The 104,471-nt window shown below is 61.0% G+C and carries 90 protein-coding genes and 1 tRNA gene (1 of these 91 running past the window's edge); 46 read left to right on the forward strand and 45 right to left on the reverse strand.

The genetic code is table 11. The features are described from left to right. On the reverse strand, positions 1–576 hold the start of the coding sequence (iolD, locus tag AC2CGQ_RS22970) for a 3D-(3,5/4)-trihydroxycyclohexane-1,2-dione acylhydrolase (decyclizing) (RefSeq protein WP_484593900.1). 1,365 nt of this gene lie to the left of the window's left edge; only the first 576 of its 1,941 coding nucleotides appear in the window; the start codon lies at positions 574–576; its stop codon lies beyond the left edge, outside the window. Between the two features lie 547 nt (positions 577–1,123). Between iolD and AC2CGQ_RS22975 the strand changes: the two genes are divergently transcribed. Then, complete coding sequence (locus AC2CGQ_RS22975; RefSeq protein WP_484593901.1) at positions 1,124–3,055, forward strand: bifunctional 5-dehydro-2-deoxygluconokinase/5-dehydro-2-deoxyphosphogluconate aldolase; 1,932 nt, start codon at positions 1,124–1,126, stop codon at positions 3,053–3,055. Positions 3,056–3,258: 203 nt separating this feature from the next. Beyond that, positions 3,259–4,095, forward strand: coding sequence for a MurR/RpiR family transcriptional regulator (locus tag AC2CGQ_RS22980; protein WP_004930856.1), 837 nt, complete (start codon positions 3,259–3,261; stop codon positions 4,093–4,095). A 41-nt stretch (positions 4,096–4,136) separates the two neighbouring features. On the opposite strand, the gene AC2CGQ_RS22985 is transcribed toward AC2CGQ_RS22980, so the two are convergent. The 4 genes from AC2CGQ_RS22985 to AC2CGQ_RS23000 all read right to left on the reverse strand — a co-directional run bounded on the left by AC2CGQ_RS22985 (position 4,137) and on the right by AC2CGQ_RS23000 (position 7,338). After that, positions 4,137–4,475 carry a type II toxin-antitoxin system RelE/ParE family toxin gene (locus AC2CGQ_RS22985; RefSeq protein WP_015379333.1) on the reverse strand — a complete coding sequence of 113 codons (339 nt, stop codon included), beginning with the start codon at positions 4,473–4,475 and terminating at the stop codon, positions 4,137–4,139. A 14-nt stretch (positions 4,476–4,489) separates the two neighbouring features. Next, positions 4,490–4,759, reverse strand: coding sequence for a hypothetical protein (locus AC2CGQ_RS22990; protein ID WP_004930864.1), 270 nt, complete (start codon positions 4,757–4,759; stop codon positions 4,490–4,492). Positions 4,760–4,933: 174 nt separating this feature from the next. Continuing rightward, positions 4,934–5,755: a 5-deoxy-glucuronate isomerase gene (gene iolB, locus AC2CGQ_RS22995; protein WP_261239111.1), complete on the reverse strand. Its 822-nt coding sequence runs from the start codon at positions 5,753–5,755 to the stop codon at positions 4,934–4,936. 77 nt (positions 5,756–5,832) lie between these two features. After that, on the reverse strand, positions 5,833–7,338 hold the full coding sequence (locus tag AC2CGQ_RS23000) for a CoA-acylating methylmalonate-semialdehyde dehydrogenase (protein WP_015379335.1): 1,506 nt from the start codon (positions 7,336–7,338) through the stop codon (positions 5,833–5,835). Between the two features lie 556 nt (positions 7,339–7,894). Here AC2CGQ_RS23000 and AC2CGQ_RS23005 point away from each other — a divergent pair. Both AC2CGQ_RS23005 and AC2CGQ_RS23010 read left to right on the forward strand, forming a co-directional pair. Further along, positions 7,895–9,337, forward strand: coding sequence for a sugar porter family MFS transporter (locus tag AC2CGQ_RS23005; protein WP_484593902.1), 1,443 nt, complete (start codon positions 7,895–7,897; stop codon positions 9,335–9,337). 32 nt (positions 9,338–9,369) lie between these two features. Continuing rightward, the gene (locus tag AC2CGQ_RS23010) at positions 9,370–10,206 is read left to right on the forward strand and encodes a TIM barrel protein (RefSeq protein ID WP_164123913.1); all 837 of its coding nucleotides are present in this window, start codon (positions 9,370–9,372) and stop codon (positions 10,204–10,206) included. Positions 10,207–10,241: 35 nt separating this feature from the next. Here the strand turns inward: AC2CGQ_RS23010 and fetB are convergent, their stop codons facing one another. The 5 genes from fetB to AC2CGQ_RS23035 all read right to left on the reverse strand — a co-directional run bounded on the left by fetB (position 10,242) and on the right by AC2CGQ_RS23035 (position 13,736). Next, a complete protein-coding gene (gene fetB / locus AC2CGQ_RS23015) occupies positions 10,242–11,015 on the reverse strand; it encodes an iron efflux ABC transporter permease subunit FetB (RefSeq protein WP_033631883.1) in 774 nt (257 codons plus the stop codon). Continuing rightward, a complete protein-coding gene (gene fetA, locus AC2CGQ_RS23020) occupies positions 11,002–11,679 on the reverse strand; it encodes an iron efflux ABC transporter ATP-binding subunit FetA (RefSeq protein WP_484593903.1) in 678 nt (225 codons plus the stop codon). The genes fetB and fetA overlap by 14 nt, the downstream gene beginning before the upstream one ends. Before the next feature lie 191 nt (positions 11,680–11,870). After that, positions 11,871–12,158, reverse strand: coding sequence for a FaeA/PapI family transcriptional regulator (locus tag AC2CGQ_RS23025; protein WP_004930885.1), 288 nt, complete (start codon positions 12,156–12,158; stop codon positions 11,871–11,873). 37 nt (positions 12,159–12,195) lie between these two features. After that, positions 12,196–13,293 carry an FKBP-type peptidyl-prolyl cis-trans isomerase N-terminal domain-containing protein gene (locus AC2CGQ_RS23030; protein ID WP_080497857.1) on the reverse strand — a complete coding sequence of 366 codons (1,098 nt, stop codon included), beginning with the start codon at positions 13,291–13,293 and terminating at the stop codon, positions 12,196–12,198. Positions 13,294–13,322: 29 nt separating this feature from the next. Continuing rightward, a complete protein-coding gene (locus AC2CGQ_RS23035; protein WP_015379341.1) occupies positions 13,323–13,736 on the reverse strand; it encodes a hypothetical protein in 414 nt (137 codons plus the stop codon). 757 nt (positions 13,737–14,493) lie between these two features. Here AC2CGQ_RS23035 and AC2CGQ_RS23040 point away from each other — a divergent pair. The 9 genes from AC2CGQ_RS23040 to pdxR all read left to right on the forward strand — a co-directional run bounded on the left by AC2CGQ_RS23040 (position 14,494) and on the right by pdxR (position 23,510). Beyond that, positions 14,494–15,024 carry a fimbrial protein gene (locus AC2CGQ_RS23040; RefSeq protein WP_015379342.1) on the forward strand — a complete coding sequence of 177 codons (531 nt, stop codon included), beginning with the start codon at positions 14,494–14,496 and terminating at the stop codon, positions 15,022–15,024. Positions 15,025–15,115: 91 nt separating this feature from the next. Continuing rightward, a complete protein-coding gene (locus tag AC2CGQ_RS23045; RefSeq protein WP_004930899.1) occupies positions 15,116–15,667 on the forward strand; it encodes a fimbrial protein in 552 nt (183 codons plus the stop codon). 71 nt (positions 15,668–15,738) lie between these two features. Next, on the forward strand, positions 15,739–18,240 hold the full coding sequence (locus AC2CGQ_RS23050; RefSeq protein WP_015379344.1) for a fimbria/pilus outer membrane usher protein: 2,502 nt from the start codon (positions 15,739–15,741) through the stop codon (positions 18,238–18,240). Between the two features lie 24 nt (positions 18,241–18,264). Then, positions 18,265–19,011 carry a fimbrial biogenesis chaperone gene (locus AC2CGQ_RS23055; protein ID WP_021505171.1) on the forward strand — a complete coding sequence of 249 codons (747 nt, stop codon included), beginning with the start codon at positions 18,265–18,267 and terminating at the stop codon, positions 19,009–19,011. An 11-nt stretch (positions 19,012–19,022) separates the two neighbouring features. Further along, positions 19,023–19,634 carry a fimbrial protein gene (locus AC2CGQ_RS23060; RefSeq protein WP_015379346.1) on the forward strand — a complete coding sequence of 204 codons (612 nt, stop codon included), beginning with the start codon at positions 19,023–19,025 and terminating at the stop codon, positions 19,632–19,634. 14 nt (positions 19,635–19,648) lie between these two features. Then, a complete protein-coding gene (locus AC2CGQ_RS23065; RefSeq protein WP_004930911.1) occupies positions 19,649–20,653 on the forward strand; it encodes a fimbrial protein in 1,005 nt (334 codons plus the stop codon). Positions 20,654–20,672: 19 nt separating this feature from the next. Further along, positions 20,673–21,212, forward strand: a complete 540-nt coding sequence (locus AC2CGQ_RS23070) for a fimbrial protein (RefSeq protein WP_484593904.1) — start codon at positions 20,673–20,675, stop codon at positions 21,210–21,212. Between the two features lie 101 nt (positions 21,213–21,313). After that, a complete protein-coding gene (locus AC2CGQ_RS23075) occupies positions 21,314–21,937 on the forward strand; it encodes a helix-turn-helix transcriptional regulator (RefSeq protein ID WP_015379348.1) in 624 nt (207 codons plus the stop codon). A 79-nt stretch (positions 21,938–22,016) separates the two neighbouring features. After that, positions 22,017–23,510, forward strand: coding sequence for a MocR-like pyridoxine biosynthesis transcription factor PdxR (gene pdxR / locus AC2CGQ_RS23080; RefSeq protein ID WP_484593905.1), 1,494 nt, complete (start codon positions 22,017–22,019; stop codon positions 23,508–23,510). Here pdxR and AC2CGQ_RS23085 read toward each other — a convergent pair. Continuing rightward, positions 23,507–24,424, reverse strand: coding sequence for a DMT family transporter (locus AC2CGQ_RS23085; protein ID WP_075685659.1), 918 nt, complete (start codon positions 24,422–24,424; stop codon positions 23,507–23,509). The genes pdxR and AC2CGQ_RS23085 overlap by 4 nt on opposite strands. A 294-nt stretch (positions 24,425–24,718) precedes the next feature. Here AC2CGQ_RS23085 and AC2CGQ_RS23090 point away from each other — a divergent pair, with 294 nt between their 5' ends. The 3 genes from AC2CGQ_RS23090 to AC2CGQ_RS23100 are packed head-to-tail and all read left to right on the forward strand — an operon-like array spanning position 24,719 to position 31,088. Further along, positions 24,719–25,957, forward strand: a complete 1,239-nt coding sequence (locus AC2CGQ_RS23090) for an SrfA family protein (protein WP_484593906.1) — start codon at positions 24,719–24,721, stop codon at positions 25,955–25,957. Then, on the forward strand, positions 25,957–28,902 hold the full coding sequence (locus AC2CGQ_RS23095) for a virulence factor SrfB (RefSeq protein WP_484593907.1): 2,946 nt from the start codon (positions 25,957–25,959) through the stop codon (positions 28,900–28,902). The genes AC2CGQ_RS23090 and AC2CGQ_RS23095 overlap by 1 nt, the downstream gene beginning before the upstream one ends. Next, positions 28,899–31,088 (forward strand): virulence factor SrfC family protein, encoded by a 2,190-nt coding sequence (locus AC2CGQ_RS23100; protein WP_484593908.1) that lies wholly within the window; start codon positions 28,899–28,901, stop codon positions 31,086–31,088. Before AC2CGQ_RS23095 ends, AC2CGQ_RS23100 begins: the two co-directional genes overlap by 4 nt. 33 nt (positions 31,089–31,121) lie before the next feature. On the opposite strand, the gene AC2CGQ_RS23105 is transcribed toward AC2CGQ_RS23100, so the two are convergent. Further along, entirely contained in the window at positions 31,122–32,021 is a 900-nt protein-coding gene (locus AC2CGQ_RS23105) for a LysR substrate-binding domain-containing protein (RefSeq protein ID WP_015379354.1), read from the reverse strand. Between the two features lie 142 nt (positions 32,022–32,163). On the opposite strand from AC2CGQ_RS23105, the gene AC2CGQ_RS23110 reads away from it, so the two are divergent. The 4 genes from AC2CGQ_RS23110 (at position 32,164) to AC2CGQ_RS23125 (ending at position 35,026) form a co-directional block, all read left to right on the forward strand. Continuing rightward, entirely contained in the window at positions 32,164–33,174 is a 1,011-nt protein-coding gene (locus AC2CGQ_RS23110; RefSeq protein ID WP_015379355.1) for an aldo/keto reductase, read from the forward strand. A 55-nt stretch (positions 33,175–33,229) separates the two neighbouring features. Beyond that, on the forward strand, positions 33,230–34,027 hold the full coding sequence (locus tag AC2CGQ_RS23115) for an SDR family NAD(P)-dependent oxidoreductase (protein WP_004930955.1): 798 nt from the start codon (positions 33,230–33,232) through the stop codon (positions 34,025–34,027). Between the two features lie 36 nt (positions 34,028–34,063). Next, entirely contained in the window at positions 34,064–34,480 is a 417-nt protein-coding gene (locus tag AC2CGQ_RS23120; protein WP_031300306.1) for an SRPBCC family protein, read from the forward strand. A 126-nt stretch (positions 34,481–34,606) separates the two neighbouring features. Further along, on the forward strand, positions 34,607–35,026 hold the full coding sequence (locus AC2CGQ_RS23125; RefSeq protein WP_004930960.1) for a VOC family protein: 420 nt from the start codon (positions 34,607–34,609) through the stop codon (positions 35,024–35,026). Here the strand turns inward: AC2CGQ_RS23125 and AC2CGQ_RS23130 are convergent. From AC2CGQ_RS23130 to AC2CGQ_RS23145, 4 genes are all read right to left on the reverse strand, one after another. Further along, positions 35,023–35,706, reverse strand: coding sequence for a Crp/Fnr family transcriptional regulator (locus AC2CGQ_RS23130; protein WP_021505201.1), 684 nt, complete (start codon positions 35,704–35,706; stop codon positions 35,023–35,025). The two genes, AC2CGQ_RS23125 and AC2CGQ_RS23130, sit on opposite strands and share 4 nt — an antisense overlap. Before the next feature lie 280 nt (positions 35,707–35,986). After that, a complete protein-coding gene (locus tag AC2CGQ_RS23135; RefSeq protein WP_118892649.1) occupies positions 35,987–36,394 on the reverse strand; it encodes a hypothetical protein in 408 nt (135 codons plus the stop codon). After that, entirely contained in the window at positions 36,384–36,896 is a 513-nt protein-coding gene (locus tag AC2CGQ_RS23140; RefSeq protein ID WP_118892648.1) for a hypothetical protein, read from the reverse strand. Before AC2CGQ_RS23140 ends, AC2CGQ_RS23135 begins: the two co-directional genes overlap by 11 nt. Before the next feature lie 526 nt (positions 36,897–37,422). Further along, entirely contained in the window at positions 37,423–38,622 is a 1,200-nt protein-coding gene (locus tag AC2CGQ_RS23145) for a BaiN/RdsA family NAD(P)/FAD-dependent oxidoreductase (RefSeq protein WP_234722148.1), read from the reverse strand. Positions 38,623–38,922: 300 nt separating this feature from the next. Between AC2CGQ_RS23145 and pitA the strand changes: the two genes are divergently transcribed. After that, the gene (pitA, locus tag AC2CGQ_RS23150; protein WP_015379362.1) at positions 38,923–40,425 is read left to right on the forward strand and encodes an inorganic phosphate transporter PitA; all 1,503 of its coding nucleotides are present in this window, start codon (positions 38,923–38,925) and stop codon (positions 40,423–40,425) included. 73 nt (positions 40,426–40,498) lie between these two features. On the opposite strand, the gene uspB is transcribed toward pitA, so the two are convergent. Continuing rightward, entirely contained in the window at positions 40,499–40,834 is a 336-nt protein-coding gene (uspB, locus tag AC2CGQ_RS23155) for a universal stress protein UspB (protein ID WP_004930978.1), read from the reverse strand. Between the two features lie 433 nt (positions 40,835–41,267). Between uspB and AC2CGQ_RS23160 the strand changes: the two genes are divergently transcribed. From AC2CGQ_RS23160 to AC2CGQ_RS23205, 10 genes are all read left to right on the forward strand, one after another. After that, positions 41,268–42,041, forward strand: a complete 774-nt coding sequence (locus tag AC2CGQ_RS23160; protein ID WP_004930983.1) for an SDR family oxidoreductase — start codon at positions 41,268–41,270, stop codon at positions 42,039–42,041. A 105-nt stretch (positions 42,042–42,146) separates the two neighbouring features. Beyond that, positions 42,147–43,055, forward strand: a complete 909-nt coding sequence (locus AC2CGQ_RS23165; RefSeq protein WP_015379363.1) for a LysR family transcriptional regulator — start codon at positions 42,147–42,149, stop codon at positions 43,053–43,055. Positions 43,056–43,322: 267 nt separating this feature from the next. Then, on the forward strand, positions 43,323–43,760 hold the full coding sequence (gene uspA / locus AC2CGQ_RS23170) for a universal stress protein UspA (protein ID WP_004930988.1): 438 nt from the start codon (positions 43,323–43,325) through the stop codon (positions 43,758–43,760). Positions 43,761–43,959: 199 nt separating this feature from the next. After that, positions 43,960–45,303: an NADP-specific glutamate dehydrogenase gene (gene gdhA, locus AC2CGQ_RS23175; protein WP_016930438.1), complete on the forward strand. Its 1,344-nt coding sequence runs from the start codon at positions 43,960–43,962 to the stop codon at positions 45,301–45,303. A 329-nt stretch (positions 45,304–45,632) separates the two neighbouring features. Further along, positions 45,633–46,619, forward strand: a complete 987-nt coding sequence (locus tag AC2CGQ_RS23180) for an autoinducer 2 ABC transporter substrate-binding protein (RefSeq protein WP_031300309.1) — start codon at positions 45,633–45,635, stop codon at positions 46,617–46,619. Positions 46,620–46,724: 105 nt separating this feature from the next. After that, positions 46,725–48,224, forward strand: a complete 1,500-nt coding sequence (locus tag AC2CGQ_RS23185; protein ID WP_015379366.1) for a sugar ABC transporter ATP-binding protein — start codon at positions 46,725–46,727, stop codon at positions 48,222–48,224. Next, entirely contained in the window at positions 48,217–49,206 is a 990-nt protein-coding gene (locus AC2CGQ_RS23190; protein ID WP_015379367.1) for an ABC transporter permease, read from the forward strand. Before AC2CGQ_RS23185 ends, AC2CGQ_RS23190 begins: the two co-directional genes overlap by 8 nt. A 1-nt stretch (position 49,207) precedes the next feature. Next, positions 49,208–50,161 carry an ABC transporter permease gene (locus AC2CGQ_RS23195; protein ID WP_015379368.1) on the forward strand — a complete coding sequence of 318 codons (954 nt, stop codon included), beginning with the start codon at positions 49,208–49,210 and terminating at the stop codon, positions 50,159–50,161. Positions 50,162–50,174: 13 nt separating this feature from the next. Beyond that, on the forward strand, positions 50,175–51,812 hold the full coding sequence (locus tag AC2CGQ_RS23200) for an FGGY-family carbohydrate kinase (RefSeq protein WP_380692270.1): 1,638 nt from the start codon (positions 50,175–50,177) through the stop codon (positions 51,810–51,812). Continuing rightward, on the forward strand, positions 51,812–52,411 hold the full coding sequence (locus AC2CGQ_RS23205; RefSeq protein WP_484593909.1) for an SIS domain-containing protein: 600 nt from the start codon (positions 51,812–51,814) through the stop codon (positions 52,409–52,411). Before AC2CGQ_RS23200 ends, AC2CGQ_RS23205 begins: the two co-directional genes overlap by 1 nt. A 28-nt stretch (positions 52,412–52,439) precedes the next feature. On the opposite strand, the gene rsmJ is transcribed toward AC2CGQ_RS23205, so the two are convergent. The 4 genes from rsmJ to AC2CGQ_RS23225 form a co-directional block, all read right to left on the reverse strand. Beyond that, entirely contained in the window at positions 52,440–53,186 is a 747-nt protein-coding gene (gene rsmJ / locus AC2CGQ_RS23210; protein ID WP_484593910.1) for a 16S rRNA (guanine(1516)-N(2))-methyltransferase RsmJ, read from the reverse strand. Between the two features lie 8 nt (positions 53,187–53,194). Then, the gene (gene prlC, locus AC2CGQ_RS23215) at positions 53,195–55,237 is read right to left on the reverse strand and encodes an oligopeptidase A (protein WP_484593911.1); all 2,043 of its coding nucleotides are present in this window, start codon (positions 55,235–55,237) and stop codon (positions 53,195–53,197) included. Positions 55,238–55,354: 117 nt separating this feature from the next. Then, complete coding sequence (locus AC2CGQ_RS23220; RefSeq protein WP_015379372.1) at positions 55,355–55,816, reverse strand: HIT family protein; 462 nt, start codon at positions 55,814–55,816, stop codon at positions 55,355–55,357. Between the two features lie 16 nt (positions 55,817–55,832). Continuing rightward, the gene (locus AC2CGQ_RS23225; RefSeq protein ID WP_004931010.1) at positions 55,833–56,237 is read right to left on the reverse strand and encodes an ASCH domain-containing protein; all 405 of its coding nucleotides are present in this window, start codon (positions 56,235–56,237) and stop codon (positions 55,833–55,835) included. A 135-nt stretch (positions 56,238–56,372) separates the two neighbouring features. Between AC2CGQ_RS23225 and AC2CGQ_RS23230 the strand changes: the two genes are divergently transcribed. After that, positions 56,373–57,215 carry a 23S rRNA (adenine(2030)-N(6))-methyltransferase RlmJ gene (locus AC2CGQ_RS23230; protein ID WP_004931012.1) on the forward strand — a complete coding sequence of 281 codons (843 nt, stop codon included), beginning with the start codon at positions 56,373–56,375 and terminating at the stop codon, positions 57,213–57,215. 130 nt (positions 57,216–57,345) lie between these two features. Continuing rightward, positions 57,346–58,698 (forward strand): glutathione-disulfide reductase, encoded by a 1,353-nt coding sequence (gorA, locus tag AC2CGQ_RS23235; RefSeq protein WP_021505213.1) that lies wholly within the window; start codon positions 57,346–57,348, stop codon positions 58,696–58,698. Between the two features lie 77 nt (positions 58,699–58,775). On the opposite strand, the gene AC2CGQ_RS23240 is transcribed toward gorA, so the two are convergent. The 3 genes from AC2CGQ_RS23240 to AC2CGQ_RS23250 form a co-directional block, all read right to left on the reverse strand. Continuing rightward, positions 58,776–59,294, reverse strand: coding sequence for a DinB family protein (locus AC2CGQ_RS23240; protein ID WP_048326438.1), 519 nt, complete (start codon positions 59,292–59,294; stop codon positions 58,776–58,778). A gap of 67 nt (positions 59,295–59,361) precedes the next feature. Continuing rightward, positions 59,362–60,213: a PhzF family phenazine biosynthesis protein gene (locus AC2CGQ_RS23245; protein ID WP_088382003.1), complete on the reverse strand. Its 852-nt coding sequence runs from the start codon at positions 60,211–60,213 to the stop codon at positions 59,362–59,364. A gap of 33 nt (positions 60,214–60,246) precedes the next feature. After that, positions 60,247–60,876, reverse strand: a complete 630-nt coding sequence (locus tag AC2CGQ_RS23250) for a LysE family translocator (RefSeq protein ID WP_044030069.1) — start codon at positions 60,874–60,876, stop codon at positions 60,247–60,249. A 139-nt stretch (positions 60,877–61,015) separates the two neighbouring features. On the opposite strand from AC2CGQ_RS23250, the gene AC2CGQ_RS23255 reads away from it, so the two are divergent. The 3 genes from AC2CGQ_RS23255 to AC2CGQ_RS23265 all read left to right on the forward strand — a co-directional run bounded on the left by AC2CGQ_RS23255 (position 61,016) and on the right by AC2CGQ_RS23265 (position 64,803). Then, a complete protein-coding gene (locus AC2CGQ_RS23255) occupies positions 61,016–62,365 on the forward strand; it encodes an aminotransferase-like domain-containing protein (protein ID WP_160125934.1) in 1,350 nt (449 codons plus the stop codon). A 162-nt stretch (positions 62,366–62,527) separates the two neighbouring features. After that, positions 62,528–63,022, forward strand: coding sequence for a putative pterin-binding protein (locus tag AC2CGQ_RS23260; RefSeq protein WP_004931017.1), 495 nt, complete (start codon positions 62,528–62,530; stop codon positions 63,020–63,022). Beyond that, positions 63,019–64,803, forward strand: coding sequence for an ATP-binding response regulator (locus AC2CGQ_RS23265; protein ID WP_044030072.1), 1,785 nt, complete (start codon positions 63,019–63,021; stop codon positions 64,801–64,803). The genes AC2CGQ_RS23260 and AC2CGQ_RS23265 overlap by 4 nt, the downstream gene beginning before the upstream one ends. Here the strand turns inward: AC2CGQ_RS23265 and AC2CGQ_RS23270 are convergent. The 4 genes from AC2CGQ_RS23270 to AC2CGQ_RS23285 all read right to left on the reverse strand — a co-directional run bounded on the left by AC2CGQ_RS23270 (position 64,793) and on the right by AC2CGQ_RS23285 (position 73,477). Beyond that, complete coding sequence (locus tag AC2CGQ_RS23270; RefSeq protein WP_021505218.1) at positions 64,793–65,644, reverse strand: helix-turn-helix domain-containing protein; 852 nt, start codon at positions 65,642–65,644, stop codon at positions 64,793–64,795. The genes AC2CGQ_RS23265 and AC2CGQ_RS23270 overlap by 11 nt on opposite strands. 454 nt (positions 65,645–66,098) lie before the next feature. Then, positions 66,099–69,203: an autotransporter outer membrane beta-barrel domain-containing protein gene (locus tag AC2CGQ_RS23275; protein ID WP_484593912.1), complete on the reverse strand. Its 3,105-nt coding sequence runs from the start codon at positions 69,201–69,203 to the stop codon at positions 66,099–66,101. Positions 69,204–69,321: 118 nt separating this feature from the next. Then, entirely contained in the window at positions 69,322–72,345 is a 3,024-nt protein-coding gene (locus AC2CGQ_RS23280; RefSeq protein WP_484593913.1) for an autotransporter outer membrane beta-barrel domain-containing protein, read from the reverse strand. Between the two features lie 478 nt (positions 72,346–72,823). Next, positions 72,824–73,477, reverse strand: coding sequence for a TetR/AcrR family transcriptional regulator (locus tag AC2CGQ_RS23285; RefSeq protein WP_048326479.1), 654 nt, complete (start codon positions 73,475–73,477; stop codon positions 72,824–72,826). Between the two features lie 249 nt (positions 73,478–73,726). Here AC2CGQ_RS23285 and AC2CGQ_RS23290 point away from each other — a divergent pair, with 249 nt between their 5' ends. Further along, a complete protein-coding gene (locus AC2CGQ_RS23290; RefSeq protein WP_033631845.1) occupies positions 73,727–74,944 on the forward strand; it encodes a Tm-1-like ATP-binding domain-containing protein in 1,218 nt (405 codons plus the stop codon). 92 nt (positions 74,945–75,036) lie between these two features. Here the strand turns inward: AC2CGQ_RS23290 and spy are convergent, their stop codons facing one another. After that, on the reverse strand, positions 75,037–75,528 hold the full coding sequence (spy, locus tag AC2CGQ_RS23295) for an ATP-independent periplasmic protein-refolding chaperone Spy (RefSeq protein WP_028128096.1): 492 nt from the start codon (positions 75,526–75,528) through the stop codon (positions 75,037–75,039). 532 nt (positions 75,529–76,060) lie between these two features. Between spy and pdeR the strand changes: the two genes are divergently transcribed. Then, positions 76,061–78,055 (forward strand): cyclic di-GMP phosphodiesterase, encoded by a 1,995-nt coding sequence (gene pdeR, locus AC2CGQ_RS23300; RefSeq protein ID WP_021505223.1) that lies wholly within the window; start codon positions 76,061–76,063, stop codon positions 78,053–78,055. Between the two features lie 16 nt (positions 78,056–78,071). Here pdeR and AC2CGQ_RS23305 read toward each other — a convergent pair whose 3' ends face one another. Further along, positions 78,072–78,938, reverse strand: a complete 867-nt coding sequence (locus tag AC2CGQ_RS23305) for a crotonase/enoyl-CoA hydratase family protein (RefSeq protein WP_004929989.1) — start codon at positions 78,936–78,938, stop codon at positions 78,072–78,074. Between the two features lie 341 nt (positions 78,939–79,279). Between AC2CGQ_RS23305 and yhjD the strand changes: the two genes are divergently transcribed. From yhjD to AC2CGQ_RS23320, 3 genes are all read left to right on the forward strand, one after another. Next, entirely contained in the window at positions 79,280–80,299 is a 1,020-nt protein-coding gene (gene yhjD, locus AC2CGQ_RS23310; RefSeq protein ID WP_021505224.1) for an inner membrane protein YhjD, read from the forward strand. A 329-nt stretch (positions 80,300–80,628) separates the two neighbouring features. Continuing rightward, positions 80,629–81,951, forward strand: a complete 1,323-nt coding sequence (locus tag AC2CGQ_RS23315) for an MFS transporter (protein ID WP_004929985.1) — start codon at positions 80,629–80,631, stop codon at positions 81,949–81,951. Between the two features lie 101 nt (positions 81,952–82,052). Then, on the forward strand, positions 82,053–82,820 hold the full coding sequence (locus tag AC2CGQ_RS23320) for a CDP-diacylglycerol diphosphatase (RefSeq protein ID WP_166730436.1): 768 nt from the start codon (positions 82,053–82,055) through the stop codon (positions 82,818–82,820). On the opposite strand, the gene AC2CGQ_RS23325 is transcribed toward AC2CGQ_RS23320, so the two are convergent. Continuing rightward, the gene (locus tag AC2CGQ_RS23325) at positions 82,821–84,860 is read right to left on the reverse strand and encodes an AsmA family protein (protein WP_060557922.1); all 2,040 of its coding nucleotides are present in this window, start codon (positions 84,858–84,860) and stop codon (positions 82,821–82,823) included. A 91-nt stretch (positions 84,861–84,951) separates the two neighbouring features. Next, the gene (pdeH, locus tag AC2CGQ_RS23330; RefSeq protein ID WP_021505226.1) at positions 84,952–85,743 is read right to left on the reverse strand and encodes a cyclic-guanylate-specific phosphodiesterase; all 792 of its coding nucleotides are present in this window, start codon (positions 85,741–85,743) and stop codon (positions 84,952–84,954) included. Positions 85,744–85,981: 238 nt separating this feature from the next. Here pdeH and kdgK point away from each other — a divergent pair, with 238 nt between their 5' ends. Further along, the gene (gene kdgK / locus AC2CGQ_RS23335) at positions 85,982–86,914 is read left to right on the forward strand and encodes a 2-dehydro-3-deoxygluconokinase (RefSeq protein ID WP_099982189.1); all 933 of its coding nucleotides are present in this window, start codon (positions 85,982–85,984) and stop codon (positions 86,912–86,914) included. A 244-nt stretch (positions 86,915–87,158) separates the two neighbouring features. Then, positions 87,159–87,860, forward strand: a complete 702-nt coding sequence (locus AC2CGQ_RS23340) for a LuxR family transcriptional regulator (protein WP_242142258.1) — start codon at positions 87,159–87,161, stop codon at positions 87,858–87,860. A 46-nt stretch (positions 87,861–87,906) separates the two neighbouring features. On the opposite strand, the gene ilvC is transcribed toward AC2CGQ_RS23340, so the two are convergent. Beyond that, positions 87,907–89,382 (reverse strand): ketol-acid reductoisomerase, encoded by a 1,476-nt coding sequence (ilvC, locus tag AC2CGQ_RS23345; RefSeq protein WP_004929973.1) that lies wholly within the window; start codon positions 89,380–89,382, stop codon positions 87,907–87,909. Positions 89,383–89,550: 168 nt separating this feature from the next. Between ilvC and ilvY the strand changes: the two genes are divergently transcribed. Continuing rightward, positions 89,551–90,441 (forward strand): HTH-type transcriptional activator IlvY, encoded by an 891-nt coding sequence (ilvY, locus tag AC2CGQ_RS23350; protein WP_004929971.1) that lies wholly within the window; start codon positions 89,551–89,553, stop codon positions 90,439–90,441. A gap of 8 nt (positions 90,442–90,449) precedes the next feature. Here ilvY and AC2CGQ_RS23355 read toward each other — a convergent pair whose 3' ends face one another. The 10 genes from AC2CGQ_RS23355 to AC2CGQ_RS23400 all read right to left on the reverse strand — a co-directional run bounded on the left by AC2CGQ_RS23355 (position 90,450) and on the right by AC2CGQ_RS23400 (position 100,824). Then, positions 90,450–91,151, reverse strand: coding sequence for a DUF2461 domain-containing protein (locus AC2CGQ_RS23355; protein WP_015379392.1), 702 nt, complete (start codon positions 91,149–91,151; stop codon positions 90,450–90,452). Positions 91,152–91,172: 21 nt separating this feature from the next. After that, positions 91,173–91,751: an immunity protein Sip4 gene (gene ssi4 / locus AC2CGQ_RS23360; RefSeq protein ID WP_021505228.1), complete on the reverse strand. Its 579-nt coding sequence runs from the start codon at positions 91,749–91,751 to the stop codon at positions 91,173–91,175. After that, on the reverse strand, positions 91,751–92,746 hold the full coding sequence (ssp4, locus tag AC2CGQ_RS23365; RefSeq protein ID WP_004929965.1) for an Ssp4 family T6SS effector: 996 nt from the start codon (positions 92,744–92,746) through the stop codon (positions 91,751–91,753). The genes ssi4 and ssp4 overlap by 1 nt, the downstream gene beginning before the upstream one ends. Positions 92,747–92,858: 112 nt before the next feature. Then, a complete protein-coding gene (gene ilvA, locus AC2CGQ_RS23370; protein WP_016930473.1) occupies positions 92,859–94,403 on the reverse strand; it encodes a threonine ammonia-lyase, biosynthetic in 1,545 nt (514 codons plus the stop codon). A gap of 5 nt (positions 94,404–94,408) precedes the next feature. Continuing rightward, positions 94,409–96,259, reverse strand: coding sequence for a dihydroxy-acid dehydratase (ilvD, locus tag AC2CGQ_RS23375; protein ID WP_015379395.1), 1,851 nt, complete (start codon positions 96,257–96,259; stop codon positions 94,409–94,411). A 107-nt stretch (positions 96,260–96,366) separates the two neighbouring features. Next, on the reverse strand, positions 96,367–97,293 hold the full coding sequence (locus AC2CGQ_RS23380; protein WP_004929958.1) for a branched-chain amino acid transaminase: 927 nt from the start codon (positions 97,291–97,293) through the stop codon (positions 96,367–96,369). A 23-nt stretch (positions 97,294–97,316) separates the two neighbouring features. Further along, entirely contained in the window at positions 97,317–97,574 is a 258-nt protein-coding gene (ilvM, locus tag AC2CGQ_RS23385) for an acetolactate synthase 2 small subunit (protein ID WP_004929955.1), read from the reverse strand. Further along, positions 97,571–99,217 carry an acetolactate synthase 2 catalytic subunit gene (gene ilvG / locus AC2CGQ_RS23390; RefSeq protein WP_075685519.1) on the reverse strand — a complete coding sequence of 549 codons (1,647 nt, stop codon included), beginning with the start codon at positions 99,215–99,217 and terminating at the stop codon, positions 97,571–97,573. The genes ilvM and ilvG overlap by 4 nt, the downstream gene beginning before the upstream one ends. 142 nt (positions 99,218–99,359) lie before the next feature. Continuing rightward, positions 99,360–99,458: an ilv operon leader peptide gene (gene ilvL / locus AC2CGQ_RS23395; protein ID WP_013814970.1), complete on the reverse strand. Its 99-nt coding sequence runs from the start codon at positions 99,456–99,458 to the stop codon at positions 99,360–99,362. Between the two features lie 133 nt (positions 99,459–99,591). Beyond that, positions 99,592–100,824, reverse strand: a complete 1,233-nt coding sequence (locus AC2CGQ_RS23400) for an MFS transporter (protein WP_004929950.1) — start codon at positions 100,822–100,824, stop codon at positions 99,592–99,594. A gap of 341 nt (positions 100,825–101,165) precedes the next feature. Between AC2CGQ_RS23400 and AC2CGQ_RS23405 the strand changes: the two genes are divergently transcribed. Further along, positions 101,166–102,689, forward strand: coding sequence for a YifB family Mg chelatase-like AAA ATPase (locus AC2CGQ_RS23405; protein WP_033631833.1), 1,524 nt, complete (start codon positions 101,166–101,168; stop codon positions 102,687–102,689). A gap of 27 nt (positions 102,690–102,716) precedes the next feature. Here the strand turns inward: AC2CGQ_RS23405 and AC2CGQ_RS23410 are convergent, their stop codons facing one another. Further along, the gene (locus AC2CGQ_RS23410) at positions 102,717–103,055 is read right to left on the reverse strand and encodes a MaoP family protein (RefSeq protein ID WP_033631832.1); all 339 of its coding nucleotides are present in this window, start codon (positions 103,053–103,055) and stop codon (positions 102,717–102,719) included. Between the two features lie 119 nt (positions 103,056–103,174). Here AC2CGQ_RS23410 and hdfR point away from each other — a divergent pair, with 119 nt between their 5' ends. Continuing rightward, positions 103,175–104,002 (forward strand): HTH-type transcriptional regulator HdfR, encoded by an 828-nt coding sequence (gene hdfR, locus AC2CGQ_RS23415; RefSeq protein ID WP_033631831.1) that lies wholly within the window; start codon positions 103,175–103,177, stop codon positions 104,000–104,002. Between the two features lie 269 nt (positions 104,003–104,271). On the opposite strand, the gene AC2CGQ_RS23420 is transcribed toward hdfR, so the two are convergent. Continuing rightward, positions 104,272–104,347 (reverse strand) — tRNA-Trp (locus AC2CGQ_RS23420). Positions 104,348–104,471: the final 124 nt, after the last annotated feature.

The following is a 104,471-nucleotide window of genomic DNA, read 5'->3' on the forward strand; positions in this document are numbered from 1 at the left end:
ACCCTGCACGTCCTGCGGCAGACACAGCGTCACCGCGCCGGTTTCCGCCGGATCGGTCAACACGCGCATCGCATTGATGCAGGCGCTCATCAGCTGTTCCGGGCGCACGATGCGATCCCAGTATTTGCTCACCGCACGGAACGCGTCGTTGGTGCTGATGCTGAGATCGTAAGACTGTTCGATTTGCTGCAACACCGGGTCCGGCTGGCGGGAAGCGTAAACGTCGCCCGGCAGCAGCAATAAAGGAATGCGGTTAGCGGTGGCGGTGGCCGCGGCGGTGATCATATTGGCGGCGCCGGGGCCGACCGATGAGGTGCAGGCGTAAATTTGCCGGCGCAGCTTCTGTTTGGCGAAGCCGATCGCCGCATGGGCCATCCCCTGCTCGTTGCGGCCCTGGTGCACCCGCAGATCGCCGCTATCCTGTTCCAGCGCCTGCCCCAGCCCCAGCACATTGCCGTGGCCGAAAATCGCGAAAATGCCCGCGACGAATTTGGTTTCCACGCCGTCGGCCAGCAGATACTGGTTATCGAGAAATCTGACGAGCGCCTGCGCCATGGTTAACCTGATCTTGCCCATTTACCCACCCTTTAGATTAAGGGCCGCCCCGGAAAGCGCTCATGCCGAGCCGACAATCCCGTGTTTGTGTTACGCGGCGGCAGCTATTATCTTGAGCAGGCGATGCCCGCGCTGCTCACGAAGTCGACAACCTGAAACGTGAAGCGATTATAAACAAATATATTTTTCATAAAATCACATTACAGAAGAAACATTTCATTTTGCGATAAAGATCGCATATTGCATGAAAAGCCCGTTTCATCTCGTGGTTCAGCCTTCATGGGCTTCGTGCCGCGCACCGGCCGATAAAAGTCGTTGGCACATGGGCTGACAGCCTTTTCCTCTGCCCTCACCTCCCTTTTATGTTCCGCCCCGGCGGCCCTTGCGCAGCCGATTCATCGCCTTTTCCCACGCCTCTGTCGATGTTTTAAACGCATCACATTTTTGGGGTGTAAATTTCATTTCATATTGAAATTGAAATTTTCATTCCCCATACTGTCCCCATGCTTCCTGCAGGGCGCCACGCTCGGGCCGCCGCCGGAGTTTTGCTTAACAGAAGGAAACGGGTATGGCTACACAACAAAAACAGCTTGATGTCATTTGTCTCGGGCGCATCGCCGTCGATTTCTATGCTCAGCAGATCGGCGCGCGTCTGGAAGACGCCGGCACATTCGCCAAATACCTCGGCGGCTCTTCCGGCAACGTGGCCTACGGCACCGCCATTCAGGGGTTGAAATCCGGCATGCTGGCCCGCGTCGGCGATGAACACATGGGCCGCTTTCTGCGTGAAGAGCTGCAGCGCGTCGGAGCCGATACCCGCTGTCTGATCACCGACAAGCAACGATTAACCGGCCTGGTGATCCTCGGCATCAAGGATCAGGAAACCTTCCCGCTGATCTTCTACCGCGAAAACTGCGCGGACATGGCGCTGACGCCGGACGACATCGACGAGGCCTACATCGCCTCCTCCCGCGCGCTGGCCATCACCGGCACGCACCTGTCGCACCCGAACACCCGCGCCGCGGTGCTGAAGGCGCTGGAGTATGCGCGCCGCCACGGCCTGCGCACCGCGCTCGACATCGATTACCGCCCGGTACTGTGGGGGCTGACGTCGCTGGGCGACGGCGAAACCCGCTTTGTGGAATCAGACCAGGTGACCCGCGAACTGCAGGAGGTGCTGCACCATTTCGATCTGATCGTCGGCACCGAAGAGGAATTTCATATCGCCGGCGGCAGCACCGACACGCTGACGGCGCTGAAAAACGTGCGCCGGACTACCGCGGCCACGCTGGTGTGCAAGCGCGGCGCGCAGGGCTGCTCGGTGTTCGAAGGTGAAATCGCCGACGACTGGGCGCAGGTGAAGCTGCACGCCGGTGTGCGGGTTGAAGTGCTGAACGTGCTGGGGGCCGGCGACGCCTTTATGTCCGGGCTGCTGCGCGGCTACCTGAACGATGAGGGCTGGGAGCAGGCCTGCCGCTACGCCAACGCCTGCGGCGCATTGGTGGTTTCGCGCCACGGCTGCGCGCCGGCGATGCCGACCAAACGGGAACTGGACGACTACCTGCAGCGTGAACAGCAGGTCACGCGCCCGGACCGCGACGCACGCCTGAACCACCTGCACCGGGTCACCACCCGCAAGCAACAGTGGCCGGAACTGTGCGTGTTCGCCTTCGATCACCGCAAGCAGCTGGCGGACATGGCGCGCGAAGCCGGCGTCGGCGAGGAACGCATTCCGCGCCTGAAGACCCTGCTGCTCACCGCGGCGCAACAGGCTGCCGCGCAGGCCGGCCTCAACGGCAACAGCGGCATTCTGGCCGACACCACCTATGGGCAGGCGGCGCTGAACGAGATCACTGGCCAGGGATGGTGGATCGGCCGGCCGGTGGAGCTGCCCAGCTCGCGCCCGCTGCGCCTGGAGCACGGCAATATCGGTTCGCAATTGATCGACTGGCCGCAGGAGCACGTGGTGAAGTGCCTGGTGTTTTATCACCCGCACGATGCGGAGGAACTGCGCCGCGAACAGGATGAGCTGATCGCCGACGTCTACCGCGGCTGCTGTAAATCCGGCCACGAGCTGCTGCTGGAGGTGATCCTGCCGGACAGCAACGCCGACAAAGACGAACGTTATTACCTGGAGATGATTGAGCATTTCTACCAGTTGGGCATTCAGCCCGACTGGTGGAAACTGCCACCGCTGAGCGCAGAAAACTGGCGGCAGGTCGGTGCCCTGATCGACACCTACGATCCCTTCTGCCGCGGCGTGCTGATCCTGGGGCTCGACTCCCCGGAGTCGGTGCTGAAGGCGGGCTTCGCCGCCGCCGCGGATGCGCGCTGGGTGAAAGGTTTCGCCGTCGGCCGCACCATTTTCGGCCAACCTTCGCGCCGCTGGCTGCAGGGGGAAATCGACGACGCGGCCCTGATCGAGCAGGTGAAACAAAAATACCTGACGCTGATCGGTTTCTGGCGCCAGTACCGTCCGCAGGCGGGCGGCACGCACTGACGGCAACAGCAGGTTCACGTCCCCTTAAGGCCATTTCGCCGCTTTAAGGGGATTTTTTTGCCCCTTTTCTGTGAAGTCGCGCAATGTGCGATCGAATAAATCGCTTTTTGAGGAAATGAAATTTCCGCTCCGTCTGTTAAAATACCCTGTCAATATTTCAGGCATCAGGCCAATACGCCTTCACCCCACTGCGAGCCGAATGGATGAACAACCCAACTCAACTTTCGCTGTTACAGGACGAGATCCGCCACCGTTATGAAACGCTGAGCAAGCGTTTGAAGCAGGTGGCGCGCTATATTTTGGATAACAGTAACAGCATCGCTTTCGATACCGTTGCCTCCATCGCCGCACAGGCCAGCGTGCCGCCTTCCACCCTGATCCGTTTCGCCAACGCCTTCGGCTTCAGCGGCTTCAACGAAATGAAGCAGGTGTTCCGTCAGCATCTGATGGAAGAAACGGTGAACTATACCGAGCGCGCGCGCCTGTTCCGCCAAACCTCTACCGACGACAACGTCGCGCCGGAGAAGCCGGCGGAGATTCTCAACGTATTCACCATGGTCAATGCGCAGGCGCTGCAGCAGCTGGCGATGCAGATTGCCCCCGAGCAATTGGATCGCGCCGTCGAACTGCTCAACAACGCCGAAAACATCTACGTGATCGGCCTGCGCCGCTCGTTCAGCGTCGCCTCCTACCTCACCTATGCGCTGCGCCATCTGGAGCGCCGCGCATTTCTGATCGACGGCCTGGGCGGCATGTTCACCGAACAGCTGAGCATGGTGAAACCGAAAGACGTGGTGATCGCCATAAGCTATTCGCCGTACGCCCGCGAGGCGGTGGAACTGGTGGAATTGGGCGCCAAGCGCGGCGCGCAGCAGATCGCCATCACCGACAGCCAGGTCAGCCCGCTGGCCGCGTTCAGCGACGTCTGTTTCGTGGTGCGTGAAGCGCAGGTGGACGGGTTCCGTTCGCAGGTGGCCTCGATGTGCCTGGCGCAGACGCTGGCGGTCTCGCTGGCGCTGAATAACGCCCGGGACGAGTAAGGCGGATGTGAACGCGCCCGACAGGCTCGGGCGCGGCGGGATTATTGCAGCAACAAATAGCGGTAGAGCGCGCTTTCCAGATCCTGCTTCATGCTGATGAAAAGCAGAATCTCCACCGTTTGGCCGTCGTAGTCATAGATGACGCGGTATTCGCTGTCGGGATCCAATCGTTCGTGCAACCGCACTCCCATGCCCGCCAGCACGGCGTTGAAGCGATAGCGGACGGGATCGTCGGCGATTGCCGCGAGGGACGATAACAACAGATTGTCCACGAACATCCCGGCTGCGACGGCCCCTATCGTTCCGCTCTTATAAGACTCGATGTCTTTCAGGCTCCATTCCGCCGCCGGCGCGACGGTAAAACGTATTTCCTGGGGCATCCTGCACCTCGGGTCTATTTCCGCGCGTCACGCAGCCGCTGCAAGGTTTCTTCGGGCGACAGACCGCGCTGATTTTTAATCTCTTGCTTCGCCATCATAGTCAGTTTCAACAACGCGTTGGACTGGCGCTCGAGATTGCGTTCCCGTATTTCGGCCTCTCTCTCAGCCGCCGTTTGTACAAACAGCTCGGCAACACCATTTTTTGTGACGTAAACCCCGCCTTCAAACAGATCGGGCGAACCTAATCCTTCGCGCGCCGCTTTTTGAGACATGGTGGTTGTCATAGTTTTTCCTCCTGTGTACCGGCATTCTCACTGCATAACAGCGGTTCGTTAGATTCACTCAACCAGGGAGCAATCGCGTGCGGACAGGTTATCATTTGAGCAAGAGAGAGGGCAAATTTAGGTCAAATTTATCCCCTGATAAAGAGAAAGCCCGGCAAGCCGGGCCTCAAGCGCTTATTGCGCGGCGGGGTAGCCGTCGCCGTTAATCCAGGCGTGATCTTTTTCCCAGGTGAATTTCCACTGCCGCACCGGCCCGGCCATCACGTTGAGGTAATAGTTGTCGTAGCCCGCCAGGGTCGCCACCGGATGATAACCGCGCGGCACTTTCACCACGTCGCGATTGTAGACCGGCATGCATTCGTCGAGCGTGCGATCGTCGGTATAGACGCGCTGCATGCAGAACCCTTGCTCCGGCTGAATGCGGTGATAGTAGGTCTCTTCCAGATAGGTTTCGTCCGGCGAGTCTTCCCGATCGTGCTTGTGGCTCGGGTAGGAGCTGGTGTTGCCCTCGTCGGTGTAAACCTCCACCACCAGCAGACTGTCGGCCGGCTCGCTGTCCGGCAGAATGTTATGCACCAACCGCTGGTTGCGCCCCTTGCCGCGCCGCTCCACGCCGATTTCCGCCGGCGTGATCAGGCGTGAAGGCAGATGGCCGCTGCCGGGCGCGCTGCACACCGCCAACTCCAGATCGGTTTCTGCCCGCACGTCGATGCGATCGTGGTGCGGCACGTACACCGCGTAAGGCGGCGTGCGCTCGAACGGGCTCATGCGTTTGCCGATATGCGGGTATTCGGCGCGCAGCGTGGCGACGGAGGCGATACCGGCCACCAGTACCAGACACAGTTCCTTGTCACCGCATTCCAACCGCAGCGACTGCCCGGCGGCCAGGCGGTAAACGTCAAAGCCGACATAGCCCCAACCGGCATTTTCCGGCGTCACGTGCTGGATACGCCCCTCGGCGTTCGGCGCCTGACATTTGGCAAGCAGTGAAGACATTTCGATTCTCCTGTTAACTCCCCGTGCAAAGGCCGCTGCCCCCATGGAGCAACGGCCCGCTCATACTCTGCGATCGCTTAACCCAGCGTCGGCATGCTGAATTCAGACACCGTCTGTTGTCCGGCCGGCCAGCGCGCGGTGGCGGTCTTCATGCGCGTGTAGAAGCGCACGCCGTCGGTGCCGTGCACGTTCAGCGCGCCGAACACCGAGCGCTTCCAGCCGCCGAAGCTGTGGAACGCCATCGGCACCGGCACCGGCACGTTGACGCCGACCATCCCGGCCTGCACTTCCTGCACGAACTGGCGCGCGTAGTGGCCGCTGCCGGTAAAGATGGCGCTGCCGTTGCCAAACTCGTGGCCGTTGACCGTGTCGATGGCGGTGCGATAGTCCGGCACCCGCACGATGCCCAGCACCGGCCCGAAGATCTCTTCGCGGTAGATGCGCATGTTCGGCTTCACATGGTCGAACAGCGTGCCGCCGACGTAGTAGCCTTCAGGGTAGCCCGGCACCTGATAATTGCGGCCGTCGGCCACCAGGGTGGCGCCTTCTTCCACGCCCAGATCGATGTAGCCCAGCACCTTTTTCTGATGGGCGGACGACACCAGCGGCCCCATTTCATTCTCTTCGCCACCCTGCTGCAAGCCCGGCCCGACGCGCAGCTGCGCGATCAGCGGCTTCAGTTTGGCGATCAGTTTGTCGGCGGTGTCGTCACCGACCACCACGGCGATCGGCAGCGCCATGCAGCGCTCGCCGGCAGAGCCGAACGCGCCGCCCATCAACGCGTTGACCGTGGCGTCCAGATCGGCGTCCGGCATGACGATCGCCTGGTTTTTCGCCGCGCCGAAGGCCTGTACCCGCTTGCCGTGCGCGCTGGCGGTGGTATAGATATGTTCCGCCACGGTGGAGGAACCGACGAAGCTCACCGCCTGAATGCGCGGATCGGTGCACAGCTGCGCCGCGTCTTCATTGGCGCAGTGCACCACGTTGAACACGCCGTCCGGCAGGCCGGCTTCTTTCAGCAGCTCCGCCAGGCGCACTGAGGCCGAAGGCACCAGCGCCGGCGGCTTGAGGATAAAGGTATTGCCGCAGGCCAACGCGATAGGGAACATCCACATCGGCACCATCGCCGGGAAGTTGAACGGGGTAATGCCCGCCACCACGCCCAGCGGCTGCATCAGCGAGAAACTGTCGACGCCGCTGCCGACGTCCGGCGAGTATTCGCCCTTGATCAGATGCGGGATGCCGCAGGCAAATTCGACCACTTCCATGCCGCGCGTCAGTTCGCCCAGCGCATCCGAATACACTTTGCCGTGTTCGCTGACGATAAGCTCGGCCAGCTCGTCGCGGTGCTGTTCCAGCAGCGCCTTGAAATTGAACATGATGCGCGCGCGGCGCAGCGGCGTGGTGCGCGACCAGTCGGCAAACGCCCGGTGGGCCACGTCGATGGCCTGTTTGACTTCGGCGGCGGTGCTCTGCGTGACGCGTCGCTCAACCTGCCCGCTGGCCGGGTTGTGCACGTCGACGGTTTGATTGCTGCTGCTCAGGCACACCTGCCCGTCAATAAAGTTACCCACGGTTTTCATGTCACGCCCTCTTTTCAAGTCCGCTGTCGCCTGGCCACACCCAGGCGGCGCGGCGTTAATCGTCCCGCTCGCCAAACCCCGTCGGCAAGCCGGCTAAATCCTGACCGGATGCAGCAAACTCTATTTCATTGAAAAAAAGGTTTCAAATAAATTGTTTTGAAAAATTTGTTTTTAGTGCGTGAGGTCGCAATTTTGCGGTGTCGATCGGGTTGGCGCTTGCATTGCCGTGCCAGGGGAAGCGCAACTGCGGCGGAGAAAGTTGGGGTAATACACACTGACTTTGCTACAGAAAACCCGCACTGCGCCTGCCCTGTCGCCGTTACCGCACGCCCTCGAGCGCCCAAGGTGCCCGAATCGCTCGCGACGGTTTTTTTTGAACTGGATCTAAAAATCAATATTCCATTATTCACTAATTATGAAATAAATGTTCTTGTTTGTTCCAGCATTTATCGACGACATCGCCTTGATGACAGGCACGGTTCACACCCTTCCGCTCGCCCTCTTCCCGACACCCCAACCGTGCGGACGGAAGCCAGGATAAAAATCGGAGCAACACATGTCATATCAGCGTAAGCACAATACCGGCTACATATTGCGAATTTGCGGCATCGCCGCCCTGGGCGGCATTCTGTTCGGCTACGATACCGCCGTGATCTCCGGCGCGATCGAAGCGTTGAAAGCCTATTTCGATCTCAGCCCGGCCGAAACCGGCTGGGCAGTCTCCAACGTGGTGATCGGCTGCGTGGTCGGCGCCTTCGCCGCCGGGCCGCTGGCGGCGCGCTGGGGCCGTAAAAAGGCGCTGATGCTGGCAGCGCTGCTGTTCACCGTGTCCGCCGTCGGCGCCGCATTGGCTCCGACCTTCACCTGGTTCGTCATCTACCGCATCATCGGCGGGCTGGCGGTCGGCATTGCCGCCACCGTGTCGCCGATGTACATGTCGGAGGTGTCGCCGAAAGACATGCGCGGGCGGGCGCTCAGCATGCAGCAATTCGCCATCGTCTTCGGCCAGATCGTGATTTTCTACGTCAACTTCAAAATCGCCAGCCTCGCCAGCGAAGCCTGGCTGGTGGAAATGGGCTGGCGCTGGATGTTCGCCTCGGGCGTGATCCCCTGCATTCTGTTCTGCATCCTGGTGTTCGTCATTCCTGAATCGCCGCGCTGGAACGTGATGATGGGCCGCGACGATCAGGCGCTGGCGATGTTGACCAAGGTCTCCAACGCCGCCCACGCGCAGAATCTGCTGAAAGAAATCAAAGACTCGCTGCAGCAGGATCAACAGCAGCAGCACCGGAAGCTGAACTACGGCGATGTGCGGGTGCGGTTCATCCTGTTCGTCGGCTGCATGATCGCCATGTTGCAGCAGGTCACCGGCGTCAACGTGATGATGTATTACGCGCCGGTGGTGCTGAAAACCGTCACCGAAAACGCGCAGGAAGCGCTGTTCCAAACCATCTGGATCGGCGTGCTGCAGTTGGTCGGTTCGGTCATCGGCGCCATGCTGATGGATCGCATGGGCCGCATTCCGCTAATGCGTTACGGCACGCTGGGCGCCATCGCCGGCCTGCTGCTCACCTCGTACGCGCTCTACACGCAGGCCACCGGCTATTTCGCGCTGTTCGGCATGCTGTTCTTCATGGTGTTTTATGCGCTGTCCTGGGGCGTCGGCGCCTGGGTGCTGGTGTCGGAAATCTTCCCGAACCGCATGCGCGCGCAGGGGATGAGCATCGCCGTCGGCTGCATGTGGGTCGCCAACTTTGCGGTGTCGCAGTCGTTCCCGATGATCAACGACCACCCTTACCTGTTCTCGCATTTCCACGGCGCCTTCCCGATGTGGATCTTTGCCGCCTGCTGCCTGTTCAGCTACTGGTTTATCGGCCGCTATATTCCTGAAACCAAAGGCGTCTCGCTGGAAAAAATGGAACAGGTGGTGCTGGCCAAACGCCTCCGCCAATCCCTGCCCGACGGCAAGCCGCTGCCGCTGGAAAACGACAAATCCTGATCTCTCAACCCTGACCGCTGGAGTCATGCCCCATGAACATTGCGCTGGACCGCTTCTGCATTAACCGCAAGATCGCGCCGAATCTCGATCTGGACAATTTTTTCCGCCTGGTGAAACGCTGCGGGCTCAGCAAAGTTGAGCTGCGCAACGACATGCCCAGCGGCAAGGTGACCGACGATCTGAGCGACGCGCAGCTCAACGCGCTCGCCGCGCAATACGGCATTGAAATCGTCACGATCAACGCCCTCGGCATGTTCAATCGGGTGGATGACCCGGCGGCGCTGCAGCAGCGCGCCGAAGCGTTGCTGGCGCAGGCGCAGGCCATCCACAGCCGGGCGCTGGTGCTGTGCCCGCACTGCAGCGCCGACGACACGCGCAGCGAGCAGCAAAAACGGGACGATACCCTCGCCGCGTTGCGTCTGCTGGCGCCGCTGTTTGTCCGCTATGGCGTACAGGGATACGTCGAGCCGCTGGGCTTCGGCATCAGCTCGCTGCGATCGTCGCTGTTGACCCAGGCGATCATCCGCGACTCGGGCGCGCCGTATCGCATCGTGCTCGATACTTTCCACCACTATTTGAGCGGTGTGGCGCAAACCGACTTCGACGCGCAGATCCAGGTGGCGCAGATCGGCCTGGTGCATCTGTCCGGCGTGGAGGATGGGCGGGATAAAGGCGCGCTGAGCGATGAAGAGCGCATCATGCTGAGCACGGGCGATCGGCTGGAAAGCCGCCGCCAGGTACAGAACCTGGAACGCCTGGGCTACACCGGCGTCTATGCCTTCGAGCCCTTCTCTTCGCAGTTGGACGGCTGGAGCGAAGCGGATATCGAACGGGAAATCCGCCAGAGCATCGCCCTGCTGCAAGGGTAAAAAAACGGCCTCCGCGGAGGCCGTTTTTCATGGCGTTACTTCAGGTTGCCGACCACCAACTGGTGGCGCGCATTGTAAAACTTACGGTAAGCCAGATAGCAGGCGATGATGGTCGACAGGCTGGCGGTGGAAAGCAGCATAAAGGTCACCATAATCTGGTATTTGATCGCTTTCACCGGGTCGATGCCGGCAAAGATCAGCCCGGACATCATGCCCGGCAGGCTGACCAGCCCGACGGTTTTCGCCGAGTCGACGGTCGGGATCAGCGAAGCGCGGATGCTGTCGCGGATCAGCGCCGCCGAGGCGAACTTGGGCGTCGCCCCCAGGCTGAGCATCTCCTGAATCTTCTGCTGCTCGCCTTTGAAACGCTGGCCGAGGTTGGTGTAGCACAACCCCACCGCCACCATGGCGTTGCCGGCGATCATCCCGGAGATGGGGATCACCTGCATCGGCGTAAATTCGATGGAGCCGGTCAATACCAGCACCGCCAACGTCAGCACCGCGCCGGTGGTGATGGCGATAAACGACGTCACGAACGCGTGTTCGACGTACTTGCTGCGTTTCTTGGCGTTGTAAGCCGCGTTAAAGCAGATGAACAGCACCATCAACACGGTGAGAACGGCGTTATCCAGGTCGAAAATATACTTCAGCACGTAGCCGACGATGATCAACTGCACCACCGCGCGGCAGATGCTCCAGATAATGTCCTTTTCCAGCGCCAGCTTTTCCCGGTGGCTGATCAGGATGGCGACCACCACCAGCACCATCGACAAGCCCAAGGATTCGTTGGTGATGTTATGCTGATTCATGCTGTTGCTCCTGTTGCTCGGCGCCGTGCGCGCGCAGGGTGATCACTTCGTCCGCATGCGCTATCTCTTCGGTATCGTGCGTCACCCACAGCACCGCCAGCCGGTGTTCCGCCACCAGCTGATGCACTATCTCATTGACGTTGCGTTTGTTTTCCTCGTCCAGCGCGCTGGTGATCTCATCGAGCAACAGCACCCGGGGCATAAACTGCAGGTTGCGGATCAGGGACACCCGCTGCTTCTCCCCGCCGGACAGTTCATTGATGCTTTTGGTCAGCATCGCCTCCGGCAGCCCGAAACGCGCCAGATCGACCTTCATTTTTCGCTCGGCCGGCGGTTCCTGGCGGATCTGGTAGGGCAGCGCCAGATTGTCGTAAACCGTATTGCCGAACAGTGACGGCGTCTGGAAGCAGTAAGAGACCTGCTTGCGATACGCCTCCGGCGACATCTCGTCGATCGCCTGGCCGTCGAAATAGAGCTTTCCGCTGGTCGGATCCATTAAGGAAGAGATGATTTTCAGCAGGGTGCTTTTCCCGCAGCCGGAAGGTCCGGTGATCAGTTTGAACTCGCCTTCACCCAGCGTGAAAGAGACGGAATCCAGGATCACCTGGTTGTCTATTTGATAATGAATATCATCCAATCTCAGTATGTCTTTCTTTTCCTTCATTACGATGCCGGCTCCCTATACCTGTTCCCGTCTGAGCGATAAGTATATGGCTGCCAAAAACATCTTAGCAATGGCTGTGCGGATGGCAGCGAACGAAGGGGAAGGATTGACGGAGCGAAACGCCCCGCCAAATGATAAATTTAATTAATGATTAGCTGTAGGAATAGTCAAAAGCGACCGCCAGGGTCGAATCACTCTTTTTTTATCGCTGCCTGTTCGTCGCAGCTGTACCAGCGGAGAGAATTGTTGATGCTGCGGTGGGTGCAGTGAACCTTACCCTCCTTTTCCAGCGCCAGCAGCAGGGTGCGGGTGGTATAAATATTTTCGCCGCATTTATCCGCCAGCTCGCGCGTCTTCGGCCACTGCTCCGGCGGGGGATGATGGCCCCCAGATCCTTCCACACGCTCCCTGCACAATCCTTGCAACACATTCAGCATCAGCGATTTTCTGCTTTCAAACGTTTTCGGCGCCTTGGCCATAGCATTCCTCCTGAGTGGTTACTGCTGAGCACCCCGCTCACGGCTGCACGTCAGCGATGCGCAGGGTGTAAATCATGGTGGCATTCGGGGGGATCGCCGGCGGGTTGCCCTGTTTGCCGTACGCCAGCGCCGGCGGCACCACCAGCGTTATCGCACCGTGTTGCTGCAGCTTCTCGATAGCCGCGCGAAACAGCGGCGGGTAGCGCGTCAACGGCTGCGAGATCACCGTCCCCGCCAGCTCCATGTCTTTGACTACCCGGCCGTCGGTCAGGCTTTCGCGCACCACGATATCCACCCGATCGTCGGCGCCGATCGCCCCGCTGCCGACATAGTCCACCCGGTAATAGAAACCGAGCGCATCCTGCTTGACCCCCTCCTGACGAACGAAATTGGCCAGGTAGGCGTTGTCATCCCGAGGCGGCGCCTGCGTCTGTTGCGCCTGCTGCAACCGCTGCTGCGCCGTGTGCAGCGCGCCGTCGATGGCGGCTTCATCGAGCCGCAACCGCCCGGCCAGGGTATCGGCGATGCCCGCCAGCAACAGCTGGGTATCCGCTTCCAGCCCCGCGCGCCGGTTCTCCTGCTGCAGATGCAGAATGTCGCGTCCGAGCGATACGCCGGCGGCATACGCCTGCTTGTCCGCCTCGCTGGCCAGCGCAGGCGGCTCGGCCGCCTGCTGCCGTTCGGCCAGCAAGGTCTCCACCCGCCGCTGCTGCTGCGCCAGCTGCGCCGCCAAACTTGCGCTGCGCTGTTCGGCCCGCGTTAACGAAGCGGCCAGCACGCTCACTTCAGGCACCGGCGCAACGGCCTGCCGCAATCCCTTCAGGGCATCGGCCAGCGGCCGAATATCGACGACGGCCGGTTCCCGTTTCGGCGCCGCCGCGGCCTGAGCCGCCGCCAACTGCCGCTCCAGCTGACGGATTTTCTCCGCCTGCTGTTGCAAAGAGTGCTGCAACGACGTTAAACGAGCGCTGTCTGCGGCTGGTTTGGCGGCTGGTGCTGACGCCGATTTACGCGCGGTGTCTTCCCTGGGCGCGGCCGGTGGCGCCTGCCGCTGTTCGGCAAACTTCAACAGCGCGGGAATGCCGTCATCGGCGGCGCAAGCGGCCCCGCTCGCCGCCAACAGCAAAAGCCCCATCGCCCATCCTTGCGCGCATCGCTTCATGGCTACAGATTCTCAACCCGGCTGGACAGATCGGACATCAGCTCATGCTCGACGTCAGCGCAGAATTTCTCGGTTTTATATTGATAAAGAGCATCAATCGCTTTACGGGTACTCTCATCCACGTTGCCGCGCACCCCGGCATATCCCGAAGCGTTGGAAAGCAGGCCATTAAAATAGGCGATGCGTTTTTGGTAACTTTGCGGATTAATATTCTTTAATGAATTAACCCGCTGCTGACAAAGCGCGATGCGTTGCTCATCGGATTTATCATTAGGATTATTCTGTGAGATTTTTTTCACGGAATTCAGTTTTGTCTTGCTCCCGCCCGCACAGCCAGAAAGCGCCATAAGAGACAGCAGAAATAGGGTCAACCCCACCCAACGGCGCCCGCCGCAAGCATTAATCATCGTTATCATTCCGTTTATAATCCTTTAATTGTCACTTAGGTCATCATTATGTGGCGAACGGCAGCAGCACATGCCTTAATTTGATTAATCAAAATGGGTTAGGTAGCAAAAAATCCCTATCACGCAATGCGATAGAATAATTCACTACCGGTGCAATTGTTATTTAATTGTTAACCAATTAGGTCTAAACGCTGGCTAAACGCGAATAAGAAACCCCATTCCCTCATGAACAAACAACCATGAAATAACAATAAAAACAATAAATTATGTTTTATATTTTGTTTCTAAAGGGAAATGCATCATCTGCTGCCTCAGAGCGATATTAGCAAAACAATATTGTGAATTGTAGGTGCCACCCTATTTCCCCCGATCTAATATCTCGCATATCGTTATTTATATAGTGATTTATACTGGATAATATTTGTATACGATCTATTGATTTTAAAGCAAATATATTTCTTTTTCCTTTTGGTTTTATATTCTGAATTTGACTTAATTTAATAAAATCTATTTCCAAGCAATACTATTATTTGCAAGAATATTCCCAGCAACACGCCACACGTAAAAAACGTATTTTATTTACCAGAAATCCATTATCGATTTTCCAAATCTCGTTATTTCTCATAAATAACGGATGTCGGCGTATTGCCCAGAGCAAAAGGATCTGGCTCCAACCGCACGGGCGGCGACATGGCGTTGCCACCGCCGCGGGGGATTTAGATGTGCTGTTCTTTTTATTTAAAAACTCTCTACAGGAACCTGAGAAATGAAACTGAATAAATTAATGCTGGCAACCGTGATTGCTTTCGCTTCCGCATCTGTTGCTCATGCCGCATCTAATCAGGGCAGCGGTAAAGTCACCTTTACCGGCGAAATTATCGATGCGCCATGCAGCGTCGCGCCGGAATCCGTTGACCAAACCGTGCCGATGGGCCAGATCAGCAGCCGCATCCTGGCCAACCAGGGTAAATCCAGCATGCAGCCTTTCAACATCGAACTGAAAGATTGCTCCATCTCCACCATGAAAAACGTCAAAGTGACCTTTACCGGCACGCCTGATCCGGTTAACAACAAACTGCTGGCCCTGAGCGGCACGGCAACCGGCGCCGGCATCGTGATCTACGACAACCTGCACTCCAAAGAGGTGGAACTGGGCACCGCGACCGACGGTCAGGGCCTGAACGACGGCGACAACTCGCTGAAATTCGCCGCTTATCTGCAGGGCAGCAGCGCCTCAAGCGCCGTGGTGCCGGGCGACTTCACCAGCGTGGCGAACTTCACCCTGGCTTACCTGTAATACCCCACAGGGGATGTCTCAGGGCATCCCCCGCTTTATTGCATGCCGAGGATACCGGCAAGGGAACAGGGAAAGACAGGGAGACGCCAGCATGACTATCCGCCTTTGCGGCCTGTTGCTCATCGCGCTCAGCGTCGGCAGCGCGGCGGCGGCAGCGAAAAATCAGGGCCACGGCAAAGTCAGCCTGGGCGGCACCATCGTTGAAACGCCGTGCGGCATCGCCAGTGACAGCCTGGATCAAACCGTCGATTTTGGTCTGATTTCCATGACCGACGCCTCGCAGGATGGGCAGTCGGTGCTGATCGGCAGCCGCCGCCATTTCACGATCAAACTGGTGAACTGCGAGCTGGCCAGCCAGGTGAAGCCTGACTTCATCTATCGCGCGGCCAACGTCACGTTCGACGGCACCGCCGACAGCGGGGATCCTTCCCTGCTCGGCGTTTACGGCGAGGCGAAGGGCGTGGCTATCGAGCTGTTGAACGATGCCGGCACGCCGATCCCGCTCGGCAGCACGACGGCGGATTACCAGATCGTCGCCGGCGACAACACGCTGCGCTTTGGCGCGCAGTTGCGCCTGCATCCCGACAAGGCGCGGGCGGGCGGCTTCAGCTCTCTGGCCAAATTCACCCTGTCTTATCTCTAGCGCCGGCGGGCGCTGCACAGCATTACGTATTCAGGTCGTACGGATGACCTGCTATTGGGCGCGGACTTGCCATGAGTGATTATGCTATGACGTCATTACTGACACGGAAACACCTACCTCTCCTCGTCATTCTATCTTTCCTCTGGGTGCGTCCGGCATTTTCCGCCACGGAATTCAATACCGACGTCCTGGATATCGGCGAGCGCAGCAAAGTGGATCTTTCGCGTTTCTCCGATGCCGACTACGTCATGCCCGGCGCTTATTTGCTGGACATCAAGATCAACCAGAAAACGCTGCCCCAGCGCAGCATTCAGTATTTCCCGTCGCCGGATAACAAGAGCGGCAGCCAGGTGTGCCTGCCGCCTGATCTGGTGGAAAAAATGGCGTTAAAAGAAGAAGCGGCCAAAAAAATCACCCTGTGGCACGACAACCAGTGCGCCGACATTCGCGGCATCAAAGGCGCGACCGTCTCCGATCGCATCGGCGGCGGCGTGCTGGCGATCACCATCCCGCAGGCGTGGATGAAATACTCCGATCCCGACTGGACGCCGCCCGAGCAGTGGGACGACGGCATTCCCGGCCTGCTGCTGGACTACAACCTGAGCGGCCAGTTAGGCAAACAGAGCCACAACAACAACACCGCCCAGAACCTGAGCAGCTACGGCACCTTGGGCGCCAACCTGGGCCCCTGGCGCCTGCGCGCGGACTACCAGGCCAATTACAATCAGCAGGCCGGCGATCGCAGCACCGGTTTCGACTGGAACCAGATCTACGCCTACCGCGCGCTGCCGATGCAGGCCGCCAAGCTGACGCTGGGCGAGATCTATCTCGACTCCGGGGTGTTCGACGCCTATCGCTTCACCGGCCTCAATCTGGCCAGCGACGAGCGCATGCTGCCGCCGAACCTGCAGGGCTACGCGCCGGAAGTGCGCGGCATCGCCAAGAGCAACGCCAAGATCACCGTCTCGCAGGAAGGCCGCACGCTGTACGAAACCACCGTGCCCGCCGGGCCGTTCGCCATCCAGGATCTCAACAGCTCGGTGCGCGGCAAGCTGGACGTCAAGGTGGAAGAGCAGGACGGCACCGTCTCGACCTTCCAGGTGGATACCGCCACCATTCCGTACCTGACCCGCCCGGGCTACGTGCGCTACAACGTGGCGCTCGGCAAAACCTCGGCCTACGACCACCGCACCCAGGGGCCGCTGTTTTCCGCCAGCGACTTCTCCTGGGGGCTGAGCAACGCCTGGTCGCTGTATGGTGGCGCGCTGCTCGGCGGCGACTATAACGCCTGGGCGCTCGGCCTCGGCCGCGATCTGAACGTGTTCGGCGCCATGTCGCTGGACGTCACCCAGTCGATCGCTCGCCTGCCCGGCGAGCCGACCGCCAGCGGCATGTCGTTCAAGCTCAACTACGCCAAACGCTTCGACGAGCTGAACAGCCAGATCACCTTCGCCGGCTACCGCTTCTCGCAACGCAAATTCATGAACATGTCGCAGTATCTGCAGGAGCGCTACGGCGATTACGACAAGAATTACAACGGCCGTCAGAAAGAGCTGTATACCATCACCGCCAGTAAAACCTTTATGGCGGAAGACAGCGCCAGGGCGATCACCACCTATCTGACTTACTCGCACCAGACCTATTGGGACGCGCGAACCCAGGATCGTTACGGGCTGTCGACCAGCAAGTTGTTCAGCATCGGCGATATCAGCAACATCACCGCCTCGCTGTCGGCTTACCGCACCTATTACCAGGGCCGCACCGACGACAGCGTGATGCTCAACTTCACCGTACCGATCGGCGATCGTCGGCGCGTCGGCTATGCGCTGCAAACCAACAACGGCGACGTCACGCAGACCGCGTCGTACAACGACTACAGCGATCCGGACAATACCTGGCAGGTCAGCGGCGGCTTTAACCAGTCCGGCAAATCGCTGGCGCGCGGGTACTACACCCACAACGCCTCGTTCGGCTCGCTGAACGCCAGCGCCTCTTACCAGCAGGACAGCTACTCGTCGATCGGCGGCTCGTTCCGCGGCGGTCTCACCGCGACCCGGCACGGTATCGCGGCGCATCAGAACTCGAGCAACGGCGGCAGCCGCATGATGCTCGACACCGACGGCATCGCCGGCGTGCCGATCAATAACGGCCGCGCCTACAGCAACCGTTTCGGGCTGGCGGTGATTTCCGACATCACCAGCTACTACAACACCGACACCCGTATCGACGTCAACAAGCTGGCGGACGACGTCGAGGCCACTCGCGCCGTGGTGCAAGGCACGCTGACCGAAGGCGCCATCGGCTACCGCCACTTCGAGGTGGTGAAAGGCAGCAAGCTGCTGGCCACCATTCGCCTCGCGGACGGCAGCGAACCGCCGTTCGGCGCCGCGGTGCTGAGCGAGAAAGGCCGCGAGGTCGCGGTGGTCAACGACGGCGGCTCGGTCTATCTGACCGGCGTACAGCCGGAGGAAAAACTGGATGTCGCCTGGGAAGGCCAACGCCGCTGCCGCATCGTGATCCCGGGCGCCGCCAAGCCGCTGGACCAGCTGCTGCTGCCGTGCGCCACCCTGTAATCCGTAACGCTGAGAAATAATGACATGAACAAACACCCGATAACGCTACTGACCGCCGCCGGCCTGGCCCTGAGCGCCGTACTGCCCACCGCCGACGCGGCGATATCGCTGGATCGCACGCGCGCCGTTTATGTGAGCGACGCCAAATCGATCAGCCTGAATATCGTCAACGAAAACAAAGAGCTGCCTTTCCTGGCGCAGTCCTGGCTGGAGAACGAGCAGCATCAGAAAATCACCTCGCCGCTGGTGGTGCTGCCGCCGTTGCAGCGCGTGGAGCCGAGCGAGCGCAGCGTGGTGCGCATCACCAAGACGCCGGAAGCGGATCGCCTGCCGCAGGATCGCGAGTCGGTGTTCTACTTCAACCTGCGCGAGATCCCGCCGAAAAGCACCAAAACCAACGTGATGCAGCTGGCGCTGCAGACGCAGATCAAGCTGTTTTACCGGCCGAAGGCGATTGTCGCGCCCAAGGGTGAAGTGTGGCAGGAAAAGCTGGTGTTCCGTAAAAGCGGCGGCGCCATCACCGTCGACAACCCGACGCCGTTTTACATCACCCTGACCGGCATGACGCGGCAAACGCAAAAACAGGGCGGCGGCGCGATCGGCGGTTTTCAGCCGCTGATGCTGAAGCCGAAATCCAGCGAAAGCCTCAAGCTGCACGACACCGGCATGAACAGCTTCGTCATCACCTACATCAACGACTACGGCGGCCATCCGGAGCTTCGCTTCGTCTGCAATGGCGGCGTTTGCACCGCCGTGCCCGAGAAAAAATAAGGAGGTCCAGCATGGCTGAATTCACCGATCGACTGCGCCCTCTGCTGCTCGGCGCACTGCTGTGCGGCGGCGGCGCGCTGGCGGCAACGCCGCTGGGCGTGATCGAAGGCACCACCGGCACCGTCAGCTTTCACGGCGGTCTGCTCAGCTCTCCCTGCAGCCTGACGCCGGACAGCCGGGATCAGTCCGTCGATCTGGGCGACGTCAGCGCACGCGACTTCCGCAACGCCGGCGATCGCAGCGCGCCGGTGCGTTTTCGTCTCTCGTTCCGCAATTGCCTGCTGGGCGCGCGCGCGCTGGCGGATAACCCGGCCGGCCCGCGCAACGGCGATGCCGGCCGCCTCTACCTGCAGGGTGAGCAGGCCGCCACGCTGGTGTTTCTCGGCGAAAGCGACGTCGACAACCCGTCGCTGCTGAAGCTGAACGGCGGCGTACAGGGCATCGGCCTGCGGCTGCAAGACCAGCAGGGCCAGGCGCTGGAGCTGAATCAACGCAGCCACCCCTACATTCTGCAGCCCGGCAGCAACACCCTGTGGTTCAGCGCCAGCGTGGAATCCACCCAGCGGGCGGTGATGGCGGCCGGGTTCGCCGCCGTGGCGCACATTCAGGTGATTTACCTGTGAGGCTCGAGAACGCAATGAAAACTCAACTGACCAAACTCTGCCTGCCGCTGGCGATCGCGCTGGCGGCCCCCGCCGCCTGGGCCAACGGCTATGTCACGCCGGACGGCGGGCCGAAACAGTTCTATATCGATCTGAATGAAAGCAACATCACCAACCAGGTGGGGTTCACCAAACTGTTTCCCTATGATCTGGGCGGCACCTATACCGGCAAGGTGTATTGCGATACCCCTATCCCCACCAGCCCGCACTTTTACAAGTCGGATTCGGCGTTGCCCCCCTCCGACTACGGCAACGGCTATTTAAAGCTGAATGACTTTTTGGATTTAAAAGCCGAGGTGTGGATTGCCGGCAACAAGAACGCCTACGTCACCGTGCCTTTTTACAACGAATCGAATTTGCTGAGCCAACACCGCTGCCAGCCGCCGTACTTGCAGGTCAACAACTACGGCAGCGGCTCCAAAGGCAAGATCACCTTCCGGGTGCGCAAAAAAATCATTAACGGCGTTGAGATTAACGATCGGCAGATCATCGAGATGTACGGCCGCCTCGGCTCGACCGACGGCGGTTTCGGCCCCAACCCGATGGCGCAGGTGTTTATCCAGTCCGCGATCCTTTACGTGCCGGATAAATGCGTGGTGAACGAAGGCCAGCTGATCAACGTCGAGTTCGGCGAGATCGGCGGCAGCGATCTCAACGGCTCGAATTACCCGCAAAGCATTCCGGTGCGCTTCCAGTGCGAGGGCGGCAGCTTCGAAGACGGCACGCTGAACATCAAGCTGGCGGTGTCGGGCACGGCGGCCTCCTTCAGCAACGAGGTGTTCAAAACCGACAAGAACGATCTCGGCATCCGGCTGACGCACAACGGCCAGCTGGTCATCCCAAACGAGTTTTATCCGGTGCCGAACATCGGCAACGGCGGCTCCTGGAACCTGGTGGCGGCGCCGTTCGCCAACGGCGGCGCGGAGATCGGCGAAGGGGAATTCAACGCGTCGGCCACCATCGTGGCGGCATTCCAGTAACCGAGGGAGGAACGAAAAAATGCGTCTACGCGCTTTTACGCTGCTGGTCTGCGCACCCTGGTGGGTTGCCGTCATGCCAGCAGCGGCGAACACCGAGCTTATCGGCGCGCCGGTGCAGTTCCACGGCACAGTGGTGAGCCGGCCGTGCAATATCGAACCGCAGTCCGCCGATCAGCTGGTGGAGATGGGCACGGTGATCGTCAAAACCTTGTATCGCTACGGCCACACCACGCCGGTGCCGTTCGGCATCAAGCTGACCGACTGCAAGACCACGGTGTTCAAATCCGTCAGCGTGACCTTCAGCGGCGCCGAAGACGGAGAGCTGCCGGGCAAGCTGGCGATCAACAACGGCGCGAACGGCGCCGCCATCGCCCTGTTTGATCATCAGGGTGCGGACATCTCTCTGAATAAGGCCACCAGCGCCGTCGCGCTGCAAAACGGCCCCAACAACCTGAACTTCACCGCCTACGTACAAGGGCGGCCGAGCGCGATTCAAAACCAAAGCATTACCGAAGGCGAATTCACGTCCGTCGCCAATTTTGTGCTGGCGTACCAATAAGCCCCGCACCGCCCCAGGGAAATCAGGAAAACGCCCGGCGCGCAATCGCCGGCAATGGGCCGTCACCGTTCGCTCCGGCGCGGCCTTTTAAGGAGGCACCCATGCCAGATATTCGCTTCACGCTGTTCGACAGCGATAACTTCTACCAGCAGGGGCTGCGTCTGCTGCTGCAGGATTATCTGCACTCCCTGAACGAATGCCAGCGCCGGTACCCGCAGTTCTCGCCGCTGGCACTGCAGGCGTTGGATAACATCGAAATCGTGCTCCGCACGCCGGAAGAGCGCTGGGGCTGCGCCTGCTGTTACCAGAGCCCCTACGGCATCCCGCGGCAGCGGCAGCTGACTCTGCTGATCCTCGACGACACGACCCAGCAACAGGTGAAAAACCTGCCGCCGCTGTTCAGCATCCATCGGCGCGATTCGGCCTACGCCATCCGCCTCAAGTTGCAGATGGCGCTGGAGAAATTTATCCAGCATCCGTGGATGGCGCTGCACGCCGCCGGCATGTGGAAATGCCAGGCCTGCCGCATCGCCGCGCTCAGCCACTGCGAAAAAAAAGTGTTGGGGTTGATGAGCAGCGGCATGTCCGCCTGCAGCATCGCCGGCCTGCTGCAGCGCAGCCAGAAAACCATCAGCGCCCATAAACGCTCGGCGATGCGCAAGCTGAACGTGCGAAAAAACAGCGAGCTGAATAAGGTGCTGCTGAATCAGCGCGGGCTGAGTTGACTGACAACGGACTCGCGAGTGCCGAAAGAGTGGTTTACTCTGAATACTCATTTTCGCACTGCAAAGCGAGCCGGAATCCATGCCCAGAACAGCCAAAGTCGTTGACGTTCCCGCCCTCGGCGAGCTCGATCGCCAGGCGGGTCAGCTTAGCCACCAGCTGGCGCAGGCTCTGCGTCAGGCCATTCACCGGGGCGATCTGAAAGCGGGCGATCTGCTGCCCTCGACGCGCCGGCTGTCGGCGGCGCTGGATCTGGCGCGCGGCACGGTGTTGGAAGCCTTTGCTCAGCTGACGGCGGAAGGCTTTCTCGAACCGCAGCCCGGCTCCGGCACCCGGGTCGCCCACTATCAGGCGCCGCGCCGCACGCTGCACGCCACGGCGCAGGCGAGTTCGGCGGTAGCGGTTCCGCTTTCTTCACAGGCGCAGCATCTGGCGCGCTTTGCCACGCAGGCGCGGGCGCTGCCGCCGGTGCCGTTCACTGTGTCAGTACCAATCGGCGATACCGCGCCCGACGATATCTGGCGGCGGCTCGGCAACCGCATCCGCGCCCGCGGCCCCGGCGCGCCGTCGGGCTACGGCGATCCGCTGGGCGCACTGCCGCTGCGCGAAGCCATCTGCGACTATGTGCGCCGTTCCCGCTCGGTAAACTGTACGCCGCAGCAAATCCTCATTACCTCCGGCACCCAACAGGGGCTGTATCTGGCCGCGCAGATCCTGTTGGACGCCGGCGACAGCGCCTGGGTCGAAGATCCTGCCTACGCCGGCATTACCGCCATTTTCGATAGCCTGTTCCGCGATCGGCGCATGATTAGGGTGCCCGTCGCCGACGACGGCATCGACGTCGCCGCCGGCGTGCGCCTGGCCGCCAATGCCCGCGCCGCCTTTGTCACGCCGTCGCATCAGTATCCGCTGGGCATGCCGATGAGCATGGCGAAAAGAAGCGCCCTGCTGGCCTGGGCCAGAGAGCGACAAGCCTGGATCGTGGAAGACGATTACGACAGCGAGATGCGCTACGCCGGCCACCCGTTCCCTTCGCTGCAGGGGCTGGCGCCCGAGCGGACGCTCTATCTCGGCACCTTCAGCAAGGTGCTGTTCCCTTCGCTGCGGCTGGGTTACGCCATCGTGCCGCCGCCGCTGGTCGACGCCTTTTGCGGCGCCAGGATCCTGATGGATCGCCATCCACCCAGCGCGGATCAATACGTGCTGGCCGCCTTTATCGCCGAAGGGTATCTCGACCGGCATATCCGCAAAATGCGCGGCGTCTACGCCGAGAAGCGTCGGGTGCTGATCGAGGCGATCAACGCTTACATCCCGGCCGAGCTGGCGGTGGTGCAGCCCTGCGATCAGGGCATGCACATGGTGCTGTGGTTGAGAAAAGATCTCGACGACGTGCGGGTCGCCCTGCAGGCCAACGAAGCCGGGTTGGCGCTGCGGGCGGTGTCGCCGATGTATGCGCCCGACCACGGTGAGCCGGGCCTGGTGCTGGGGTTGGGCGGTTACGCCGACCGCCAGGTGCAACAGGCGGTGGAACGGCTCGGACAGGTGATCCTGGCCTGCGCCGGCAGCGGCGCCTAGCGGGAAAAACGTTTGGCGCCGAACACGCAAACCACCACGCCGGCCATCACGGCGATCATCATCGGCTGGACGGTTTCCTGCAGCAGCCAGCCCGCCAGCGCCAGGCCGAAGAACGGCTGCAGCAGCTGCAACTGCCCGACGGCGGCGATGCCGCCCTGCGCCAGGCCGCGATACCAGAAAATAAACCCAATCCACATGCTGAACACCGAGACGTAAACCAGCGACAGCCAGGCAGCGCCGCTGACCACGGGCCAGGCGGCCGGTGCCGCCAGCCAGGTGGCCGCCAGCGTCAACGGCAAGGCGACCACCAGCGCCCAGGAGATCGCCTGCCAGCCGCCGATCCGGCGCGACAGCACCGCCCCTTCGGCATAACCCAGGCCGCACAGCAACACCGCCCCGACCATCAGCGCATCCCCTTGCCAGGCGCCGCCGCTCCCCTGGCTCAACGCGAAAGCGCCCACCAGCACGGCGCCGACGCCTGAAAAAGCCCAAAAAGCGGGCTTGGGCCGCTCTCCGCCGCGCAAAACGCCAAAACCGGCGGTCGCCAGCGGCAGCAGGCCGATATACACCAGCGAATGCGCCGACGTGGTGTGCTGCAGCGCCAGCGCCGTCAGCAGCGGAAAACCGATGACTACGCCAAGCGCCACAAACAGCAGCGGCGGCAAATCGGCCCGCGTCGGCCGCGCCTGCCGGGTGATCAACAGCGCACACAGGGCCAGCAAAGCGGCGATCGCCGCCCTGACCGCCGTCAGAAACAGCGGATCGAGCTCCAGCACCGCCACCCGGGTGGCGGGCAACGAGCCGCTGAAGATCATCATGCCAAGAAAACCGTTCATCCAGCCCTGGGCCGAATGCCCGGCGGCGGGATGTGCAGGGGTAACAACGAGAGTTTTTGCAGACTGACTGTCCGTCATGTGAACGCTCCGCACGCCTGAGGCATACCGAAATCGGCAACCCGCGAGGCGATGTCATAGTGAAAGAGAACATCGTTGCCCGGCGTCGTTTGCCGGGGCTGCGTTCTATTTTTCAGATAAAGCGGTTCACAGACAGGTCCAGATAGTGAAATTTTCACTGTGCCGGTTAGCAAAGCGCGCCGCTAACGCCAAAGAAGGGCGTTTTTCGGGCTGTCCTTGGCCGTTTGGCGGCCCTGCCTGCGGGGTATCATGGACTTTTATGCGTTTTTGTAGAACAGGACAAGGTGCGGCGCCGTGGTGAAACCCTTCTTACGCAGTGGCAGTTTGGATGACGTGCTGGCTTTAGGCGAGAACGGGCAACCGGTCTACGCCTGCGCGCAGCAGTTGCGGGAAACCCTGCGCCTTCGCCGGCAGCAGCAGGCCGCCGACTGTCTGGCGATCCCCCAGCCGAACGAAAGCGGCACCCGCATCGACTGGTATGCGCCCTTCCCCGGCAAAGTCACCTCCTGGCTGGCGGCGAGCGATGCCCAGCGCGCGCAGGCGGTACGGCACCTGGAACACTGCCTGGCGACCTTCCGCAGCCTGACGGAACAGGCCCTGGCGACCGATCACCCCAGCCATCGCCTGTTCGGCGCGCTGCTGGCCAAAGCGATGCACATACCCGACCCCAACCACGTTTACCTGGTGGACGATCGGCCGGTGCTGACCTTCTGGGGCTTTATCAAGCCGCAGGCGCAGAGCCCGGACGATCCGTTAGCCTGCCTGCGCCCGCTCGAATCGGAAGTGGAAAAACCGGCGCCGATCGCTGCCGCTCCGCGCAAACCGGCCGTTGTCGAACCGGTAAAACCGGCCCCGGCCGCCGAGCCTGAACCGGTACCCGCTCCGGCGGCGCCCGTCGAATCCCCCGCCGTTGTTCGCCCACATCGGCGCCACGCGCTGTGGCTGTTGCCGGTACTGCTGCTAGGCAGCGCGGCGCTGGCCGCCTGGCTGCACCGCTCACCGTCGCCGCAACCGGCGATGCCGGCTGAGGTACGCCATCCGGCGCCGCCGGAAAAAACCGCCGCGCAGTTGCCTAAGCTGCGCTTGCCGCTGGCGCACGCCACGCTGATGCCGCCGCCCCCAGCCCCGGTCATCCCGCAGCCGGCGGACAAAAATGCGCTGGTGCTGCCGCCCGAGGCGGTGAAGGCCGGCTCCACCCGTTTCCTTAACGGCAAATGGCGCGCCACGGTGGCGCTGAAAGATCCGATTACCGGCAAGCGCCCCGGTCTGCAATACCGTCTGAACGGTGGCAAGGGCAGCGCCGTCATCGCCTACGGCGACGGCGTCAGCTGCCGGGTGGCGGTCGAAGCCGGGCTGATGCAGTCCGGCAATCTGGTGATCAACAGCCGCACCAAGGCGCGCTGCAGCGACGGCAGCCGCTACCAGATCCCGGAGATCGTCTGCCGCCAGGGCGAAACCGGCGCGGCAGAGTGCACCGGCCGCTACGATGCGGACACCACCTATCCCATGACGTTCAAGCGCGAGAGTAAATGATGCTGGCACCCCTTACGGACTACAAACACGGCATTACGCTGATCCAGGACAGCGGCATTCAGTTTCTGGACTTTGCCCTGACCCCGCGGCTGGACGCCGAGTTTCCCGGCAAATTCGTGCGCAAGACCGCCAGCGGCCCGCTGCTGCGCCTGCAATGGGAGGCCGAGAGCGGCAAATACCAGTTGCCGGCCGTGGGCGACCAGGCCGCCGAAGTGGTGCGGCCGGAGTTCAGCTACCCGCTGCAGCAGTCGCTGCGCCTGCTGGATAAGCTCTGGCTGCCGCTGCCCTTCTTGCGCCACACCCCGGCGGGCCTGTTTTTGTCGGGCCCGGACAACTGGGCGCGCCTGCAGGTGGTGCAGCTGGATGAACCGGATCAGGACGGCAACCTGCTGCGCGTGGTGCTGGCCTTCGACACTCGCGCCGCCGCGCCCGGCCAGGAGGCGCTGGCGCCGGGCGAAAGCGATCTCGGCGCCGATCTGAGCTTCGCGCTGGCGCACCGCAACCACGAGCTGGGCGAATTTCTCGATCTGACCTGGGTGGACGGCTGGCTGCGCGAGGCGTTCAGCCAGCGCGCCGCCGAGCGGGAACAGCGCGCCGAGGCGGAGATCAACGCCGGGCTGAAAACCTTCGAGTATCAGGCGCACTACCTCAACCTGCTGCACATGCTCGGCCACCAGCTGGCGGTGCCGCAGATAAAGATGGTGGCGGCAACGCTGCAGCAACCGGCGATCGACGTCGATCTGGTGCTGGACGTCGGCAACTCGCACACCTGCGGCGTGCTGGTCGAAGACCACCCGGAAGAGAGCAACGGCCTGAAGCAAACCTACGAGCTGCAGCTGCGTTCGCTGTCTGAACCGCACCGCGTCTACAACGAGCTGTTCGAGAGCCGGGTGGAGTTTTCTCAGGCCAGCTTCGGCAAGCCGCATCTGTCGTTCCAGAGCGGGCGCGACGACGCCTTCCAGTGGCCGTCCATCACCCGCGTCGGCCGCGAAGCCGCGCAGCTGGCGCAGCGGCGAACGGGCCATGAAGGCACCACCGGCATTTCCAGCCCGCGCCGCTACCTGTGGGACGAGGAGCGCTATGCGCCCGGCTGGCGCTTCAACGAGCGGCACGAGCCGATGGCCGCCGCCGCGCCGTTGACCACCCTGATCAACGACGAAGGCGTGCCGCTGTCCGCCCTGCCGACGGCCGAACGGCTGCCGGTGTTCGCCGCCCATTACAGCCGCAGCGCGGTGATGAGCCTGATGCTGAGCGAGCTGCTGGCGCAGGCGCTGATGCAGATCAACAGCATCGCCCAGCGCAGCCGCATGCCGAACGCCGCCGCGCCGCGCCGTTTGCGCGCCATCATTCTGACGCTGCCTTCGGCGATGCCGAAACCGGAGCGCGAGATTTTCCGCCGCCGCATGCAGGAGGCGATCGGGCTGGTGTGGAAGGCCCTCGGCTGGCACCCGCAGGATGCGCCGTTCGACGGCGCGCACGCCCGCTTCCCGGCGCCGCAGGTGCAGATGGAGTGGGACGAGGCCACCTGCGGTCAGATGGTCTATCTGTACAACGAAACCCAGGTGAACTTCGCCGGCCGCACCGACGCCTTTTTCGCCGCCATGGCCCGGCCCGACCGGCCACTGGCGCCGGATGAACAGCCCGGCAAGACGTTGCGTATCGCCTCCATCGACATCGGCGGGGGCACCACGGATCTGGCGATCACGCACTATTCGCTCGACGACGGCGTGGGCAACAACATCAAAATCAACCCGCGCCTGCTGTTCCGCGAGGGCTTTAAAGTCGCCGGCGACGATATCCTGCTGGACGCCATCCAGCAGTTTATCCTGCCCGCCGTGCAGCAGGCATTCGAAACCGCCGGCGTGAGCGCCGCCCCGGCGCTGATGGACAGGCTGTTCGGCAACGAAGGGCGCATGGACGGGCTTTCCACCCTGCGTCAGCAGGCCGCGCTGCAGATCTTCATGCCCGCCGGACGCGCGCTGCTCGGCGCCTATGAAGAATACGACCCGCTGGACAACCGGGCGGAAATCGCCGCCAGCCTGGGCGATCTGCTGCCGCAGCCGCCGACGCCGCAGGTGCTGGCGTTTATCAACGGCGAAGTGCAGCGCGAAGCCGACAGCAACGCCTTCGATATCCTGCACACCCCGCTGGTGATCCGCCTGGCCGATCTGCACGCCGCTTTCTTGTCCGATCGCATCGGCATCGGCCGCTGTCTGCGCCTGCTGGCCGAAGTGGTGGCGCTGTATACCTGCGACGTACTGCTGCTGACCGGCCGCCCGGCGCGCTTCCCCGGCGTGCAGGCGCTGCTGCGCCATCTGCAGCCGCTGCCCGCCAGCCGCATTCTGCCGCTCGAGGGGTATCACACCCGCAGCTGGTACCCGTTCAACAAACGCGGCCGCATCGACAACCCGAAATCCACCGCAGCGGTGGGCGCCATGCTGTGCCTGCTGGCGATCGATCTGCGGCTGGAGAGCTTTTACTTCAACGTCGGCGATTTCCAGCCCTACTCCACCATTCGCTATCTGGGCATGCTGGACGGCAACAACATGCTGGCGGACGATAACGTCTATTACCGCGACATCGATCTGGATCGCGCCGATTTCGCGCTCGATCCCGCCGGCAGCTTCCAGCTGCGCGGCCCGCTGCGTCTGGGGTTCCGCCAATTGGACAACGAACGCTGGCCGGCCTCGCCGCTCTATACGCTGACCATCAATGACGCCCAGCTGGCGCGCAAACTGGCCGGCGATGCGGTGATCAGCCTGCGGCTGGCCATCACCGCCAGCGCCGAACAGGGCGCTGAGAGCGTCAAGATCGCGCATGCGCTGCTGGCCGACGGCAGCCCCGTCCCGGCGCACCACCTGCAACTGAAACTCAATACCCTGGCTGCCAGCGCCTCCGGCGCGACCCACTACTGGATAGACAGCGGGAGCATTTACCCACGATGAACACGCAAACCTTCGCCCCAGCGGCCCCGAATAACGCGCTCAGCGCCGGCATATTGCAGGCGATCGACTGGGTGGACGCCGCGCGCCGCCAATCCCCTCGCCTGGAGCGGGAGGCCGATCGCCTGATACAGCGTCTGCGCCGTTGCCATAACCGCGCCGCACGGTTGGAAAACACATGCCCTGCGCAGGTCGCCATCGGTTTGTATGGCCACAACGCCGCCGCCAAGGCCCATCTGCTGGCGGCGCTGGCGCCTGGCGCAAAGCGCTTCAACGCGGACCTTTCGCTCGCGGTGCGCTACTGCACGGCGGCCGAGGCGGGGCCCGCCGAGTATCCGATCGCCCTCGCCCTGCTCAATGAAGCGCAGTGGCTGGCCATCACGCTCGATGCCGCCGCGATGGGCGGCTTCCGGCTGGACTGGGACGCCCGCGCGATCGCCGGCCATCTGCAAACGTTGGCGCGCCACCGCCAAGCCATCGCCCCCGACGGCCTCAGCGACGGCGATGTGCTGGCGCTGTGGGATAGCCAACGCCGCCACGGCGACAAGGGGCAACAGACGCTGGACAGGCATTTCTGGCCGCAGGCCGTGGCGCTGGCGCCGCAGCTTAGCATCGACGATCGCGCGCGCCTGTTTGCGCCGCTGTGGGGAGAGGAACCGACGCTGACGACGCATTATCGCCAGCTGGCACACACGCTGCATGCCCTCGGTGACAGCCGGCAGGTTCATGCCCCGCGCCGCGCCTTGACGCTGCTGACCGCGAGCGCCGCACCGGAAAACACGGCAATCGTCGTGATGGCCGAACACGGCGGTGAACGGGAGATCGCGCTGAGCGATCTGGTCTGGTTGACCGCCGAAGTCACCACCGTTCTGCCGCAAACCGCGCAGGCGGGCCTGCCCGCCGACGTGGCGCTGATCGACCTGCCCGGCAGCTGCGCCCGCCCGCAGGCGGAACCGACGCAGCGGCTGCAACAGGCGAAACGCGCCCATTTGCTGGCCCGCTGCGCGGACGGCCTGCACGCCAACCTGCTGCTGGTAGCCGATGCCGCCGCCACGCCGCAGGACGCCGCGCGCATCGGCCAGGCGCTCGCCGGTTGGGTCGACCACACCCAGGGGGAAACCCCGGCGCTGCGCCAGCGCCGCAAACCCGGTTTAATCTGGGCGATCACGCCGTTCGACCCACGCCAGGAAGGCAAGCCGCGCCCTGACGACGCCGTTCAGCGCCAGGTCGGCGAACCCGGTGACAGCTGGGCCACACTGCTGGCGCTGGATGAGCAGGATTGCCGCCGCATGGTGAACTACCTGGCCGCACAGGCGCGCCCGGCCCACAAGCAAGCGCGCCTGCTCGAGCTGCGCGAAGAGTTGCAGCGCGAGCTGACGGAAAGCCTGCTCGGCAACTGGCTCACCGCCGCCGATCCATACGCGACCCAGCAACGCGCCCAACAGCTGCTGCGCGCGCTGCAGGCGCAGGCCGGCCGCCACGGCGAACTGCTGGAACGATTGTTGCCCCAGCGCGATACGCTGCGCCAGCTTTACCAGCAACAGCAGCACGCCGCGCCGACCCCGGCGACGCCTGCGCCGTTCGGGCTCGACATCGATCTGTTCGGCGCACCGGAAACCCCGGCGCCCGGCGAGCCCCCCACGTCACCCTTTGCCGCGCGGATATTCGCGGATTGGATCAACCATCTGCGCAGCCTGCCGGACAGCCGCCGGTTGCTGGATCTGCTCGGCGTCGACAAACCGCATCTCGAACTGCTGGTTGATGCGTTGATCGGCGCCGCCTGCCGCCAGCGGCTCGATGATGAGCTGGAGCGCGCGCTGTGCGCCGGCGGCCTGCCGGAACAGGGGGAAGATCGGCAGATCAGCCAGGCGTTGGCGCTGTTGGGCGACTTCGTCGCCTGGCTCGGCTTCCAGCGGCGCGATGCGGCAACGCGCCCCGAGAGCCGCGTCAATCCCGGCCAACCGATCTTTACCCCGCCGCCGCAGCCGGCGGTGGACTGGAGCGGCCAGCAGCGGCTCACTCGGCTGGCGCCGACGCCAACCAAAAGTACCGCATTTTATATCTATGACTGGCTGATCGGCCTGCAGACCCTGCTGGCGGAAAATGCCGCGCAGGCGCAGCCGGCGCTGGCAGACGAGCAACGCGCCGCACTGGCGGCGATCGTCGCCGCCCTGCGCGCTGCGCCGTAGCGGGCGCCATCCGGGCCGGACACCACCGCGCAGTCAGTGGCAGGCCGGCCCGGCCGACATCACTTCGCGGAAATGGGTGACCAGCGGGCGCAGGTTGGCCTTGTGCCACACGGCCCACAGCTGCGTGGTGTATTGCATCCAGGGCAGCTCGCGCAGCACCACGCCTTGCGGCGCGTTATGCCGCAGGCTGTGCTGGATCAGCGTCATCCCCAACCCGGCGGCGACCAGCCCCAACGCAGTCAGCGGCTCGCCCGCTTCCAGCCGAATATCCGGATCGAACCCGGCCTTAACGCAGGCCGCCACGAAGTCGTCGCGCGAATGGGCATCCTCTTTGTGGATCACCGAGATCCAGGCCTGATCGGTGAGATCCGCCGGCTGCAGCGTTTCCCTGTCCGCCAGCGGATGCGTCTGCGGCAGGGCCAGCAACATGCGATCGTCCAACACCTGCGTATAGTCCAAATCCTGATCGTCGCGATCCGGCGCCGTATTGACCAGCGCCACGTCCAGGCTGCGCTGCCGCAGCCCTTCCAGCTGCATGGAAGAAGGCTGGCTGTAAAGCACGATGTGCACATCCGGCCGGGACACCCGCAGCGACCGCAAGGCGTTCGACAAGACGCCGGAGTGCATCGCATTTTCGATATAGCCAATGCACAGCCCGCCGTCTTCCCCGCGCCCCAGACGGCGCCCAAGCGACTCGAGCCGGGTGGCGTGCGTCAACAGCGCGCGGGTTTCGGCCAGAAACGTCTGGCCGTCGGCGGTCAGGCGGATGCGCTGCTGATTGCGCTCGAACAGCATCAATCCGAGGCGCTCCTCAAGCTGGGAAATCTGCCGGCTCAGCGGTGACTGGGAAATGTGCAGCCGTTCGGCGGCGCGGCCGACGTGCTCTTCTTCCGCCACCGCCACAAAGTATTTCAACTGACGTAAATCGATCATGTGAGACCTCAAAGGACTTAACTTAGACAAATTATGTCCTATCAAGTCACAACTTGCCAAGTTATCTTTAGCCTCGTGACGGGGCAGACGCTGTATGAGCCCCACTAGTTTCCCTGAAAAGATAACGAATTGAGGATTCACCATGAGCATCAAAAATATTTTACCCGGCAAGATCGGTTTGGGCGGCGCGCCGCTCGGCAATATGTTCCGCGCCATTCCAGAAGAAGAAGCGCTGGCTACCGTAACCAGCGCCTGGGACTTGGGCATCCGCTACTTCGACACCGCACCGCTTTACGGTTCCGGCCTGTCGGAAATTCGCATGGGCGAAGCGCTCTCTCAGTATCCACGCGATGAGTTCGTGCTGAGCACCAAAGTGGGCCGCATCATGCTGGACGAAATGGAAGATCCCGCCGCCCGCGATCTGGGTGAGAAAGGCGGCCTGTTCGAACACGGTTTGAAAAACAAGATCCTGAACGACTACTCGGAAGACGGCACGCTTCGCTCCATTGAACACAGCCTGAAGCGTCTTAAAACCGACCGTCTGGATATCGTCTGGATCCACGACGTCGCTCAGGATTTCTACGGCGACAGCTGGCTGGAACAGTTCAATATCGCCCGTACCGGCGCCTTCCGCGCACTGTCCCGCCTGCGTGACGAAGGCGTGATCAAAGCCTGGGGCCTCGGGGTCAACCGCGTCGAGCCTTGCGAACTGACGCTGGCGCTTGATGAGCCGAAACCGGATGCCTTCCTGCTGGCCGGCCGCTACAGCCTGCTGGATCACGAACGCGCCCTGCAACGCCTGATGCCGGAAGCGCTGGAACAGAATGTCGATATCGTCGTCGGCGGCCCATACAGCTCCGGTGTGCTGGCCGGCGGCGAACATTTCGAATATCAGAAAGCGTCCCCGGCTATTCGCCAGCAAGTCGCGAAAATCAAAGAGATCGCCGCTCGCTTCCAGGTAGACGTCAAAGCCGCTGCGCTGCAATTCGCGCTGGCTAACCCGGCCGTCGCCGCCGTGATCCCCGGTTCGAGCCGTCCTGGCCGCATGGCCGAAGATCTGGCTGCGCTGGATGCAGTGATCCCGGCTGAGTTCTGGGCGGAGATGCGCCGTCAGAAACTGGTGGCCGACAACGCGCCGCTGCCGATTCGTTAAGTTTTATGGGGCCGCACCCCGGCCCCATTACCCACATGACAGAGTGATATACATGATGAAACTGGATCTTTCAGGCAAAGTCGCCGTCGTCAGCGGCTCCACCTCCGGCATCGGTCTCGGCATCGCGCGCGGGCTTGCCAAAACGGGCGCCACCGTGGTGATCGTCGGCCGTCAGAAAGCCGGGGTCGATAACGCCATCGCCGACATCAGCGCCAACGTGCCCGGCGCGCAGGTACGCGGCGTGGTCGCCGATCTCGGCACCGAACAAGGGGCTGCAACCCTGTTCGCCGCGGAGCCTAAAGCCGACGTGCTGGTCAACAACCTCGGTATTTTCAACGATAAAGACTTCTTTACCGTGCCCGACAGCGAGTGGATGCACTTCTATAACGTCAACGTCCTCTCGGGCGTGCGTCTGGCGCGCCACTACGCGCAGAGCATGACCGAACAGGGCTGGGGACGCATTATTTTCGTGTCGTCCGAATCCGGCGTCGCCATCCCGGCGGATATGATCAACTACGGCGTGACCAAAAGCGCCAACCTGGCGGTATCTCACGGCCTGGCGAAACGCCTCGCCGGCACCGGCGTGACGGTCAACGCCATCCTGCCAGGGCCAACCTTTACCGAAGGCCTGCAGGAGATGCTGGCGGAAGCGGCGGCCAAATCCGGGCGCAGCGCGCGCGATCAGGCCGACGAGTTCGTTAAAACCGAACGCCCAAGCTCCATCATTCAACGCGCGGCGGACGTCGATGAAGTGGCCAACCTGGCCGTTTACCTTGCGTCTCCGCTGTCTTCGGCCACTACCGGCGCGGCGCTGCGCGTCGACGGCGGCGTCGTCGACACCCTGGCAATGTAATTCCGTACCCTAAACCGATATCAAGAGAGAAAGAAAATGGCTACTACATCCGTATCTATGAACATCCCGGCATCCGCCGACACCGTATGGCAACTGATCGGCGGCTTCGACGCCCTGCCTGACTGGCTGCCGTTCATTCCGAAAAGCGTCGTTTCTGAAGGCGGCCGCGTGCGCACTTTGACGACCTCTGACGGCGGTACCGTTATCGAGCGGCTGGAAGCGTTCGACAACCGTCAACGCAGCTACAGCTACTCCATCATGCAGGCGCCGTTCCCGGTGGTGAATTACCTGTCCACCCTGTCGGTACACGCCACCGACGACGCCAACGTGGCGCGCGTGGAATGGTCGGGCAGCTTCACGCCGGTCAATATCAGCGACGACGAAGCCGTCGCCCTGTTCCATGGCATCTACCAGGATGGCCTGGATGCGCTGAGCGGCAACTTCCCGCGTTAATGCGTGAACACTCCTCACGCTTACGGCCGATGGTGAAAACCATCGGCCATTTTTTTGCTTTAGCTCTGGAGCAGGATAAATCCGCCAGCGCCGTTTATGCTGTAAAGGAGACTTCCGTTTGAGGAGATGGCCGTGCGCCCTTTCAGCCTGAAGACTATCGACCATGTGGTGCTGCGCGTGCGCGATATGCAGAAAAGCCTGCATTTTTATACCCGGATCGTCGGCTGTGATATCGCCAAACAGCGGCCGGATTTGGGGCTGATGCACCTGCGCGCCGGAGCGGCCATGATCGATCTGGTGGATATTAACGGCGTGTTGGGGAAAAAAGGCGGCACGGCGCCCGATCCTCACCGGCAAAATGTCGATCACATCTGCCTGCGCATCGATCCTTTCAACGAGGACGAGCTGTTGGCCTATCTGCGATCGCAGGGGATCGGCGTTGATCCCGCCGAATCGCGCTATGGCGCTGAAGGCGACGGCCCGTCCATTTATTTCAGCGATCCGGACGGCAATCGCGTGGAATTGAAGGGGCCGGCGATCGGCTAGATCCTGGCGCTCCCGTTGATGTCGGACAGCCGTTGGCGATCCGTCACCCGCAGTGATTTGTTTTTAAATTGAATGATGCCGTCCGCCGCGAGCTGCGCCAGCGCGCGGCTCAGCTGTCTGACGGAGATGCCCAATCTCGCCGCCAGCGCCTCCCGGTTTTCCAGCTCAATCAATTCCCCTTCGTTCTTTATCTTGAATAATAAAAATTTTCGCAGTTTATACTCCGCCGTAAAAACGCCGTTCGCATGCAGCAAAGAGGCATTCAGCAGCTTATTGCTCAATTGCCGGCAGATAAAGGTGAGGAACGCCGGGTCGCTCAGGGCGTGATTGTTGATGGCCTCTATCGGTGCCGCGAGGAGCAGCGCGTCGGTCACCGCCTGCACGGTGCTGAACAGCGTGCGCTGCGCCTGGGAGAACAGCTCCAGATCGCCAATCACCGAGAAATCCGTTTCGAAGGAAAAGACAATGTGCGCGCCATTCACATCAAAATTCTCAACCTGCAATTTTCCCTGCACGAGAAAAAACAGGTGGGTCAAACGATCGCTTTGCGTCACCAGGTATTCGCCGGCTTCGACGCTGACCAGGCGCAGTGCGGCGAGCAGCGTGGGCGAAAGCGCCGTTCGCAGATCGTGAGCGTCGATAAAAGCTTCTTTTAGCTTGCTGTCACCGACCGTTTTCAAGGCGATTCACTCCCAGGGCTCATCCTTAAACGTCTTACATCCTCGCTTTCGACTGCGTTCAGCATAGCCGACGCGCTTCAGAACGAAAAAGGACATCTGACCTTTTTTGCCTTAGGTCGTCTGGGTACTTTCTCCGCATAGCCCACCCGAGGAGATGGCCATGCGACATATTTTGATAGACACCGATACCGCTTCCGACGATGCTGCAGAGCTGAAGTGTGAGACGGATATTATTTTAAAAAACACCGATAATTAATAATTAGCTCTAATATATTAAAACTCATGTTTTTTCTTTGAACTTGTTTATTTCTTTATGTATGTCTGATATTTCATTTTCTAGTTCAAGGTCAGTATCAGAAATTTCGTCTATCATTTTCTGAGCAACCTCAGATAACTGGGTCATCTTACTTTTTTCAACGAGACTCTTCGCTTTTGATTTATAATGTTTCGCTTTATACTTCTTGGAGAATCTCATCATCCATTCATGGCATAAAAATGAACGAAAAGAGTCTATCCATTTTGCAAAATAACTATTTGTTATTACCACCAAGACAAGCAATTGGTAATAAACTTGTAAGGATAGGGTCTCAATTAGAATATCTTTATACTTGAAAGTAAAAAGATAATAAACTAATGCACCAAGAGATAGTTGTATGATTATTTTCGGTGCGTCATTTTTACTTTCCATTGGCATCACCTTCAGACTGGTTTGCCTTCCCTGTCTTTTCAGACTCGGTTATAATATTTTGCGTTGTTATCATTACCTCAAGTATCATCCCAAGAATCAGAACAACTAGGTTTGCAGCTACAACATCTTTAGAACCCATTTTTTCGAACTGGTCTAATTTATCAGTATATATATTGGTTATATAAAACCTGTTATCTAGCACTCCATTTTTTTCATTATAAATATAAACAACTTTACATGGTGTGTTATTTAAAATATTTACCATTGAGCATATCAGCTCGGCATCTTCTTTTTTTACATTACAATTTTTTGGTAACTTAACTAATCTAGATAACTTTAATATTGTATTGGATGCCATATCCTTAGCCAAAGTTGTAATAATAAAAATGTCCCCATTTTTTTTAAATCTAACCCGAGACTCCCGCTCATCCTCATCATTACTCAATATCTCAGCATCCGAAATTTTTAATATTGCTTCTTTTATTTCGTCTAAAGTGAACATCCATTCTCCTTTTAAATATTGGCCTTAGTATATCTTTGGCTATAAAATTTCAAATAAAAAAACACCCAGCAATGTGGCTCTCCTAAAGTACAGAAAACCAAAAATTTATTCCCCTGGTAATAGACTCTCACAGAGTGTAGCAACCAAATTGCTCCTTTCAGTGTAGCCGTACTCCAAGACGTATCTCAAGAGCAACTTCCTATTTAATCAAATAAAACAGCTGCGAGAATGGCTATTGCCAGCAACGCTTTGTCATGTCTTTTGAGCCGGGTTAAAGACGATAGTTACTAGATAAGGCGTAACAGCCGAACTGAACAGAGGAGCGCACATAAAGTCCCCATCCAAATTTTCGATCCTGAGTATCGGCTGTTGCATGACGCCTTCGGCTGGCAGGATGACGATTTTAACCGCAGCAACCGACAGGCGCTGGAGGCGAGTTTTCTCGACGGCAACACTAAAATGAAATTAATGAATCAGCTCAAGGCCGGGCCAATGTGACCCGGCACGTGTCAAGGCTGCGCGGGTTTTAACGCCCCTGCGCCGCCAGCGCCTGGGCGCAGGCCCAGGCCGAACTCCAGGCCCACTGGAAGTTGTAGCCACCCAGCCACCCGGTCACGTCCACCACTTCGCCGATGAAATAGAGCCCCGGCACCTTGTGGGCCTCCATCGTCTTGGAAGAAAGTTCGTTGGTGTCGACGCCGCCGAGCGTCACTTCCGCCGTGCGGTAGCCTTCGGTGCCGTTCGGCTGCACGCGCCAGTTCTGCAACAGATCAACCAGCGCCGCTTGTTGCGGCGCATTCAGCTGCTTCAGCGTCGCCTCCGGCAGTTGTCCCAGGGTCTGCAAGCACTCCACCAGCCGCTTCGGCAAATGCAGCGCCAGGGTGTTTTTCAGGCTTTGGTTCGGGTGCTCTTGGCGTTGGTTATCCAGGAAGCCCGCCAGATCCAGCTCAGGAAGTAAGTTAACGCTCACATACTCACCCGGTTGCCAGTAGCTGGACAGCTGCAATACCGCCGGCCCGGAGAGGCCACGGTGGGTAAACAGGATGCTTTCGCGGAAGCTGACGCCGTTCTCGGCGGTGATCACCGCCGGCACCGACACGCCGGATAGCGTCTGCACATGCTCCAGCAGCGGCTTATGCAGGGTAAAAGGCACCAGCCCGGCGCGCGTCGGCAGCACTTTGAGGCCGAATTGCTCCGCCAGTTTGTAACCGAACGGCGAGGCGCCCAACCCCGGCATGGATAATCCGCCGCTGGCCACCACAAGTGAGCGAGCACTTACTTTTTCGCCATTGAGCGCCAGCTGGTAGCCGTTCTCGCTTTTCTCCACGCCCAGCACTTCGCTGCGCAGGCGCATCGTCACCTGGCCCAGCTCGCACTCTTTGACCAGCAGATCCACCACCTGCTGCGCCGAATCGTCGCAGAACAGCTGCCCCAGCGTTTTTTCATGGTAGGCGATGCCGTAGCGGTTGATCAGATCGATGAAGTCCCACTGGGTGTAGCGCGCCAGCGCCGACTTGCAGAAGTGCGGGTTGTTCGACAGATAGGCCGCCGGTTCGGCGTACATGTTGGTAAAGTTGCAGCGCCCGCCGCCGGACATCAGGATCTTGCGGCCCGGTTTTTTGCCGTTGTCGAGCAGCAACACGCGGCAACCGAGTTGCCCCGCCTGCGCGGCGCAAAACATGCCGGCGGCACCCGCCCCAATCACTACGACATCAAACTGTTCCACCTGAGCCTCACTTATCAAAACCACAATCGCGACAAAAGAGCGCCATATTACGCCGTTTCGCCGCCGGTCACCGCCAAATTCACGGCGGCAGATTGTAAAGCCCCGGCGCCGCCAACGCCACAGTAAGAAAATATTACAGAGGTCAGAGGAGAATAACGCGTTGATATTCAATATTTTTGTTATAGGCGCGTCATCGTTTCGTCATGTCCAAATCAAAAAAACGTCATATTTTCCTTTTCCCCGGCCCCGGTTGTCACTGATAATGCGCGGCGTTCATGTCCACAAACTGGCGTAACGCTTATGCTGCATTTGTTCGCTGGCCTGGATTTCCATACCGGCCTGATGTTAATTCTCGCATTGTTGTTCGTGTTGTTTTATGAAGCCATCAACGGTTTTCATGATACGGCCAATGCGGTCGCTACAGTTATTTATACCCGCGCCATGCGCTCGCAACTTGCGGTCGTGATGGCAGGTTTGTTCAACTTTCTTGGCGTAATGCTCGGCGGTTTGAGTGTTGCTTACGCCATCGTCCACTTGCTGCCTACCGATCTGTTGTTGAACGTCAGTTCAGCACACGGATTAGCCATGGTCTTCTCCATGCTGCTGGCGGCAATCATCTGGAACCTCGGCACCTGGTATTTCGGTCTGCCGGCCTCCAGTTCCCATACGCTGATAGGCGCAATCATCGGTGTCGGTTTAACCAACGCCCTGATGACCCACACTTCAGTGGTGGATGCGCTTAACGTCCCGAAAATGATTGGCATTTTCCTTTCTCTGCTGTTCTCGCCGCTGGTCGGCATGATGGTGGCGGGAGTGATGGTGTTCGCCTTGCGCCGCTATTGGAGTGGCACCAAGAAACGCCAGCGTATCCACATGACCCCTGCGGAACGTGAAAAGGTCGACGGCAAACGCAAGCCGCCGTTCTGGACCCGTATCGCGCTGATCCTGTCGGCGATTGGCGTCAGCTTCTCGCACGGCGCCAACGACGGCCAGAAAGGCATCGGCCTTATCATGCTGGTGCTGATCGGCGTTGCGCCGGCCGGCTTCGTGGTCAATATGAATGCAACCGGTTATGACATCACCCGTACGCGTGACGCCGTGACCCACCTGCAGCAATATTACCAGCAGCACGGCGACGCGCTGTCGCATGCGGTGTCGCTGACGCCGCTGGTGCCAAGCCCGGATGACGAAGCGGCGTCTGGCAAACCGGCCGAGTTCCACTGCGACAGTTCTCGCGCCATGCCGGCGATCGAGCTGGCTCAGGGCATGCTGACCAACCTGCAAAGCTACGATCAGCTGACGGTTGACCAGCGCAGCCACCTGCGCCGCCTGCTGATGTGCGTGACCGACACGGCGGATAAAGTCGCCAAGCTGCCGGAAACCTCATCCGCCGACCAGCGCTTCCTGAAGAACCTGCGTCAGGATCTGCTGCAGACCGTCGAGTACGCGCCGATGTGGATCATCGTCGCCGTCGCGCTGGCGCTGTCGCTCGGTACCATGGTGGGCTGGAAACGCGTGGCCACCACCATCGGCGAGAAGATCGGCAAGAAAGGCATGACCTACGCCCAGGGCGTATCGGCCCAGATGACCGCGGCGCTGTCGATCGGCGTGGCGAGCTATACCGGCATGCCGGTCTCCACCACCCACGTCCTCTCTTCGGCGGTTGCCGGGACGATGATCGTGGACGGCGGCGGCGTGCAGAGCAAAACCGTGAAGAACATCCTGTTGGCCTGGGTACTGACCCTGCCAATCTCGATTCTGCTTTCCGGTGCGCTGTATTGGATTGCGTTGAAGCTGATCTAAGCGATAAGCATCATGAGGAAGGCGGCCGCAGGGCCGCCTTTTTTTTGCCTGCATCAAGGGAAACAGAAAGGCATTAATACCAAATCATCATCGCTATCAGGCAGATGACCACCAGGCCGCACAGGGCCGAGGTCAGCATAAACTGCCCGCGCACCCGCTCACAGCGGCGAATAAACTCCGGATCGTGGTGTTCGACATAGCGCTGCGCAAAGATATAGCGCACCAGCCTCAGCTGCTTGCTGGGTTGGCCGTGGGCGGTGAAGAAGCCGCCGCCGTCGACGTATTGGTACAGCAGCGGGTCACAGCCGCGCAATACCACCAGCAGCGCGCGCAGAGAAGAGTAATACCGCACCATGTTTACCACACACACCACACATAAGGCCCAAAACAGCGCGACGGTACTGATCATGATTGCCCCCTCAAGGCGTTGTTATCCGCGGCCATCCGCCGGGTCCAACCGCCCTACCTCATTACCCGATACTCTGCTGGAGCTTACCGCTCTCATCCCCTTTTTTTGCCTGCACGGGCCACGCCCATAACCCACCGCCTCCGAAGACGTTGCCGCAGCGCACGATGAGATTTGCACGGCATGGTTCTACTCAGAGGAGAAATGATGAGGCCCATATCCATCATTGTAGGTTAATGAAACGCAAACTGGCCTGAGCAGTGGATAAAATTTACCGCCCTGTAGCGAAAAGTCACCTGCCGGGGCGTTATAAGCGATAACCGTCCGTTTCGATTATGTCGCTTTTCTGGATAGTCTATCCCGCGCCACGCCGCTGATCTTTCCCCCCACGCTGGCTAGACTCAGGTTTCCGTTACGCTCATCCAAGGAAACTGTTATGGCAAACCATTCAATCAAGGGAAAAACCGTCCTCATCGCCGGCGGCGCCAAAAACCTCGGCGGGCTGATCGCGCGCGATTTGGCTGAACAAGGCGCCAAAGCGGTGGTGATCCACTACAACAGCGCCGCTTCCAAAGCCGAAGCGGAAAAAACCGTCGCCGCCATTCAGGCCGCCGGGGCGCAAGGTGTCGCGCTGCAGGCCGATCTGACCACCGCGGGCGCGGTCGAGAAGCTGTTCGCCGATGCGGTCGCCGCCGTCGGCAAGCCGGATATCGCCATCAATACCGTCGGCAAGGTGCTGAAAAAGCCGCTGATCGACATCAGCGAAGCCGAGTACGACGAGATGACGGCGGTCAACGCCAAAACCGCGTTCTTCTTCCTGAAAGAAGCGGGTAAGCACCTTAACGACAACGGCAAAATCTGCACGCTGGTCACCTCGCTGCTCGGCGCCTTCACGCCGTTCTACGCCGCTTATGCCGGCACCAAGGCGCCGGTGGAGCACTTCACCCGCGCCGCCGCCAAGGAGTTCGGCGAGCGCGGTATCTCCGTGACGGCGGTCGGCCCCGGCCCGATGGATACCCCGTTCTTCTACCCGGCAGAGGGTGCGGACGCCGTGGCCTACCACAAGACGGCGGCGGCGCTGTCGCCATTCAGCCAAACCGGCCTGACCGATATCGAAGACGTGGTGCCGTTCATCCGCCATCTGGTCAGCGACGGCTGGTGGGTAACCGGCCAAACCATCCTGATCAACGGTGGCTACACCACCAAATGAACCCGGCGGGGGCACCTATCGCCCCCGCACCTGCTCGCGCGCAACCGCGCCATGCGGCTACACTCTACTGTCAGAAACGGCGCCAAGGAACAGCAGATCAGCGAGATGGACAGATTCAATCAATACCGCGTATTCGTACAGGTGGCGGAAATGGGCAGCTTTATCCGGGCGGCCCATGCGCTGGAGGTGCCGCGCGCCTCGGTCTCCGCCGCCGTGCAGCAATTGGAAACGCAGCTGGGCGTGCGCCTGCTGCACCGCACCACGCGGCAGGTGCGGCTGACCGCCGACGGCGAACAGCTGCTCGAGCGGCTGCGCCCGCTGCTGGCCGAAGTGGAAGACATCGATCAGTCATTTCAGGCCAGCCAACGGCAGGCCTCCGGACGGCTCAGCGTCGACGTGCCGAGCCGCATCGCCCGCCGGCTGATCGCTCCGGCGCTGCCCGGCTTGCTGCGGCGCCATCCTCACCTGCAGCTGGTGCTCGGCTCCGCCGATCGCGCCATCGATCTGGTGCAGGAGGGGGTCGACTGCGCGGTGCGCGTCGGCGATCTGCACGACAGCAGCCTGGTGATGCGGCCGCTCGGCCATATCGCGCTGATCAACTGCGCCAGCCCCGCCTACCTGAGCGAATTCGGTCATCCGCTCCACCCCGGCGATCTTGCCGAGGGGCACTGGAGCATCGGCTACGCCTCGCCCAGGACCGGCCGCGAATCCCCCTGGGAATACCTAACCGGCGACGGCCATACGCAACGGCTCGAACTGCCCAGCCGGGTGGTAGTCAACAACGCCGAAAGCTATATCGCCTGCTGCCGCGCCGGGCTGGGGCTGATGCAAATCCCGCGCTACGACGTACAACACCTGCTCGACGCCGGTGAACTGGTGGAAGTCCTGCCCGGTTACCGCGCCGCCTCCATGCCGATCGCCCTGATCTACCCCCATCGCCGCCAGCGTTCCCGCCGTTTGGCGGTGTTTCATGAGTGGTTTGAAAGCCTGTTGCAGCCGCATCTGGAGCGCTGATTGCACATTTAGCGCTATACTTTGTTTAATAACGCTTATAATTCAAGCGGTCAGACCGTTAAAACCCGCATAACCCATAGGCTTTTACGCCACGCGGGTGTACAACAAAAGGTATCGTGCGCAGAGATTTTCGATGCGGCGCAGTGTGATCGCCCCAACATATCATTGCGTTATCCGAATGATACTATGGAACCAACAGCGCCAGGCGGGTACACGGAACGCCTGCTAACCCTTTTTAATCGGCATGTTTATGGAAGGAGTATTCTTATGGCTTACAAACACATATTGATCGCGGTAGACCTATCCCCGGAAAGCAAGATCCTGGTAGAAAAAGCCGTCTCTATGGCGCGGCCGTATAACGCCAAAGTTTCTCTGATCCACGTCGATGTCAACTATTCCGACCTCTATACCGGCCTTATCGACGTCAATCTCGGCGACATGCAAAAACGCATCTCTGAAGAAACCCATCAGGCGCTGACCGAGCTGTCGCAAAACGCCGGCTACCCGATCACTGAGACCCTGAGCGGCAGCGGCGATCTGGCGCAGGTGCTGGTGGACGCCATCAAGAAATACGATATGGACCTGGTGCTGTGCGGCCACCATCAGGACTTCTGGAGCAAGCTGATGTCTTCCGCGCGCCAGCTGATCAATACCGTGCACATCGATATGCTGATCGTGCCGCTGCGCGATGAAGAAGACGAATAAAGTAAGCGTTTGCTAACTTAACTGACCAACGCCCGCGCCCTGCGGGCGTTTTTCATGCCGCCACGCCGATTAATCGCTTGATAATCAACCGCCCTCCGATGATATAGTCGCTAAAGACACAACATCCTCCCCCGAGCATCGCCTATACCCATATTTATAAGAAATAGCGGGGGAAATTTAATGCGAAAAGGAGTTATCCATGGAATATGCCGTATCGGTAGAGTCTTTCCTGTCCTCGTTACAACGCCATAACCCTCACCAGCCGGAATATCTGCAGGCGGTGCGCGAAGTGTTCACCTCGCTGTGGCCATTTATCGAGCGCAACCCGCGCTATCGCGAACAGGCGCTGCTGGAGCGCCTGGTGGAGCCCGAGCGTATTATTCAGTTCCGCGTCAGCTGGGTGGACGATCGCGGCCAGGTGCAGGTCAACCGCGCCTTCCGCGTGCAGTTCAACTCGGCCATCGGCCCCTATAAGGGCGGCATGCGCTTCCACCCGTCGGTAAACCTGTCGATCCTGAAGTTCCTCGGCTTTGAGCAGACCTTCAAGAATGCGCTGACCACCCTGCCGATGGGCGGCGGCAAAGGCGGCTCCGATTTCGATCCGAAGGGCAAAAGCCAGGGCGAGATCATGCGTTTCTGCCAGGCGTTGATGACCGAGCTGTATCGCCACTTGGGCCCGGACACCGACGTGCCGGCCGGCGACATCGGCGTCGGCGGCCGTGAAGTCGGCTTTATGGCCGGCATGATGAAAAAACTGTCCAACAACACCGCCTGCGTGTTTACCGGCAAGGGCCTCTCCTTCGGCGGCAGCCTGATCCGCCCCGAGGCGACCGGCTACGGCCTGGTGTACTTTACCGACGCCATGCTGCAGCGCCACGGCCTGGGCTTTGAGGGCATGCGGGTGGCGGTATCCGGCTCCGGCAACGTGGCGCAGTACACCATCGAGAAAGCGCTGGAGCTGGACGCGCGCGTGATCACCGTATCGGATTCCGGCGGCACCCTGGTGGACGAAGACGGTTTCACCACCGAGAAGCTGGCGCACCTGGCGGAGATCAAGAACCAGCGTTACGGCCGGGTGGCGGACTATGCCCGTGAGCGCGGTCTGACGTATCTGGCGGGCCAGCAGCCGTGGAGCGTGCCGGTGGATATCGCCCTGCCGTGCGCCACCCAGAACGAGCTGGATCTCGAGGCGGCGCAGACGCTGATCCGCAACGGGGTGAAAGCGGTGGCGGAAGGCGCCAACATGCCGACCACCATCCAGGCCACCGACGCCTTCCTCGACGCCGGGGTGCTGTTCGCGCCCGGCAAGGCGGCCAACGCCGGCGGCGTGGCCACCTCGGGGCTGGAGATGGCGCAAAACGCCGCGCGCATCGGCTGGCGGGCGGAAAAAGTGGATGTACGTTTACAACATATCATGGCGGATATTCACCATGCCTGCGTGGAATACGGCGGCGAGGGCAAGCAAACCCACTATGTACACGGCGCGAATATCGCCGGTTTCGTCAAGGTTGCGGAGGCGATGCTGGCGCAGGGCGTGCTGTAATCGGGCGCAAAGGTGATCTTGTTCACACATCGATTAAATGCTTCAATGCCGGCCTCTGCGCCGGCATTTTTTTCCGCGTCCAAGCCATCAAAATGATGCGCAAAAGTTAATTAAAAGTTAATAAAAAGTTATTTACAGCCGTTTAGTTGGTAGTAAATTTACCACCGCCAAATAATTAAACATTTATTTAACACTAAATACGTCAATATTTTACTTAAATGTGCGCAGATCACATTTCGTTAACTTCGGCTACGCCCCCTCTTCCATTCCTTTGTAATCTGCAGCGGTGGAAAAACCGCCACCCCTACAGATAAAAAAAGGTACAGCTAATGAAATTTAACCTCGCATTATTAAATGCATGTGTGGTTTCTGCGTGCATGTTATCGACAACACCTGTGTTCGCCGCTGATAAATATGAGATTGCCGTGGTCGCCAAAGTGACCGGCATTCCGTGGTTCAACCGCATGGAAGTGGGCGTCAACGAAGCGGCGAAAAAACTCGACGTCAACGCCTACCAGACCGGCCCTTCTACGCCGGATCCGGCCGCGCAGGTCAAGGTGATTGAGGATCTGATCGCCAAGAACGTCAACGCCATCATCGTGGTGCCGAACGACGCCAAGGTGCTGGAGCCGGTGCTGAAAAAAGCGCGCGACAAAGGCATCGTGGTGCTGACCCATGAATCCCCGGACCAGCAGATCGGCCAGTGGGACATCGAGACCATCGACAGCGAGAAATACGCGCAGGCCAACGTCGATGAGCTGGCGAAAAACATGGGCGGCAAAGGCGGCTACGCGATCTACGTCGGCTCGCTGACCGTGCCGCTGCACAACGCCTGGGCCGATTCCGCCATCAAGTACCAGAAAGAAAAATACCCGGACATGTTTGAAGTCACCTCGCGCTTGCCGGTGGCGGAAAGCATCGACAAATCCTATGCCACCACGCTGGATCTGATGAAAACCTATCCGCAGATGAAGGGCATCATCGGCTTTGGTTCGCTCGGCCCGATCGGCGCCGGCCAGGCGGTGGCCAAGAAGCGCGCCAAGGACAAAATCGCGGTGGTGGGCATCGCCATGCCGGCGCAGGCCGCCCCTTACCTGATGCGCGGCGACATCAAGAAAGCGCTGCTGTGGGATCCGAAAGACGCCGGTTATGCGCTGGTGACGGTGGCCGATCAGCTGCTGCAGGGCAAGGACGTGAACAAAGACCTGTCGATCGAGGGGTTGGGTAAGGCCGACGTCGATATGGAGCACAAAGTGATTCGGTTTAATAAGATTTTGGAAGTGACCAAAGACAACGCCCAATCGCTCGGATTCTGATTTTTCGCGTAATTTCGCCACACCGGGAAAGTAGTTAAACCCTCGTAGGGGCGCAGCGTTGCTGCGCCCAGGGCTTCGGCCGCTACGCAAGCACAGGTTAACGTTATGACAGCCTCCCCCGCATTTATCACCCTGGAGAATATCAGCAAGCGATTCCCAGGCGTGCTGGCATTAGACCAGATCAACCTGACGCTGAATAAAGGCGAAGTGCACTGCCTGGCCGGGCAAAACGGCTGCGGCAAAAGCACCATTATTAAAATCATCTCCGGCGTCTATCAGCCGGAAAAAGGCGCCAATATTTCGCTGGAAGGCAAACTCTTCCACGCCCTGACGCCGCAGCTGTCCGGTTATTACGGCATACAGGTGATCTACCAGGACCTGTCGCTGTTCCCTAACCTGACGGTGGCGGAAAACATCGCCATCCACCGTTACCTGCCCGGCGGCCACTTCTGGGTGCGCAAGCGGGTGATGCGCCAGACGGCGCTGGACGCCATGGCGCGGGTCGGCGTACACATCGATCCCGATAAAAAAGTAGAAAAACTGTCGATCGCCGATCGGCAGCTGGTGGCGATTTGCCGCGCCATCGCCGCCGAAGCGCGGTTGGTTATCATGGACGAACCGACCGCCTCGCTGACCCGCCAGGAGGTCGACGGCCTGCTGCGGGTGGTCAACGAACTGAAAGCAGCCGGCATCTGCGTGGTGTTCGTCAGCCACCGATTGGACGAAGTGATGGAAGTCGCCGATCGCATCAGCGTGATGCGCGACGGCAAGCTGGTGGGCACCTGGCCGGCCAGCGAACTGGACAGCCATGAACTGGCGTTCCTGATGACCGGCCAACGCTTCCACTACAGCCCGCTGCCGCCGCTGCCGCCGGCCGAACAGGCACCGCTGCTCGAGGTGCGCAACCTCAGCCGCGGCGAAAAATACCGCAACGTCAATCTGGCGCTGCGCGGCGGCGAGATCGTCTCGATCGTCGGCCTGCTCGGCGCCGGCCGCACCGAACTGTGCCTCAGCCTGTTCGGCATGACGCGGCCGGACAGCGGCGAGATCCGCATCGAGGGCCAAGCGGTGCAGCTGCACAACAACCGCGAAGCGGTGCGCCACGGCATCGGTTATGTGTCGGAGGATCGTCTGACGCAGGGATTGATCATGGAGCAATCGATCTACGACAACACCATCGTCACCGTCTTCGATCGGCTGCATACCTCGCTTGGATTGCTGGATCACGCCAAGGCGACCGAGCTGGTCAACCGGCTGATCCGCGATCTGAACATCAAGGTGTCCGACAGCGCATTGCCGGTGAAGACCCTGTCCGGCGGCAACGCCCAGCGCATCGCCATCGCCAAATGGGTCGCAACCCAGCCGAAGATCCTGATCCTCGACTCACCCACCGTCGGCGTCGACATCGCCAACAAAGAGGGGATCTATCAGATCGCCCGCGATCTGGCGCAGCTGGGCATGGCGGTGCTGATGATCTGCGACGAGATCCCGGAAGCCTATTACAACAGCCATCGGGTGATGGTGATGCGCAAGGGCGAGCTGATCGCCGAATTCGCGCCGCACCAGAGTACCGAACAACAGATCGCCGAGGTGGTGAATGGATAAGTCATTATTGGCCCGCCTGGCCGGGCGGCACGAGTTTTATCTCGGCCTGCTGGTGCTGCTGCTGGCGATCGGCCTGAGCGCCGGCACCGATGAGTTTCTGACGCTCGGCAACCTGACCGACGTCGCCACCAGCTACGCCATTCTCGGCATCCTGGCCTGCGGGCTGTTCGTGGTGCTGATCGCCGGCGGCATCGACATTTCGTTCCCGGCGGTCACCGCCATCGCGCAGTATGTGATGGCCAGCTGGGTGATCCAGCACGGCGGCAGCTTCCCGCTGGCGTTCGCCCTGGCGATTGGCGTCGGCCTGCTGCTCGGGTTGGTGAACGGTTTCCTGGTGTATTGGCTCAAGGTGCCGGCGATCATCATCACCATCGCTACCCTAAACCTGTTCTACGGCCTGCTGGTGTACGCCACCAACGGTACCTGGCTGTACGGCTTCCCGGACTGGTTCATGAACGGCATCAACTGGTTCTCGTTCCAGGGCGCCGACGGCTACGACTACGGTCTGACGCTGCCGCTGCTGTGCCTGCTGGCGACCATCGTCGTCACCGGCGTGCTGATGAACCGCACCCGGCTGGGGCGCCAGATCTACGCCATGGGCGGCAACCGCGACGCGGCGTCGCGCCTGGGGTTGAACCTGCTGCGGCTGCACTTCTGCGTCTACGGCTATATGGGCATTCTGGCCGGCGTCGCGGCGGTGGTGCAGGCGCAGATCACCCAGTCGGTGGCGCCCAACTCGCTGCTCGGCTTCGAGCTGACGGTATTGGCGGCGGTGGTGCTGGGCGGCACCAGCATGAGCGGCGGCCGCGGATCGTTGACCGGCACCCTGCTCGGCGTGGTGCTGCTGGCCTTCCTGCAAAACGGGCTGACGCTGCTCAGCGTCTCGGCCTATTGGCACCAGGTATTCAGCGGCGCGATCATTTTGATCAGCATCAGCACCACCGCCTGGAACGAAAAACGCAAGCTGCTCAAGGAGATCTGACATGACGCAGTTAACTCGGTTGATCCCAAACGATCGGATCATTCGCCTGCAGGGCGCGATCATCATCGCGGTGGCGCTGCTGTTCGCCGGGCTGCTCGGATCGCGCTTCTTCAGCCTCGGCAACTTCCAGTCGATCGCCTCGCAGCTGCCGATCCTCGGCCTGCTGGCGCTCGGCATGGGCATAACCATGCTGACCGGCGGCATCAACCTGTCGATCATCGCCGGCGCCAACGCCTGTTCGCTGGTGATGGCGGCGATCATCGTCAGCCATCCCGACCAGCCTCTGTTCCTGGCGCTGGCGCTGTTGGCCGGCCTGTTGGTGGCGGTGGCGATCGGCGCGCTGAACGGCGTGCTGGTAGCCTGGATCGGCGTTTCGCCGATCCTCGCCTCGCTCGGCACCATGACGCTGATCACCGGCCTGAATATTCTGCTGTCCAACGGCGCGGTGATCTCCGGCTTCCCGGCGGCGATTCAATTTCTCGGCAACGGCGCCGTGCTCGGCGTACCGGTGGCGCTGATCCTGTTCCTGCTGGTGGCGGTCGGTCTGTGGCTGCTGCTGGAGCACACCACGCTGGGGCGCAGCCTGTACCTGATCGGCTCCAACGAGCAGGCCACCCGCTTTAGCGGCGTGAACACCGCGCGGGTGCAGATCGCGGTGTACATCCTGTCGGCGCTGCTCGGCTGGGGCGCCGCGCTGTTGATGATGGCCAAGTTCAACTCGGCCAAGGCCGGCTACGGCGAATCTTATCTGCTGGTGACCATTCTGGCCTCGGTGCTGGGCGGCATCAACCCGGACGGCGGTTTCGGCCGCATTCTGGGGCTGGTGCTGGCGCTGATCGTGCTGCAAATGTTGGAAAGCGGCCTCAATTTGCTGGGGGTCAGCAGCTACCTGACCATGGCCCTGTGGGGCGGCGTGCTGATCCTGTTTATCGCGTTACAGAATCGAAAAGCTTAGGAGAAAACAGATAATGGCGAGCTATTTTATTGGCGTAGATGTGGGCACCGGAAGCGCGCGCGCAGGCGTATTCGATCTCAATGGGCGCATGGTCGGCCAGGCCAGCCGGGCCATCGATCTGTACCGGCCGAAAGCGGATTTCGTCGAGCAGTCGTCGGATAACATCTGGCAGGCGGTGTGCAATGCGGTGCGCGACGCGGTCAACCAGGCCGACATCAACCCGATCCAGGTCAAGGGGTTGGGCTTCGACGCCACCTGTTCGCTGGTGGTGCTGGATAAAGAGGGCAAGCCGCTGACCGTCAGCCCCTCCGGTCGTACCGAACAGAACATCATCGTGTGGATGGATCACCGGGCGATCGCCCAGGCCGAGCGCATCAACGCCACCAAACACCGGGTGCTGGACTTCGTCGGCGGCATCATTTCGCCGGAGATGCAGACGCCGAAACTGCTGTGGCTGAAACAGCACATGCCCACCACCTGGGCCAACGCCGGCTACCTGTTCGATCTGCCGGACTTCCTCACCTGGCGCGCCACCCAGGACGCCACCCGCTCGCTGTGCTCGACGGTGTGCAAGTGGACCTATCTCGGCCACGAGCAGCGTTGGGACAAGAGCTACTTCCAGCAGATCGGGCTGGAAGACGTGCTGGAACATGACGCGGCCAAGATCGGCAGCGACGTTAAAATGATGGGTGAGCCGCTGGGTCACGGTCTGACCCAGCGTGCCGCCAGCGAGATGGGGCTGATCGCCGGCACGGCGGTGAGCGTATCGATCATCGACGCGCACGCCGGCACCCTCGGCACGCTGGGCGCCACCGGCGTCTCCGGCGAGGTGGCCGACTTCAATCGCCGCGTCGCGCTGATCGGCGGCACCTCCACCGGCCATATGGCGATGTCGCGCACCGCGCGCTTTATCGGCGGCGTCTGGGGGCCGTATTACTCGGCGATCCTGCCGGAATACTGGCTGAACGAGGGCGGCCAGTCCGCTACCGGCGCGCTGATCGACCACGTCATCCAGTCGCATCCGTGCTATCAGGAGCTGCTGGCGCAGGCGAAAGCCCAGGGGCAGACCATCTATGAGGTGCTGAACGCCATTCTGCGCCGCATGGCCGGCGAGCCGGAGAACATCGCCTTCCTGACGCAGGACATTCACATACTGCCGTACTTCCACGGCAACCGCTCGCCGCGCGCCAACCCGACGCTGACCGGCATCCTGACCGGGCTGAAGCTGTCGCGCACGCCGGAAGACATGGCGCTGCACTACCTGGCCACCATTCAGGCCATCGCGCTCGGCACCCGCCACATCATCGAAACCATGAACCACAGCGGCTACAGCATCGACACCATCATGGCCAGCGGCGGCGGCACCAAGAACCCGATCTTCGTGCAGGAGCACGCCAACGCCACCGGTTGCGCCATGCTGCTGCCGGAGGAGAGCGAAGCGATGCTGCTGGGCGGCGCGATGATGGGCACCGTGGCGGCCGGCGTGTTCGACACCTTGCCGGAGGCGATGAGCGCCATGAGCCGCATCGGCAAGACGGTGACGCCGCAGACCAACCAGATAAAAAGCTATTACGACCGTAAATACCGGGTGTTCCACGAGCTGTACAACGACCACATGAAATACCGCCGGTTGATGCAGGAGGAGGCGTGATGCAGCAGGAGTGGCGGCAGGCCGTACAGGGCTGGCAAACCTACAGCCAGGATCTGGCGCAGCTGGGCGAACGCCTCGACGCGCACACCTGGCAGCGGCTGCTGGCGCTGCTGGCCGACTGCCGCGGTAAAATCGCCGTCACCGGCGTCGGCACCTCGGGGATTGCGGCGCGCAAGATAGCCCATATGCTGGCCTGCGTGGAGCGGCCGGCGGTCTATCTCGACGCCACCGGCGCGGCGCACGGCGATCTGGGCTTCCTGCGCGCAGACGATCTGCTGATCCTGATCTCGCGCGGCGGCAATTCCGACGAGCTGACCCGCCTGCTGCCGACGCTGCAGGCCAAGGGGGTGACGCTGATCGCGGTGACGGAAAACCCGCATTCCGCCATCGCGCAGGCGGCGCAGCTGACGATCGCTACCGGGGTGCAGAAGGAGATAGATCCGCTGAACATGCTGGCCACCACCTCAATTGTGCTGGTGTTGGCGATCTTCGACGCCGCCTGCGCCTGCCTGATGGCGCGCAGCGGTTACGACAAGAGCGCCTTGCTGGCGGTGCATCCGGGCGGCGGCGTGGGGAAAAGTTTGCGAGAGGAAAACTGAGGGCCCGACACGGCGGGCCCGGCAGACATTACAGCGGCATGTAGATATCGAAGCGGTGGCTTTTGGTCAGCGTGGCGGCGTGCGCCGGCACGTCGGCCAGCGGCGGCGCGTAGTCCGGGCGTTTCACCACCACGCGCTTGGTGGCCAAACGGCGCGCCGGTTCCAGCAGGCCGTCGGCGTCATCGTCACTGCCCACCAGCGATTGAAACACCCGCATCTCTTTCTTCACCAGCGCGCTTTTCTGCTTGTGCGGGAACATCGGATCGAGATACACCACCTCCGGGCGCGGGCTGAGATCCGCCAGCGCCGTCAGGCTGGAGGCGTGCAGCAGCGTCAGGCGCTCGCGCAGCCACGGGCCGATTTCCGCATCCTGATAGCCGCGCTGCAGGCCATCATCCAGCAATGCCGCCACCACCGGATTGCGTTCCAGCATCCGCACCCGGCAGCCCAACGCCGCCAGCACGAAGGCGTCGCGCCCCAGCCCGGCGGTGGCGTCCACCACGCCCGGCAGGTAGCTGCCCTTGATGCCGACCGCCTTGGCCACCGCCTCGCCGCGGCCGCCGCCGAAGCGGCGCCGGTGCGCCATGGCGCCGGAGACGAAATCGACGTAGATCCCACCGAGCTTCGGCTCGTCGCGCTTGCGCAGCTCCAGCCGTTCTGGGGTCAGTACCAGCGCCATCGGCGCGTCATCGTCGGACGTCAGCTGCCAGCGCTGCGCCAAAACAGACAAGGCGCCGGGATCGGCGCCTGCTTCACACAATAAACACACGCTCACGTGTCGGGTTATCCTTTAATGCCGTAATGGCGCAGCATAGCATCCAGCTGCGGCTCGCGGCCACGGAAGCGTTTGAACAGCGCCATCGGCTCTTCCGAACCGCCGCGCGACAGGATGTTTTCGAGGAAGGATTTGCCGGTCTCGGCGTTGAAAATCCCCTCTTCTTCGAAGCGCGAGTAAGCGTCGGCCGACAGCACTTCCGCCCACAGGTAGCTGTAGTAACCTGCCGCGTAGCCGCCGGCGAAGATGTGGCTGAAGGCGTGCGGGAAGCGGCCCCAGCTCGGCGAAGGCACCACCGCCACCATTTTCTTCACTTCCGCCAGCGTCGGCAGGATCTGCGCCCCTTTTTCCGGGCTGTATTCGAAGTGCATGCGGAAATCGAACAGGCCGAACTCCAGCTGGCGCAGGATAAACAGCGCCGCCTGGTAATTCTTGGCCGCCAGCAGCTTGTCGAGCATTTCCTTCGGCAGCGGCTCGCCGCTCTGGTAGTGGCCGGAGATAAACGCCAGCGCTTCCGGCTCCCAGCACCAGTTTTCCATAAACTGGCTCGGCAGCTCGACCGCATCCCACGGCACCCCGTTGATGCCGGAGACGCCGGCGGTATCGATCTGCGTCAGCATGTGATGCAGACCGTGGCCGAATTCGTGGAACAGCGTGGTCACTTCGTTATGGGTGAACAGCGCCGGCTGGTCGCCCAACGGGCGGTTGAAGTTGCAGGTCAGGTAAGCGACCGGTTTTTGCAACGTGCCGTCGGCCTTGCGCAGGCTGCCGACACAGTCGTCCATCCAGGCGCCGCCGCGTTTGTTTTCGCGGGCGTACAGATCGAGGTAGAAACTGCCGCGCAGCTCGCCGTCGGCGGCGAACAGATCGAAGAAGCGCACGTCCGGATGCCAGGTTTCCACGTCTTTACGTTCTTTGGCGGTGATGCCGTAGATGCGTTTCACCACTTCGAACAGCCCTTCCACCACCCGCTGCTCCGGGAAGTACGGGCGCAGCTGCTCGTCGCTGATGGAGAACAGGTGCTGTTTCTGTTTTTCGCCGTAATAGGTGATGTCCCAGGCTTCGAGCTCGTCCACGCCATAGTGCTGTTTGGCGAAGGCGCGCAGCTGCGCCAGCTCTTGCTCGGCCTGCGGGCGGGCGCGCTTGGCCAGATCGCTCAGGAAGCCGATCACCTGCTCCGGGCTCTCCGCCATTTTGGTCGCCAGCGACTTGTCGGCGTAGGTATCGAAGCCCAGCAGCTGAGCCAGCTCGTGGCGCAGCGCCAGCGTTTCCGCCATCACTTCGCTGTTGTCCCATTTGCCGGCGTTCGGCCCCTGATCGGAGGCGCGAGTGGCGAAGGCGCGGTACATCTCTTCGCGCAGCGCGCGGTTGTCGGCGTAGGTCAGCACCGGCAGGTAGCTCGGCATGTCCAGCGTCAGCAACCAGCCGTCTTGCTCTTTGGCCTGCGCCATCGCCTGCGCCTGCGCCAGAGCGCTTTCCGGCAGGCCGCTCAGCTCGGCTTCGTCGGTAATCAGTTTGCTCCAGCCCATGGTGGCGTCGAGCACGTTATTGCTGTAGGTGGAACCCAGTTCGGACAGGCGCGCGACGATCTCGCCGTAGCGCTGCTGTTTGTCCACCGACAGGCCGATGCCCGACAGTTCGAAATCGCGCAGCGCGTTATCCACCGCCTTGCGCTGCGGCACGCTCAGCGCCTCGAACGCCGCGCCCTCTTTCAGGCTGCGGTAAGCCTGGTACAGCCCTTCGTGCTGGCCGACCCAGGTGCCGTACTCGGACAGCAGCGGCAACGCCTGCTCATAGGCGGCGCGCAGCTCCGGGCTGTTTTTCACCGAGTTCAGGTGCCCGATCGGCGACCAGATGCGCGACAGGCGATCGTCCGACTCCGCCAACGGCTGACACAGATTGTCCCAGGTGAACGGGCCCGGCTGCGCGACCACGCGCTCTACCGCAGCGCGGCAGTCCGCCAGCGCGGATTGCACCGCTGGCACGATATCTTCAGGGCGGATCGCCGAGAAAGGCGGCAGGGAAAACGGGGTCAGCAACGGATTTGTCATAGGGCAGTCCTGATTAGCGTTGGGCCCGCCGCACGGGCGAGCCTTAAAATGCGTATGAATCTCTAACATGGAGCCAGACAACAGGAAAATCAATGCCCGGCGTTGATCGTTCGTGCCTTAAACGGCGCTTTGGCGGATGCGGGCGGCCAGCGCCGCCAGCTGTTCGTCGTCGGCGCGCGCGGCGTCGTGGGAGGAGATATAGCCCTCATAACGTTCGAAAAACTTCGGCGAGGTCGATTCGATCGGCCGCCACTGTTCCAGCGATGCGGTGCCGTGCAGCGGGATCAGTTTGGCGTGCACGTGGTCGACGCCGTAGCCCTCGAACACCATGCCGCAGCGGCCGACGTCGTCGAACGCGCGATCCAGCTGCTTCGCCACCCGCTTGGTCGCCAGCATCAACGCGCTCAGCACCTCGTCCGGCAGATCAAACGCGTAGCTCGGGTGGTGCGCCTTGGGGATCACCACGCTGAAACCGTCAGTGTTGGGAAAGATGGACAGGAACGCCAGATGGTCGTCGTCTTCCCAGATTTTATGGCACGGCGCCTTGCCCGCCACGATGTCGCAAAAAATGCAGCTCATCCTTTCTCCTTGTGATTCACAGCGTTTCAACCCATTCGAACTCTTCGAACACCAGCCACATGTCCGGCGCAAAAGTGCCCTCGCGGGTAAAGAACTCTTGATGCCCCTGGCGCCAAAACGCCAGGCTTTTGTCGCCTTCGCCCTCTTTGGCCGCCATCTCGGCGGTCACCTGGTCGTAGCGCACCAGGCGCAGCGCCAGGGTTCTGATCACGCAGGCCGGTTCACCGCGGCCATCGAGAACGATGCTGTAATCGCCGATCCGCGGGGTTTGTTCCCGACGATAGCTCGCATAGGAACTGCAGGTGGCGGTTTTATCCCCGCTCAGCACCAATCCCAGCAGTTCGTCGGCTAACGCGGGGCCGTCGCCGAATGCCCAGCGCGCCGCGTCGGGGTAATTCGCCAAAATCGCCTGTTTGCTCATCGTCCTGTCCCTTTCTGTTAACGTCTGCGGCAACGGAGTCCGGTTTTTCCCGGCCAGACAGTTTATACTGTGCAGATTATAAGCCTTATTGCATTGAATGCTCCGCCTGCGGAGCACAAGGAACCGCCACCCGTCATGTTAAGTTATCGCCACAGTTTCCACGCCGGCAACCACGCCGACGTGCTCAAGCACACCGTTCAGAGCCTGATCATCGAGTCGCTGAAGGAAAAAGAGAAGCCGTTCCTGTATCTGGATACCCACTCGGGCGCGGGCCGTTATCAGCTCAGCGGCGAACACGCCGAGCGCACCGGCGAATACCTGGAAGGCATCGGTTTGCTGTGGCAACGCGACGATCTGCCGGAAGAGCTGGCGGCCTACATGAGCGTGGTGCACAACTTCAACCGTTCCGGCACGCTGCGCTATTATCCCGGCTCGCCGCTGATCGCCCGCCAGCTGCTGCGCCCGCAGGACAAAATCCACCTGACCGAGCTGCACCCGAGCGACTACCCGCTGCTGCGCAGCGAATTCCAGAAAGACGAGCGCGCCAAAGTGCAGCGCGCCGACGGCTATCAGCAGCTGAAATCCCAGCTGCCGCCCCTGTCGCGCCGCGGCCTGATCCTGATGGATCCGCCGTATGAAATGAAGACCGATTACCAGGACGTGGTCAAAGGCATTCAGGAAGGCTACAAGCGTTTCGCCACCGGCACATACGCGCTGTGGTACCCGGTGGTCATGCGCCAGCAGATCAAACGCATGCTGCGCGATCTGGAAGCCACCGGCATTCGCCGCATCCTGCAGATCGAGCTGGCGGTGAAACCCGACAGCGATCAGCGCGGCATGACCGCCTCCGGCATGATCGTCATCAACCCGCCGTGGAAGCTGGAACAGCAGATGAAGAACGTGCTGCCGTGGCTGCACAAGGTGCTGGTGCCGTCGGGCATCGGTCACCATCTGGTGAACTGGGTGGTACCGGAATAAACCCCATCAGGGCGCGGTTTGCCGCGCCCTGCGTCCACCTATCGCAGCCATCGACGCAATCTTTGCGACAAACCCCGGTCAGGCGTTAAACTCTTACCCTCTTCAAATTCACAACTCATGGAAATCCCAGATGACGAAACATTACGATTATCTAGCAATTGGCGGCGGCAGCGGCGGTATCGCATCGATCAACCGGGCAGCCATGTACGGCCAAAAGTGTGCGCTGATTGAAGCCAAAGAGCTGGGCGGCACCTGTGTAAACGTGGGTTGTGTACCGAAAAAAGTCATGTGGCACGCGGCGCAGATCGCCGAGGCCATCCATCAGTACGGCCCGGACTACGGCTTCGACACTACCGTCAACGCCTTCGACTGGAAAAAGCTGGTCGCCAACCGCACCGCCTATATCGATCGCATCCACAACTCCTACGATAACGTGCTGGGCAAGAACAAGGTCGACGTGATCAAAGGCTTCGCGCGCTTCGTGGATGCGCACACCGTGGAAGTGAACGGCGAGACCATCACCGCCGATCACATCCTGATCGCCACCGGCGGCCGCCCGAGCCATCCGGCTATTCCGGGCGCCGAATACGGCATCGACTCCGACGGCTTCTTTGAGCTGGACGCCATGCCGAAACGCGTCGCCGTGGTGGGCGCCGGCTATATCGCCGTGGAAATCGCCGGCGTGCTGAACGCGCTGGGCGCGGAAACGCACCTGTTCGTGCGCAAGCACGCGCCGCTGCGCAGCTTCGATCCGATGATCGTCGAAACCCTGGTGGAAGTGATGAACACCGAAGGGCCGAGCCTGCACACCGAATCGGTGCCGAAAGCGATCGTCAAGAACGCCGACGGCAGCCTGACGCTGCAGCTGGAAAACGGCAAAGCATTCACCGTCGACTGCCTGATCTGGGCCATCGGCCGCGAACCGGCGACCGACAACCTGAACCTCGGCGTGACCGGGGTGAAAACCAATGAGAAAGGCTACATCGACGTCGATAAGTTCCAGAACACCAACGTCAAAGGCATCTACGCGGTGGGTGACAACACCGGCGCGGTAGAGCTGACCCCGGTCGCCGTGGCCGCCGGCCGCCGTCTGTCCGAGCGCCTGTTCAACAACAAGCCGGACGAGCATCTGGACTACAGCAACATCGCCACCGTGGTGTTCAGCCACCCGCCGATCGGCACCGTCGGCCTGACCGAGCCGGAAGCCATCGAGAAGTTCGGCGCGGACAACGTGAAAGTGTACAAGTCCTCCTTCACCGCCATGTACAGCGCCGTGACGCAGCACCGCCAGCCGTGCCGCATGAAGCTGGTATGCGCGGGTAAAGAAGAGAAAATCGTCGGCCTGCACGGCATCGGCTTCGGCATGGATGAAATCCTGCAGGGCTTCGCGGTGGCGGTGAAGATGGGCGCCACCAAGAAGGACTTCGACAACACCGTGGCGATCCACCCGACCGCGGCGGAAGAGTTCGTCACCATGCGCTGAGGCGCAACCTCGCCGGATTCCGGCGCGTAACAGGCCAGGCGCGAAAGCGTCTGGCTTTTTTATTTATCTCGCTCGCCTCACGGCGCCCGGCGGTAATGATCGCGCAGAAACACCGGCAAATCGTTCGCCGGTGCAGCAAAGGGCACCTGATAGAGCATATCGCCGACAAAACCGCGATGATAGGTAGCGTGGTTGACGACATGCAGCACGATTTCCTGGCGCGTCATGCGGCCTTCCCCCCCGCCGACGAACTCGAAATGCACCACCTGCGCCAGCGCCTCGGGCGACCAGCTGTCCACCTGTTCGATATACCAGCGGTCCATTTCCTCCACCGCACACCGCAGAGAGTCAAGCGCGGGCGTTTGCTCGGTGTTACGCGCGAGGTAACCATGCTTGCGGCCTTGCAGATGGTGCCTGAAGATATCGTCCACCACGTACACGTGATTCAAGGTATGCACCATATTGCCGAAACGGGTCGGGCGCGGCCGCAGCGCTTCGCCCTCCGGCAAGGCCGCCACGCAGTCAAAGGTCAAGGCGTTCGCCCACGCTTTGTAACGCACCAGCATTTTCAAGGTATCGATGGCCGTTGCAGACATACTGTTCACTCCTTATCGGATGAAAATCGATATTCCGTTCAGCCGCACGCGGGTGCGGCGGCGCGTGCTACGCCGTGCCAATCCCATGCAGCCGACCTTCAACCTGAGTGCGCGTGTTGCCGCCCACCCAAATCCGGCCGCTCTCGTCGCGGGTGACATGCACGCGCCCGTTGCGCCCACGGCAGCGGCCCTGAGCGGCGATATAGCCGCCGCTGACCACGCCGCTTGCAAACAGCCACTGAGCCAGCGAGGCATTGAGGCTGCCGGTGACCGGATCTTCGACGATAGCGCCAAGGTGATCGCTCAAAAAAGCGCGCACCTCGAAGGCTGCGTCACCATCGGCATGTGGGCCGACGACGCCAATGTCCACTCTGCGCGGCCAGCTTCTCGCCGGCGTCAGGGAAAGCACCCGCTCGGCGCTGGCCAGCCGGATCCCCAGCCACCCCGGACCGTTATCGATCCAGGCGGCATCGAGCGCCTCCTCAGGCGCGATCCCCAAAAACCGCAGCGCGTCGGCCAACGCCGCTTCTGACGGCGCCCCGGAGCGAATCAACGGCGGCGCGGCAAAACACAGCCGTCCGCCCTCGCGGCGAATGCTCACCAAGCCCGCCCCGCACTCCTGGATGATCTCCGCGTCATTACGCGGCGTACCGCCCGCAGTGAGCCAGGCATGGCAACTGCCGAGCGTCGGGTGCCCGGCAAACGGCATTTCACGATCCAGCGTGAATATTCGCACCCGGTAATCCGCCTGTGAGTGCATAGGCGGCAGTAAAAAGGCCGTTTCCGACAGGTTGAACCAACGCGTCAAGCGCTGCATGTCCTCCGTAGACAACGCTCCGGCGCCCGTAATCACCGCCAACGGATTGCCGGCGAGTGGCCCGGCGCCAAAGACATCCACCATCTGCATGCCAAAAACCATCGCTTCTCTCCTCAGGTTAACGCCGGGCGTTCATTACCCCCGCGATATCAACAGCTCCAGGCCCGCCAAAGCGAACAGCAGCGCAAGCGTTCCTTCAATCCAGCGCCTCACCCGGGTGTAAAACGCGATCATCGGCGACGTTGAGAACAGCAGGGCATACCCCCCGAAAATCGTCACGCCGAGCAGCGCGCAACCGCCAATAATTGCCGGTAAAACCTGCTCAGGCGCGCCTTGCCGCAATCCCAGCGACATGATCGCCATCCAGGACATGATGGCCTTGGGATTGCCGAGATGCATCAGCACGCCCTGCCGATACAACCTCTGATAAGATCGCGCGCTATCCCCTGCCGCTATGCCTGTCGTAACGGGAGACGCCCGTAATGCGGATCGGCCGGCGCGCAGCGCCAGATACAGCATATACACGCCGCCAACGATCTTGATGGTCCACAGCGCCTGCGCATACGTGGCCAACACGGCGGAAAGGCCAGTCGCGGCCAACATCGCCCAGCACAGCGATCCGGTCACCACCCCAGCGGCCAGCACCAACGCGGGCCTGCGGCCGTCACGCATCGCCACGCCCATGATCGCCATGTTGCTGGGGCCGGGGCTGGCAGTTGCGAGGAGATAGGCGCCGTAAACCAACGCAAGCTGACTGACCATCATGGAAAAACTCCGCTGACCCGCCTTACGGCCGAGCCGTAGTTGAAAACGCCGGGACTCCTCACCAACATAGTATGTGTTACACTTTTCGCCTATTTAAATAGTGTCACGTGACACTATATTCTTTCTCCGGAGAGCGAATATGCGGCTTCAATCCCCCTGGCAGCCCCGCCTGGCCAATGTGGAAGCCACTACCGTCGAACGGCTGGTGTTGGCGTTGGCTGACGACATTATCGAGGGCAAGCTGCAAGGGGGCGATCGTTTGCCGGCCCACCGTACGCTCGCCTGGCAATTGGCGATCGGTCTGGGCACGGTGACCAAAGCCTATGCCATCCTGGAGCGGCGTGGGTTGGTGCGCAGCGTGAAAGGCCGCGGGATGTTCGTGGCGATCCGCCGCGCCCGTGAAAAACGCGAAATCGATCTTTCATCCAATGCGCCGCCGGCGATGCTTACCGATCGTTTGCTGGCGCGCACGCTGGCCGGCATTGCGCGGAAAATGGATGTGGACCATCTGAACTTCTATTCCCCTCCGACCGGGCATCTGGAGCACCGGCGTTTGTTGGCCCGCTGGCTGGAAAACGCCGGCGTCACGATCGATCCGTCGCACCTGGCGCTGACCAGCAATGCCCGTCAGGCGATTTCGCTGGCGTTTGACCTGGCCTGCGGGCCACGCGGCACGATACTGACCGAGAGACTCACCTACCCCGGCGCGATCGCGCTGGCCCGACGTAAAGGCCATCGCCTGATCGGCGTGGAGATCGATGCGCAAGGCATAGTGCCGCAGGCGCTGGCGAGCGCGCTCGAGCGAGTCTCCTCCGGCCATACCGCGGTCTATCTGACGCCGACGCTGCATAATCCGACAACCGCCACCATGAGCGCCGAGCGCAGGCAGGCTATCGTCGAGATATGCCGGCGGGCGAATGTCTGGATCATCGAGGATGGCGTGTATGCGCTGGGGCATTCAGCGGCGCCTGCGCTCGCGGCTCTGGCGCCCGAGCGGGTGTTCCATGTCAATGGCCTGTCGAAAACGCTCGGCCCGGGATTGCGGATCGGCATGCTGACTCTGCCGCCCGGCATGCAAGCTGCGGCGGAAGAAGCCTTGCAAGATCTTCCTTTCGCACCTTCGCCACTGTCTTGCGCTGTGGTGGAGGAGTGGCTGGCCAGCAGCGCGATCGAGACGATACCGCAAGCGTTGCGCCATGAGGCTCAGCGAAGAGTACATCTGGCCACCTCGATATTCGATGCCGACGAATGCGTATCGCATCCCGACGCTTATCATGTCTGGCTGCCGATGCCGCGCGAAACCGCCGAGTCTGTGGCCGCCGCCGCCGCATTGGCCAACGTAAAGGTGACGCCGCCGGACACCGTGATGGTAGACCGCGACGAACGTGCGACGGGCATTCGCCTGTGCCTGGGTTCCCCCTCGCCGAACGAGCTAACGGCAGGCCTGACGCAGCTGGCGCAGCTGTTGAAAGCGCATCGAAACGGCTGACAAACGGAAGAGAAAGGTTACGCGTACAGGCCGACCGGCCCAGGACTGTTCTTTTTGTGCGGTTTACTATTCCCTTCGCACCCGCCTGCTTTTTCTGCCATTATTCTGCCTGATAAATTAGCGGGACTGATACAAACCTCCCCGCGCCTCTGGAGAACGCCGATGCTGTTCAAACTATGCAAAACCCTTGCGATGGCCTGCGTGGCCCTGATTATCGCCCAGAGCAGCGCGCTCAGCTTTACCCTGGAAGTGGCGGGCAAGATCGACAACGTGACCGACCCGGTCAAAAAAAGCTATCTGTTCACCGATAAGCAGCTGTTGGCGATGCCGGTGCGCAGCATCACCACCTCCACCTCCTGGACGCCGCAGAGAAAATTTGAAGGGATTTCGGTGGCCGATATCCTGGAGCGCGTCGGCGCCAAGGGCGAGACGCTGACTTTCTACGCGCTGAACGATTATTACATCGACGTGCCGCTGTCCGACGTCAAGAAGTACAACATGATCCTGGCCTACAGGATGGACGGGGAAATGCTGAAGCTCAGAAACTTCGGCCCGCTGTTCCTGGTTTACCCGCGCGACGCCGCCGGGCCTGAACTGAACTCGCCGTTGTACAACTCGCGCTTTATCTGGCAAGTCGACAGGATCGTGATCAAATGAAGCTGACGACCTTTAAGAACGGCAGCAGGCTGGCGATCCCGGCCATCTTTGCCGCGCTGTTTTTAGTGGCTTCGACCGTCACGCTCTATTACTACAGCGCCACCCTGTCGAAGAAAGGGCTGTATGCCATCGCCGGCACGCAGGAGAACTACTCCTGGTCGATCGCCAAGTTCTCCATCAAGCTGGCGGAATTCGACACGTTCGTCGAGCAGCAAAGCCATGCCGCGCAGGTGGACAGCGACAACCTGCGGCTGCGGTTCGAAATCCTCTATTCGCGCTTTTACGTGCTGGAAACCGTCTCCGAATCCACGCAACCGCTGTACGCCGAGCCGGGCTACCCGGAAGTGGTCAAGCAGATGCGCCTGCAGATGGATCGCATCGATAAACTGCTGGATAACCCGAAAATCGACTTCAGCCAGGTTTTCGCGGCCATGAAGGCCATCAAGCCTTACGCCATCGAAATGGCCAACCTGACCGACCACGCCGAGGTGAAGCAGCGCACCGCCGCCTATGAGGACTACATCGAGAAACGGCACATCATTTTCTATGGGCTGGTGATCGTCATGTTCTCGGTGATCGCGCTGATCGCCATCACCCTGATCGTGTTCCGCCAGCAGCGGCTGACCATTCGCCAGCAGGCCAAGGCCATTGAGGCGGAGAAAGCGACACGCACCAAAAACGCCTTCCTCGGCGCCATCGGCCACGAGCTGCGCACCTCATTGCAGAGCGTGATGTCGGCCATCGACGTGCTGGTGAACACCCGGGTGTCGGCGGAGCATGCGGACACTTTCCAGCGGCTGGAGACCGCCGCGCAGCAAATCGAAAGCCAGATGAAGGATCTGACCGACTACGCGCACCTCGACAGCGGCATGATGGAATTGCGCATCGTGCCGTTCGACGCGCAGAAGCTGATCGCGGAGACCGCCAACGAAATCGCTACTTTGACCCGCAAAGAGCAGGTCAAGCTGAGCTGCGAGGTGGAGTGCAGCCACCTGTTGGTGCACTCCGATCCGCTGCGCATCCGGCAGATTATCGTTAACCTGCTGACCAACGCCTACAAATACACCGAAAGCGGCAGCATTACGCTGCACAGCTGCCTGCGCCGTCAACCCGGCGGCAGTTCGCTGATTATCGAAGTGACCGACACCGGCATCGGTATCGAAAAAGACCAGCTCGATCAGATCTTCAAACCCTTTACCCAGTTGGATCAGTCGCATACCAAGCAATATGCCGGCGTGGGGATGGGGTTGGCGATCGTACACGGCCTGGTGACGCTGCTCGACGGCACCATCACGGTGTACAGCGAAATCAAGAAGGGCAGCACCTTTATCGTCAGCATTCCGGTGCAGATCAGTGAAGAAGAGCGCGCCGACGAGCCCGCCACCGCCAATACCTCTCTGCAGCAGAAACCGCAGCAGGTGCTGGTGGTGGATGACAACAAGTCGGTGGGTGACGCCTTTGCGGCGTTGCTGGATAAGCTGGGTTACCAGCACGAACTGTGCGACTCGCCGGAGCGCGCGTTGCAGAAGCTGCTCAGACGCCCTTACGACGCGCTGTTGCTGGATCTGCAGATGCCGGGCATCGACGGCGCCGCCCTGGCCAGGCAGCTGCGCAATCGTCGCGGCCCCAACCGCCATGTGCCAATCATCGGCATCAGCGCCTATACGCCGGAGCAGCTGACGGCGGATCAGCGCGCCCTATTCGATAACTACCTGATGAAACCGGTTCGGCTGGATGCGCTGTCGAGCGCACTGGCCGAGGTGTTCCCCGCTAAAGATTAAAACAGCGTTGCAGTGCGGCTTCGATCACATGGAGCCGCACCGGTTTTTCATAAGGACCGAGCACATCGTACTCGCGCATCGCCTGAGCGATCTCCGACTCGCGTCGGTCGGTGCCCAGTTCGCCGGTCAGCACCAGTACCGGCGCGTCCGGGTTGTCGGAGGCGCGGATGGTGGCGATACAGCGATCCGCCGTTTCCTCACCGATCAGCCAGTCCACCACGTAACCGTCGAACAGGCTTTGCTGCAACGCCTGGCAGAAGCTGTCGACATCGTAAAACGCCACTGCGTTGAAACCGCAGCCGCCGAGGTACTTGGCCAGCTCATCGGCCGCCTGATGCGAATCGTCCAATACCGCGATGCTCAACCGCTCGTCATCGCCGTAGCCGGGCCGGATTTCTATCAGTTCGACGCCGTAACGCAGACCTGCCGGCGCCTCTTCGGCGCGATAGATATGCCATTGCCCCTCCACACGCAGCGCCACAAACTCCGCCGGCCGCCCGGCAGAAAGTTCATCGCCAATGTGCCCGACGCAAGGCATCGCCACCCCCGCCACGAAAAAGATGGCATCACGCGCCATGTTTGGCTCGGTCGTCTCGTGTTCGGCACTCAAATCGGCGATCGCCGCCGGCGTTTCTCCCAACGCGGCCGCGACGCTGTTGATCTGTTCCAGCGTCCAGGGGCTTTGCCCTTTCAATTTGCGGTGCGCATGTGAAAAACTCAGATCCAAGATGCGGCTGAGTTCGCGGGCATGCTGACGTTTTCCAATCCCGTAATGTAAAAACAGCTCCCTGACCCGATTGGCAATCGACTGTGAATCGAATTTTTGATGATTGTTATCCATTTGTTCCTTCGATTTTTTTTACTGATTTATCAGTCGTTTTGATTATTTCTGCTGAAAAAGCCACACCTAAAACTAGCATCCCATGCAATTATGCGTTAAAAACGTTGCTTGACATACCATGTTGTATCGTCAAACATGGTATCAAAAGAGACATACAGCAATACACTATAAAAAATAACACCAGCACGATTTTTAATAATAACCATAGTAACACCAGGGAAAATTTGTTCCGTTGCCGCTACTGAGACGATGCTCACATCGCTTGGACTGCATAAGCAAAACGGGGCTTGAGCCTTTAGCGCTAATCTGTTTTACCCACTTTTAAGCCGGGATCCGTCAGGGTCCCGGTTTTTTATTGCCCTGGAGCCGGCCATCATACGTTCTCACCCCACAGCCGCAAATAAAAACGGAGCCGGCATGCCGGCTCCGTTGACCCTTGTAATGACCGCTTGGCTTAGAAGCGCCAGGTGAAACCGGCGTTGACGCTGTTGTCTTGGTGGTTCTGCGACAGCAGCCCGCCGTAGCCCAGCGACAGCGAGGCGTTCTCGTTCACCGCCACTTCCGCCCCCACCTTCAGCACCATGCCGTCGCGCGACACCGGCACGCTGTCCACCACGAACGGCGCGTTGCCGCCGTTGAACCGCAGCCCGGTGCCACGCTCCAGCCCGCCGTACTGGTGTTGCCACCCCAGCTCGCTGCGCAGCGCCACCGTCGTGCCCGGGCTCACCTGCCACGCGGTGTCCGCGCGCAGCCCCAGCGTCGACACCGTCGCGTCGGTATGCTGCTTGTCGCCGCGCAGCGCCGCTGCGCCGCCGCTTTCCGCGATGCCGTTGTTTTCGAAGTTCACGTACGCCAGGTTGACGAACGGCTCCAGGTTCAGCCACTCACCCTTCACGCTGTAACCCGCTTCCGCGAACAGCTGCTCGGTGCGCGCGCTGTACTTCGCCGTGTCGCGGTCCGATTGCATCCCGTAGTTCACCGACCGTTTGGTGTCGATGCGGTGCCAGGTGTAGCCCGCCCCACCGCGCAGCGCCAGCGCGCCAAACTGCTTGTCGCCGTACGCCGCCAGGTGGTAGTTGTCGCTGTCCGCCTTCGACCCGTACCCGCCGTGCAGCGAGGTGCGGGTGTAGCCGGTCGCCACCCCCAGCCGCCAGTCGGCCGCCGCCGCCGAGTCCAGCCCCACCAGCACCCCGTAGGTCGAGGCCTGATAGCCGGTGGCGTTGGCGTCGCCCGATGCATGGTCCCACGCCCCCAGCAGTTGCGCCCAGGCGCCGTCCTCGTCCGCCTTGATGGCCGACGAGCTCGCCAGCCCTTCCGCCTGACGCAGACGCCCGTTCAGCGCCTCACGCAGGTAGCGGCTGTCGTTCACCAGCGCCGACGCGATGTCCGCATGGATTTGCCCCGACAGCTGGCGGAACGCCTGCCGCGCCTCGCCCGCCGAGCCGCTGCTGAGCAGGCTCTCGTACACCGGGTTGCCCGCCGCCAGCGCATCCGCCGCCGCCGCCACCGCCCGCTCGTTCGCCGTCTGCGCCACGCTGGCGAAGCTTGTGCCGTTGCGCCCGACGCTCAGCGTCACCCCATTCGGCTGGTAGCTCAGCCCGGTGCCGAGGAACAGGTAGTTCGGCGCCACCGCGTCAAACTGCCCGCTCACCCCCTGCTGCGCGCTCAGGATGGTGTACTGCTGGCCCAGCAGGCTGCGCACCTCGCTTTGCGTCAGCAGGTTGCTGCTGTTCTCCAGCGTGACCGCCACCTCACCGCCGCCGATCGTCGCCGCTCCGCTGCTCTGGATCCGATCGCTCTGGCCGTTCGGCCCCACTTCCACCGCATAGCGCGAACCCGGCTCGAAGCTGACGTTGCCGGCCACGTTCAGGGTACCGATCGAGTTGCCCGGTGCCACGGTGCCGCCACGGCGGGCGGTCAGCGAACCGACCGTGCCGCTGCCGCCGACGATGCCGCCGTTCTGCACGCTGACGGCCGAGGTGACCGAGCCGTTGATCGCCAGCCGCCCCTGATTAACCAGCGTCGGGCCGGCATAGGTGTTGGCGCCGGTCATGACCAGCGTGCCCATCCCTTCTTTGGTCAGGCCGCCATGGCCGGAGATGTTGTTGGAGTAGACTTCCAGCTCGCAACTGATGTCGTCACACTTTCTGGCGTGCAGCGTGCCGGCATCCACCTCGGCGCCCAGACCCGGAATATTGGCGACAAACTGGGTCGGGCCGTAGGCCACGCCCGTCGGATCCGGAATACGGAACTCCGCAGGAATATCTTCGACGGTATAGAACATGCCCGGGCCGTTGATGGCCTTGCCCAGGTTGATCATCCCCCAGCCGTAGAGCGCGTCGATGCCCGGCGCGCCCATATCGGTGGCGGTGGTTTTCAGCACGTCGGCAATCTGCGCCGAGCTCATGTACGGGAAGCGCTGCAGCAACACCGCCACCGCGCCGGTGACGTGCGGTGTCGCCATCGAGGTGCCGTTTTTATTGCCGTAGTCCGACACCAGGTTGGCTGGATCGGAACCGTTGGCCACGGTGCTGTAGATTTTGCTGCCCGGCGACGAGACGCAGAAGCTGGCGGTATAGCCGCAACGGGAAGAGAAGCTGCTGATGGTGTAAGGCACGCTGTTGGTCGATGTCGCATCCTGCGCCACGCTGGCGACCGACAGCCAGTTCGGCGCGATGTCCGGCACGAAATAGGCCAGCCCGCTGATCACATCCGGCTGGTTGTAGTTGCCGTCGTTACCAGCGGCGAACAGCACCAGAATATTTTTGCGCGCCGCGTCGATGGCGCCCTGATAGCCTGCGCCGGCCAAACTGCCGAGCAGCGGTTTGACCTGATCGAACTGTTCCTGCGCATCCTTCAGCTCAAAGTGCAGCGCGTTGGGATCGCGGCCGCCGTCGGACAGGAAATCGGGAATACTGACGCCCCAGCTGTTGTTGATCACCCGCACGCCGCTCTTGATCATCGCCTGCCAGCCGGCATTGGTGACGGCGCCGTCCAGGCCGAGGAATTCGCCGTACGCCGGGCCGTCGTTGTCGTTATCGACGCTGATCACCCGCGAATCGAAGGCCACGCCGTGCATGCCGACGCCGTCGCGGTTCGCCGCGCTGATGCCCGCGACGTGCACCCCGTGATTGCTCAGCATGCCCTGCGAGCCGCTGTAGAAGTGGAAGGTGCCGTCGAAGTAAAAGCGATCGCCGGCGTTAATCCCCGGCCGGTGCGGATCGGTATAGGCGCGGTAGCCTTCGGTAACGACGTTGATCAGTTTGCCGTCGCCGGCGAACTCGGGATGGCGGTTGACCGGGGTATCGAAAATGCCCACCTTTTGCCCTTTGCCGGTGTAGCCGGCGGCGTAGGCCTCATCGGCGTGGATCGCCCCCAGCCCCCAGTTGGCGTTGAATTCGGCGCTGCGCCAGCTGGCCGGATCGCCGGCTTGGCCATTCACCTCGTGCGGCGCCGCCTGCGCATACCCCGCCAGCGCCATGCAGCAGACCAGCGCGTTCAGCCGCCATGGCGAGCGACGAGCGTTTCCTTTGCTGTCAAAACCCATTGTTGTTGTCATTTCCTTACCTTTTGCTTGTTATTGGCCGACGCCCCAGGTGCGCCGGGTTCTCATTAGCAGGATGTGAAAAAGGAACCGCCCGCAGGCGGTTCCCGTACAAGGATTAAGTCGATGTTGCTTAGAAGCGCCAGGTGAAACCGGCGTTGACGCTGTTGTCCTGATGGTTCTGCGACAGCAGCCCGCCGTAGCCCAGCGACAGCGTGGCGTTCTCGTTCACCGCCACTTCCGCCCCCGCCTTCAGCACCATGCCGTCGCGCGACACCGGCACGCTGTCCACCACGAACGGCGCGTTGCCGCCGTTGAACCGCAGCCCGGTGCCACGCTCCAGCCCGCCGTACTGGTGTTGCCACCCCAGCTCGCTGCGCAGCGCCACCGTCGTGCCCGGGGTCACCTGCCACGCGGTGTCCGCGCGCAGCCCCAGCGTCGACACCGTCGCATCCGTGTGCTGCTTGTCGCCGCGCAGCGCCGCTGCACCGCCGCTTTCCGCGATGCCGTTGTTTTCGAAGTTCACGTACGCCAGGTTGACGAACGGCTCCAGGTTCAGCCACTCACCCTTCACGCTGTAACCCGCTTCCGCGAACAGCTGCTCGGTGCGCGCGCTGTACTTCGCCGTGTCGCGGTCCGATTGCATCCCGTAGTTCACCGACCGTTTGGTGTCGATGCGGTGCCAGGTGTAGCCCGCCCCACCGCGCAGCGCCAGCGCCCCGAACTGCTTGTCGCCGTACGCCGCCAGGTGGTAGTTGTCGCTGTCCGCCTTCGACCCGTACCCGCCGTGCAGCGAGGTGCGGGTGTAGCCGGTCGCCACCCCCAGCCGCCAGTCGGCCGCCGCCGCCGAGTCCAGCCCCACCAGCACCCCATAGGTCGAGGCCTGATAGCCCGTGGCGTTGGCGTCGCCCGACGCATGGTCCCACGCCCCCAGCAGCTGCGCCCAGGCGCCGTCCTCGTCCGCCTTGATGGCCGACGAACTCGCCAGCCCTTCCGCCTGACGCAGACGCCCGTTCAGCGCCTCACGCAGGTAGCGGCTGTCGTTCACCAGCGCCGACGCGATGTCCGCATGGATTTGCCCCGACAGCTGACGGAACGCCTGCCGCGCCTCGCCCGCCGTGCCGCTGTTGAGAATGCTCTCGTACACCGGGTTGCCCGCCGCCAGCGCATCCGCCGCCGCCGCTACCGCCCGCTCGTTCGCCGTCTGCGCCACGCTGGCGAAGCTTGTGCCGTTGCGCCCGACGCTCAGCGTCACCCCATTCGGCTGGTAGCTCAGCCCGGTGCCGAGGAACAGGTAGTTCGGCGCCACCGCGTCAAACTGCCCGCTCACCCCCTGCTGCGCGCTCAGGATGGTGTACTGCTGGCCCAGCAGGCTGCGCACCTCGCTCTCCGTCAGCAGATTGGGGCTGTTCTCCAGCGTGACCGCCACCTCGCCGCCGCCGATCGTCGCCGAGCCGCTGCTCTGGATCCGATCGCTCTGGCCGTTCGGCCCCACTTCCACCGCGTAGCGCGAACCCGGCTCGAAACTGACGTTGCCGGCCACGTTCAGGGTGCCGATCGAGTTGCCCGGCGCCACGGTGCCGCCCTGACGGGCAGTCAGCGAACCGACCGTGCCGCTGCCGCCGACGATGCCGCCGTTCTGTACGCTGACATCCGAGGTGACCGAGCCGTTGATCGCCAGTCGCCCCTGATTAACCAGCGTCGGGCCGGCATAGGTGTTGTTACCGGTCAGTACCAACGTGCCGATACCCTGTTTGGTCAGGCCGCCATGGCCGGAGATGTCGTTGCTCCAGAAATCCAGGCCGCACAGCACATCGCTGCAGACGCGCTCGGTCGGTTTACCCTTGTCCAGCACCGCGCCGACGCCCGGCAGATCCACCACAAACTGGGTCGGGCCGTAGGCCACGCCCGTCGGATCCGGAATACGGAACTCCGCAGGAATATCTTCGGCAGTCACCAACATGCCCGGGCCGTTGATGGCCTTGCCCAGGTTGATCATCCCCCAACCGTAGAGCGCGTCGATGCCCGGCGCGCCCATATCGGTGGCAGTGGTTTTCAGCACTTCCGCCACCTGCGCGCCACTCAGATACGGGAAACGCTCCATCAGCACCGCGACGCTGCCGGCCACGTGCGGCGCCGCCATCGAGGTGCCGCTGTATTTGGCGTAGCCGGTTGTCAGATTCTCTAGGCTGGTGCCTTCGATTACCGAGCTGTATACCCGGGTGCCCGGCGCCGAGACGCAGAAGCTGGCGGTATAACCGCAGCGAGAAGAGAAGGTGCTGATGCTGTAATCGCCGGTATTGGTCGGATCCTGCAAGCTGGCGACCGACAGCCAGTTCGGCGCAATCTCCGGCACAAAATAGGCCAGGCCGGCCATGGCGTCCGGATTGTTCAGGTTGTAATCGTTACCGGCGGCGAAGATGGTGACCACGCCGCTGCGGGCCGCGTCGATCGCGCCCTGATAGGCGCCCCCGGGGTTGGTGCCGAGGATCTGTTTAATCTGATCGAACTGCTTTTGCGCATCGTCAACGGTGAAATGCGGATAAGCCGGGTTCTTACCGCCCTTGGCGAATTTATCTGTAATGCCGATGCCCCAGCTGTTGTTGATGATGCGCGCGCCGCTGGCCACCAGCGCATCCCAACCGGCCTTATACACCGCGCCGTCGTTGCCGAGGATGATGCCGTCCTCCGGGCCGGGATCGCCGTTCTCCGCGCTGATGATCTGCGCGTTGAACGCCACGCCGTGCATGGCGCCGCCGTCTCGGCTGCCGGCGGCGATGCCGCCCACGTGGGTGCCGTGCGAACCGAGCGTGCCATCGGAATCCACGCTCGGCGTGCCGTCATAGCGAAAAGCGTCGCCTTTTTTCACCGGAATATAGGGATCGGTGTATTCACGGATGCCTTCGGTAACCAGATTGATCACCTTATTCTCACCGGCGAACTCCGGGTGCTTGGCGTAAACCGGCTGATCGAAAATGCCAAGTTTGATGCCTTTTCCGGTATAACCGGCGGCGTAGGCCTGGTCGGCGTGGATCGCCCCCAGCCCCCATTCCGCATTGAACTCACTGCTGCGCCAGCTGGCCGGATCGCCCGCCTGGCCGTTCTCTATATAGCTGGAGGCCTGCGCCCCGCCAATCGCCGTCAGGCAGATCAGCATCGCGCTCCATTGTGCGCGATGAACTCCGATTTCAGGCCAGCCGAAGGCCGCCCGAGCGGATTTGATTCCTCTACGTTTCTTCTCCATCCCAGATACCGTCCGTTGTTGTTTGCAAATGTCTTATAAGATTTTTTGTGTAACAGTTTGGTAACACCAAATAAATAAAGCACAACAATCTCAAGTGCGCTTAATGTGTCATCCGGCAGCTCGACGGGAGGAGAGAATGTTTCAGGGGTGAATCAGGCCAGTGCCGATAAGAAATGACAATGACGTTTGCCGGTATCAAAATGGCGATAACACGTGAAGGGATAAATTATAATTTGCTGATAAATAAAAATATAACCTAGGGAGACATAAAGGATGCGGCCGCCTGAAAAGTGCTTAACAGGCGTCTTTTATCACTTTTAATTATAAATTTTGCCAATATTCACTCAGTGAATTATGCTGGTTTTTCACTCGGTCATCGGCAAAAATTGGATTATCCTGCTGATGTTTTTTTGCAGTTCGTCGCGTCCTCTTCCGCCTGACGCAGAATGGCTTTGGCCATCCATTGCGTGACGTCCTGAATGCTCTCAAGCTCCAGCCCCCAGATATCTTTCAGCACCAGGAACACCTCCGAGCCGTAAATCAGCGAGAAAGCATGAATCACTCTCTGCAGAGAGTCCGGCGGCAGTTTGCCCTGCAGCGGTTCCACCGCCAGCGCCAACAGACGCTTGCGGTTGCCGCGCACGAATTTCTCGCCCGGCGTCGCGTGCGCCCACTGTTGCAAAGAGAGTTGCAGCGCCGCGCGCAATGCTCCCTCGTGCCGCTCCATCTGAGGATAGGCGAAAGTCAGCAACTGCTGGATGCGTTTCAGGGCGTCATCGTCTTGCGGGCGCCATTCCAGAATAGGCCCCAGGCTTTCCGCCACCACGGCGCTAATCAGCGCACTCTGTGTCGGGAAATAGCGGTAGGCCGTCGCACGCGATACCTGCGCATGCGCCGCCAGTTCGGTGATCGAAGGAAACGCCCCTTCGTCATACAGCGTCATCGCGCTGGCCAGCAACAAACGGTAGGTTTTTGCCCGGGTGGAAGTCAGTGAAGGATCAAACGGGGTGGGAAAGGCATCTATCGGCACATAAACCTCATGCATCTGCACACGCTTGCGCAACAGAGGATGCGCCTCTGTCGACTGGCTGCCGGCAAAACGCCGGCCACGTTGAAAAGCTCAAAAATGAGACAGGAGTCCCATTTTGCACTGAGCTGCCCTTGCAAAAATGATACTGCCGTCTCATTATATAAATACATTAATCAATTTAATTTAAACGCCAACACCAGGGCACCCTAAAAAATATAACAAAATGATTTATAAATAAAAATTAGAAAAACCCCAGGAAGATACATGAAAGACACTTCAAATTTTGTCTATATTGCTACCACAGCAGATACGAAAGGACAAGAGCTGGAGTATGTACGGCGGCTGATCGCTGCCCTGAATTTACCCACGCGAACCGTCGATCTTTCCACTCGTCGCTTGCCGTTTGACTCCCCGGCCGATATCGGTCCAGAGGACGTCGCACGCCACCATCCGGCGGGCGCCGACGCGGTCTTCTGCGCCAGTCGCGGCCAGGCGATCGCCGCCATGGCGACCGCTTTCGAACGTTTTATCCTGACGCGCCGCGATATCGCCGCCTTGCTTGGCCTGGGCGGCTCCGGCGGCACCGCCATCATCACGCCGGCCATGCAGCAGCTGCCGATCGGCCTGCCGAAAGTGATGGTCTCGAGCATGGCGGCGGGAGACGTTTCCGCCTATGTTGGCGCCAGCGATATCAACATGCTGTATTCGGTCACCGATCTCGCCGGCCTGAACCGCATCTCGCGACGGGTGCTGAGCAACGCAGCGCGCCAGATAGCCGGCGCAGTGCACTTCGCCGCCGTCGACTATCACGACAACAAACCCGCGATCGGCCTGACGACGTTTGGCGTCACCACGCCCTGCGTTCAGGCGTTGATTGCCGAACTGGGAACACAATGGGATTGTCTGACGTTTCATGCGACCGGCAGCGGCGGCAGATCGTTGGAAAAACTGATCGATAACCGCCAACTGCACGGCGCCATCGATTTAACCACTACCGAAGTGGCCGATTACCTGTTTGGCGGTGTGCTGCCCTGCAATACGGATCGTTTCGGTGCCATCGCGCGTACCGGCATCCCGTGCGTGCTCTCCTGCGGCGCGATAGACATGATCAACTTCGGCGCGCCGAATACGGTGCCGGCTCGCTATGCCAACCGTCTGCGTCACCATCACAACCCGCAAGTGACGCTGGTGCGCACCAGCGCTCGGGAGAATGCGTTAATGGGGCGCTGGATGGGCGAAAAGATCAACGCCTGCGCGGGCGAAGTGCGTTTCGTTATCCCGGCGGGCGGCGTATCGGCTTTGGATGCGCCCGGCCAACCGTTCTGGGATCCGGCGGCGCTGGCCGCCTTTACGCAAGCGCTGGAAGAAACGGTATACGCCACCGACAAACGCCGGCTGATAAAAACGCCTTATCATATTAACGACCCGCGCTTTGCACAGGCCGTTGCCGAACAGTTCCGGCGCATTGTCGGCGGGGAATGATTATCACTCACTGCAGAACCTGCCGGTGATAACGCCAAATAAAAAGAGCCAGACAAATAGCCTGGCCCTTTATTATTCACCGCGAGCGGATATTACTGACCGGCGGGCATCTGCTCCTTCATTTTATTCATGTGGTCCATCATCTTTTGCTCGCGTTTCTGATAATTCTCATTGTATTGTTTTTTCTGCTCAGGCGTCAGCAGGTTATACATTTTATTTTCCGCTTTGGCGCGTGCCAGCATGCGTTCGGATTGCGCTTTGCCGATCGCGTCAATTTGTGCCTTCGCCTTCGCTTCGTCAAAGCTGTCGGAAGCGACCAGATTGTGCAACGCCTGGCGCTCCTCTTTCATGCCCGGCCCGCGCTTCTGGTGCGACTCTTTCATGATATCGCGCATCTGCTGGCGCTGCTGCTCGGTCAGGTTCAGCCCGGCGAACGGGCCGCCTTTGCCTTCACCCTTGTGATGCATCATTTTCATCGGCGCCGCATCCGCCGCCGGGGCCGTCGCCGTATCGGCGGCGAACGCCGCGGAAGCAGAACCCAGAGCCAGCGTGGAAGCAATAAATAAAGCCGTCAATTTACGCATAATCATTTCCTTAAAAATTTTCTTCATCAGGAGCGCTGTACGTTAACAGGCTCATTCGTTGTCGGAGATAATAATAGGCTGATAAATTTCAAGTAATGCGAGGGTGTGTAAACTTTTTAAAACCCGTCTCGGATTTATTCACCAATTATGAGAAAACTATGAAGATGGCGTTTATTTGATAGAAATTTTAATTTCTCGGCAAAAATCCCCCCGGTGGAGTTATTTTTCCGCTTTCTCCTCACCGCTATAATTTACTCACCTGCACGGCAACCTTGTATCAACCGTTTTCCGATAGCAGGGGAAATCACTAAGCATCACACGATCCGATGTTCTCCTACACTTTAAGGCAAGCGGCCGCCGGGCGACGTTTACACCGCAAAACTAATCATTGCTTATATAATAGTTTCCATCACCCGCCCCGCCTGTGAAAACCTGTTATATGATGCACAGATGCGTACGGCGATCGCTTTCGGGCCAACAGGCTGCCCGGCGCTGTGCCGGCCGCCCGCCCGTGCTCTTTTGAGGAATCGTCATGCCCGCAGACCAAGGCCCTGAGCTTCTTAGCGCTCACTTCGGCACCCAAAGCCCCCACTGGCGGCTGGCGTTTGACAGCAATGCCCTGGAGCTGTCCGCTATTAAGGGCAAAGCTCATGTCGCGGTGGCGCTCAGCGCCATGGAAGCGGCGAAAATCCGCCGTCTGACCGGCGTGACCGCCAGCCTTGAGCTGACCATTACGCTAGCCGGTGAACCGCTGCATCTGCATCTGGTCGGGCGCCGCGTCAACAACCTCGAATGGGCGGGCACCGCTTCCGCCTTCAGCGACACCCAATCCGTGGCGCGCGACCTGGTGCACGGCCTCTCCTTCGCCGAGCAGGTGGTGTCCGAAGCCAACTCGGTGATCGTGATCGTCGATCAGCACGGCCGCATCCAGCGCTTCAACCGGCTGAGCGAGGAGTACACCGGGCTGCACGAACACGAGGTGATCGGCAAAAACGTTTTCCAACTGTTTATGAGCCCGGAAGAAGCCGCCGCTTCGCGGCGCAACATCGCCGGCTTCTTCCGCAACGGTTCGTCCTATGAGGTGGAACGCTGGGTAAAGACGGTCAAGGGTGAACGGCTGTTCCTGTTTCGCAACAAATTCGTGCACAGCGGCAGCGGAAAAAACGAAGTCTTTCTGATCTGCTCCGGTACCGACATCACCGAAGAACGTCGCGCGCAAGAGCGGCTACGGGTGCTGGCCAACACCGATCTCATCACCGGCCTGCCGAACCGTAACGCCATACAGGACAAGATCAATCACGCCATCGCCACGCGCGGTGAAGAGAGTTTCGGCCTGGTGTACCTCGATCTCGACAACTTCAAAAAGGTCAACGACGCCTACGGCCATATGTTCGGCGATCGGCTCCTGGTCGAGGTCGCTCTGGCGATCCTCGGCTGCCTGAGCCCGGATCAAGTGCTCGCCCGCCTCGGCGGCGACGAATTCTTGGTGCTGGCGCCACAAAGCGATCGCGAGCGCCTGCAAACGCTGGCGCAGCGCATTATCGACAGGCTGAAGACCCCTTTTCGCATCGGCCTGATTGAGGTGTATACCGGCTGTTCGATCGGCATCGCACTCTGCCCTGAGCACGGCAACGATCTCGACAGCCTGATCCGCAGCGCCGATACCGCCATGTACGTCGCCAAGGAGCACGGAAAACGCACCTATACCGTCTTCTCGCCGGAGATGAACAAACGCGTCGCCGAGTACATGTGGCTGGACACCAATCTGCGCAAAGGGTTGGAGCAAAATCAGCTGGTGCTGTATTACCAGCCTAAAATCGACGCGCACAGCGGTGAAGTGCACAGCGTGGAAGCGTTGGTGCGCTGGGATTCGCCGGAGCGCGGCCTGATCCCGCCGCTGCAGTTCATCTCCTACGCCGAGGAGTCCGGTCTGATCGGCCCGTTGGGCCAATGGGTGCTGCAAACCGCCGCCGGGCAGGCGGCGCAGTGGCAAGAGCGGGGATTGAATCTGCGGGTGGCGGTCAACCTCTCTGCCCGTCAGCTGGCCGATGACAGCATCGTCAACGACCTGCTCGGGGTGCTGCACCGTCACCGCATGGCCCCCTGTCTGCTGGACTTCGAGTTGACCGAAAGCAGCCTGATTGAAGACGAGAATCGCGCGCGCGCGCTGATCACCCGGCTGCGCGAACTGGGCGCGCAGGTGCATCTTGACGACTTTGGCACCGGCTATTCGTCGTTGGCGCAGCTGGCACGCATTCCTCTGGACGCCATCAAGCTGGATAAAAGCTTCGTGCGCGGGGTGAATTTCAATCCGGTATCGCAATCGCTGGTACGCGCGATCGTCGCGGCGGCGGAGGCGTTGGCCTTCCGCGTGATCGCCGAAGGGGTGGAGACCGAGAGCGAAAACCACTTCCTCGACGAAGTCGGCGTGGACGAAAAACAGGGCTTTCTGTTCGCGCGGCCAATGCTCCCGGAACAGCTGGAGCATTGGCTGCAGTCCTATCGCCCGCGCTCACCCTCCGCATGAGGCGGGCGCGTTAACGTTAGCCGGCACGACGCAGGTTCAGGGTATGGCGATCCTGCAACATCACCAGCCGCTCGATGTAGGCACGGTCTTTTTCCTCAATGGTAAAGGCCGAGTGCACCCAATCTTCGGTAATGTCCATCAGCTCGGAACGCGTCAGCTGCAACACGCGCTGACGCGCCCGCAGCATGGCGCGCATGCCGTTGAGCTTCGGCCGGATGGTATCGATGAAGGTGCGCGTCGCCAAGTAAGCATCGCCGGGCTGAAACAGCTGGTCTACCAGCCCGCGACTCTCGAACCACTCTGCGGTGTGCGACTCGCCGCCCCAAATCAGCTCCTCGGCCAAGCGCATGCCCGCCTTGCGCGCCACCAGCGAGTAACCCCCCATGCCGGGAAACAGGTTGAACGCAATCTCCGGGAACCCCATGCGCGCATTGTTTTGCGCCAATACGAAATGGTGCGCCAGCGCCGCTTCAAAACCGCCGCCCAGCGCGCTGCCTTCAACCATCGCAATGCTGACCGCGCCGGTGTCGAAACCGCGCGCCGCCGCATGCACGCAGTCGATGCAGGCGCGCGCGTAGGCCATCATCGCCTCGCGCTTGCGGTTTTTGATCGCTTCGGCGAAGAACTGCAGATCGCCACCGACGTTGAACATGTTCGGCACCAGCGAGCCGGTGACCCAGAAGTCGAACCGCAGCGAAGACTCCTTCGCCGCCTGCGCCAGCGTCATGATGTCTTCAATCAACGCCTGGTTGAAGCAGGGGCGTGGCGCAGCGCGCAGCAGCATCCACATGATGTGCCGCCCCTCTTCATAGTAGGCGGAGATCTGCGACAGATTGCCCGCTTCGGTAAACGGACGACAGGTGGGGTGATTAAGCAATTTCATAAGACCTTCCAGTTTTTCTGTTGATGACGGATAAGACCGTTCCAGCCCCTACGGCTGCAGCGGAGCGGCGAGCGGCAAAGCGCGACGCCACATCATGAGTAAACGCTTTCTCGCCGACGAAACAGATAAAAATTGGAGGTAGAGAAGTGAAAAAAACCGAGGCGCCACGGGGTTTCCATAGGAATTTTACCTATCGCGCCATCCCCGGCATTTCATGCCGGGCGCTAACGCGTTAAGCTCGGAAATTGACCGTTTGCCGCCCCGGCGCTCAAAACGCCGCAGGGCTTTGGCTATAATCAACGCTGATACATGCCGTTTAACGTTAAGGAAATCGTGAAGTAATGCCTACAGGACCAGACCAGGAACGCCGCCAGCCCGCACAAGACACGCCGCCGAAGCCGCTTATCGCCATCAAGACCGGCCATGAGACGCTCGACCGCCGCATCAGCGGTTTTTCACGTCTGATTGAACGCATCAAAGCCTGGCCGAGCGTGGCGCACCTGCTGCGCGCCGCCGAACGCTTTAACGATCGGCTGGGCAGCCAGTTCGGCGCCGCCATCACCTATTTTTCATTCCTCTCGCTGATCCCAATCCTGATGGTGTCGTTCGCCGCCGCCGGTTTCGTGCTGGCTTCCAACCCGGATCTGCTGGCCCGCTTGATCAACCGGATCGTCGGCAGCATTAGCGATCCGACGCTGGCCAGCACGCTGAAGAACACCGTCAACACCGCCATTCAGCAGCGCACCACCGTGGGGTTGACCGGCCTGGCGCTGGCGCTCTATTCCGGCATCAGTTGGATGGGCAACCTGCGCGAAGCGATCCGCGCGCAGTCGCGTGACGTCTGGGAGCGCAATCCGCAGGATCAGGAGAAAATCTATTTCAAGTACACCCGCGACTTCATCTCGCTGACCGGCCTGGTGGTCGCGCTGATCATCACGCTGTCGCTGACCTCGGTCGCCGGCTCGGCGCAGGCGGCGATCGTCAACGCGCTGGGGCTGGACGGCATCGAATGGCTGCGGCCGGCGCTGACGACGATCGCACTGTCGATCTCGATCTTCGCCAACTATCTGCTGTTCCTGTGGATTTTCTGGATGCTGCCGCGCCACAAACCGAAGAAAAAAGCGCTGCTGCGCGGCACCTTGCTTGCGGCTATCGGCTTTGAGGTGATCAAGTTCGTGATGACGATGACGCTGCCGCAGGTGGCGAAATCGCCTTCCGGCGCGGCCTTCGGTTCGGTGATCGGGCTGATGGCGTTCTTCTACTTCTTCGCCCGCCTGACGCTGTTTTGCGCCGCCTGGATCGCCACCGCCGACTACAAAGGCGACAAAGCCTTGCCGGAACGCGAGCCGCCGGCGCGCTGAAGCCATGCGATCGTGCCGGTGTTATCGCACACACCGGCACTTTCCTCTGGATATCAGCCAGAAAACCAGTCAATACGTCTAAATAACGCGGCACGCGATCCGAAAAACCAGCATAACAGACTACCCAATCACTTTTCTTTGCCGCTTTTACAGCCATTCCCTCTGTACGAAAGCCCTTTCTCAACGTTTAACGCTGCAGAAAACAAGCCAGATAAAACATTAGTCTTTTTAACCGGTTAGCGGGGTCATTGCCCAAAGTTCCCGCGTTGAAAAGGCCGAATGCTGTCACTAAGATGGATTTTTACCCCCTCCAACAATAAGAAATAGATATGCAAGCCACCATCGCACCCCCACTCGACGCCGACGACGCGTCCACACCGGTGAACTCCCGCGGGAAAGTCATCGTCGCCTCGCTGGTCGGCACCGCCATCGAGTTTTTCGACTTCTACATCTACGCCACCGCCGCGGTGATCGTGTTCCCGCACATCTTCTTCCCGCAGGGCGACCCGACCACCGCGACGCTGCAGTCGCTGGCCACCTTCGCGGTCGCCTTTGTCGCGCGCCCTATCGGCTCTGCGCTGTTCGGCCACTTCGGCGATCGCGTGGGGCGCAAGGTGACGCTGGTCGCCTCGCTGCTGACCATGGGGATTTCCACCGTGCTGATCGGCCTGCTGCCGAGCTATGAAACCATCGGCATCTTCGCCCCGATCCTGCTGGCGCTGGCGCGCTTTGGGCAGGGGCTGGGGCTGGGCGGCGAATGGGGCGGCGCAGCCCTGCTGGCAACGGAGAACGCGCCGGCCAAAAAGCGCGCGCTGTACGGCTCCTTCCCCCAGTTAGGGGCGCCTATCGGTTTCTTCTTCGCCAACGGCACCTTCCTGCTGCTCTCGTGGCTACTGAGCGACCAGCAGTTTATGGAATGGGGCTGGCGCGTGCCGTTCATCCTCTCCGCCGCATTGGTGCTGATTGGCCTGTACGTGCGGGTATCGTTGCATGAAACGCCGGTGTTCGCCAAAGTGGCCAAGGCCGGCAAACAGGTGAAAGTGCCGCTCGGCACGCTGCTGAGCAAGCATCTGAAAGCCACCATCCTCGGCACCTTCATCATGCTGGCGACCTACACGCTGTTTTATCTGATGACGGTGTATTCGATGACCTACGGCACCGCGCCGCAGCCGCTCGGGCTCGGTTACTCCCGCAACAGCTTCCTGTGGATGCTGATGGTGGCGGTGATCGGTTTCGGCGTGATGGTGCCGATCGCCGGTCTGCTGGCGGACGCGTTCGGCCGCCGCAAGACCATGATCGCCATTACCCTGCTGATGATCGGCTTCGCGTTCCTGTTCCCGACCCTGCTGGGTTCCGGCAACCAGGCGCTGGTGATGGGCTTCCTGCTGTGCGGCCTGAGCATCATGGGGCTGACCTTTGGCCCGATGGGCGCGCTGCTGCCGGAGCTGTTCCCTACCGAAGTGCGCTATACCGGCGCCTCGTTCTCCTACAACGTCGCGTCGATCCTCGGCGCGTCCGTGGCGCCTTATATCGCCACCTGGCTGGCGGCCCACTACGGACTGTTCTACGTCGGCATGTACCTGGCGGCGATGGCCGGGCTGACGCTGCTGGCCCTGCTGCTGATGAAAGAAACCCGCCATCAGTCGCTGTGATCTCCTACGGCCCCCTCACTGCGGGGGGCCGCACGCGGTGTTCGTTTCCTGTCATAAAACCGGGCTATGCTGAATGTTTCTCTCGGTAACAGGATCGGCCGATGTCTCTGCGTCGTGGGGTATTTGTCTGCGTGGCGCTGCTGGCGGCTATCGCCATCGCGCTCTTTTACGGGTTGAAATCCGACCATCCCGATGCGCTGTGGCGCATCGTCAGCCAGCAATGTCTGCCCAATCAGCAGGCGCACGACAACCCGGCGCCCTGCGCGCAGGTGGATGTGCAGGCCGGTTTCGTGGTGTTTAAAGATCGCAACGGGCCGCTGCAATACCTGCTGATGCCCAGCGCCAAAATCACCGGTATCGAAAGCCCGGCGGTGCTGGACGCCGCCACGCCGAATTTCTTCGCCCAGGCCTGGCGCGCGCGCCACGTGATGGCGGAACGCTATGGCAAACCGATCGACGACGGCGATATTTCCCTGGCGATCAATTCGGAATACGGCCGCACGCAAAACCAGCTGCACATCCATATCTCCTGCCTGTCGCCGGCGGTAAAACAGCGGCTGGCGCAGATCGGCCCCGATTTCATCGAACAATGGCAACCGTTGCCCGGCGGCCTGTTGGGGCATGACTATCTGGGGCGGCGGGTGACCGCCGCTGAACTGGAACAACAGGGCGCCTTCCGCCTGCTGGCCTCCGGCCTGCCGCGCGCCGACGGGCGCATGGGCAGCTTCGGCCTGGCGATGACCGCGCTGCCGGACGGCGATTTCCTGCTGCTGGCAACCGAGCGCAGCCTGCTGCCGTTCACCCTGGCCTCGGCGGAAGAGATCCAGGATCACGACTGCCGGCTGCTCACGCCGCCGCCGCGCGCCTGATTATTTTTTGCCTTTCATCTCCCGCAGGATCTGCCCGCACGGGTTCTCCTCGCCGCCTTCACTGGGCGAGACCAGCGCCAGCAGCGCCGCCGCCGGCGTCAGCACCGCCCCTAACGCCACCGCCGCCGCGCCGCGCGCGATCAGCGGCCCGGCTTTGACCCCGGCGTCGGGGTGCTTGAAGGTGCCTTTCACGTACAGCGGCGAACGCAGAGTCAGCACGCGCATACCCTTGCTTTCCGGATCGATGGACAAATCCAGCCGTTCGGTGGCGAGGTTGGTGTTGCCGGTGATGTTGATCACCGCGTTTTCGGTGTCGAACACAAACAGTCGCGGCGCGGCGACGCCGCTGCGGATGCCGACGTCCGCCGCCGCGCAGTTGATGCCCACCACGTCGTCACCGAACAGCTGCGCCACCAGATAGTTACCGACGTTCAGACCGAGGATCTCCATCAGGCTACGGCTGATCACCCCGTTATTGATCAGCAGGCGCAGGTCGCCATTGCTGGTCGCCAGCAGTTCGGCCACCGAATTGCCGCTGCCCGTCAGCCTGGCGTCGCCATTCATCTGCCCGAGGCTGCGCTTCATCGCCTCCACGTTCGGCAACAGCTGTTTAAGCTGAAGTTTGCGTGCATGCATATCCACCTGCCCGCGCATCGGCTTTTTGCCGCCGTCGAGGCGCACGACGGCGTTCAGGCTGCCGCCCGCCATGCCGAAGCGCAGCGGATCCAGGCGCAGTTCGCCATTGTTCAGCTTCAGGTGCGTGGCCAGATCGCTCAGCGGCAAATCGCTGCCGCGTTCAATGCGCGCGGCGGCAAACTTCACGTCCGCATCCATCTTGCTCCAGCTTTGCGTATCGAACTGTTCGACCGGCAGCACCTTATCCGCCGGCTGACGGCTCTTTTCGCCGCGCCCGGCTTTGGCGGCGTTGGAGTCCGCGCCGATCAGCGGCGCCAGATCCGCCAACCTCAGCTGCCGGGAGTTCACCGCGCCGCTCAGCGTGGGCCGCGGTTTACCGGCAACGTACTTCAAGCTGCCGTGAATGTCGCTATCGCCGATTTTTCCGTCGAATTTCTGGTACTCAAACACCGCGCCGCCCGGCTGATGCAGTCGGGCGGTCAGATGGCCATCGGTCGCATACGGCGGGGTATTCGGCAACAACACGCCGGTCAGGCCATAGAGGTTGCTCAGGCTTTCACCGGAAAACTTCAACTGCACGTCCAGGCCGCCGAGGTTCAGCGGATCGGACAAGGTGCCCGCGACCACCACCCGGGTGCTGCCGGAGCGCACGTCGGCCTGCAGCGGGAAGGGCAAATCGGCGCTCTGCAGCGACAGCATGCCGCCAATCTTGCCGCTGCCGCTCAACGGCTCGCCGTTATATTTGCCTTTCACCTGCCAGCCGAAAACGTAATCGGGGGTGGCGGCCTTGTCTCCGCCCTGTTTGCCGGTCACTTCACTGAACGGCAACGGTTTGCCGAGCGGATCGATGACGGCGCGAAAATCCGCCTTCAGCGTGGCGTCTTTAAAGGCGATCTGCCCCTTGTCGAACACGATGTCGTGAACGGTGAACGACCAGTCGGAAGGCGGCTGCTTGGGATCCTGGTCGGCGGCCAGGTCAAACGTCCAGTTGTTATCGCCGTTGGCCAGACGTTGCAACGACGCATTCGGCCGCTTGAGCCAGATGCGCGGGATCAGCAGCTCTTTACCCAGCAGCGCCAGCGGCGCGATGCTGGCGTCGACGCGCTGCAGCGTCACCATGCTGTCGCCGGGCATGTTTTTCGGATTACCCAGCCACACGTCTTCGGCGTGAATATGCGGCCAGGGCACCCAGGCGCGCCAACCGCCCTCATCCGGATTGCGCGACCAGTCGACGCCCAGATCGCCGCGAATGGCAAACGGTCGCCGCAGTTCGGCCGACACTTTGTCGTTGATGGCGGGCTTGAGTCGATTCCAGTCGAAGGTCGCGATGAAGATCGCCAGCGCGACGATCAGCAGCAGCACAATGCCGCCCAGCCAGCTGAAAACCTTTCCTGTTCTTGTCATAGCGGCTCCCTCAGCGCATAAATCGGGCTGCCGAATGAAAGGAAAAGGAGTTAGCAGCCCCGTTTAAGCCTAGCTGAGGATAGGCCGGAGTTCACGCCGGCGCGCCGGGCGCGGCGAACAGCGTCGGCACGCTGTGCAGCGTTTCAAAGCACGCCGGACGGGAAAGGTAGTAGCCCTGGGCGGCCAACGCGCCGGAGCGCTGCACCAGCCGCCACTCCTGCTCGGTTTCCACGCCTTCGACGATCACCCCGTCGCTGTGCTGGTTCATCATTTTGATCAGGGTGCCGAGCAGCTGGACGCCCTCTTCCGACTGTTTGAGCAAGGTGAACAATTCGCGCGCCACCTTGATGTATTGATAGCGCCAGGCGCCGACGGCGGAGAAGTTGGCCAGCCCGCTGCCGAAATCGTCCAGCCACAGCCGCTCGCCGCCGACAATCTGCTGCAGCGGGCGGCTTGATGCCGTTGCGGCGTGCTCCACCAGCTCGAAGCGCAGATAGGGCATCTCGGCGATCTGCCGTTGCAAGGCGCTATGACGCTGTAATGCTTGCAGCGCGATGCCGTCGATATTGACCGACACCATCACCGCATGGCGGGTGAACAACGCCTGCCAGCGCTGCAACAGCGCCAGCTGTTCCTGAACCACCCGCAAACGCTGGGCGACGCCGAGCGAGGCAAAATAGTGTTCCGGGGATTGCCGCTTGTCCGGCTCATTCGGGTGATATACCGCCGTCAGCAGTTCCACCGCCAACAGCGCGCCGCTGGTGCGATAAATCGGCTGGAAGGTATACAAGCGCCGGCATTGCCGCCAGTAGCGCCGCGATTTGGCGCAGGCATAGAGGGCAAAACAGGGCGCCAGCAGACCCGAGATCAGATTGGTTATCATCGGTACTATCGCCGTGGCGGGGAAGTGAGAGCGCTGCCGCTGTTTCTTTACCCAACTTATCGGCCACGCCGCGTAAAACTTTAAGCACGAATTGCCGCACGCTTTCCTCTTCACCCTGTTGGCGTTGGCCGATCGCGATCATAAAAAATTAAAACACTGTTTTAATTTATTGACTCTCTTACCGCCTTGCGTGGAGACTGGTGGCTGTTGCTTCTTCTTTAGCCAGGGCTTATTGACGATGACTATCCGAAACCTCGCCGTGATCGGCGAATGCATGATCGAGCTGTCGCAGCAGGGCGCACAGCTGACGCGCGGCTTTGGCGGCGATACCCTCAACACCGCCGTCTACCTCGCCCGCCAAATGCCGAAACAGACGTTGCAGGTGCATTACGTCACTGCGCTCGGCACCGACAGCTTCAGCGGCGAGATGCTGCAGGCCTGGCGGCAGGAGAAGATCGAGACCGGGTTGATTCAGCAATTCGACAACAAGCTGCCGGGCCTGTACGTGATCGAAACCGACGCCGCCGGCGAACGCACTTTCTACTATTGGCGCAATGACGCCGCCGCCCGCTATTGGCTTGCCGGACCGCAGGCCGACGCACTGTGCGCGCGGCTGGCGCAGTTCGATTACCTGTACCTCAGCGGCATTAGCCTGGCGATCCTCGCGCCTGCCGACCGCACGAAGCTGCTGGCGTTGCTGCGCCGCTGTCGCGCCAACGGCGGCAAGGTGATCTTCGACAACAACTACCGCCCGCGCCTGTGGCCAAGCCGTGAGGAAACGCAGCAGGCCTACCGCGAGGTGCTGGCCTGCACCGACATCGCCTTTTTGACGCTGGATGACGAAGAATTGCTGTGGGGAGCGCAGCCGGTTGAACAGATAGTGACGCGCACGCAGGCGCTCGGCGTCGGCGAGATCGTCATCAAACGCGGCGCGCACGCCTGTCTGGTGTTCAGTATGGCAGGGGAGAAGCTTGAGGTGCCGGCGATCGCGCTGCCGCCGGAGCGCGTGGTGGATACCACCGCGGCGGGCGACTCTTTCAGCGCCGGCTACCTGGCGGTGCGCCTGAACGGTGGCGGTGCCCAGCAGGCGGCGCAGCGCGGCCACCAGCTTGCTGCAACGGTGATCCAACATCGCGGCGCCATCATTCCCGCAGCGGCGATGCCCGCATAATCAATAAGGCGGCGGCGAAGTCACCCCCGCCGCCCACGCAATGGATCCCAGAAGCATTGATCAGAGGATGATTGAAAGAATTTCCCTGGCGTTGGCTTATTTCCGCCCAGAGCTGCTAAGCTCGGGTCTTGGCATTGCCGTCTTTTTGAATTTATTAGCCGAGTATAAATTTCAATCCGCCGCACTGACTAGCTGGACTTTGGTGCAGGTCGGGTTGAGCCGCCGAACGACAGGGAGGTTACCGATGGCCGCCACATTCGCCAACGCCGTCGCCGCAAGACTGCATCTTGACGGCCGGCTACAGGCCTTCAGCCAATTCAAATACGCTTACCTGACCTTCAACAAACACCATCCCGATCGCCATCTGCTGGTATCGAACTACCCGCAAGAATGGCTGGACATCTACAGTGCCAATCGCTATCAGCACATCGATCCCGTCGTGCGCGCCGCCCATAGACGCTGTGCGCCCTTTATGTGGCACGACACCGCCCTCACTACCGAGGATCGGCATTACCGGAAGATCTTCAGCCAGGCGCGGGAGTACGACATCGTGCACGGTTGCAGCTTTGTTTTGCACGATCACGACAACAACCTGGCGATCTTGTCGATCAGCGCGACGGCGGCCGATGACGCCGAACTGCGGCAGCTAATGGCGGAAGAAAGGGCCAGCCTGCAGATGGTCTTGGTCGATACCCACCAGCACGCGTTTGCGTTGGCCAGCGCCGAGGCTGGCCGAAAGGATCGGCTCTCGCCGCGCGAAGGGGAAATTCTCTATTGGGCCAGCCAGGGCAAAACCTATAACGAGATCGCGCTGATCCTGGGGATCAAAACCGGCACGGTGAAGTTTCACATCGGCAATGCGGTGCGTAAGCTGGGGGTCGCCAACGCCAAACACGCGATCCGGCGCGGCCTTGAACGGCAACTGATCGCGCCGCCGCAGGCATAAAAAAGCCGGCATTGCAGCCGGCTTTTGTTTTTTATCTTGCGGAAAATCAGCCCGCAACGGCGATACGTTTCATGTCGGTCATGTAGCCACGCAGTTTGCGGCCGACGGTTTCGATTGGGTGGCTGCGCACCGCTTCGTTCACGTCGCGCAGCTGCGCGTTGTCCACCGCCGTACCCGCCACGGCTTTGCCCAAATCGCCCGCCTGCAGGGTGGTCATGAAGTCCTTCAGCAACGGCACCGCTGCGTTGGCGAACAGGTAGTTGCCGTACTCCGCGGTATCGGAGATGACCACGTTCATTTCATACAGACGCTTACGCGCAATGGTGTTGGCGATCAACGGCAGCTCGTGCAGCGACTCGTAGTAAGCCGACTCTTCAATGATGCCGGCATCGACCATGGTTTCGAACGCCAGCTCAACGCCCGCTTTCACCATCGCCACCATCAGCACGCCATGATCGAAGTACTCTTGCTCGCTGATCTTGCCTTCAAACTGCGGCGCATTCTCGAACGCGGTTTTGCCGGTCTCTTCGCGCCAGGTCAGCAGTTTCACGTCGTCTTCCGCCCAGTCGGCCATCATGCCGCTGGAGAAGGCGCCGGAAATGATGTCGTCCATGTGCTTCTGGAACAGCGGCGCCATGATGGTTTTCAGCTGTTCGGACAGCGCATAGGCACGCAGCTTGGCCGGGTTGGACAGGCGATCCATCATCAGGGTGATGCCACCCTGCTTCAGCGCTTCGGTGATGGTTTCCCAGCCGAACTGAATCAGTTTCTCGGCGTAAGCCGGATCGGCGCCTTCAGCAACCAGCTTGTCGAAGCACAGCAGAGACCCCGCCTGCAGCATGCCGCACAGAATGGTCTGCTCACCCATCAGGTCAGATTTCACTTCAGCGACGAAGGAGGATTCCAGCACGCCGGCGCGGTGGCCGCCGGTCGCCGCCGCCCAGGCTTTGGCGATCGCCATGCCTTCGCCTTTCGGATCGTTTTCCGGGTGAACCGCAATCAGGGTCGGCACGCCGAAGCCGCGCTTGTACTCTTCGCGCACTTCGGTACCCGGGCACTTCGGCGCGACCATCACCACGGTGATGTCTTTGCGCACCTGCTCGCCCACTTCAACGATGTTGAAGCCGTGGGAATACCCCAGCGCCGCGCCGTCTTTCATCAGCGGCTGCACCGCACGCACCACGGAAGAGTGCTGCTTGTCCGGGGTCAGGTTAACCACCAGATCCGCCTGCGGGATCAAATCTTCGTAGGTGCCGACCTTAAAGCCGTTTTCGGTCGCCTTGCGCCAGGAAGCGCGCTTTTCGTCGATCGCTTCTTTGCGCAGGGCATAGGCGACATCCAGGCCGGAGTCACGCATGTTCAGCCCCTGGTTCAGGCCCTGGGCGCCACAGCCGACAATCACCACTTTTTTACCTTTCAGGTAGCCGGCTTCGTCAGCAAATTCGTCGCGCGCCATAAAGCGGCATTTACCCAATTGCGCCAGCTGCTGACGCAGGTTCAATGTGTTGAAATAGTTAGCCATGGTGGTACTCCGGTTTGATGTTGTCTTGCATTGTTATTTTCATTCCCCGCCCTGTCTGTGCGGAGATTCGTTAAACTCAATGTATAACAGGAAATGCGTTGCTTAAATTGATATATTGAGAACGTGATATTGCAATTTTTGCAACACTCTCACTGCGAGCGTATCGATATGGATTTACGTGATTTAAAGCTGTTCCTGCATCTGGCCGAAAGCCATCACTTCGGGCGCACCGCCAAGGCGATGCACGTCAGCCCGTCGACGCTCTCTCGCCAGATCCAGCGGCTGGAAGAGATCCTCGGGCAGCCGCTGTTCCTGCGCGATAACCGCACCGTGCAGCTCACCGACGCCGGCGAACAGCTGAAAGAATTCGCCCAGCAAACGCTGCTGCAATATCAGCAGCTGAAGCACTCACTCGGCCAGCACGGCCCTTCGCTGAGCGGCGAACTGCGGCTGTTCTGCTCGGTGACCGCGGCGTACAGCCACCTGCCGCCGATCCTCGATCGCTTCCGCGCGCAGCACCCGCTGGTAGAAATTAAGCTAACCACCGGCGACGCCGCCGACGCGGTCGACAAGGTGCAGTCCAACGAGGCCGATCTCGGCATCGCCGGCCGGCCGGAAACGCTGCCCGCCAGCGTGGCGTTCACCAAAATCGGTGAAATCCCGCTGGTGCTGATCGCACCGGCGCTGCCCTGCGCGGTACGCAGCCAGGCGTTTGCCGACAAGCCCGACTGGGCCGAGATCCCGTTCATCCTGCCGGAACACGGCCCTTCGCGAAAACGCATCGAGCTGTGGTTCCGCCGCCACCGCATCAGCAATCCGCTGATTTACGCCACCGTCGGCGGCCACGAAGCGATCGTGTCGATGGTCGCTTTGGGCTGCGGCATCGCGCTGATCCCGAGCGTGGTGGTGGATAACAGCCCGGAGCCGGTGCGCAACCGCATCTCGCAGCTGGATAACATCTCGATGGTCGAACCCTTCGAGCTGGGGGTCTGCGTCCAGAAAAAGCGCCTCAGCGATCCGCTGATCGACGCCTTTTGGCGGTTGCTGCATCCCCGCTGACGCGAGGTTTACAGATCCGCCGGATCGATCTGCTTCATCGTCTCTACCTGCATCAGCCAGTGGTAGAGCGGCTCAAGCTGCAAAAATGCCCCGGCCAGCTGCGGCGCCAGATCGGCGCTGAACAGCTTTTCCACTTCGCTGTCGGTCACCATCACCGCAAACGACTTGCGGTTATACCAGGTGGCGATCTCCGCCGCCTGCTCCTTCACCAGCGGGCGCTTGTAGCTTTCGCCCACCAGCTCGAACGGCGGCCGGCAGCAGGCGGCCACCTCAAGGAAAGGCTGCGGCCGCTGCCTCAGCGTATGGCGGAACAGATCCATGGTCGGCTTGTTGGCGCTGTAGTAGCCGAGCCCATAGCGCAACATGTCCGGCCCCAGTTCAAAAAAATACACCGGCGCATCTTTCCAGTCTTTGCTCGGGCGCTTGAACGTCAGCCACATGCGGCTGCGGTAGCGCGATTTATCATGAGAAAAGCGCGTATCGCGATGAATGCGCGACAGCGTTTTGCCGATCGCCGGGCGAGTCTCGAACTGCGGATCGATCGCCAACATGCCGGGAGCCAGCTGCTCCACCAGCGCGCGGAACGGCGCCAGCAGCTCGCGATCGTAGATGTCGCGGTTGCCGTCGAACCACGCCTTATCATTCTCAATCCGCACCTGCTGCAGGAAATTCAGGCCCTGCTGACTAAAGCCGGAGAAAGGTTGCGTCATAAGCTTTTCCGTTCTGACGATTTATCGGGTGTTGCGCAGATCTTCCCTCTGCCAACGGCGTTTGATAAACACGCGCCGACGCGTGCGAAAATAAGCGACATACAGGTAGAACGCCGCCCGATTGCTGAATAGCGCACCACCCACCGCGCCCCCCAGCAACATGGCAACGGTGGCGATGCCGGTCATGCCCGTCGCCCACGCTACTGCAGCGCCAAGGCAACACAGACCGAGCATGCCAAGATAGTATTGCAGCAATACCACCCCGCTGTTTTTCCCCTGCACCAGTTGGAACAGGATCAGCGTCATCCACACCGCCACGATCGCGCCGCTGCCCATGAGAACGGCGGCGGAAGTCCTGCCGCTCCAGGCGGCCGCCACGTCCGTGGCCAGGCCCATTACGCCCGCCAGCCCCAGCGTCAGGCATACCATCAGCAACATGACATTGCCGACGCCCGGCGGTGACAGCCGCTGGCCCGGCGTCAGGAAATGCTGCTCAAGCTGCGCATCCACGCCGGCGAAAAGCGCGCGATCGCGCGCCGCGATTTGGCTTTCCATCTCCCGGCCCTGCGCGATCAGGCGTTTAATCATCCAGTCCGCCATTACCTCACCATCTGCGGCAATTTCTGCATAATGCCCACAAAATACTGCCCGGTGGTTTTCACATTCACCGGCGCAGACAGGGTGCCGCTGATGCCGCTGCCCACGAACGTCAACGCGTTATTGAGCGCCGAATGCAATTGCTGACGCAGCCCGTTTTGGATCGCTTCCGTCGGGTAACGCTTCGGGTATAAGCCGTTCTTCACCATTTCTTTCAAGACGTTATTGGAAATCCCCGGATTTTCCGCTCGAATGATGTTTTCGGTCAGCCGCTTCCTTTCGCTGCGGGGCATGCTTTTCAGCCATTCCGTCGCCTTGCGCGCCGAAATGCGGCGCATGGCGCGGTAGGTCATCGTCGCTTCCTTCAGGGCGGCTCCCGCGCTGGCCAGCGAGATCACATCGAGTACGGTGCTGGTGGCGATATACCACTGCTCAGAGTCGAGCTGCGCCAATTCATCGCCTTTCCCGTCATACAGCTTGTTGACACGGTATAGCCCATTGCCGCACTGCAGCGCGCTGGCGGCCATGCCGGCATAGCCCAGATAAGCCACCGCAGAGCTGGTGCCGCCGGTGAACGGCACGGCGACGCTGCCCGACGCCAGTAAAAATACCGATACCAGCAGCGTTCCGCACGACAGCGCGGCCGAGGCCAACTCTTTGCTGACGCTGGGTTTGCTCAACGCTTCCGACAGCGTATTGGTCGCGGCAACGCGCGAGGTATGAGCCACCGTTTTGCTGATGACCACGTGCGTGACCTGCGAAGCGTTCGAATAACCGGTGTGCTGCGTCGGGCGGACTAAAAATGAGTTTTGCCCGTCGGAAAAAATAATTCCCACGCCATGAAAAGCGAGGCTGCAGTCCAGCGAGTCCTGCAAGGCTTGCAGATTAATATCGCGATAGAATTCTTGTACCCCGGCATTGCCCAACAGGCGGGCAAATTCGGCGTTGGTCAAATCGTCTTCGGGAGAACCGAACGGCGTAGAAAAAGCGGTTTTCATTGTCGTGCATCCCTATACGTCAGAAGTCTTGGCAGTATAAAAATGCACGACAAAATCACAACCATGCAACCCATAAACTGACTAACGCGTCACGGTTGCTTATCAATCCGGCTCATCCCTGCAAAAAGAAGCGGAACGCCGGGTTGTCGGTTTCGTCGTGGCAATCGTAGCCCAGCGCCTGCAGGTGCCGCTCGAATTCCGGCTCGCTTTGCGCCAGCTCGAAGGCCGCCAGCACCCGGCCGAAGTCGGTGCCGTGGCTGCGATAGTGGAACAGCGAGATGTTCCAGTGCGTGCCCAGCGTCTGCAGGAACTTCAGCAGCGCGCCCGGCGATTCCGGAAACTCAAAGCTATACAGCCGTTCGCGCAGCGGCTTCGACGGACGCCCGCCCACCATGTAGCGCACGTGCAGCTTGGCCATCTCGTCGTCCGACAGATCCACCACCTGATAACCGCCGGCGTTGAGTTCGTCGATGATCTCCCGCCGTTCGGCGTGACCGCGCGTCAGCCGCACGCCGACGAAAATGCAGGCGTTGTCGGCATCGGCGTAGCGGTAGTTGAATTCGGTCACCGAGCGGCCGCCCAGCAGCTGGCAGAACTTGAGGAAGCTGCCCTGCTGTTCCGGAATGGTTACCGCCAGCAGCGCTTCGCGCTGTTCGCCCAGTTCGCAACGCTCGGAAACATAGCGCAGCCCGTGGAAGTTGAGGTTGGCGCCCGAGAGCACGTGCGCCAGACGCTCGCCCTGAATGTTGTGCTGCTGGACGTACTTTTTCAGCCCCGCCAACGCCAACGCGCCGGAAGGTTCGGCAATGGCGCGCACGTCCTCGAACAGATCTTTGACCGCCGCGCAGATAGCGTCGCTGTCCACGGTGATCACGTCGTCCAGATACTCACGGCACAGGCGGAAGGTTTCGTCGCCGATGCGCTTCACCGCCACGCCTTCGGCGAACAGCCCGACGCGCGCCAGATCCACCGGATGGCCGGCATCCAGCGCCGCGCGCAGACAGGCGGAGTCTTCCGCTTCGACGCCGATCACTTTGATCTGCGGCATCAGCTGTTTGATCAGCACCGCCACCCCGGCGGCCAGGCCGCCGCCGCCGACCGGCACGAAAACCCGATCCAGATGCGCGTCTTGCTGCAGCAGCTCCATCGCCAGCGTGCCCTGCCCGGCGATCACCGTCGGGTGATCGAACGGCGGCACGAAGGTCATGCCCTGCTGTTGGGAAAGTTCAATCGCCTTCGCCTTGGCCTCGTCGAAATTGGCGCCGTGCAGCAACACTTCGCCGCCAAAGCCGCGCACCGCATCCACCTTGATGTCCGCGGTGGACACCGGCATCACGATCAGCGTTTTGATGCCCAGCCGTTTACCGGAGAAGGCGACGCCCTGCGCGTGGTTGCCGGCCGAAGCCGTCACGACGCCGCGCGCCTTCTGCTCTTCGTCCAGCCCGGCGATCATCGCATAGGCCCCGCGCAGCTTGAAGCTGTGCACCGGCTGGCGATCTTCGCGCTTCACCAAAATGGTGTTGCCGAGGCGCGAAGAGATTTTGCTCATGGCCTGCAACGGGGTGACTTGCGCCACCTCGTAAACCGGCGAGCGCAGTACCGCTCGCAGATATTCCGCGCCGCAGGGGGCGCTGGGTAGGGGTTGAGAGACCGCCATGCTGCTTATCCCCCCAGTTTGCTCTTGTCGCGCACCGCGCCTTTATCGGCGCTGGTGGCCAACGAGGCGTAGGCGCGCAGCGCGAAGGACACCTGACGCTCACGATTTTTCGGCGTCCAGGCCGCGTCGCCGCGCGCCAGTTCCGCCTCATGCCGCGCCGCCAGCTCCTGCTCGCTGACGTCAAGCTGGATGCCGCGATGAGGAATATCGATCGCGATCATGTCGCCGTCCTGCACCAGGGCGATCAGGCCGCCGTTGGCCGCTTCCGGCGAAGCGTGGCCGATGGACAACCCGGAGGTGCCGCCGGAGAAACGCCCGTCGGTGATCAGCGCGCACGCCTTGCCCAGCCCCATCGATTTCAGGTAGGTGGTTGGGTAAAGCATTTCCTGCATGCCCGGGCCGCCTTTCGGCCCTTCGTAGCGAATCACCACTACGTCGCCCGCCACCACTTTGCCGCCGAGGATCGCTTCTACCGCGTCGTCCTGGCTTTCATACACTTTGGCCGGGCCGCGGAAGGTGAGGATTTCCTTGTCGACGCCGGCGGTTTTGACGATGCAGCCGTTTTCCGCCAGGTTGCCGTACAGCACCGCCAACCCGCCGTCCTGACTGTAGGCGTGCTCACGGGTGCGGATGCAGCCTTCCTTGCGGTCGGTGTCCAGCGAATCCCAGCGGCAGTCCTGAGAGAATGCCTGCGTGGTGCGGATACCGGCCGGCCCGGCGGAGTACATTTTCTTGACGCTTTCGTCGCGGGTCAGCATCACGTCGTAGGCCTCCAGCGTCTGCGGCAGGGTCAGCCCCAATACGTTGTTCACCTCGCGGTTCAGCAAGCCGGCGCGATCCAGCTCGCCGAGGATGCCGATTACGCCACCGGCGCGGTGCACGTCTTCCATGTGATATTTCTGCGTGCTCGGCGCCACCTTGCACAGGTGCGGCACTTTGCGCGACAGGCGATCGATGTCTTCCATGGTGAAGTCCACCTCGCCTTCCTGCGCCGAAGCCAACAGGTGCAGCACGGTATTGGTCGAACCGCCCATGGCGATGTCCAGCGTCATGGCGTTTTCAAATGCCGCCTTGTTGGCGATATTGCGCGGCAGCGCGCTCTCGTCGTCCTGCTCGTAATAGCGTTTGGTCAGCTCGACGATGCGCTTGCCGGCGTTGAGGAACAGTTCCTTGCGATCGGCGTGGGTGGCCAGCAGCGAACCGTTGCCCGGCTGCGACAGGCCCAGCGCTTCGGTCAGGCAGTTCATCGAGTTGGCGGTGAACATGCCGGAGCAAGAGCCGCAGGTCGGGCAGGCGGAACGCTCGATCTGCTCGCTGTCGGCGTCGCTGACGTTCGGGTTCGCGCCCTGGATCATCGCGTCCACCAGATCCAGCTTGATGATCTGGTTGGAGAGTTTGGTTTTGCCGGCTTCCATCGGGCCGCCGGAGACGAAGATCACCGGAATGTTCAGGCGCAACGCCGCCATCAGCATGCCCGGGGTGATCTTGTCGCAGTTGGAGATGCACACCATCGCGTCGGCGCAGTGGGCGTTCACCATGTATTCGACCGAGTCGGCGATCAGCTCGCGCGACGGCAGGGAATAGAGCATGCCGCCGTGGCCCATGGCGATGCCGTCATCCACCGCGATGGTGTTGAACTCTTTGGCCACGCCGCCTGAAGCTTCGATCTGTTCGGCGACCAGTTTGCCCAGATCGCGCAGATGCACGTGGCCCGGCACGAACTGGGTAAAGGAGTTGACCACGGCGATGATCGGCTTGCCGAAATCGGCGTCGGTCATCCCGGTCGCGCGCCACAATGCGCGGGCACCCGCCATATTGCGGCCGTGGGTGGTGGTGGCGGAACGGTACTTAGGCATGCTCTTTTCACTCCAAATGTATTTATGGCAGGCGGCGAACGAACCGCCTGGATATTTCTTATCTTGTCTGTCTTGTCGTCCGCCACGCTGCGCGGCGAGCCTTGTCGTTACGGGTTTACCGGATCCAGCCAACCGTACTTGTCTTCGGTCTTGCCGGTGAACAGGCCGAAGAACGCCTGTTGGATCTGTTTGGTCACCGGGCCACGTTTACCGATACCGACCTGAATGCCGTCCACGCTGCGCACCGGCGTGATCTCCGCCGCAGTGCCGGACATGAACACCTCATCGGCCAGGTACAGCGATTCGCGCGACAGCACCTGCTCACGCACTTCGAAGCCCATGTCTTTCGCCAGCTTGATGATCGCATCGCGGGTGATGCCCGGCAGCGCCGACGAGGTGAACGGCGGGGTGTAAATCACGCCGTCTTTCACCTGGAACAGGTTCTCGCCCGCCCCTTCGGAAATGTAGCCGTGCACGTCGAGCGCGATGCCTTCCTGATAGCCGTGGCGGCGCGCTTCGCTGCCCACCAGCAGAGAGGAAAGATAGTTGCCGCCGGCTTTGGCCGCGGTCGGGATGGTGTTCGGCGCGGCGCGGTGCCAGGAGGAGACCATCGCATCGATGCCTTGCTCCAGCGCCTCTTCACCCAGGTAAGCGCCCCAAGGAAACGCCGCGATAATCACGTCCGTTTTATAACCGGCCGGCGGGTTGACACCCATGCCGACATCGCCGACGAACACCAGCGGGCGAATGTAGGCGCTGACCAGATTGTTCTTGCGCAGCGTGGCGCGGCAGGCTTCCATCAGTTCGTCGACGCTTTGCGAAACCGGCATGCGGTAGATTTTCGCCGAGTCATGCAGGCGCTGCATATGCTCGCGATGGCGGAACACCACCGGCCCCAAGTGCGAGTCGTAGCAGCGCACGCCTTCAAATACCGACGTACCGTAATGCAGCGCGTGCGACATCACGTGCACTTTGGCCTCGGCCCAAGGAACCATCTCACCATTGAACCAAATGTAATCGGCTTTCTTTGTCATTGTTATTTATCCTTCTCGGCGCCTCAGGCGCGTATTTGTTGTGATGTTGGCTGCTGGATCTCGACGCAGGAGACGTCCATCAGTTTACTTAATTGAGATGACAACAGGGCAACCGGGCGCGGGCTGGCAACGGTCAATTCGATATTGATGCTGTCGGCGTTGGCCGGGGAAACCATATTCATAGCACAAACCTGAAAGCCGCGATGACGCACGACCCGCAATACGCGCTCTAACATTTCGGGGCGAAAACGCGCCTGGATCGAGAGTTGATGCTGCATCATGATATTTCCTCCAACATGGTTTCGTTGCCGGCGCCCGGCGGCACCAGCGGCCAGACGTTTTCGAGTTCGTCGATAGAGACCTGCAGCAGATACGGGCCTTCGGTGTTGAACAGCGCCTCGAGGGCGCCCTCCACCTGATCCTTGCGGCTGATGCGCTGGCCGGGAATGCCGAAGGCGGCGGCCAACATCAGGAAGTCGGGGTTATCGGACAGGTTGGTTTCGCTGTAGCGGCCGTCGAAGAACAGCTGCTGCCATTGACGCACCATCCCGAGGCGCTGGTTGTCCAGCAGAACGATTTTGAGCGGCAGCTGCTTGCGCTTGATGGTGCCCAGTTCCTGCACGTTCATCATGAAGGAGCCATCGCCCGAGACGCAGATCACCGTATCTTGCGGGCGGGCAATCTGAGCGCCTACCGCGGCCGGCACGCCGAATCCCATGGTGCCGAGGCCGCTGGAGGTGATGAAATTCTCCGGACGCTCGAACGTCATGTGCTGCGCGCTCCACATCTGGTGCTGACCGACGTCGGTGGTCACCACGCTGTTGGCAGGCTTGCGGTCAGACAGCTGGCGCAAGAACAGCGGCGCGTAGATCGGCTGGCCAGGGTGATCATAGCGGCAGGCGTGCTCGGCTTTCAGCGCCGTCACCTGCTGCTGCCAGGCGGCGATGTCCAGCGGGCGCTGCAACGCCGGCAGCAACGTTTTCAAATCACCCTGCAGGGCCACATGCGCCTGGCGCAGCTTGCTCATTTCCGCCGGGTCGATATCCATGTGGATCACTTTGGCGTGCGGCGCGAAGGCGTTCAGCTTGCCGGTCACGCGATCATCGAAACGCGCGCCGACGGCGATCAGCAGATCGCACTCCTGCACCGCCAGGTTGGCGGCCTTGGCGCCATGCATGCCCAGCATGCCGAGGTACAGCGGATCTTGCGCATCCGGCGCGCCCAGCCCCTTCAGGGTGGCGACGTTCGGCATGCGGGTCACGGCGATAAATTCACGCAGCGCCGGCACCGCCTGCGCCATGCCCACGCCGCCGCCGACGTACAGCATCGGTTTGTGCGCCTGCGCCAGCAGCGCGGCCGCCTCGGCCAACGCCGCCGCCGGGAACGCCGGCGCTTCGTCAACCGGCATCAGATGCGGGTGCAAGTCCCCCTGCGCCAGCTGGATGTCTTTCGGGATATCGATCAGCACCGGGCCGGGACGGCCGCCTGCGGCGATGGCAAAAGCTTCCGCCATGATGCCCGGCAAGGCGTCCAGCGACTCCACCAGGAAGCTGTGCTTGGTGCAGGCCAGAGACAGGCCGAGAACATCGATCTCCTGAAAGGCATCGGTGCCGATCAGCGCGGAACCCACCTGGCCGGTGATGGCGACAACGGGAACAGAATCGAGCAGCGCATCAGCCAGGCCAGTGATCAGGTTGGTGGCGCCGGGGCCGGAAGTGGCGATGCAAACGCCGACCTTGCCGGTGGCGCGGGCGTAGCCGATGGCGGCCATGGCGGCGCCCTGTTCATGGCGGCACAGCAGGTGTTCCACGCCGCCGTCATACAACGCATCGTACACCGGCATGATTGCCCCGCCCGGATAGCCGAATACGGTATCCACACCCTGCGCACGCAACGCTTGAACTACCCACTGAGCGCCATTCATGGTTATTTCCCCGCCTTTCTTCGACAACTGCAGGATTTTGTTCTGTTTTTCATACTCTGCCCCTTGCTCCACTTTTCTCTTGCCAATAAAAAACCCCCGGACCTGACGGTGCGGGGGTTCTCTTGCGATTCCGGCTTGTTTGCTAAGCCTTTCTTCGTCCAAGTGCAGCCCCGCACGGTGGGATAATAATCACCACCACGCTAATCACGACTAGGCTAATCACTTGGGCAAAGGCTTTCATAATGGGTTTGTTCACTGTGCTCATTCAGAACTAATGCTTACAGAGGTACCACAGCCGCGCGCGACATGACAACACTTTTTTTGCGTTATTATTCGGCGCAATCTGGTCATACCTCACGCGAATCGCCCCTCTTTCACACGTTGGCGCGCATACCCGGATTTTCTACCGCGTCGGTGATCGCCTTGCCGCGCGTATCCTTGCCGAAGAACACCAACAGGGCGATCGCCACCGCCACCGTACCGGCGACGATCGCCATCGCCAGACCGTAATTATGCCCATGATGCTCGGCGATGGTGGCTTGCAGCGTGGCGTTGACCGAGGCGATCAGGTTACCCAGCTGGTACACGAACCCCGGCAGCACCGCGCGGGTGTTGGCCGGCACCAGCTCGGTCAGATAGGTCGGCACCACGCCCCAGGCGCCCTGCACCATGAACTGCATCAGGAAAGCGCCGATCCCCAACATCAGCGAACCGCTGGAAAACGCCCACAGCGGGATCACCGGCAGCGCCAACAGCGCGGCAATGATGATCGCTTTTTTGCGGCCGATCTTTTCTGACAACGAACCGAAGAAAACACCGCCGATAATTGACGCGATATTGTAGCTAATGGCGATGATACTGACGGTTTTAGGGTCGAAACCGTGCTGAACTTTCAGAAACACCGGATACAGATCCTGCGTACCGTGGGAGAAGAAATTGAACGCCGCCATCAGCAGCACCAGATAGCAGCACAGCTTCCAGTGGCTCTTCAACACCGGCAGCAAGGCGGTGCTCTCTTTGCGTTCACGCGCCGCCAGCCATACCGGCGACTCCTGCACGCAATAATAAATAAACGGCAGCAGCAGGATCGGCGCCGCGCCGATGACGAACATGCCGCGCCAGCCGACCGTTTCGAACAGCAGGCCGTACACCACCGCCGCCAGCAGATAACCAAACGGATAGCCGGCCTGGAAAATACCCGACATCAGGCCGCGTGAGCGGTCCGGTATGGTTTCCATCGCCAACGATGACGCCACGCCCCAAATGCCGCCCATCGCAACACCGTACAACACCCGCAACAGCAAGAAGACCGTCAGCGAGGGCGCGGCGGCGGAGAGCAGCTCAAACACCGAGAAGAAGACGATATTCAACATCAGGATCGGTTTGCGGCCATATTTTTCCGCCGCACGCCCGAAGATCAGCGCGCCAATCGGGCGCACCGCCAGCGTGAGCAGAATCGCCAACGTGACCTGTTCCAGACCGACGTGAAAGGACTGCGCGATATCGCTGAGTAAGAATACCAGCACGAAAAAATCGAAAGCGTCGAGCGTCCAGCTTGAAAAGCTGGCGATTGCCGCGTTGCGTTGCAGCGGGGTCCAACCAAACATAGTGTTATCCCTACCGTAGAGTACGAAGTCAGGAGGTTTAGCGGCTGCCGGGCAGAATGCGGCGGCGGTCGGGGCTTGTTAAAGAAGTGATTTTTCTTTTAATCAATTGTTAAATACACCCGTTAACCCTATGATTGCAATGTGTATGGGCCGCTAATGTGTTGCAGCCTTCAGCGAATTGTTAATGGGTATTGCCGCAGGATGCGAGGCGGCTCGCACAATCTCATTTACTTCGATGAAAATGAGCAATTACGCTGCGAACCCCCTAGAAAAACCACCAATAACGCCGCGCAATGCCAGAATGAATCACGCATCATGTCGTCCTCAGCAAGGAGAACGATATGTCACTGGCGTTAATCTATAGCCGCGCCATCATCGGCGTTCAGGCCCCTTCCGTGACGGTGGAGGTGCATATCAGCAATGGCCTGCCCGGCCTGACGCTGGTCGGCCTGCCGGAAACCACGGTAAAAGAGGCGCGCGATCGGGTGCGCAGCGCCCTGATCAACAGCGGTTTCACCTTTCCCGCCCGGCGCATCACTGTCAATTTGGCGCCCGCCGATCTGCCGAAAGAAGGCGGGCGTTACGATCTGCCAATAGCGCTGGCGATCCTCGCCGCCTCCGAGCAATTGCCCCTCGCGCCGTTGGCGCGCTACGAGTTTCTTGGCGAGCTCGCGCTGTCTGGCGCACTGCGCGCGGTCAGAGGTGCCATCCCGGCGGCGCTGGCGGCGGCTGACGCCAGGCGACAATTGATCCTGTCGACGGACAACGCCGCCGAAGTCGGCCTGATCGCGCAGTCGCACTCCCATACCGCCCAACACCTGCTGGAAGTCTGCGCTTTTCTGCTCGGCCAAGGCGAACTGCCGGTGGCGGCCACGCCCCCCGACGCGGACAACGCGTGCGAAAACGCCGACCTGCGCGACATCATCGGCCAGGAACAGGCCAAGCGGGCATTAGAGATCGCCGCCGCCGGCGGGCATAACCTGCTGTTGATTGGACCACCGGGCACCGGTAAAACCATGCTGGCCAGCCGTCTCACGGGCTTGCTGCCGCCGCTGACGGAGGCTGAGGCGTTGGAAAGCCTGGCGGTCGCCAGCTTGCAGCATCACATTCCCGCCGCTCTACCATGGCGTCAGAGGCCGTTCCGCGCACCGCACCACAGCGCCTCGATGGCGGCATTGGTCGGCGGCGGCTCACTGCCGCGACCGGGCGAGATCTCGATGGCGCATAACGGCGTGCTGTTTCTGGATGAACTGCCGGAATTCGAGCGTAAGGTACTGGATGCGCTGCGTGAGCCGTTGGAATCCGGCGAGATCGTGATTTCACGTGCCAACGCCAAGGTCTGTTTCCCCGCCAGGGTGCAACTGATCGCGGCAATGAACCCCAGCCCGACAGGGCATTATCAGGGATTGCACAATCGCGCCTCACCGCAGCAGGTGTTGCGCTATCTGGCCCGGCTGTCAGGGCCTTTTCTCGACCGTTTCGATCTGTCTATCGAAGTACCGTTGTTGCCGCCGGGTACGCTCAGTCATCGGAAAACCCATGGAGAAAGCAGCGAACAAGTACGGAAAAGGGTGCAGCAGGCACGCACCCGGCAGCTCGAACGCGCAGGTAAAGTCAACGCGCTGTTGAGCAACCGCGAAGTGGAACGAGATTGCGTTTTGCAGGCGGCTGACGCCGAGTTTTTGGAAGCAACATTAAACACGCTGGGGTTATCGGTTCGCGCCTGGCAGCGCATCTTGAAAGTGGCGCGCACGCTGGCGGATTTGGCGGGAGATGCTGAACTCGACAGGCACCACCTCAGCGAAGCACTGGGCTATCGCAGTATGGACCGTCTGCTGTTACAACTGCATCGCAGTCTGGAATGAAAATGGGGCCCGCAGGCCCCATAGTCTTTAGTCTTCGCTGTCGCTGTAATCTTCTACTGCGTCAGCCTGCGGTTTACCGCCGGACAGAGTATGGAATTTCTTCGGGCGACGTGTGCGCGCCAGATATTTAGCCCATACTTTTTCCTGCTCGGTAGCCGCTTCGCGCTCACCGCGGCACACTGCGACGAACAGCTGTTCTTCTTCAGTGACCGGCTGGCGTTTGCCCGAGTCCAGCTCGTTAAACGCGTAGCCGAAGCGCTCTAGCAATTGCGCCTCTTTAATGGTGAAATCGCCGTGACGGGAGAACCCGCGAGGGTAATGTTTATTATCAAAAAAACGATTGGTCGTGGTGAAGCTATCCGCCATCTGACACGCTCCTAATTCTCTTATGGCCGTGCTGTTTATGGCGCGGAGTATTAGATAGGCTTGACAGCGTGTAAAACAAAACATTTAAATCTTAACGACAAATTTTTTTGGAGATAGGTGTGGATACCGAATTACTGAAAACCTTTTTGGAGGTCAGTAGAACGCGTCACTTTGGCAGAGCCGCAGAATCCTTGTACTTAACGCAGTCCGCGGTCAGTTTCCGCATCCGTCAGCTAGAAAACCAGTTGGGCGCAAATTTATTTACCCGTCATCGCAATAACATCCGCCTGACGCCTGCCGGCGAGCGGCTTCTGCCCTATGCCGAGAGCCTGATGAACACCTGGCAGTTGGCGAAGAAGGAAGTCGTGCGTTCGCTGCAACACACCGAGTTATCGATCGGCGCTACCGCTTCGTTGTGGGAGGCCTATCTGACTCCCTGGTTGCAAGCACTCTATCAACAACGCGAGGCGCTGCAGCTAGAAGCCAGGGTGGCATTAAGGCACTCTTTGGTAAAACAACTGCATGAAAGGCAGCTCGATTTACTGATCACCACTGAACCGCCGAAGATGGATGAATTGGCCAGCCAGCAGCTGAGCAATTTCTCATTACGCCTGTTCTCATCCGCTTATCGTGACAAACAGACCCCAATGCCCTACATCAAGCTGGAATGGGGAGCCGACTTCCACCAACAGGAAAACCGCATGTTGGAAGGTGATAACGTACCGGTGCTTACCACCACCTCCGCTCACCTGACGCGTCAGCTGTTGGAAACCACGGGCGGATGCGCTTTCCTGCCCAGCCATTGGGAAAAAGAGTACCCACAGCTGGTGGCCGCCACCGAGATCCCGCCGATTATCCGCCCACTGTATGCCGTCTGGTTGCAAAATAGCGATCAACAACCTTTGATTCGGCAATTACTTAAAATACCTTTAAATACCGCAGCCTAAAGCGCTATGGCGGCCTTAAACGCCGCCACCGTGGTCTCGGCTGTCTATCATGCCAAAAGCCGCCCATCGCCTTCTGAGAGAAGAAAATGCAAAATGGCAGGAGAATCAGGAGCTCTGCGGAGGTAAAGATCGAAAGGTTATGGAGCAACTCGGATCAGATAAACATCAGCATAGAACAGCCGATGCGCTCTTTTCCAAAACGATAACGCGCTAAGGAAAGGGATAATAGGTAAAAAAAAACCCTTTGCTTTCGCAAAGGGTTCTTAATATGGCAGGGGCGGAGAGACTCGAACTCGCGACACCCGGTTTTGGAGACCGGTGCTCTACCAACTGAGCTACGCCCCTAAATCTCGCTTAACATTATGCCTGCTAATAAAGCAGGCATAATTAAATAAGTGGCGGAACGGACGGGGCTCGAACCCGCGACCCCCTGCGTGACAGGCAGGTATTCTAACCAACTGAACTACCG

Source organism: Serratia sp. DFXYC6 (assembly GCF_057196085.1).

Excerpts from the sequence above, each read along its gene's own strand:
- gorA (WP_021505213.1), top strand. The coding sequence starts at position 57,346 with ATGACGAAACATTACGATTATCTAGCAATTGGCGGCGGCAGCGGCGGT.
- AC2CGQ_RS23325 (WP_060557922.1), bottom strand. The coding sequence starts at position 84,860 with ATGACAAGAACAGGAAAGGTTTTCAGCTGGCTGGGCGGCATTGTGCTG.
- AC2CGQ_RS23270 (WP_021505218.1), bottom strand. The coding sequence starts at position 65,644 with ATGGATAACAATCATCAAAAATTCGATTCACAGTCGATTGCCAATCGG.
- AC2CGQ_RS23000 (WP_015379335.1), bottom strand. The coding sequence starts at position 7,338 with ATGAAAACCGTGGGTAACTTTATTGACGGGCAGGTGTGCCTGAGCAGC.
- kdgK (WP_099982189.1), top strand. The coding sequence starts at position 85,982 with ATGACTATCCGAAACCTCGCCGTGATCGGCGAATGCATGATCGAGCTG.
- ilvL (WP_013814970.1), bottom strand. The coding sequence starts at position 99,458 with ATGAAAGCCTTTGCCCAAGTGATTAGCCTAGTCGTGATTAGCGTGGTG.
- AC2CGQ_RS23160 (WP_004930983.1), top strand. The coding sequence starts at position 41,268 with ATGGCAAACCATTCAATCAAGGGAAAAACCGTCCTCATCGCCGGCGGC.
- AC2CGQ_RS23060 (WP_015379346.1), top strand. The coding sequence starts at position 19,023 with ATGGCTGAATTCACCGATCGACTGCGCCCTCTGCTGCTCGGCGCACTG.
- pdeR (WP_021505223.1), top strand. The coding sequence starts at position 76,061 with ATGCCCGCAGACCAAGGCCCTGAGCTTCTTAGCGCTCACTTCGGCACC.
- AC2CGQ_RS23110 (WP_015379355.1), top strand. The coding sequence starts at position 32,164 with ATGAGCATCAAAAATATTTTACCCGGCAAGATCGGTTTGGGCGGCGCG.
- AC2CGQ_RS23050 (WP_015379344.1), top strand. The coding sequence starts at position 15,739 with ATGAGTGATTATGCTATGACGTCATTACTGACACGGAAACACCTACCT.
- ilvM (WP_004929955.1), bottom strand. The coding sequence starts at position 97,574 with ATGATGCAGCATCAACTCTCGATCCAGGCGCGTTTTCGCCCCGAAATG.
- AC2CGQ_RS23045 (WP_004930899.1), top strand. The coding sequence starts at position 15,116 with ATGACTATCCGCCTTTGCGGCCTGTTGCTCATCGCGCTCAGCGTCGGC.
- pitA (WP_015379362.1), top strand. The coding sequence starts at position 38,923 with ATGCTGCATTTGTTCGCTGGCCTGGATTTCCATACCGGCCTGATGTTA.
- AC2CGQ_RS23035 (WP_015379341.1), bottom strand. The coding sequence starts at position 13,736 with ATGATAACGATGATTAATGCTTGCGGCGGGCGCCGTTGGGTGGGGTTG.
- uspB (WP_004930978.1), bottom strand. The coding sequence starts at position 40,834 with ATGATCAGTACCGTCGCGCTGTTTTGGGCCTTATGTGTGGTGTGTGTG.
- AC2CGQ_RS23380 (WP_004929958.1), bottom strand. The coding sequence starts at position 97,293 with ATGACAAAGAAAGCCGATTACATTTGGTTCAATGGTGAGATGGTTCCT.
- AC2CGQ_RS23260 (WP_004931017.1), top strand. The coding sequence starts at position 62,528 with ATGCTGTTCAAACTATGCAAAACCCTTGCGATGGCCTGCGTGGCCCTG.
- AC2CGQ_RS23030 (WP_080497857.1), bottom strand. The coding sequence starts at position 13,293 with ATGGGGCTTTTGCTGTTGGCGGCGAGCGGGGCCGCTTGCGCCGCCGAT.
- AC2CGQ_RS23225 (WP_004931010.1), bottom strand. The coding sequence starts at position 56,237 with ATGAGCAAACAGGCGATTTTGGCGAATTACCCCGACGCGGCGCGCTGG.
- AC2CGQ_RS23180 (WP_031300309.1), top strand. The coding sequence starts at position 45,633 with ATGAAATTTAACCTCGCATTATTAAATGCATGTGTGGTTTCTGCGTGC.
- ssp4 (WP_004929965.1), bottom strand. The coding sequence starts at position 92,746 with ATGAAAACCGCTTTTTCTACGCCGTTCGGTTCTCCCGAAGACGATTTG.
- AC2CGQ_RS23400 (WP_004929950.1), bottom strand. The coding sequence starts at position 100,824 with ATGTTTGGTTGGACCCCGCTGCAACGCAACGCGGCAATCGCCAGCTTT.
- AC2CGQ_RS23200 (WP_380692270.1), top strand. The coding sequence starts at position 50,175 with ATGGCGAGCTATTTTATTGGCGTAGATGTGGGCACCGGAAGCGCGCGC.
- iolB (WP_261239111.1), bottom strand. The coding sequence starts at position 5,755 with ATGTCTTCACTGCTTGCCAAATGTCAGGCGCCGAACGCCGAGGGGCGT.
- AC2CGQ_RS23355 (WP_015379392.1), bottom strand. The coding sequence starts at position 91,151 with ATGACGCAACCTTTCTCCGGCTTTAGTCAGCAGGGCCTGAATTTCCTG.
- AC2CGQ_RS23140 (WP_118892648.1), bottom strand. The coding sequence starts at position 36,896 with ATGTTCACTTTAGACGAAATAAAAGAAGCAATATTAAAAATTTCGGAT.
- AC2CGQ_RS23135 (WP_118892649.1), bottom strand. The coding sequence starts at position 36,394 with ATGGAAAGTAAAAATGACGCACCGAAAATAATCATACAACTATCTCTT.
- ilvC (WP_004929973.1), bottom strand. The coding sequence starts at position 89,382 with ATGGCTAACTATTTCAACACATTGAACCTGCGTCAGCAGCTGGCGCAA.
- AC2CGQ_RS23115 (WP_004930955.1), top strand. The coding sequence starts at position 33,230 with ATGAAACTGGATCTTTCAGGCAAAGTCGCCGTCGTCAGCGGCTCCACC.
- AC2CGQ_RS23040 (WP_015379342.1), top strand. The coding sequence starts at position 14,494 with ATGAAACTGAATAAATTAATGCTGGCAACCGTGATTGCTTTCGCTTCC.
- AC2CGQ_RS23205 (WP_484593909.1), top strand. The coding sequence starts at position 51,812 with ATGCAGCAGGAGTGGCGGCAGGCCGTACAGGGCTGGCAAACCTACAGC.
- AC2CGQ_RS23125 (WP_004930960.1), top strand. The coding sequence starts at position 34,607 with ATGGCCGTGCGCCCTTTCAGCCTGAAGACTATCGACCATGTGGTGCTG.
- AC2CGQ_RS22980 (WP_004930856.1), top strand. The coding sequence starts at position 3,259 with ATGAACAACCCAACTCAACTTTCGCTGTTACAGGACGAGATCCGCCAC.
- AC2CGQ_RS23240 (WP_048326438.1), bottom strand. The coding sequence starts at position 59,294 with ATGTCTGCAACGGCCATCGATACCTTGAAAATGCTGGTGCGTTACAAA.
- AC2CGQ_RS22975 (WP_484593901.1), top strand. The coding sequence starts at position 1,124 with ATGGCTACACAACAAAAACAGCTTGATGTCATTTGTCTCGGGCGCATC.
- AC2CGQ_RS23315 (WP_004929985.1), top strand. The coding sequence starts at position 80,629 with ATGCAAGCCACCATCGCACCCCCACTCGACGCCGACGACGCGTCCACA.
- AC2CGQ_RS23075 (WP_015379348.1), top strand. The coding sequence starts at position 21,314 with ATGCCAGATATTCGCTTCACGCTGTTCGACAGCGATAACTTCTACCAG.
- AC2CGQ_RS23165 (WP_015379363.1), top strand. The coding sequence starts at position 42,147 with ATGGACAGATTCAATCAATACCGCGTATTCGTACAGGTGGCGGAAATG.
- spy (WP_028128096.1), bottom strand. The coding sequence starts at position 75,528 with ATGCGTAAATTGACGGCTTTATTTATTGCTTCCACGCTGGCTCTGGGT.
- ilvD (WP_015379395.1), bottom strand. The coding sequence starts at position 96,259 with ATGCCTAAGTACCGTTCCGCCACCACCACCCACGGCCGCAATATGGCG.
- gdhA (WP_016930438.1), top strand. The coding sequence starts at position 43,960 with ATGGAATATGCCGTATCGGTAGAGTCTTTCCTGTCCTCGTTACAACGC.
- ilvG (WP_075685519.1), bottom strand. The coding sequence starts at position 99,217 with ATGAATGGCGCTCAGTGGGTAGTTCAAGCGTTGCGTGCGCAGGGTGTG.
- AC2CGQ_RS23250 (WP_044030069.1), bottom strand. The coding sequence starts at position 60,876 with ATGATGGTCAGTCAGCTTGCGTTGGTTTACGGCGCCTATCTCCTCGCA.
- AC2CGQ_RS23280 (WP_484593913.1), bottom strand. The coding sequence starts at position 72,345 with ATGCTGATCTGCCTGACGGCGATTGGCGGGGCGCAGGCCTCCAGCTAT.
- pdeH (WP_021505226.1), bottom strand. The coding sequence starts at position 85,743 with ATGATAACCAATCTGATCTCGGGTCTGCTGGCGCCCTGTTTTGCCCTC.
- AC2CGQ_RS23255 (WP_160125934.1), top strand. The coding sequence starts at position 61,016 with ATGCGGCTTCAATCCCCCTGGCAGCCCCGCCTGGCCAATGTGGAAGCC.
- fetA (WP_484593903.1), bottom strand. The coding sequence starts at position 11,679 with ATGAAGGAAAAGAAAGACATACTGAGATTGGATGATATTCATTATCAA.
- AC2CGQ_RS23410 (WP_033631832.1), bottom strand. The coding sequence starts at position 103,055 with ATGGCGGATAGCTTCACCACGACCAATCGTTTTTTTGATAATAAACAT.
- AC2CGQ_RS23100 (WP_484593908.1), top strand. The coding sequence starts at position 28,899 with ATGAACACGCAAACCTTCGCCCCAGCGGCCCCGAATAACGCGCTCAGC.
- ssi4 (WP_021505228.1), bottom strand. The coding sequence starts at position 91,751 with ATGGCGGACTGGATGATTAAACGCCTGATCGCGCAGGGCCGGGAGATG.
- uspA (WP_004930988.1), top strand. The coding sequence starts at position 43,323 with ATGGCTTACAAACACATATTGATCGCGGTAGACCTATCCCCGGAAAGC.
- AC2CGQ_RS23230 (WP_004931012.1), top strand. The coding sequence starts at position 56,373 with ATGTTAAGTTATCGCCACAGTTTCCACGCCGGCAACCACGCCGACGTG.
- AC2CGQ_RS23290 (WP_033631845.1), top strand. The coding sequence starts at position 73,727 with ATGAAAGACACTTCAAATTTTGTCTATATTGCTACCACAGCAGATACG.
- AC2CGQ_RS23105 (WP_015379354.1), bottom strand. The coding sequence starts at position 32,021 with ATGATCGATTTACGTCAGTTGAAATACTTTGTGGCGGTGGCGGAAGAA.
- AC2CGQ_RS23305 (WP_004929989.1), bottom strand. The coding sequence starts at position 78,938 with ATGAAATTGCTTAATCACCCCACCTGTCGTCCGTTTACCGAAGCGGGC.
- AC2CGQ_RS22985 (WP_015379333.1), bottom strand. The coding sequence starts at position 4,475 with ATGCCCCAGGAAATACGTTTTACCGTCGCGCCGGCGGCGGAATGGAGC.
- AC2CGQ_RS22990 (WP_004930864.1), bottom strand. The coding sequence starts at position 4,759 with ATGACAACCACCATGTCTCAAAAAGCGGCGCGCGAAGGATTAGGTTCG.
- AC2CGQ_RS23120 (WP_031300306.1), top strand. The coding sequence starts at position 34,064 with ATGGCTACTACATCCGTATCTATGAACATCCCGGCATCCGCCGACACC.
- AC2CGQ_RS23055 (WP_021505171.1), top strand. The coding sequence starts at position 18,265 with ATGAACAAACACCCGATAACGCTACTGACCGCCGCCGGCCTGGCCCTG.
- AC2CGQ_RS23025 (WP_004930885.1), bottom strand. The coding sequence starts at position 12,158 with ATGGCCAAGGCGCCGAAAACGTTTGAAAGCAGAAAATCGCTGATGCTG.
- AC2CGQ_RS23195 (WP_015379368.1), top strand. The coding sequence starts at position 49,208 with ATGACGCAGTTAACTCGGTTGATCCCAAACGATCGGATCATTCGCCTG.
- AC2CGQ_RS23095 (WP_484593907.1), top strand. The coding sequence starts at position 25,957 with ATGCTGGCACCCCTTACGGACTACAAACACGGCATTACGCTGATCCAG.
- AC2CGQ_RS23070 (WP_484593904.1), top strand. The coding sequence starts at position 20,673 with ATGCGTCTACGCGCTTTTACGCTGCTGGTCTGCGCACCCTGGTGGGTT.
- AC2CGQ_RS23220 (WP_015379372.1), bottom strand. The coding sequence starts at position 55,816 with ATGAGCTGCATTTTTTGCGACATCGTGGCGGGCAAGGCGCCGTGCCAT.
- AC2CGQ_RS23320 (WP_166730436.1), top strand. The coding sequence starts at position 82,053 with ATGTCTCTGCGTCGTGGGGTATTTGTCTGCGTGGCGCTGCTGGCGGCT.
- AC2CGQ_RS23010 (WP_164123913.1), top strand. The coding sequence starts at position 9,370 with ATGAACATTGCGCTGGACCGCTTCTGCATTAACCGCAAGATCGCGCCG.
- pdxR (WP_484593905.1), top strand. The coding sequence starts at position 22,017 with ATGCCCAGAACAGCCAAAGTCGTTGACGTTCCCGCCCTCGGCGAGCTC.
- AC2CGQ_RS23085 (WP_075685659.1), bottom strand. The coding sequence starts at position 24,424 with ATGACGGACAGTCAGTCTGCAAAAACTCTCGTTGTTACCCCTGCACAT.
- AC2CGQ_RS23285 (WP_048326479.1), bottom strand. The coding sequence starts at position 73,477 with ATGCATGAGGTTTATGTGCCGATAGATGCCTTTCCCACCCCGTTTGAT.
- AC2CGQ_RS23275 (WP_484593912.1), bottom strand. The coding sequence starts at position 69,203 with ATGACAACAACAATGGGTTTTGACAGCAAAGGAAACGCTCGTCGCTCG.
- prlC (WP_484593911.1), bottom strand. The coding sequence starts at position 55,237 with ATGACAAATCCGTTGCTGACCCCGTTTTCCCTGCCGCCTTTCTCGGCG.
- AC2CGQ_RS23065 (WP_004930911.1), top strand. The coding sequence starts at position 19,649 with ATGAAAACTCAACTGACCAAACTCTGCCTGCCGCTGGCGATCGCGCTG.
- AC2CGQ_RS23190 (WP_015379367.1), top strand. The coding sequence starts at position 48,217 with ATGGATAAGTCATTATTGGCCCGCCTGGCCGGGCGGCACGAGTTTTAT.
- yhjD (WP_021505224.1), top strand. The coding sequence starts at position 79,280 with ATGCCTACAGGACCAGACCAGGAACGCCGCCAGCCCGCACAAGACACG.
- AC2CGQ_RS23005 (WP_484593902.1), top strand. The coding sequence starts at position 7,895 with ATGTCATATCAGCGTAAGCACAATACCGGCTACATATTGCGAATTTGC.
- AC2CGQ_RS23405 (WP_033631833.1), top strand. The coding sequence starts at position 101,166 with ATGTCACTGGCGTTAATCTATAGCCGCGCCATCATCGGCGTTCAGGCC.
- fetB (WP_033631883.1), bottom strand. The coding sequence starts at position 11,015 with ATGAATCAGCATAACATCACCAACGAATCCTTGGGCTTGTCGATGGTG.
- ilvY (WP_004929971.1), top strand. The coding sequence starts at position 89,551 with ATGGATTTACGTGATTTAAAGCTGTTCCTGCATCTGGCCGAAAGCCAT.
- AC2CGQ_RS23245 (WP_088382003.1), bottom strand. The coding sequence starts at position 60,213 with ATGGTTTTTGGCATGCAGATGGTGGATGTCTTTGGCGCCGGGCCACTC.
- AC2CGQ_RS23340 (WP_242142258.1), top strand. The coding sequence starts at position 87,159 with ATGGCCGCCACATTCGCCAACGCCGTCGCCGCAAGACTGCATCTTGAC.
- AC2CGQ_RS23185 (WP_015379366.1), top strand. The coding sequence starts at position 46,725 with ATGACAGCCTCCCCCGCATTTATCACCCTGGAGAATATCAGCAAGCGA.
- AC2CGQ_RS23265 (WP_044030072.1), top strand. The coding sequence starts at position 63,019 with ATGAAGCTGACGACCTTTAAGAACGGCAGCAGGCTGGCGATCCCGGCC.
- ilvA (WP_016930473.1), bottom strand. The coding sequence starts at position 94,403 with ATGGCGGTCTCTCAACCCCTACCCAGCGCCCCCTGCGGCGCGGAATAT.